109 protein-coding genes and 1 other RNA gene (1 of these 110 running past the window's edge) are annotated in these 115,343 nt (G+C 51.7%); 51 read left to right on the forward strand and 59 right to left on the reverse strand.

What is annotated here, in order from left to right; genetic code table 11:
- The coding region (locus tag KK062_RS17940; RefSeq protein WP_254085716.1) for an FAD-binding protein at positions 1-726 on the reverse strand (726 nt) is incomplete at its 3' end.
- 22 nt (positions 727-748) lie between these two features.
- Positions 749-1,111 (reverse strand): Bor/Iss family lipoprotein, encoded by a 363-nt coding sequence (locus tag KK062_RS17945; RefSeq protein WP_317195791.1) that lies wholly within the window; start codon positions 1,109-1,111, stop codon positions 749-751.
- 277 nt (positions 1,112-1,388) lie between these two features.
- Between KK062_RS17945 and KK062_RS17950 the strand changes: the two genes are divergently transcribed.
- The 4 genes from KK062_RS17950 to KK062_RS17965 all read left to right on the forward strand — a co-directional run bounded on the left by KK062_RS17950 (position 1,389) and on the right by KK062_RS17965 (position 4,050).
- Entirely contained in the window at positions 1,389-2,468 is a 1,080-nt protein-coding gene (locus KK062_RS17950) for a hypothetical protein (protein WP_254085717.1), read from the forward strand.
- Positions 2,469-2,665: 197 nt separating this feature from the next.
- Positions 2,666-3,178: a thioredoxin-dependent thiol peroxidase gene (bcp, locus tag KK062_RS17955; RefSeq protein ID WP_254085718.1), complete on the forward strand. Its 513-nt coding sequence runs from the start codon at positions 2,666-2,668 to the stop codon at positions 3,176-3,178.
- Positions 3,179-3,198: 20 nt separating this feature from the next.
- Positions 3,199-3,573 carry a DUF6152 family protein gene (locus KK062_RS17960; RefSeq protein WP_254085719.1) on the forward strand — a complete coding sequence of 125 codons (375 nt, stop codon included), beginning with the start codon at positions 3,199-3,201 and terminating at the stop codon, positions 3,571-3,573.
- A 3-nt stretch (positions 3,574-3,576) separates the two neighbouring features.
- Complete coding sequence (locus tag KK062_RS17965) at positions 3,577-4,050, forward strand: DUF6644 family protein (protein WP_254085720.1); 474 nt, start codon at positions 3,577-3,579, stop codon at positions 4,048-4,050.
- A gap of 27 nt (positions 4,051-4,077) precedes the next feature.
- Here the strand turns inward: KK062_RS17965 and KK062_RS17970 are convergent, their stop codons facing one another.
- On the reverse strand, positions 4,078-6,033 hold the full coding sequence (locus tag KK062_RS17970) for an amidohydrolase family protein (RefSeq protein WP_254085721.1): 1,956 nt from the start codon (positions 6,031-6,033) through the stop codon (positions 4,078-4,080).
- A gap of 66 nt (positions 6,034-6,099) precedes the next feature.
- Positions 6,100-6,915 carry a DUF3108 domain-containing protein gene (locus KK062_RS17975; protein ID WP_254085722.1) on the reverse strand — a complete coding sequence of 272 codons (816 nt, stop codon included), beginning with the start codon at positions 6,913-6,915 and terminating at the stop codon, positions 6,100-6,102.
- Positions 6,916-7,114: 199 nt separating this feature from the next.
- On the opposite strand from KK062_RS17975, the gene KK062_RS17980 reads away from it, so the two are divergent.
- The 3 genes from KK062_RS17980 (at position 7,115) to KK062_RS17990 (ending at position 11,688) form a co-directional block, all read left to right on the forward strand.
- Complete coding sequence (locus KK062_RS17980; RefSeq protein ID WP_254085723.1) at positions 7,115-8,131, forward strand: sensor histidine kinase; 1,017 nt, start codon at positions 7,115-7,117, stop codon at positions 8,129-8,131.
- On the forward strand, positions 8,128-8,841 hold the full coding sequence (locus tag KK062_RS17985) for a LytR/AlgR family response regulator transcription factor (RefSeq protein WP_254085724.1): 714 nt from the start codon (positions 8,128-8,130) through the stop codon (positions 8,839-8,841). The genes KK062_RS17980 and KK062_RS17985 overlap by 4 nt, the downstream gene beginning before the upstream one ends.
- A gap of 156 nt (positions 8,842-8,997) precedes the next feature.
- Positions 8,998-11,688 carry a tetratricopeptide repeat protein gene (locus tag KK062_RS17990; RefSeq protein WP_254085725.1) on the forward strand — a complete coding sequence of 897 codons (2,691 nt, stop codon included), beginning with the start codon at positions 8,998-9,000 and terminating at the stop codon, positions 11,686-11,688.
- 58 nt (positions 11,689-11,746) lie between these two features.
- On the opposite strand, the gene KK062_RS17995 is transcribed toward KK062_RS17990, so the two are convergent.
- The 3 genes from KK062_RS17995 to ssrA form a co-directional block, all read right to left on the reverse strand.
- Positions 11,747-12,349 (reverse strand): class I SAM-dependent methyltransferase, encoded by a 603-nt coding sequence (locus KK062_RS17995; protein WP_254085726.1) that lies wholly within the window; start codon positions 12,347-12,349, stop codon positions 11,747-11,749.
- Between the two features lie 37 nt (positions 12,350-12,386).
- The gene (locus KK062_RS18000) at positions 12,387-12,938 is read right to left on the reverse strand and encodes a hypothetical protein (protein ID WP_254085727.1); all 552 of its coding nucleotides are present in this window, start codon (positions 12,936-12,938) and stop codon (positions 12,387-12,389) included.
- A 281-nt stretch (positions 12,939-13,219) separates the two neighbouring features.
- Positions 13,220-13,611: a transfer-messenger RNA gene (ssrA, locus tag KK062_RS18005) on the reverse strand.
- 161 nt (positions 13,612-13,772) lie between these two features.
- On the opposite strand from ssrA, the gene dnaX reads away from it, so the two are divergent.
- Positions 13,773-14,894 carry a DNA polymerase III subunit gamma/tau gene (gene dnaX / locus KK062_RS18010; RefSeq protein WP_254085728.1) on the forward strand — a complete coding sequence of 374 codons (1,122 nt, stop codon included), beginning with the start codon at positions 13,773-13,775 and terminating at the stop codon, positions 14,892-14,894.
- A 98-nt stretch (positions 14,895-14,992) separates the two neighbouring features.
- Positions 14,993-15,562, forward strand: a complete 570-nt coding sequence (locus KK062_RS18015; RefSeq protein ID WP_254085729.1) for a DUF8439 domain-containing protein — start codon at positions 14,993-14,995, stop codon at positions 15,560-15,562.
- A 26-nt stretch (positions 15,563-15,588) separates the two neighbouring features.
- Here the strand turns inward: KK062_RS18015 and KK062_RS18020 are convergent, their stop codons facing one another.
- The 8 genes from KK062_RS18020 to KK062_RS18055 form a co-directional block, all read right to left on the reverse strand.
- Complete coding sequence (locus KK062_RS18020; protein WP_254085730.1) at positions 15,589-16,797, reverse strand: 7TM-DISM domain-containing protein; 1,209 nt, start codon at positions 16,795-16,797, stop codon at positions 15,589-15,591.
- Positions 16,798-17,057: 260 nt separating this feature from the next.
- Positions 17,058-17,519: a hypothetical protein gene (locus KK062_RS18025; protein ID WP_254085731.1), complete on the reverse strand. Its 462-nt coding sequence runs from the start codon at positions 17,517-17,519 to the stop codon at positions 17,058-17,060.
- 20 nt (positions 17,520-17,539) lie between these two features.
- Complete coding sequence (locus KK062_RS18030) at positions 17,540-19,105, reverse strand: helicase HerA-like domain-containing protein (protein WP_254085732.1); 1,566 nt, start codon at positions 19,103-19,105, stop codon at positions 17,540-17,542.
- Between the two features lie 99 nt (positions 19,106-19,204).
- Positions 19,205-20,143, reverse strand: a complete 939-nt coding sequence (locus KK062_RS18035) for a DUF3078 domain-containing protein (RefSeq protein WP_254085733.1) — start codon at positions 20,141-20,143, stop codon at positions 19,205-19,207.
- Positions 20,144-20,194: 51 nt separating this feature from the next.
- Entirely contained in the window at positions 20,195-20,608 is a 414-nt protein-coding gene (locus KK062_RS18040; RefSeq protein ID WP_254085734.1) for a response regulator, read from the reverse strand.
- A gap of 142 nt (positions 20,609-20,750) precedes the next feature.
- On the reverse strand, positions 20,751-22,688 hold the full coding sequence (locus KK062_RS18045; RefSeq protein ID WP_254085735.1) for a LysM peptidoglycan-binding domain-containing protein: 1,938 nt from the start codon (positions 22,686-22,688) through the stop codon (positions 20,751-20,753).
- Between the two features lie 23 nt (positions 22,689-22,711).
- Complete coding sequence (locus tag KK062_RS18050) at positions 22,712-23,353, reverse strand: O-methyltransferase (RefSeq protein ID WP_254085736.1); 642 nt, start codon at positions 23,351-23,353, stop codon at positions 22,712-22,714.
- A 25-nt stretch (positions 23,354-23,378) separates the two neighbouring features.
- Positions 23,379-24,611 carry a M16 family metallopeptidase gene (locus tag KK062_RS18055; protein ID WP_254085737.1) on the reverse strand — a complete coding sequence of 411 codons (1,233 nt, stop codon included), beginning with the start codon at positions 24,609-24,611 and terminating at the stop codon, positions 23,379-23,381.
- A gap of 184 nt (positions 24,612-24,795) precedes the next feature.
- On the opposite strand from KK062_RS18055, the gene KK062_RS18060 reads away from it, so the two are divergent.
- Entirely contained in the window at positions 24,796-25,050 is a 255-nt protein-coding gene (locus KK062_RS18060) for a hypothetical protein (protein ID WP_254085738.1), read from the forward strand.
- A gap of 4 nt (positions 25,051-25,054) precedes the next feature.
- On the opposite strand, the gene KK062_RS18065 is transcribed toward KK062_RS18060, so the two are convergent.
- The 13 genes from KK062_RS18065 to KK062_RS18125 form a co-directional block, all read right to left on the reverse strand.
- Positions 25,055-25,918 (reverse strand): nucleoside phosphorylase, encoded by an 864-nt coding sequence (locus KK062_RS18065; RefSeq protein ID WP_254085739.1) that lies wholly within the window; start codon positions 25,916-25,918, stop codon positions 25,055-25,057.
- Between the two features lie 17 nt (positions 25,919-25,935).
- Positions 25,936-26,574 (reverse strand): NeuD/PglB/VioB family sugar acetyltransferase, encoded by a 639-nt coding sequence (locus KK062_RS18070; RefSeq protein WP_254085740.1) that lies wholly within the window; start codon positions 26,572-26,574, stop codon positions 25,936-25,938.
- A 55-nt stretch (positions 26,575-26,629) separates the two neighbouring features.
- Complete coding sequence (locus KK062_RS18075) at positions 26,630-27,901, reverse strand: hypothetical protein (protein WP_254085741.1); 1,272 nt, start codon at positions 27,899-27,901, stop codon at positions 26,630-26,632.
- Entirely contained in the window at positions 27,898-29,193 is a 1,296-nt protein-coding gene (locus KK062_RS18080; RefSeq protein ID WP_254085742.1) for a DUF2851 family protein, read from the reverse strand. Before KK062_RS18080 ends, KK062_RS18075 begins: the two co-directional genes overlap by 4 nt.
- Positions 29,194-29,268: 75 nt before the next feature.
- Positions 29,269-29,847 (reverse strand): chemotaxis protein CheB, encoded by a 579-nt coding sequence (locus KK062_RS18085; protein ID WP_254085743.1) that lies wholly within the window; start codon positions 29,845-29,847, stop codon positions 29,269-29,271.
- A gap of 3 nt (positions 29,848-29,850) precedes the next feature.
- Positions 29,851-30,687, reverse strand: a complete 837-nt coding sequence (locus tag KK062_RS18090; RefSeq protein WP_254085744.1) for a CheR family methyltransferase — start codon at positions 30,685-30,687, stop codon at positions 29,851-29,853.
- A 7-nt stretch (positions 30,688-30,694) separates the two neighbouring features.
- Positions 30,695-31,072 (reverse strand): response regulator, encoded by a 378-nt coding sequence (locus tag KK062_RS18095; RefSeq protein ID WP_254085745.1) that lies wholly within the window; start codon positions 31,070-31,072, stop codon positions 30,695-30,697.
- A gap of 6 nt (positions 31,073-31,078) precedes the next feature.
- The gene (locus tag KK062_RS18100) at positions 31,079-34,684 is read right to left on the reverse strand and encodes a response regulator (protein WP_254085746.1); all 3,606 of its coding nucleotides are present in this window, start codon (positions 34,682-34,684) and stop codon (positions 31,079-31,081) included.
- 67 nt (positions 34,685-34,751) lie between these two features.
- Complete coding sequence (locus tag KK062_RS18105; protein WP_254085747.1) at positions 34,752-36,347, reverse strand: sensor histidine kinase; 1,596 nt, start codon at positions 36,345-36,347, stop codon at positions 34,752-34,754.
- Between the two features lie 236 nt (positions 36,348-36,583).
- The gene (pyrF, locus tag KK062_RS18110) at positions 36,584-37,405 is read right to left on the reverse strand and encodes an orotidine-5'-phosphate decarboxylase (protein WP_254085748.1); all 822 of its coding nucleotides are present in this window, start codon (positions 37,403-37,405) and stop codon (positions 36,584-36,586) included.
- 9 nt (positions 37,406-37,414) lie between these two features.
- Positions 37,415-38,056 carry an outer membrane lipoprotein periplasmic chaperone LolA1 gene (lolA1, locus tag KK062_RS18115; RefSeq protein WP_254085749.1) on the reverse strand — a complete coding sequence of 214 codons (642 nt, stop codon included), beginning with the start codon at positions 38,054-38,056 and terminating at the stop codon, positions 37,415-37,417.
- 29 nt (positions 38,057-38,085) lie between these two features.
- The gene (locus KK062_RS18120; RefSeq protein WP_254085750.1) at positions 38,086-40,566 is read right to left on the reverse strand and encodes an FtsK/SpoIIIE family DNA translocase; all 2,481 of its coding nucleotides are present in this window, start codon (positions 40,564-40,566) and stop codon (positions 38,086-38,088) included.
- A gap of 67 nt (positions 40,567-40,633) precedes the next feature.
- Positions 40,634-41,674 (reverse strand): quinone-dependent dihydroorotate dehydrogenase, encoded by a 1,041-nt coding sequence (locus KK062_RS18125; protein WP_254085751.1) that lies wholly within the window; start codon positions 41,672-41,674, stop codon positions 40,634-40,636.
- Positions 41,675-41,770: 96 nt separating this feature from the next.
- Between KK062_RS18125 and KK062_RS18130 the strand changes: the two genes are divergently transcribed.
- Positions 41,771-42,292, forward strand: coding sequence for a putative outer membrane beta-barrel protein (locus tag KK062_RS18130; RefSeq protein WP_254085752.1), 522 nt, complete (start codon positions 41,771-41,773; stop codon positions 42,290-42,292).
- 58 nt (positions 42,293-42,350) lie between these two features.
- Here KK062_RS18130 and KK062_RS18135 read toward each other — a convergent pair whose 3' ends face one another.
- Both KK062_RS18135 and xerD read right to left on the reverse strand, forming a co-directional pair.
- Positions 42,351-42,890 carry a DUF4136 domain-containing protein gene (locus tag KK062_RS18135; protein ID WP_254085753.1) on the reverse strand — a complete coding sequence of 180 codons (540 nt, stop codon included), beginning with the start codon at positions 42,888-42,890 and terminating at the stop codon, positions 42,351-42,353.
- 106 nt (positions 42,891-42,996) lie between these two features.
- Positions 42,997-43,905: a site-specific tyrosine recombinase XerD gene (gene xerD, locus KK062_RS18140; RefSeq protein ID WP_254085754.1), complete on the reverse strand. Its 909-nt coding sequence runs from the start codon at positions 43,903-43,905 to the stop codon at positions 42,997-42,999.
- An 84-nt stretch (positions 43,906-43,989) separates the two neighbouring features.
- Here xerD and aroQ point away from each other — a divergent pair, with 84 nt between their 5' ends.
- From aroQ to rnhA, 8 genes are all read left to right on the forward strand, one after another.
- Positions 43,990-44,421, forward strand: a complete 432-nt coding sequence (aroQ, locus tag KK062_RS18145; protein ID WP_254085755.1) for a type II 3-dehydroquinate dehydratase — start codon at positions 43,990-43,992, stop codon at positions 44,419-44,421.
- Positions 44,418-45,473 (forward strand): aminotransferase class V-fold PLP-dependent enzyme, encoded by a 1,056-nt coding sequence (locus KK062_RS18150; protein WP_254085756.1) that lies wholly within the window; start codon positions 44,418-44,420, stop codon positions 45,471-45,473. Before aroQ ends, KK062_RS18150 begins: the two co-directional genes overlap by 4 nt.
- Positions 45,474-45,610: 137 nt before the next feature.
- The gene (locus tag KK062_RS18155) at positions 45,611-45,970 is read left to right on the forward strand and encodes a hypothetical protein (RefSeq protein ID WP_254085757.1); all 360 of its coding nucleotides are present in this window, start codon (positions 45,611-45,613) and stop codon (positions 45,968-45,970) included.
- A 131-nt stretch (positions 45,971-46,101) separates the two neighbouring features.
- Positions 46,102-46,641 (forward strand): carbonic anhydrase, encoded by a 540-nt coding sequence (locus tag KK062_RS18160; protein WP_254085758.1) that lies wholly within the window; start codon positions 46,102-46,104, stop codon positions 46,639-46,641.
- Between the two features lie 52 nt (positions 46,642-46,693).
- The gene (locus tag KK062_RS18165; protein ID WP_254085759.1) at positions 46,694-48,097 is read left to right on the forward strand and encodes a hypothetical protein; all 1,404 of its coding nucleotides are present in this window, start codon (positions 46,694-46,696) and stop codon (positions 48,095-48,097) included.
- 226 nt (positions 48,098-48,323) lie between these two features.
- The gene (locus KK062_RS18170) at positions 48,324-48,965 is read left to right on the forward strand and encodes a porin family protein (RefSeq protein ID WP_254085760.1); all 642 of its coding nucleotides are present in this window, start codon (positions 48,324-48,326) and stop codon (positions 48,963-48,965) included.
- A 104-nt stretch (positions 48,966-49,069) separates the two neighbouring features.
- A complete protein-coding gene (locus tag KK062_RS18175) occupies positions 49,070-49,642 on the forward strand; it encodes a MarC family protein (RefSeq protein WP_254085761.1) in 573 nt (190 codons plus the stop codon).
- The gene (rnhA, locus tag KK062_RS18180) at positions 49,639-50,100 is read left to right on the forward strand and encodes a ribonuclease HI (protein ID WP_254085762.1); all 462 of its coding nucleotides are present in this window, start codon (positions 49,639-49,641) and stop codon (positions 50,098-50,100) included. Before KK062_RS18175 ends, rnhA begins: the two co-directional genes overlap by 4 nt.
- Here the strand turns inward: rnhA and KK062_RS18185 are convergent.
- The gene (locus KK062_RS18185; protein WP_254085763.1) at positions 50,097-51,428 is read right to left on the reverse strand and encodes a saccharopine dehydrogenase C-terminal domain-containing protein; all 1,332 of its coding nucleotides are present in this window, start codon (positions 51,426-51,428) and stop codon (positions 50,097-50,099) included. The genes rnhA and KK062_RS18185 overlap by 4 nt on opposite strands.
- A 506-nt stretch (positions 51,429-51,934) precedes the next feature.
- Here KK062_RS18185 and cdd point away from each other — a divergent pair.
- From cdd to KK062_RS18250, 13 genes are all read left to right on the forward strand, one after another.
- Positions 51,935-52,399: a cytidine deaminase gene (gene cdd, locus KK062_RS18190; RefSeq protein ID WP_254085764.1), complete on the forward strand. Its 465-nt coding sequence runs from the start codon at positions 51,935-51,937 to the stop codon at positions 52,397-52,399.
- A 76-nt stretch (positions 52,400-52,475) separates the two neighbouring features.
- Positions 52,476-54,398, forward strand: a complete 1,923-nt coding sequence (locus KK062_RS18195) for a GAF domain-containing protein (protein ID WP_254085765.1) — start codon at positions 52,476-52,478, stop codon at positions 54,396-54,398.
- Between the two features lie 261 nt (positions 54,399-54,659).
- Positions 54,660-55,481, forward strand: a complete 822-nt coding sequence (locus KK062_RS18200; protein WP_254085766.1) for a CheR family methyltransferase — start codon at positions 54,660-54,662, stop codon at positions 55,479-55,481.
- Positions 55,482-55,500: 19 nt separating this feature from the next.
- On the forward strand, positions 55,501-56,094 hold the full coding sequence (locus tag KK062_RS18205) for a chemotaxis protein CheB (RefSeq protein WP_254085767.1): 594 nt from the start codon (positions 55,501-55,503) through the stop codon (positions 56,092-56,094).
- The gene (locus tag KK062_RS18210; protein WP_254085768.1) at positions 56,091-56,858 is read left to right on the forward strand and encodes a GAF domain-containing protein; all 768 of its coding nucleotides are present in this window, start codon (positions 56,091-56,093) and stop codon (positions 56,856-56,858) included. Before KK062_RS18205 ends, KK062_RS18210 begins: the two co-directional genes overlap by 4 nt.
- 19 nt (positions 56,859-56,877) lie before the next feature.
- The gene (locus tag KK062_RS18215; protein ID WP_254085769.1) at positions 56,878-60,372 is read left to right on the forward strand and encodes a PAS domain S-box protein; all 3,495 of its coding nucleotides are present in this window, start codon (positions 56,878-56,880) and stop codon (positions 60,370-60,372) included.
- 103 nt (positions 60,373-60,475) lie between these two features.
- A complete protein-coding gene (locus tag KK062_RS18220) occupies positions 60,476-61,024 on the forward strand; it encodes a SiaB family protein kinase (protein WP_254085770.1) in 549 nt (182 codons plus the stop codon).
- Positions 61,025-61,065: 41 nt separating this feature from the next.
- Entirely contained in the window at positions 61,066-61,428 is a 363-nt protein-coding gene (locus KK062_RS18225; protein WP_254085771.1) for a DUF1987 domain-containing protein, read from the forward strand.
- A gap of 129 nt (positions 61,429-61,557) precedes the next feature.
- Positions 61,558-64,644, forward strand: coding sequence for an ATP-binding cassette domain-containing protein (locus KK062_RS18230; RefSeq protein WP_254085772.1), 3,087 nt, complete (start codon positions 61,558-61,560; stop codon positions 64,642-64,644).
- A gap of 82 nt (positions 64,645-64,726) precedes the next feature.
- Positions 64,727-65,629, forward strand: a complete 903-nt coding sequence (locus KK062_RS18235) for a hypothetical protein (protein WP_254085773.1) — start codon at positions 64,727-64,729, stop codon at positions 65,627-65,629.
- Positions 65,630-65,656: 27 nt separating this feature from the next.
- On the forward strand, positions 65,657-66,076 hold the full coding sequence (locus tag KK062_RS18240; protein WP_254085774.1) for a hypothetical protein: 420 nt from the start codon (positions 65,657-65,659) through the stop codon (positions 66,074-66,076).
- Between the two features lie 154 nt (positions 66,077-66,230).
- Complete coding sequence (locus KK062_RS18245; protein WP_254085775.1) at positions 66,231-67,511, forward strand: hypothetical protein; 1,281 nt, start codon at positions 66,231-66,233, stop codon at positions 67,509-67,511.
- A gap of 75 nt (positions 67,512-67,586) precedes the next feature.
- Positions 67,587-68,240, forward strand: coding sequence for an alpha/beta hydrolase (locus KK062_RS18250; protein ID WP_254085776.1), 654 nt, complete (start codon positions 67,587-67,589; stop codon positions 68,238-68,240).
- On the opposite strand, the gene KK062_RS18255 is transcribed toward KK062_RS18250, so the two are convergent.
- From KK062_RS18255 to KK062_RS18270, 4 genes are all read right to left on the reverse strand, one after another.
- The gene (locus tag KK062_RS18255) at positions 68,237-68,992 is read right to left on the reverse strand and encodes an SDR family NAD(P)-dependent oxidoreductase (protein WP_254085777.1); all 756 of its coding nucleotides are present in this window, start codon (positions 68,990-68,992) and stop codon (positions 68,237-68,239) included. The genes KK062_RS18250 and KK062_RS18255 overlap by 4 nt on opposite strands.
- A gap of 14 nt (positions 68,993-69,006) precedes the next feature.
- The gene (gene porT, locus KK062_RS18260; protein ID WP_254085778.1) at positions 69,007-69,759 is read right to left on the reverse strand and encodes a type IX secretion/gliding motility protein PorT/SprT; all 753 of its coding nucleotides are present in this window, start codon (positions 69,757-69,759) and stop codon (positions 69,007-69,009) included.
- Positions 69,708-70,430 (reverse strand): bifunctional demethylmenaquinone methyltransferase/2-methoxy-6-polyprenyl-1,4-benzoquinol methylase UbiE, encoded by a 723-nt coding sequence (gene ubiE, locus KK062_RS18265; RefSeq protein ID WP_254085779.1) that lies wholly within the window; start codon positions 70,428-70,430, stop codon positions 69,708-69,710. The genes porT and ubiE overlap by 52 nt, the downstream gene beginning before the upstream one ends.
- Positions 70,431-70,493: 63 nt before the next feature.
- Positions 70,494-72,695 (reverse strand): OmpA family protein, encoded by a 2,202-nt coding sequence (locus KK062_RS18270; protein ID WP_254085780.1) that lies wholly within the window; start codon positions 72,693-72,695, stop codon positions 70,494-70,496.
- 190 nt (positions 72,696-72,885) lie between these two features.
- Between KK062_RS18270 and yihA the strand changes: the two genes are divergently transcribed.
- The gene (gene yihA / locus KK062_RS18275; RefSeq protein WP_254085781.1) at positions 72,886-73,512 is read left to right on the forward strand and encodes a ribosome biogenesis GTP-binding protein YihA/YsxC; all 627 of its coding nucleotides are present in this window, start codon (positions 72,886-72,888) and stop codon (positions 73,510-73,512) included.
- 78 nt (positions 73,513-73,590) lie between these two features.
- Entirely contained in the window at positions 73,591-74,022 is a 432-nt protein-coding gene (locus tag KK062_RS18280) for a DUF5606 family protein (protein WP_254085782.1), read from the forward strand.
- Here the strand turns inward: KK062_RS18280 and fbp are convergent.
- The gene (fbp, locus tag KK062_RS18285) at positions 74,019-75,050 is read right to left on the reverse strand and encodes a class 1 fructose-bisphosphatase (protein WP_254085783.1); all 1,032 of its coding nucleotides are present in this window, start codon (positions 75,048-75,050) and stop codon (positions 74,019-74,021) included. The genes KK062_RS18280 and fbp overlap by 4 nt on opposite strands.
- A 51-nt stretch (positions 75,051-75,101) precedes the next feature.
- Here fbp and KK062_RS18290 point away from each other — a divergent pair, with 51 nt between their 5' ends.
- Positions 75,102-76,343, forward strand: coding sequence for an aspartate kinase (locus KK062_RS18290; RefSeq protein WP_254085784.1), 1,242 nt, complete (start codon positions 75,102-75,104; stop codon positions 76,341-76,343).
- Positions 76,344-76,580: 237 nt separating this feature from the next.
- On the opposite strand, the gene KK062_RS18295 is transcribed toward KK062_RS18290, so the two are convergent.
- The gene (locus KK062_RS18295) at positions 76,581-77,060 is read right to left on the reverse strand and encodes a low molecular weight protein-tyrosine-phosphatase (protein ID WP_254085785.1); all 480 of its coding nucleotides are present in this window, start codon (positions 77,058-77,060) and stop codon (positions 76,581-76,583) included.
- Between the two features lie 235 nt (positions 77,061-77,295).
- Between KK062_RS18295 and KK062_RS18300 the strand changes: the two genes are divergently transcribed.
- On the forward strand, positions 77,296-78,069 hold the full coding sequence (locus tag KK062_RS18300; RefSeq protein WP_254085786.1) for an enoyl-CoA hydratase-related protein: 774 nt from the start codon (positions 77,296-77,298) through the stop codon (positions 78,067-78,069).
- Positions 78,070-78,074: 5 nt separating this feature from the next.
- Here the strand turns inward: KK062_RS18300 and KK062_RS18305 are convergent, their stop codons facing one another.
- The gene (locus KK062_RS18305) at positions 78,075-79,088 is read right to left on the reverse strand and encodes a DUF4421 domain-containing protein (protein WP_254085787.1); all 1,014 of its coding nucleotides are present in this window, start codon (positions 79,086-79,088) and stop codon (positions 78,075-78,077) included.
- A gap of 166 nt (positions 79,089-79,254) precedes the next feature.
- Between KK062_RS18305 and KK062_RS18310 the strand changes: the two genes are divergently transcribed.
- Positions 79,255-80,163: a LytR/AlgR family response regulator transcription factor gene (locus KK062_RS18310; protein ID WP_254085788.1), complete on the forward strand. Its 909-nt coding sequence runs from the start codon at positions 79,255-79,257 to the stop codon at positions 80,161-80,163.
- Positions 80,164-80,308: 145 nt separating this feature from the next.
- Entirely contained in the window at positions 80,309-82,714 is a 2,406-nt protein-coding gene (locus tag KK062_RS18315; RefSeq protein WP_254085789.1) for a TonB-dependent receptor, read from the forward strand.
- A gap of 46 nt (positions 82,715-82,760) precedes the next feature.
- On the opposite strand, the gene KK062_RS18320 is transcribed toward KK062_RS18315, so the two are convergent.
- The 3 genes from KK062_RS18320 to KK062_RS18330 form a co-directional block, all read right to left on the reverse strand.
- On the reverse strand, positions 82,761-83,600 hold the full coding sequence (locus KK062_RS18320; RefSeq protein WP_254085790.1) for a TerC family protein: 840 nt from the start codon (positions 83,598-83,600) through the stop codon (positions 82,761-82,763).
- 116 nt (positions 83,601-83,716) lie between these two features.
- Complete coding sequence (locus KK062_RS18325; protein WP_254085791.1) at positions 83,717-84,802, reverse strand: MBL fold metallo-hydrolase; 1,086 nt, start codon at positions 84,800-84,802, stop codon at positions 83,717-83,719.
- Positions 84,803-84,932: 130 nt separating this feature from the next.
- Positions 84,933-85,958, reverse strand: a complete 1,026-nt coding sequence (locus KK062_RS18330) for a DUF6588 family protein (protein ID WP_254085792.1) — start codon at positions 85,956-85,958, stop codon at positions 84,933-84,935.
- A gap of 188 nt (positions 85,959-86,146) precedes the next feature.
- Between KK062_RS18330 and KK062_RS18335 the strand changes: the two genes are divergently transcribed.
- Both KK062_RS18335 and rsgA read left to right on the forward strand, forming a co-directional pair.
- The gene (locus KK062_RS18335) at positions 86,147-87,397 is read left to right on the forward strand and encodes a 3-deoxy-D-manno-octulosonic acid transferase (protein ID WP_254085793.1); all 1,251 of its coding nucleotides are present in this window, start codon (positions 86,147-86,149) and stop codon (positions 87,395-87,397) included.
- Entirely contained in the window at positions 87,394-88,323 is a 930-nt protein-coding gene (gene rsgA, locus KK062_RS18340; RefSeq protein WP_254085794.1) for a ribosome small subunit-dependent GTPase A, read from the forward strand. The genes KK062_RS18335 and rsgA overlap by 4 nt, the downstream gene beginning before the upstream one ends.
- On the opposite strand, the gene KK062_RS18345 is transcribed toward rsgA, so the two are convergent.
- The 4 genes from KK062_RS18345 to KK062_RS18360 all read right to left on the reverse strand — a co-directional run bounded on the left by KK062_RS18345 (position 88,324) and on the right by KK062_RS18360 (position 91,181).
- Positions 88,324-89,190: a glycosyltransferase gene (locus KK062_RS18345; RefSeq protein ID WP_254085795.1), complete on the reverse strand. Its 867-nt coding sequence runs from the start codon at positions 89,188-89,190 to the stop codon at positions 88,324-88,326.
- Positions 89,190-90,128 carry a GNAT family N-acetyltransferase gene (locus tag KK062_RS18350; RefSeq protein ID WP_254085796.1) on the reverse strand — a complete coding sequence of 313 codons (939 nt, stop codon included), beginning with the start codon at positions 90,126-90,128 and terminating at the stop codon, positions 89,190-89,192. Before KK062_RS18350 ends, KK062_RS18345 begins: the two co-directional genes overlap by 1 nt.
- Positions 90,125-90,604 carry an Mpo1 family 2-hydroxy fatty acid dioxygenase gene (locus KK062_RS18355; RefSeq protein ID WP_254085797.1) on the reverse strand — a complete coding sequence of 160 codons (480 nt, stop codon included), beginning with the start codon at positions 90,602-90,604 and terminating at the stop codon, positions 90,125-90,127. The genes KK062_RS18350 and KK062_RS18355 overlap by 4 nt, the downstream gene beginning before the upstream one ends.
- Positions 90,605-90,665: 61 nt before the next feature.
- Positions 90,666-91,181: a DUF4442 domain-containing protein gene (locus KK062_RS18360; protein WP_254085798.1), complete on the reverse strand. Its 516-nt coding sequence runs from the start codon at positions 91,179-91,181 to the stop codon at positions 90,666-90,668.
- 56 nt (positions 91,182-91,237) lie between these two features.
- On the opposite strand from KK062_RS18360, the gene KK062_RS18365 reads away from it, so the two are divergent.
- On the forward strand, positions 91,238-92,368 hold the full coding sequence (locus KK062_RS18365) for a saccharopine dehydrogenase family protein (RefSeq protein ID WP_254085799.1): 1,131 nt from the start codon (positions 91,238-91,240) through the stop codon (positions 92,366-92,368).
- 89 nt (positions 92,369-92,457) lie between these two features.
- On the opposite strand, the gene KK062_RS18370 is transcribed toward KK062_RS18365, so the two are convergent.
- Entirely contained in the window at positions 92,458-94,149 is a 1,692-nt protein-coding gene (locus KK062_RS18370) for an amino acid permease (protein WP_254085800.1), read from the reverse strand.
- A gap of 188 nt (positions 94,150-94,337) precedes the next feature.
- Between KK062_RS18370 and KK062_RS18375 the strand changes: the two genes are divergently transcribed.
- The 3 genes from KK062_RS18375 to nudK all read left to right on the forward strand — a co-directional run bounded on the left by KK062_RS18375 (position 94,338) and on the right by nudK (position 98,442).
- Complete coding sequence (locus tag KK062_RS18375) at positions 94,338-94,982, forward strand: 3'-5' exonuclease (protein ID WP_254085801.1); 645 nt, start codon at positions 94,338-94,340, stop codon at positions 94,980-94,982.
- A gap of 115 nt (positions 94,983-95,097) precedes the next feature.
- Positions 95,098-97,791, forward strand: coding sequence for a glycoside hydrolase family 78 protein (locus KK062_RS18380; RefSeq protein WP_254085802.1), 2,694 nt, complete (start codon positions 95,098-95,100; stop codon positions 97,789-97,791).
- A gap of 63 nt (positions 97,792-97,854) precedes the next feature.
- Positions 97,855-98,442, forward strand: coding sequence for a GDP-mannose pyrophosphatase NudK (gene nudK, locus KK062_RS18385; protein ID WP_254085803.1), 588 nt, complete (start codon positions 97,855-97,857; stop codon positions 98,440-98,442).
- Positions 98,443-98,490: 48 nt separating this feature from the next.
- Here the strand turns inward: nudK and KK062_RS18390 are convergent, their stop codons facing one another.
- Positions 98,491-99,036 (reverse strand): hypothetical protein, encoded by a 546-nt coding sequence (locus tag KK062_RS18390; RefSeq protein WP_254085804.1) that lies wholly within the window; start codon positions 99,034-99,036, stop codon positions 98,491-98,493.
- 534 nt (positions 99,037-99,570) lie between these two features.
- On the opposite strand from KK062_RS18390, the gene KK062_RS18395 reads away from it, so the two are divergent.
- The 5 genes from KK062_RS18395 (at position 99,571) to KK062_RS18415 (ending at position 103,117) form a co-directional block, all read left to right on the forward strand.
- Entirely contained in the window at positions 99,571-99,951 is a 381-nt protein-coding gene (locus KK062_RS18395) for a LiaF transmembrane domain-containing protein (RefSeq protein WP_254085805.1), read from the forward strand.
- Between the two features lie 147 nt (positions 99,952-100,098).
- Positions 100,099-100,920, forward strand: a complete 822-nt coding sequence (locus KK062_RS18400) for a LiaF transmembrane domain-containing protein (protein WP_254085806.1) — start codon at positions 100,099-100,101, stop codon at positions 100,918-100,920.
- A gap of 38 nt (positions 100,921-100,958) precedes the next feature.
- A complete protein-coding gene (locus KK062_RS18405; RefSeq protein WP_254085807.1) occupies positions 100,959-101,303 on the forward strand; it encodes a DUF4288 domain-containing protein in 345 nt (114 codons plus the stop codon).
- A gap of 15 nt (positions 101,304-101,318) precedes the next feature.
- Positions 101,319-102,374: a sensor histidine kinase gene (locus KK062_RS30950; protein WP_254085808.1), complete on the forward strand. Its 1,056-nt coding sequence runs from the start codon at positions 101,319-101,321 to the stop codon at positions 102,372-102,374.
- On the forward strand, positions 102,371-103,117 hold the full coding sequence (locus tag KK062_RS18415) for a LytR/AlgR family response regulator transcription factor (RefSeq protein WP_254085809.1): 747 nt from the start codon (positions 102,371-102,373) through the stop codon (positions 103,115-103,117). Before KK062_RS30950 ends, KK062_RS18415 begins: the two co-directional genes overlap by 4 nt.
- A 19-nt stretch (positions 103,118-103,136) precedes the next feature.
- Here the strand turns inward: KK062_RS18415 and KK062_RS18420 are convergent, their stop codons facing one another.
- From KK062_RS18420 to KK062_RS18430, 3 genes are all read right to left on the reverse strand, one after another.
- Positions 103,137-104,393, reverse strand: coding sequence for a TCR/Tet family MFS transporter (locus KK062_RS18420; protein ID WP_254085810.1), 1,257 nt, complete (start codon positions 104,391-104,393; stop codon positions 103,137-103,139).
- Between the two features lie 70 nt (positions 104,394-104,463).
- Positions 104,464-104,835, reverse strand: a complete 372-nt coding sequence (locus KK062_RS18425) for a hypothetical protein (RefSeq protein ID WP_254085811.1) — start codon at positions 104,833-104,835, stop codon at positions 104,464-104,466.
- 54 nt (positions 104,836-104,889) lie between these two features.
- Positions 104,890-105,519, reverse strand: coding sequence for an IMPACT family protein (locus tag KK062_RS18430; protein ID WP_254085812.1), 630 nt, complete (start codon positions 105,517-105,519; stop codon positions 104,890-104,892).
- 132 nt (positions 105,520-105,651) lie between these two features.
- Between KK062_RS18430 and KK062_RS18435 the strand changes: the two genes are divergently transcribed.
- Both KK062_RS18435 and KK062_RS18440 read left to right on the forward strand, forming a co-directional pair.
- On the forward strand, positions 105,652-106,470 hold the full coding sequence (locus tag KK062_RS18435; RefSeq protein WP_254085813.1) for a head GIN domain-containing protein: 819 nt from the start codon (positions 105,652-105,654) through the stop codon (positions 106,468-106,470).
- Between the two features lie 93 nt (positions 106,471-106,563).
- Positions 106,564-107,205 carry an MgtC/SapB family protein gene (locus tag KK062_RS18440; RefSeq protein ID WP_254085814.1) on the forward strand — a complete coding sequence of 214 codons (642 nt, stop codon included), beginning with the start codon at positions 106,564-106,566 and terminating at the stop codon, positions 107,203-107,205.
- A gap of 90 nt (positions 107,206-107,295) precedes the next feature.
- On the opposite strand, the gene KK062_RS18445 is transcribed toward KK062_RS18440, so the two are convergent.
- The 9 genes from KK062_RS18445 to nuoH all read right to left on the reverse strand — a co-directional run.
- Positions 107,296-107,988, reverse strand: a complete 693-nt coding sequence (locus KK062_RS18445; protein ID WP_254085815.1) for an NUDIX hydrolase — start codon at positions 107,986-107,988, stop codon at positions 107,296-107,298.
- 400 nt (positions 107,989-108,388) lie between these two features.
- Positions 108,389-108,826, reverse strand: coding sequence for a CBS domain-containing protein (locus tag KK062_RS18450; protein WP_254085816.1), 438 nt, complete (start codon positions 108,824-108,826; stop codon positions 108,389-108,391).
- 116 nt (positions 108,827-108,942) lie between these two features.
- Positions 108,943-110,328, reverse strand: a complete 1,386-nt coding sequence (locus KK062_RS18455) for an NADH-quinone oxidoreductase subunit N (protein ID WP_254085817.1) — start codon at positions 110,326-110,328, stop codon at positions 108,943-108,945.
- Between the two features lies 1 nt (position 110,329).
- Positions 110,330-111,805, reverse strand: coding sequence for a complex I subunit 4 family protein (locus KK062_RS18460; protein WP_254085818.1), 1,476 nt, complete (start codon positions 111,803-111,805; stop codon positions 110,330-110,332).
- A gap of 17 nt (positions 111,806-111,822) precedes the next feature.
- Positions 111,823-113,727 (reverse strand): NADH-quinone oxidoreductase subunit L, encoded by a 1,905-nt coding sequence (gene nuoL, locus KK062_RS18465; RefSeq protein WP_254085819.1) that lies wholly within the window; start codon positions 113,725-113,727, stop codon positions 111,823-111,825.
- Between the two features lie 2 nt (positions 113,728-113,729).
- Positions 113,730-114,038 (reverse strand): NADH-quinone oxidoreductase subunit NuoK, encoded by a 309-nt coding sequence (gene nuoK, locus KK062_RS18470; RefSeq protein ID WP_254085820.1) that lies wholly within the window; start codon positions 114,036-114,038, stop codon positions 113,730-113,732.
- 32 nt (positions 114,039-114,070) lie between these two features.
- On the reverse strand, positions 114,071-114,577 hold the full coding sequence (locus tag KK062_RS18475) for an NADH-quinone oxidoreductase subunit J family protein (protein ID WP_254085821.1): 507 nt from the start codon (positions 114,575-114,577) through the stop codon (positions 114,071-114,073).
- Positions 114,578-114,589: 12 nt separating this feature from the next.
- Positions 114,590-115,156, reverse strand: a complete 567-nt coding sequence (locus KK062_RS18480; RefSeq protein WP_254085837.1) for a NuoI/complex I 23 kDa subunit family protein — start codon at positions 115,154-115,156, stop codon at positions 114,590-114,592.
- Positions 115,157-115,195: 39 nt separating this feature from the next.
- On the reverse strand, positions 115,196-115,343 hold the end of the coding sequence (gene nuoH / locus KK062_RS18485) for an NADH-quinone oxidoreductase subunit NuoH (protein WP_254085822.1). The gene runs 905 nt beyond the window's last position; 148 of the gene's 1,053 nt are visible here — the last part of the coding sequence; its start codon lies beyond the right edge, outside the window; it ends in the stop codon at positions 115,196-115,198.

Below are 115,343 nucleotides of genomic sequence, written 5' to 3' on the forward strand. Positions count from 1 at the left end.
GTAGCATTCCAATAGGTACAATGGTTCTGTTTCGACCAATAGGCCATGGATGAAGCCAAAGCTGCCAAAGCTTACCACTGCGGCATTGAACAGGTCGTCGTTAAGAATGTACTTCGCTTTAAGCTTCTCCGCAAAAGCCGGTTTCGTTACGCGATGGCTGGCGCGCTCGATATACACATTATGCTCGGGTACCTGGGGATCCGGACCGGTAATGATGTGCAGTCCCACCACAAACTCCTGAATTGCGCCGAACCCGAAGGCCGATCCGTGCGTTCCGGTAGACATCGCTCCGACGATCGTCTGACCGTTGCTTGCGCCGGACGTTTTCAACGAGCGTCCTTTCCGCTTCAGGTACACGTTAAGCTCATGAATGGATACACCGCATTGTACAAAAATAAGGTCTTGGCTGCTGCCGGTGTAGGCATCGTCCACGAGGGACGGCCCCAGGGAAAACCGTAAGTTAAGTCCCTTGGTGTTGTACATCCTTCCTTTATGGCACGTCGCAATGCGCGACCACGTCCAGCCACCGCCCAGCGCGCGTAATGTTATTCCCTGATCGATCACTTCGCCGATCTGTCCCTGGATCGCTTCCGACATTCTGGTATAGCTGATGAGGACATCATCGTCTGCGCTATTCCACATATCATAGAGATTGTCGATCTCTTCCGTAAATGTGAGGTGACGGTTCTCCCAGGTCTTGCTTCCGGTTTCGACTATTTTTAGCATAGTACTGTGGATTAGCGATTCATTATTCGATCACGGTATCACCGCCGGGTTGACAAGGCTTGGCACACTGCCATTCTACTTTCATCGGGCTCCATATTCCGAGCGTGGCCACGGTGATGACGGAATAACCAAAATTGGTGGTCATTCTTACTGTGTGAAAGCCCACCGGAGGATCGGGTGCAGCGCAGTTTGGTGGGTTTAGGCCGTTTCTGGGTTTGACCGCCAAGCCCCAAAAGAGATTGTGCATTGTAGCCGACTTTGTTTCAGTCGACGCGCTATTTTTGGAGGTAATCGTGTAGTGATAACACGACTGGAAGGCAGATGCCATGGCAAGCAGGAGCATGATTCTACAGGTAGATCTAAGATAAGGGGTGTTTGTCAGCATGGTATAAACGATTAAGTGAAGGCAATAAAAAAGCCCATCATTCTACCGCTATGGTAGCACGATGGGCTTCTAACCAAATGTAATCAGACTGACGCCATTTTACAATCTTTAGCCGGGAGGATTATTCCCCTATTATAATTGTCGGTATTGGCAAACATCTATACTCCTCAGCCGTTTAATACAGTCGGCTACAATAGCCTCCAGAATTTCTCCCAGCCAGTTCTGGAGACAGTGTTTATTAGTTAGTTATTTAATCACCCTTTAATTCCATTGCGTTATGAGAAACATTTCAGTCTTCTTCTCCCTATTCTTCTTTGCTCTCCTTTCCTCTTGTACCGAACAAGAAAGCACCGTTAGCAAACCTCAAGCAGTTCAGGTTTCTATCAACGCCGGCGAGGCCATCCTACCGGAGGAATCCTATTTCTTAATTACTGTTAACGACGCCGCGGGCAACCCCGTACTTACCGATCACGTAATGACGGCGGAGACGCCTTTGAATCTTCCCGCGGGCCATTACACGATCAGCGACTTCGCCGTTGTGAACGACGATCAGGTTTTGATGGCCGCGCCGAAGCAGGGCTCGCGCCTTGCCCAATCTGTGCGCCGCGCGCTTGGTTATGAATTTGACGTAACCCCGGAAACCGGTACCGCGCTGACGATCGATGTCCTGCAAGCTGCGTCCCAAAACGTAGCCGATTTTGGCTATACAGCCTTTAAGTTGCCTTTCTTTGCGCTCACCATGCGCACCCGGGTGGTCGACTTCTTTGATTTCTCTCTGGTCGGCACAGGATTGATCTATGTCTCCTGGGGTGACGGGATTATTGAGCAATATGATCTCGCTTCCACGGCCAACTACATGACACACAGTTATGCCCTCGCAGGTGTATACATTATTACCGTAATCGGCGACGTTGATCAAATCACAGACTTCTATTCATTTTATGGCAATGGACCGGTTTCGTCCATTAACTTTTCCCATGCGACCGCCCTGCGCGATGTACGGCTAGGCCTTACGGCCGGACCGACTCGAGTCAATCTCTCCAATTGTCCGAACCTGGAAGTAGTGAATATGCCAGGCATCCCTCAACTGGCGACGCTGCTGCTGCCGACGTCACACCATATTTATTTCATCAGCATAAGCGGACCTAATGCACTAAATACTGCCGACATCGACGCCATTACGAACAACATTTACGCAAACACCGTTGCCAACACCATTACCAGCGGCTACTTTACCTACTCAAATGACTGGTCGTCCATGACAGCACCTCCTATAGGTCCGCCGTCGCCAGCCACCACTGTCAAGCTCACGGAGTTGCAGAATACGTATGGTTGGACGCTTTATCCGACACCGTAGCATATTATCGATAAGGGTGGGAAAGTAAAAAGGCTCATCGCAGGTGTTTTGATTACGAACATCGGCGATGAGCCTTTTAAGAATGGCCATACTGGCTGCTGCTTAGCAATTCGCTCAAGTAATAGTCACCAAAAGGGAAACAGGCATTATTTTTTAACGCCAGTCCCGTAACTTGGTGGTATCAACATCCCATGACTATGAAAACGATCATCATCCTTTACTGCCTCGTGATTTCCGCTTTTTCCGTTTCTGCACAGGCAAAACTGAAAGCGGGGGACAAAGCTCCTGACTTTTCTGGCCAAGACCAGGACGGAAACCAAGTGACTCTCAAACAATACAATGGCAAAAAGGTAATCCTCTACTTCTATCCCAAAGACAATACCCCCGGCTGCACGGCGGAAGCCTGTAACCTGCGGGACAACAAAGACCTGCTGGCGAAAGAAGGATACGAAGTGATCGGTGTGAGCACGGATGATCAAACATCGCACAAGGATTTTAAGGCGAAATACTCGCTTCCTTTCCCCCTGATTGCCGACACCGACAAGTCCATCAACCAGAAGTACGGTGTATGGGTTGAAAAGGAGCGGGACGGGAAGAAGGCATGGGGTACGGCACGTACAACTTTTATCATTGACGAGAAAGGCACGATCACAGAAGTGATCGATAAAGTAGAAACAAAAGATCATGCATCGCAGATCTTAAAACTCTGAAACCATTAATCTTGAAACGTATGATACGTCACATTTCAATTCAAACAATCAAAGGCTCTGTACTTCTGCTTGCTGCACTGGCTTGTGTATCGTTTACGGTTGTGCTGCATCATGGATGGGCGAACTACGACCAGACAAAAACGCTGAACTTTAAAGGGGAGATTCTCGAATCAAGTTATGAGAATCCGCACGGAATGTTGAAACTGAAGGTAGACGACAAGGTATGGACCGTGGTGCTGGCACCGCCCAGTCGTATGGAAGCCCGTGGTCTGAAAAGTGATGCGCTCGCGAAAGGCACCTCGGCAACAGTTGTTGGCTATCCACACAAAAAAGTGAAAGATGAAATGCGGGCCGAACGGATCACGATATCCGACAAGACCACGGAATTACGATAAGGAATGCAGACCGATGTGTTTGAATGGCTGGAAGCTTCGCGGCTCGCTGTTTTTATCCGTCAGGCGCCGCTGCTGTTTCCGATCATTGAGATTGTCCACATCATCGGATTCGTTTTCCTGGTAGGCAGTGCGTTTATATTCGACATGCGTTTACTCGACCTATCCAAACGGCTCGCCGTAAAGGACGTTGCCGGTTATGTGCTTCCATGGTCTCGTCGCAGCATGCTGCTTGTAGTTCCGTCGGGCCTGCTCTTATTCATCTCTCAGGCAACAGCGCTGAGTACCAACGACATATTCGGATATAAGCTCATTCTCATTGCGGCGGCGATTGTCAATGCCGTTATCTTCCACCGCTATACGCTAGCACGTTGCGAACAGGGCGCTTCAACGCCACCCGCGGCGAAAGCAGCTGCTGTCATTTCCCTCCTGCTCTGGACATCCGTGATTACCTGTGGACGACTGATTGCATATTTTTGAGCAAAGCTTTCGAAAAATAGAATGCCGCTATCTTCCAAAGCCGATGGTTTGATGTACTTCGGATGGATTATACAATCGCCCCCGTGTTAAAACCAGACTGACTCTCCGGATGTCACTGATATTACTTACAGGATCGCCGTCGACCAGGATTATGTCGGCATCTTTCCCTTTTTCCAGGGTGCCGGTTGTCGTCGAGAGCCCCATTACACGAGCGGGTGTAATGGTGGCACACTGCAGCGCTTCCCAGGTCGTCAGACCGGCGGCTACGTACAGTTCAAGCTCACGGTACAAAGTATACCCCGGTATGAGCATATCGGTCCCAGCAACGATCGGAATACCCGCCTGATGCAACTGGAATACAAGCTTCTGATACACTTTTTGTGCTGGTATTTTCTTTTCTGCCTCTGCAGGAGGAAGTCCCATGCTGGTAAAATCAGCTTGCAATTTGGCGGGGAGTGTCTGAAAGGCCGGCTCGATACGGTTGAGCGGCTGATCCAACGGGCGGTACACCAACTCAAAAAGTGCAAGCGTTGGATCTACCACGATCTTTTTCTCCAGCAGTTTCTTGAGCATCTTCCGGTTGTCGGGGTGTTTCAGGTCCACATCACCGTTGGCATTGCCCACAAAAGCCCTCATGAGATAGGGAAGATGCGCGATCATGTCTATGCCCAGGTCGACGGTCTGCTCAGTGGTCATACCTTGTGGAATATGGCCGGCGACTGTCATTCCCGCGCGGTGGGCTTCCACGCAGATTGCCTGGACGACATCAGGTTTTAGCTGGCTGTAAAGCTTCACCTGGTGAAACCCGGCTTGTTTATACTTTTTCACAAGAGCAATGCCCTGCTCCTTCGTTTCGGCTATCATTATACCATTGCTCATCGGGCCAGGCCCATCGATGATCCCTGCCTTGAGTATGTTCGGTCCGACACCTTGCCCCGCATCGATCGTACTTTTCATGCTGTTAATGAAGACAAATTCATTTCCCATGTCCCGCACCGTTGTAATGCCGGTAGCGATGTAGGCCGGGCCCCACTCCACCTGCTTCATGTGTGCGTGCATGTCCCATAGCCCTGGTAGCATATGTCTTTGCTTTGCGTCGATGATTGTGGCGTTGGCGGGGATCACAGCCTTTTGGGTCGGACCGAGCCAGCTAATTTTTCCGTCTACTACAATAATGGCAGCATCGTGGAGCTTTTTTTCTTTCTCCACATCTACCAATACGCCGTGGATAATCGCAATGGCGGAATTTTCTTTTGATTTCGCGCTGTATAATCTGGCGCCGTATTCAGCCGATTTGGCGGCAAAGAAGAGTAAGTCGTTCTCATAGTCGGGGCGGACAAACTCAAATTTATCGCCTTCCGCGTTGATGGTTGTGAGTGCTGCCAGCTGGCCTCGCTGATCGATCCATAGAAACTCCCAGCCCCAAATAACATTGTTGATGCCAATGGCAGATAGTATACGGTCTCCGTTGGCATGACGGAGCGTATCGGTTGCCAGCGTGCGTATTTCAACCGGTCCAAACAGCGCCTGTACATTGGCAGGCTTTGAATTTTTCATCCACCAGGCTACCAACAATTCCTGGATAATTGCCGGCGCGTAGCCGTCGACCGGGAACATGTTGGCAGGCTTCGCCACTAGCTTGGTGGTGGAATCCTGCGTTATAAGCAAGCTATCTCCTCGAATGACTACGGCGTCGTTTATCTGGCTCATTCGAGAGGTATACCCCCTGGAAGTCATTTCAAGGGGGTCTCCGGAAGCCGACAGACGTATTGTTGCTTTCAGCGGCACATCCTTTCCGCGGTCGGCATAAAAACAATCGACCGAGTAGTGCCGGCCTCCGTCGGCCATACGATTGAGGTGATACGTTTCCCTGCCAATGACTTTTAGATGCCGGTGGATAATAAATCGGTCCGTGTCTGACGGCTGAGCCACCGCGGCGATACAACCGAACAGTAAAAGCGAGCAGAAAAGATATTTTTGCATAGGAAGAGAGGGTTCCCCAGCAATATCAACATTATCCCGCACAGTTTAACATCGCATTGCCGTGTATCACTTTTCTATAAACCTCGTCAATAGGTCAACGGCGGTCGCCGGCATCTTTATTTTGTAACGATATCCACCGGGAAAAACGTCCTCCTCCTTGATAAACTCGTGTCCTTTTTTACTGATCCAAAAGGTTTGCGTAGCACGCTGTCCTTTAAAATCACTTTCGGTATACAGTTTCCAGCAGTCTATCTTTTGGTTGTCGTACGTCTTGATCTCTTCGCTCCCTGTTACGGTGTATTTGACATAGTTGGGTTTATCAAAGCCCGCATCATAAAAATTAATAACAAAGATCTTTCCAGCAGCCAACGGTAGCATCTCAAATGTCTCTATATCCAGGTTCCAATTAAAACAGGGTTCAGCATAGTTGATTACAAAATCCTTTTGCGTGTTAATAGCAACCGTGTCGGCACCAGTAACTTTCTCAGCGCTCCAATGAAAAGATTTATTTTTCCCACCGACTGTTTCTGAATGGTAAACGGGCGAAAAATCACTAACTCTGTTGACAGAATAAACCGATCGATAGCTTGCGGTATCGCTGCCATACCAGTTTTGACTGGTTACAAAAACGCTTTCCCCATTGTTTTTTTGTACTTGCGTATTGCGCAACCAAAACCAGTAACGCAATGCTTTGGGTGATTGCGGCATCTGAAAGTAAACCAAATACTGGCGCATGCCTGGTTTAAGAGCTGACGTATTAAGTCGCTTATCTTTTAACCTGATGGTATCAACCTGTGCCACGGCACTTTTCATTTGTACTGATATCAGTAAAATGATAAGCAAGGCTGTTATGCATGCAAATTTCAATTTCGCTATTTTCATATTTTAGTTGATTTAGATGTGTCGATAGCAAAACTCTTATATCAGGCCGATTTGTGTATATTGTTTCAATACATTGGATATTATTTTTAACAATTTGCCCCGATGTCTCAAAAGCGGTGCATCCGCCAAGCCGTTGAATAAATCTGGCGAAGGGTTTAAAAAAATAATGGCCTTGCCAAAAGCTTTGTATTTTTAGCGCATGCAACTCTTCAAGAACAAGCCTACACTGGCGCAGCTGCAATGGATCGTCTGGATATTTGTTTTCCTGGTGATCGCCATATCACTCATGCAAATGGACCCTTTTGCGCAGGCTGTTATCTATGCCGCCTTAAATACTTGCTTTTATGCAGCCATTGTTTATGGCAATATTTCCTTGTTATATCCTCTGTATCAAAAAGGGCGTGTGTTTTTATACATAGTCGCTGTTATCGGACTTCTGCTGGCAACGGGCGCACTACGAATCGTGATTAGCGTACACGTCTACAATCTATGGTTTGCCCAACAGCCCGAACACTTGAGTCTGAAAATCTTTTACAATTCCGTGTTTGGCGGCTTAATGGTGTTTATGCTAAGTTTCGTCTTCAGGATAGCGATTGCTTATTTCACCCTGAAACAGCAGTCGGAAGAAATGATAACCCAGCGTAAGCAAGCCGAATTGAACCTGTTAAAATCGCAGGTGCAGCCACACTTTCTGTTCAATACCCTCAATAACATCTATTACGAGGCCTACCTTGAAGCGCCGCGCACGGCCAGGCTCATTGAACGGCTGAGCGACATTATGCGGTACTTTGTTGATGAAAGCCCCAAGCAGAAAGTCAGACTGGCAGCCGAGACTCAGTTTTTAGAAAATTACATAGCACTTGAGAAAATACGGATCCGCCATGAGATCGACATCAGCTTCATCACCCGGTACGATACAGACGTTACCGTGCCGCCCATGTTACTGATGACGTTTGTAGAAAATATTTTCAAACACGGTATTGACAAGAGCAGCAGCCACAATAAAATGGAAATTTCGCTGATTCAGGAAGACCAACGACTCTCGTTCACGACAACTAATACGTTACCCGAGCAGCCACAAAACTCACCCTCTACCGGCTTTGGCATTTCCAACCTTCGTCAACGCCTGGAGCTGCTCTACGGCAGCAATTTTCAGATGCAGACGTCAACCGTTGGCATGCTTTTCAAAGCGTCCTTAAACATTCCGTTATTATGAGTCTGAAGTGTATCATTGTCGACGACGAGCCAAACGCCGTTAATCTGTTAGAAGTTTTAATAGGGCAAACAACACAATGGACGTTGTTGGCCAAATGTTACAACGCGTTAGAGGCCATGGCCTTTTTAAAGAATAACACAGTAGACTTTATTTTTCTGGACATCACCATGCCGCATCTATCCGGAATGGAGCTTGCCGGTCTATTGCCTCCCGAAACGAAGATAGTGTTTACAACTGCCTATGCCGAGTATGCCGCGGAAAGCTATGGTTATGCAACCATAGATTACCTGCTCAAACCCATTACCCTGAAACGATTTTTAGCTGCCACGCAAAAAATTGAATCTGCCTTTACTAAAACAATGCTGCCCACTGCAATAAGTGCTCACAAAGCCGATGCCGACTATTTCTTTGTCAAGTCGGGCAAGACACTGCAAAAGATACTACTGAAAGAGGTGCTTTATTTCGAGGGTGAAAAAGAATACGTCAGACTGGTAACCTCCACGGAAGACTTGCTGATATACCGCCGCCTGAAAGATATCGACGAGCAGCTTGAGTCTCCCTTTGTAAGGGTGCATAACTCCTACATTGTGAATACGGAACTCATTAACAAAGTACAGGACAACCATATTCACATCGGCACGAAACAAATACCCATCAGTGATAAGTTTAGGGACCGGTTTATGGAGATGGTCAAGAAGAGGATATTTTAACGAATTGTCTGAAAACATGCTGCGCCCAGTGAAGGAAAGGCCGTGTTTAAACGTCTTTTTTCGCTGTTTTACGCAAAAAAGCACTCCCCCGCACTTCCTGCTTCTGCTCTTTGTTTTAGTCGTACCTTTACTTTTATATTGACCACGAGGGCCCCGATGAAAAGCGGAAAAGTATACCTCTTAGCGTGTTTTCTAACCCTGTCGCCTGGCTTGCTTGCCGGACAATCCCACTTCACGGACAGCTTAGAACAAAAGCTTGCAAACGTTACAGGGGAACCACGGGTTGATATCCTCAACCTGCTTACGTACGAATTCATCACCATCAATGCGGAAAAAGTACTTGCCTACAACACCGAAGCGCTGGGCCTGAGTAAAAGCCTGGGCTACCTGAAAGGCGAAGCACGCGCCCGCACATACCTGGGAGTGCACGAATATCTTTCAGGCCAGCTTCGCGAAGGCCATCGCGATCTGAATACCGGGCTGCTTTTGGCCAAACACGCAGGCGACAAAGCGCTTTACGGCTATACATTGCTGCAATTGGGCAACTGCAGCCTCGAAGAGGTGGAGATGGATTCGGCGCTCCGTTTCTTTAACCAAAGCCGGGCGATCTTTCAGGACAGCACCGATCCGCGCACGCTCTCGAAGATCTACCGAAACCTCGGTGCACTGTACGGTCAACGGTACCAGACGGACTCGCAGTTCTACTACTTCGACCGTGCTATCCGCATACGCCGGATGCTCCCGAACAAGACGCTGCTTGTAGAAGCGCTGGTCGCCAAGATCAAAGCGAAAATAGAACTGAACGAATTTTCCGACGCGCAAAACCTGTTGCGCGAAGCCGACGGTTTTGTGAGCAACCGCCCCGAAGATGAGGAGAACCTGAACGACCTGCGTCACATCAAGGCGCTCACGCTTTTTCAGAGGGGGAAATATACCCAGGCCGATATCCTGTTCGATTCGGCGCGAAATTACTTTCTCAAAAAATCATTGCTGCGAAAGTACGTCACCCTGCTGATCGATCTGGGCAAAGTCTTTACGGCGCGCGGCGAGTACGAGCTGGCGCTCAGCAACCTGTACGATGCATTGAGGTTAAGCCAGGTTCGTCACTTCGATGCAGAATCCGTGATCATTCGCATCCAGATCGGCTGGATCTATCAGCAGTTAGGCAACACATCGCAGGCATTGCACATGGCCGACGACGCCATCGCGCTCTATCCAAGAAAATTATTGCTGGCCGAGCGCGCCAATGTGCTTACGCTGAAAGGCGTTGTGCTCACGGACATGAACAAGTTCACCGAAGCGCGTAAATGTCTCGATTCTGTTCTAAGAATTTATTCCAATGTAGGGAGCGTCCTGGGAAGAAGCGAAACCCTGACCCGGCTTGGGTCGCTGGAGAGCAAACAGGAAAATTACCCCGCTGCTATTCGTCATTATCAGGAGGCTGTGGCGCTGGCGACGGAGGTGGAGTATAACTACGGGCTTGCCCTGTCGTACTGGGGATTAGGCGACGCTTCCTACCGGCTAGGCAACTTCGATAACGCGATCGCGTCGTTGGAGCAGTCGCAAAAGTATGCCGACGGTGCTTCTGAAATTCTTGTGCTCAACTATACCACACGCCGTGACCTGCTGACGGCGCAAAAACGGTATCAGGAAGCACTGCAATATTCGCTGCTGGCCTCGCAGCTTCGCGACTCCATTCACAAAGTCGACGTGGCACGGAGATTTGTAAACCTGGAGAAGATCGAAGAAATCGAACAACACGAACGCAATATCCAGGTCTTGCAGAAAGACAAGGAGCTTGCCGAAAACAAATTATCGCTCCAGGAGGTTCAGCTCAAACAACAGTCCACGCTCATCATCGGCGGTCTCGTCGGTATAGCACTGCTCGGCGGATTGGTGTTGATGTATTATCGTTTCAACGTTTCTATTACCGCAAAAAATGCAAGCATCGTTGAGCAGGCCGATAAGTTGCATGAAACACATCAGGAACTGAAAAAGTTGTACCAGGAAGTTTCCGAGCAGAAAGAAGAGATCCAGGTGCAAGCCGATAAACTGGCGGAGTCGAACCGCGCCATCTCCGACGTGAACCGGAATCTGGAAAAAGTTGTCGAAGAAAAAACGGCACAGCTTAAGCGCACCAACAGCGAGCTGATCAAACACAACAATGAGTTACTCCAGTTCTCGTACACCGTATCGCATAACTTACGCGGTCCCGTGGCGAGGTTACTGGGGCTGGCAGAACTGGCGCGGATCGACAAGCAGCTGATCGAAACAACACAGTTGGTCGAGTTTATCGGGCGAACGGCTTCCGATCTCGATCTGATCATCAACGACCTAAGCAAGATCCTCGAACTGCGCAACGAGCCACACCAGTTCCTGGAAGCGGTGCCACTGGAAAAAGAATGGAGCCAGAGCAAAAGCCTGTTACAAGATAGCCTCACCGGCCGCGAAGAAATCATCACCAACTTCGGCGCATTGCCGGAGATCCATACCGTGCGAGCGATGCTGCAAAGTATTTTTTACAATCTGTTGAGCAACGCGATTAAATACCGTTCGCCCGAACGGACGTTGCGCGTCATAGCCACCAGCCGGCGCGAGAACGGAAATGCCGTGCTCGAGATCGCCGACAACGGGCTGGGCATCAACGTCGCACGGCACAACGAAAACCTGTTCAAGCTTTATAAACGTTTTCACACCCACGTGGAAGGCCGGGGCATAGGTCTTTACCTCATCAAATCACAGGTCGACGTGCTTCACGGCTCCATCGAAGTAACGTCGGAGCCGGATAAAGGCTCGGTATTTCGCGTTGTGCTGCCCATACCGGATGAGCGGGACGTGAAAAGCTGAGGTTGGCATAAAAATTAAAAAGGGATGTCGCTAATTCTGACAACGTCGGAGACGTCACCTACCCTTTCCTGCACTTAATCACGTAGAACGGATAATTTTCCGCAATCTCTGTGACTTCGACAAGTCCAGCCTTTCCAAACTCGGCTTCAATGATTTCTTTATCATAGAAAAACATGTTTACTCCGCCGAACATTTCATATCGGTTCTCTCCCACTAATTTGCCCTGGCCATAAGTAGATGCCTCTTTTGTGATGGTCGTGAATACCATATACCCTCCATCCGCGAGTTGATTGTAGCAGTCACCAATCAGTTTTTTACGTTCACCGCTATCCAGAAGATGAATTAAGGCATAACAAAATATTCCGTCGTATGTCAGGTCGTCGAAAGGCATATTCGTTACTGAGCTATGGAAAATGATCATTGAATCTCCATAGTGTTTCCTGGCCATCTCAATGGCGGTTCTAGATATTTCGATACCCGTTACCATCATCCCGTTATCTTGAAAAACCTTCGCATTCCGCCCATAGCCAATTCCAGGGATAAGAACATTTCTAACTTCTTTTTGAAGAAAGAACTCGGCGGTGAATACAGCTGACTTCGCCGGCTCATACCCCCACATTTCGTGCTTTTCCGAAAAAGCTGTTTCCCAAAATTCTGCCATTGCTTCGTTTTATTACTAAAGTAAATCATCTATTCCGTTAATACATGATATCAAGCGCTGACGCCATTTGCTTCAGGAAAATCTGACCTGCCAAAAGCTCACTCGGAGAGTCTATATCTTCGCCGTAATTTGGCGCAAAATGATAAATCAAGTTTTGGCCCGAACTGTTTTTTTCCGTTGGATGATAAAGCCACATTTGGAAAGAGAAGGTATTGATGACCGGTACGAGAATATCTTTTTTGTCGTAGTTATTGAGAAGCCTGGATTCAAAATGAAAAGACTTCCGGTTTCCAAGACAAAGTTCCCAGTGGTCGGTTCCAAATGACAAGAATTCGTGCTTGGCAACGTACTCACAAAAAGATTTAGGCCACCTTTCATAATTTTTTATACCACCAGCGGGCGAGGCATATAACTCTTCATCACCCGTAAACGAAACGATCAAATTACCTTCAAACACTCGCACGCCGGTTGCCTTTTGCATAATGGCACGTAAGACTGGCGCAAAGTCCTCGGCCGCCAGGTAAGAAAAGTGTTCATATAAGGATTTGTGAAGATCCTTCGTATTCAAAATTGAGTCGTATTGTTTCATGTTAAATAGTTACAGCGATTGTTATACGTATTTGCATTTCAGCGAAGTTGAAGGGATAAACAATGCCTGCCAGTATTTACCTCACCTGGAACAAAATATCGAACCCATAAAAATCGTGAAATACACGAATTAGTCAACACACCGACAACTCGTTACGGTCGATAGATATATTACTTGTGTGTAGCATCTCGCGCGAGCATTGTAATGCCTGGAATTTTATCGAACCCGTGAGCGATGGCAGGGGCATAAAAAAGGGGAAAACTATATAAGTTTTCCCCTTAGAGTGGAACCGGAGGGAGTCGAACCCTCGTCCAGAGAAGATGAACCCCGGGTCTTCTACATGCTTATTTGCTTTTTATTGTCGGGAGCGTCAAGGCAGGCAACAGCCTAAAACGCACCTTAGTCACTGTGTCTTAGCCGTGCTTAGTAACGTGGCACGGAGCGGATTTGCATAACGACACCGCGGATCAGCACCTGCAAAACGGTAGCGCTGGGCGATGATGGCTTTCCCGATCTTATCGGGACGAGGCGTAATTTAGCTTAGCTAAATTAGGCAGCCATGGCGTAGTTAGACTCGCCAAGTATGTTGTAGGACCATCTTTCAAGGCTCTCATCCCATGAGCCTGCATGCTTATACACGGTCTCAAGCATCCTGTCAAAACCGGTCGGCCCCATTTGTATTGTAGTCAAAGAACGGAAAACGGGGATGCAAAGATAACAAAAGTATTCACTCTGCAGTTCCAACGAAAAAGGAAGTGCCACGCGAAGGCATTTTCCAAAAGTTTAAGGCTTGTGTTTTCAAGTTCAGACTTCTCATTCTATCTTGCGGACCGCATGGAGAATTTTGTTGTTTCGGCACGGAAATACCGCCCCACCGGGTTTGACGAAGTGGTTGGCCAAGAGCACATTACCACGACGCTCAAGAATGCCATCGATAATAACAAGCTCGCCCAGGCACTGCTGTTTTGCGGTCCCCGGGGGGTGGGTAAAACCACCTGCGCGCGGATCGTGGCCCGCCTCATTAACGGCTTTGAAGAACGTACAGAGAACAACTCCCTGAATATCTTCGAGCTGGATGCCGCGTCCAACAACTCCGTGGAAGACATCCGGAACCTGATCGACCAGGTGCGCTACCCTCCTCAATTCGGCAAATTCAAGGTGTACATCATCGATGAGGTGCACATGCTTTCGAACGCCGCTTTTAACGCGTTTCTGAAGACGCTGGAGGAGCCGCCGTCATACGCCATCTTTATCCTGGCCACAACGGAAAAGCACAAGGTTATCCCGACGATCCTGTCGCGATGCCAGATCTTCGATTTCAATCGTATTCAAATAAGCGATATTGCCAATCACCTCAAGAAGATTGCCACACACGAAGGCATTCCGGCGGAGGACGAGGCGCTGCACCTGATCAGCCAGAAAGCCGACGGCGCCCTGCGCGACGCGCTCTCCATCTTCGACTTGATGGTGACGTATGCCGCTGGCAAAGGCGTGACCTTCAAGAGCACGCTGGCGAACCTCCACATTCTGGACTATGACTATTACTTCCAGGTAGTGGATGCATTGCTGACACAAAATCATACACAACCCCTCATGCTGCTGGACGAAATCCTGAGAAAGGGTTTTGACGGCCATAACTTTATCGTGGGTCTGAGCGAGCACCTGCGCAACCTGTTGGTATCGCAAGATGCCCGCACAGTGAACCTCATGGAGGTGCCTGACAGCGTGAAAAAGAAATATGCTCAACAGGCGCAGACGTCTCCCCCATCGCTGTTGCTGACGTGGTTGAACCTGGCCAACCAGTGCGACATTCACTATAAAGGCAGCAAGAGCCAGCGCCTGACGGTAGAGCTGGCCCTGATGAAGATGGCGCATGTGGGTGCTGTATTGAAGGCTGATCAGCTCTCTGGGAATGGACTTACCGATGCGGTAGGCTTAAAAAAAAAATTAGTGTAGAGTCTGAAGAAGGCTCTCCCAGCGCTGCAAACGCAGCTCCGGCAGCTACTTCGACGGCCGCTCCAACCACCACTCCTACCCCTGCTACGTCGACTCCTGTGACACATCCAGCAGCGCCTGCCAGTACGGCGCCGCCTGCGACAGAAAGCACCGAGGACACCGGCATTCAAATCCCCACGCTCAAGCCGAACTATGCCGAGAAGTCGCGCTTTCAGTCGGGTCCGAAAACCACGGTGAAGCTGACTAGCTTGCTAAAGGTGGAGCCGAAGAAAGACGCCGCTGCGAACGATGTGCCGGTGGAAGTCGATCAGCCTTTTACGCCGGAAAAGCTCCAGGTTGTATGGAATGAATTTGCCGAGCAACGCAAAAATCTACCCGCCGAGTATCAGCTGCTGACGCAACCTTATGACTTTACGCATCCCGTAATCACCGTACACCTTCATCACCTGGTGCAGGAGACGATGCTGAATAACATCCGACTACAGCTGTCGGCCTTTATTCGCGAGCGGCTAAAAAACAATTCCATTCAGATCGTAACCAAGATCGTGGAAATTGACGAGTCCAAGCGCGTATTCTATACGCCGCGGGAGAAGTTCGATCACTTGCTGGAAAAAAACCCTGTCTTGCGCGAGATGAAAGATCGCCTGGGGCTGGACACCGACTTCTAAGCCGGTGTTTCTATTCGACCTATGCCTTATTTTTTGAAGAAATCCTCGTAGGTAAGCACCTGCTTTTCACCATGGCTTTTGAATACGTTCAGATGGTACAACAGTACGACTGTTGTCAATAAGAAGATGAGCAGGTAGCCAACGCTGAGGAAGATAAAATCATACACGCCGCCTTTGTTGTAGGCTACGATGTCGTATCCAAACATGGCCACACCTGTAACAATGCTTCCCACCATATACCATGCGCCGGCATGCTCAAACAGCAACGCGCGAATGGCCAATACAGCCGCATATAGCAGCACACAGGCCGCTACCGCCAAATAGAGGCCTACCCACCGCGAGTATACCAGTGCAGGCGTAAAGAGTGTGAACATGGCAAACGATACATTCAATGTCACCACGATATAGGGTATGAGCTGGTGACTGAGCTTCTCCAGCAGTGCATGCAGGAACAGGACCGCCCAGGCGATGCCTGAATAGAGTGTGAGGTATTCAAGCCGCACTACCCACGCCCACGGCATAGATGGGAAGAAGGCCGTTGCCGGATATACGTTCGAGAACCATGCGCGTGCGCCCCAGCTGAAACACAGGAAAGCAAAGTATAGTACGACGCGTTGCCGACGTACCATGAACAATATCAAAAAGCTAAGCGCAAGAACAAACAATACTGCCGATTCAATGACCGAAGCGGTAATGGCATAGAAAGCATGATCGCGGATATTTGTAGACAGACCCAGCATGATGGGATCCTTTATACCCCCCTTATAATGATGAAAGTTGGCAATCTGTAACACCAGGACCAGCGTGTCGGCAGGATCCATGGAGATGACGCCGGCCTGGTGTATCCACTGGGGTACGGCCGTTTCCTTTTTGTCAGATACGACACCCGCCGAAGCGATCTCGAGGCCGTTGGCCCAGAGCGTATAGCAGCTATAGAGCTGCGGCACTTCCACGGCAAGTTGGTGAATGGTGTCAGGCAACAGGATTTTGAGCTGATAGGTGGTATAGCCCTGGCCTTTCCCGGTGGGCGTGGTTTCGTTCCAAAGCTCGGGCAAAAAGTGTATCTGGCCTTTCCTGGTGCGGGTTTCGCGGGGCGTTAATAGCTCATTGGAATAGTGCATCCAATAACCTGTCAGCGCAAGGTTTTGCTCCTGGAAATTCCAATGACGGGCGTCAAGCACACCCCCCTCTGCCCGGACGGTTGATTGTGCCTGGGCACTATAAACCAAGGACATGCATGCTATGACTAAGCAAATGATACGATCCCTCATACAGACAGGTATAAATTAATTAAACATGTAGTGAGGGAAAAGCTGAAGCGTTGGGATTCTTCAGCAAAACAGGTTTTAATCGAGACAAAGGTAGAAAAGAAAAGTATTCCACCACGGTGAACACTTTAAAAAGATGTCACCTTTCCTGATAATACCGGAATTATCCGGTTAAGTGGGTAATATCTGTTGCAACGCATCTTTACTATATGCAGTTGCGGTGATAATTACTGGTCTTCGTCAACGAAGAGACCCCAGCCGTCGCCTTCTTTTTTGGCCTGATGAAAGGTTTTGATCCAGGCCCGGAACAACACGCGAAAAGTCTCAATCTCTTTGCGAAGTAACACCAGGTACTCTTCGGGAAGGACTTCCTCGAAAATTAACGACGCGGCTTGTGATTGCAGGCTGCGGGCGTGGATTTTGACGATGGTAGCATTCTCCATCTTGAGGATAAAGTCGTCGATCGCTTCGGCGCTGGCGATTTTGGCAGGTATAACAATGGAGTCTTCGAGCATAATATTGCTGTGGATCATCTTTACCTCTTCGTCGTCAATGGAGTCGATAATGCGGCGCGTCATGTCGCGTATCTCTTCGGCTTTTTGAAAGATGGGCAATGCCTCCATGCGCCTCCGTTCTTTCTCGGGGTCGAACTCAGCGTCGCCGTCTTCGGTATCATCGTCTTCCCACATAGCCTCGTTGATCGCGGTTATTAAAATATACTCTTACGACGCGACCGCGACGTACGGGGAGCCGACCCGAACAGCATGCCGAAGATACCGCGCACCACCTCGCGACCTACTTGTTTGGCCACGGGCGATGAAATCACTTCTTCAAACGTTGATTTCTCGCGTCGCGGTGATGTTGTGCGGCGTACCGGTGCCTCGGCGCGCCCGGCAGCTTTCTTTTCTTCGGCTTCTTCCTGCAACTCCTGCATGCGCTCGTTCAGCATCTCGAATGCACTCTGTGGGTCGACGGAGTCTTTATACTTTTTATACAGATCAGACCGGGTCAGCACCTGATCGTATTCATCTGTCGCCAGCGGACCCATGAACGATGCCGGCGGTGACAAGTGTGCCACGACAGTCTCTGTTGGTATACCTTTTTCGTTCAGCACGGTAATGAAAGCCTGGCCAATGCCCAACTGCGTGAACTGTTGTTCCATATCGTAGAAAGCCGATTTTGGAAAGGTCTTGATCGTTTCCCGCAAGGCCTTGGCATCGTTGGGAGTAAAGGCGCGGATCACGTGCTGTATGCGGTTGCCAAGCTGCGCCAGTACGGACGGTGGTATATCTTGTGTCACCTGCGTGCAGAAGAACACACCAACCCCTTTGGAACGAATGAGGCGGATGATCTGGTCGATCTGATCCAGGAATACTTTAGGAGCGTCTTTAAACAGCAAATGCGCTTCGTCGAGGAAAAACACCAGCTTGGGCTTGTCGAGGTCGCCGGCCTCGGGCATGCGCTGGTATATTTCTACCAGCAACGCCAGCAGGAAGGTAGAGAATATAGCAGGCTGATGTTGTACGTCCGATACGTTCAGTAAGCTAATAACGCCGCGACCGTCTATCTTTTCGAAAAGGTCCTCGATATCGAACGACGTTTCACCAAAGAGCTGATCAATGCCTTGCTGCTCGAGCGCAACAATCTTGCGCAAGATGGTGCTCGCGGTAGCCGAAGAGATCTTGCCGTAGTCGCTTTTGATTTCCGCTGCGCCGGGACCTTCCGTCAGGTAATTGAGTACCTTCTTTAGGTCTTTGAAATCGACGATGGGCAATGATTTATCATCGGCATATTTAAAGAGGATGTTCAATACACCCGACTGTGTTTCGTTCAGCTCGAGGATCTTGCTGAGCAAGGCCGGGCCGAACTCCGTCACCGTGGCACGCATCTGCGCGCCAAGCTTGCCGCTAAGCGAGTATATTTCTACGGGGAAACCTGTGGGTGTATAGTGAATGCCGATGGCCTGTGTGCGCTCGGTGATCTTATCGTTTACGACGCCTTCCCTGGCCATGCCGGAAAGATCGCCTTTCATGTCGGGCATAAACACTGACACCCCGGCGGCGGAGAGCTGTTCGGCCATGAGCTGGAGCGTGCGGGTTTTACCAGAGCCAGTAGCACCTGTTACCAGGCCGTGACGGTTCATCATACGCAACGGCAGGTTTACTTTGGCGGCTGCAACGATCTCGCTTTGATAGACACCGGCGCCGAGGCAAATAGAGGGCAGATTGGTGGCGTACGCTTTGGTGATGGCTTCAATAAATTTCTCCTGAGACATGGGAACGACAAGTTTTACGCAATTTAAAACTATCGGATCAGGCAAAAAGAAAAAGGCCCGGAGTTTTCAGGCCTTTCCCATGGTTATGAAGGGGATATGCTATTTGGGATCCATGTAGTTCTGGAACGTGTAGGCAAACCCGAAGTTGAACAGCTGACTGACTTGAGCGCCGCTATCCTGGTCGAAGTCATAGAGCAGAATGCCGCCCAAGCCCACCGTAATAAAGCGATTCACTTTGGCGTTGAACATAAGGTCAAGGCGGTGGTCAATGGTCTTCATTTTAAGGGTCTCGTAGTTAGCAAACATGAGGTAACGCCATTTGAAGTTGATGTTGGTGGCAATTTCTTTGTCAAACTCGGCCTGCAGTTGGAACGCCAGCCATTCAAAGCGTGTGGTCTCTCCTACTTCGACACCATAGGGCGCCACGGAGTCTACCGCAACAAATCGGCCGTCATTGTGTCGCACGATGGTAACACGGGGCGCAAAAGGCGAAATGCGCACTTTGAAGTAAGGGGCGGGATGATATTCAACACCCCAGGCCGAGGTGGCGAACGCCGGGGCAAGGAAGTCGGAAATAAGGGATGCCTGCTCGAGTCCGGCCGCATCTTTGTCGTATTTATAGCCGGGAGCGAATTGCGACTGGAAGTTGAGGGAGGTGAAGACGTCCCAGTTTTTGCTGATACTATAGCCGTACTTGGTATCGACGAAGATGCGGTCCACGGTCTTACGATAGCCCTGGCCGGCGTTTTTAACGAAGCCGTGGAGCAGGTCGATCTCGTTGTCCCACGTGCTCCGGCCGTTTTTGTACCCGGCCTTATAGTTGAATGCGGCGTTTAACCCGATGGAGTTTACGCCGCCGGCTTTCCAGTTGGACGAGAAGGAGGCCTGATTTACGTTCGCGTTGAAGATAAGCTTCTTTTTCCAGGGCGAGAGGCTGTCAGGCTTTACGATCTGACCGACTACCGGCCCGGACAAAAGGAAACAAAAAATGGCAAGGGTTAGGGATAGGGATAGGCGTGCAACATCGTCCTTTTTCATACTGCATGGGTTTTGATCGAAAAATATCAATTAAAACCGTACCAGGAAAACTCAGATGTTGTTTAGTTTGATCTCGTCCAGCGCGACCTCTGTCAGCGGTTTGGTGATAAACTTGATGACGTGATTGTTGTTTACGATCTTGTCAATGTCACGCTTGTTGTCAGAGCTCGACAGGATGATAACCTTGCACTTGTTGCGTACCAGCTCGTTGAATTTTTCGAACTCGTACAGGAATACAAAGCCATCTACGATCGGCATGTTGATGTCGAGAAAGATCAGGCTGGGCAGGTTATCGGGAACGTTTTGATTTTCACGCAAGTAGTCTAATGCTGCCTTTCCGGATCCTTTCACTTCAACACGCTTGGCAAACTTGGTGATCTCAATGATACGCTTGCTGATAAAGTTATCAGTGTCGTTATCATCCACAAGCATTACCAGGTCTATGGCTTTAATATCTGTTTGCATCAATGGTCAGGTAAATCTGTCTACACATCCTTTAATATAACACGAATCACAAAAATATCCTTTTTTGCAATATTTGAGAACCCGCGACACAATTTCCAGAAAAGACGTAATAAATAGCGGCAAAAAGTTAAAAAAAGGTTTATCATTTTTGCTGTATTCTTAGCTTCTCTCCCACCGAAAGGGAAAAGTCTTTCTTGTTATTCCACTCCGTCAGCTCCTTAATGGTCACGCCATACTTACGGGCTATCCCATATAAAGTATCGGTTGCTTTTACCTCATGGATCACCTCTGTCACCGGCTTATTGGTTGTTTCAACACGCTCCGGTGTGGCCGGTGCAGGTGTATTTTCAACCGCGGGCGCCGTCTCTTTGAGGCGTAGTACCATACCAGGCTTGATGCTTTCCTGTAAGTTAAGGTTATTAAGGTTCACCAGGTCCATCACACCCAAGTTGTATTGACGCGCAATGGCATACAAGGTCTCTTTGGGTTGTACTGTGTGTGTATCGGGCACAGTTATCACCACTATCGGTTCGGTCACAACCGGTTTCAATGCCGTGCTATCAACCGGTGCCGATACTTCTACACGATCAGGCAATAAGATCCTGGCTGAATCGATGGCTTCTACAGCCGTTTCAACTGTATCCGCAAGCGTTTCCGACACGCTGTCTGCCGGCGGCACGGTGGTTACTGTTGCCGGTGTAGGCGTTGTTACAACCGTTACAGGGGTGGTGGTGGTTACGACCGGCATCTGTGTTTTGCCTTCGTTGGGATCTACACCCCATGCAAATGTTTGCGATTTATCTATTTCAATAGGCCTTGTATCAGCCGGCGTCTTATCGGCGTCTTTAGGCTTGCGCGCCGATAGCCACAGGGTCATGCCGGGCTTGATGTCGCGGTCGGACTCGATGCGATTATAGCGTTTGAGCTTCTTTACCTGCACACCGTACTGCTGGCTGACACTCCACAGGTTATCACCGGCCGCCACCGTATGATACGCCTTGTCCGCACGGGCGCGTTTCTTACCCAGCAGGTATGTCTGACCGACCGTGAGCGCGCCCGGGTTTTCCAGGTCGTTCCATTTCACAAACGAACCTACCGCTACGCCTGCACGCGCGGCCAGTTGGACCGCGCCTTCACCTTGCCGGGCCTCGATAACAGGGATGCCATTGACCTTCCGGCGGCTCTCTTTTTGAGCAGAAACCGATGTACTGTTTTTGGCTGTCTCACCAGCTTTTGAGGCAATGGTATTATTGGGTAACCGGATTTCTCCGGTATTTCCCTTCACCGGAATGACGATGACGTAGGTGCGATCGCTCGGAATGTCGCCAGATTTCGTCCACTTATTATATAGTTTCAGTTCTTCCTCGTCGATCGATACTTCCCTCGCAAAGTCGCTCAACGACTTTTTGTTCTGGCTCTCGTAGGTCATGGCTTTGATCTGTCCATCGCCTTTGACCATATCTTCGAAGGCTACTTTGTGGGCCAGGTATTTCTTGACATACCAATACGTCTTGCTGGTGATCTCCATACTCCGGGCTCCGGGCTGGCTATCTTTCTCGCTGCGCATCACCGCGCCGGCACCCATTTGGTATGCTTGCAGCGCATATATCCAATTATTGAAATAAACGTTGTTCTTTTTGAAGTAGCGCGCAGCGGCACGACTGGACGAGGCAATGTTCATGCGTTCATCGATCTGCTTGTCTACACGTAATCCCATCTCCATAGCGGTAAAATCCTTGAACTGCCAGAAACCAACGGCATTGGATACCGACACGGCATCTGCGATCAGTGCGCTCTCTTGCAACGCCAGGTATTTGAAATCGTCGGGGACATTTTCTTCGGCAAAAATCTTCTCGATAATCGGGAAGTATGTCTTAGCACGTTCTACCTTGATGTTGTGATGCCGGGGCGATTGAGTGAGCGCATCTACATCTTTTTGTATTTCACGGCGGGCATCGTCGCGAATGGTCAGCGTGATGCCGGCGAACGCCATCTTGTGCGGGACCTGCGGTGTCGGTGTCGTCTGCGCCGCTACGGTATACGATACCGCAAAAAATAGCGCGAAGAGTAATCGCATCATAGTCAAGAAGAGATTAAAAAGTTTTACAAAGATACTTTTCTCAACAACATAATACCATCCCGAACCGGAAGAAGTACGTTCTCTACCCGTGGATCGGCGTGAATCTTTCGATTAAACTCCTGTATGGCGCGGGTATCCTTGTCCGTTTTTTCATCCAGCACCTTGCCATCGCGGAGTACATTGTCGGCCAGAATAAACCCACCCGGGCGTACCTTGTCGATTACCAGGTCATAGTACTTGCTGTAACGCTCTTTGTCAGCATCGATAAACACCAGGTCGAAGACTTCCTCTATACCGGGAATGAGCGTGCCGGCATCGCCGATCCTGTAGTCAATGGCTTCTTGTAAGCCTGCCTCGGCGATGTATTTACGTACGCGGCCCTCCAGCTCTTCGTTGATGTCTAGCGTAATGAGCTTGCCCTGGGGCGCAAGGCCTTCTGCCAGGCATAGCGCCGAGTAGCCTGTATAGGTTCCGATCTCGAGTATGCGCTTGGGATGGATCATGGCGCTGATCATCGCCAGCAGGCGTCCCTGCAAGTGGCCGGACAACATGCGGGGCATCATCACCTGCGCATGGGTGTCGCGGTTGATGCGACTCAACAACGGGCTTTCTTCGTTGGTGTGTTGCTCGGCGTACCGCTGGATGGCTTCGTTCAGAATGTTCATGTGTCTGGCTTTTCGTGGCGGCGGCTTATGCGGGAAGCATTGTCAGGTAGCTGAGCCGCTTCTCGTTAAATATATGCTGCGCTACCTCCTGCAGTTTTAACGACGTGGTGCGGTCGATCATATCAAACACCTCTTCTAATTTGGGCACGCGGTTGTAGAGCAGTATGCTGCGGCCCATCATCAGCATGAGGTTGAGGTTGTTCTCTTCCGACATGGCCAGCTGGCCTTTGATCTGTTCCTTCGCAACGGCCAGCTGTGTCTTCGACAGCGGCTTTTCACGGAATTTCTCCAGTTCTTTTTTTACTAACGATATACACCTGTCCAGCTGTCGGGGCTCGGTGCCAAAAAAGATGGCAAACATGCCAGTGTCAGAGTATGCTGTGTAGTGCGCGTCGACGCCATATACCAGGCCGTAGCGCTCGCGCAGCGACAGGTTTAGACGCGAGTTCATGCCGGGGCCACCGAGAATGTTCACCAGCACGTAAAGCGGTATGCGGTTATCGTGATGAATAGGATACGCATCACTGCCGATGGCACACTTTGCTTGCTTTACGATGCGCCGCAGTTCCTGCTGTGCAGGCTTGTAACCCGTAAACTTCTTACGACGGCCGTTACCTCCCGCTACTTTAAACCCTGCGATATATTTGTGCGCCAGACGCTCGGCCTCCTCCAACGTGATGTTACCCACACACGAGAACACCACACGCTTGGTATGTAAGTGCTGGCGGAAAAACGACACAAAGTCTTTTTTACGGAAGTTGCGAATGGTCTCTTCGCGGCCCAGAATGTTCATGCCCATCGGGTGATTCTTATAGATCACTGCCTCGAATTCATCTTGCAAGGAGTCTTCGGGGCTGTCGTGATACATGGACATCTCTTCAAGAATAACACCTTTCTCTTTTTCAAGCTCCTTCTCGGGAAAGACTGATCGGAAGGCGATGTCGCTGAGCACATCTACGGCACGCTCAAAATACTCGCGGCGCGCAGAGGCATAGAAGGCAATTTTCTCTTTGTCAGTGTAGGCATTGAGCTCGCCGCCGACGGCGTCGAGGCTGGTGATGATGTCGAGGGTGTTTCGCTTCTTGGTGCCTTTAAAGGCCATATGTTCCCAGAAGTGTGCGATGCCCTGGTTGTCTATGTTTTCGTCGCGGCTTCCAATGTCCAGGATCAGTCCGCAATGAACGATGGCTGTCGACACGATCTGCTGGTGTACTACGCGGATTCCGTTCGACAGGGTAAATACGTTGCAATCTCTCATAATGCTATTCGGTGCGAATTTAATCGTTTTATGCAGCCTTCCACAGAAATGGCCGCAATGGGTTATAACCCGTCCCAGGCGCGGACAGTTCCGCCCGGCTGCGGGCGACGCTGGGGCACTACTACCCCGTTTTCGCCCTGATTTGAGGGAAATTACTGGCATACCCTTTGAATCCCTGGCTGTTATGGAAACCTATAAAGTAAAGACCTGCTTTACCATTACGTTTACGGACGAGCAGTACACCCGCGCCAAATATTATGTGGATGACATGAAACGCCATCCCAACCGCATGTTCTGGCGCGGCAAAGAGGGTAAGAGCGACGACGAATTGATTATCGAGCAGATCGCCCATCGCATCCTGTCGGGCTTTTACCACGACGACCCCATGGCGGCCGCCAGGCACATTATGCGTATGGACAGCTCTGTACAGCTGAAATAGCCTGTCAGAGGCTGTCTAGCACCTTTTTGATAAGGGGGTCAATGACCTTGTTGGGGTCTTTGGCGAATTTGTTTTTGACACGGTTTGCGATGATGGCGTTTACGCTCAGGGCCTCGTGCCCAAGCAACCGGGCCATGGCATAGTAGCCGGCTGTCTCCATTTCAAAGTTGGTGAGCCAAAAGTCACTGGCCTTGTGGTGGTAGTAATACAAGTCCTCCAGCAGACGCGGGTATTTAATGGGCGCACGTAAAATACGCCCCTGAGGCGCGTAAAAGCCAGGGGTTGTTACCGTATTGCCGATGATCATGTCGCCCCCAAACTGTTGCTGTAGCGTTTCTGAACCCCGCACGACGTACGGCTGGAACGGCAGGCCTATCTTTTCCTGAATGTCGCGGGCATAAGCCTGCTCCTGCTCGTCCATGGTGAGGTTATAAAAATGCATGAGGCTGTCGAAGCCTACAGCATACCCGGTCACCAGGTGTGAGCCCACAGGAATATCTTCTTGTAGTGCCCCCGAGGTGCCGATGCGAATGATGCGCAGTTTTTTTCGCCGGCTTTTGGGCTCGCGCGTTTTGAGGTCGATGTTGACGAGCGCGTCGAGCTCCGTGAATAATATCTCGATGTTGTCGGTGCCCATGCCGGTGCTAATGACCGTCACTTTTTTTCCCTTATAGGTGCCGACGTGCGTGATGAACTCGCGTTTGTTCATTTCGAATTCCACCTCGTCGAAATGTTCACTGACACGGTATACGCGGCCGGGATCTCCTACCGTAATGATGGTTTCGGACAGGTGTTTAGGCAGCAGGTTAAGATGGTATACACTGCCGTCGTCATTAAGAATCAAATCGGTCTCTGAAATCCTGGCCATACCTACACGTGCTAGCGTCAGCCTCCTATTTTTTGCGCGGGGTTTCCAAATACAGTTTCGCCTGCTTTTACAGGCGCTACCACCACCGAGCCGGCGCCTACACGCGCGCCTTTGCCAATAGTGACACCTCCTGCGACGGTTACACCCGCGCCAATGAAGGCTTCTTCCTCTACCTCAGTGCCAGCACCCAATACGGTACCTGCTCCTATCTGTACGAAGTCACCCACCTTTACCTCAGGGCCAATAATGGAGCCCGCGTGTATAAGGCAGTGGTTGCCGATGCTGCTGCCCGCACCAATCTTCGCGCCCTGATCAATGAAGTTACCGTGGCCCATGTCAGCGGAGGTTGCGATGATGCTTGTATTGTGTATACCGTTGACAGGCTGTACGTGGCGTACGTCTTGCAACATCTTGACGACGTTCTTACGCAGCTTGTTGTCGTCGAGCGCGACAAAAGCCTCACACTTTTTGCCAATAAGTTTCAAATACCCGTCATCGTCGGTAGCGCCCAGTACAGTGACGTTGTCAATCTCGGTGTTGTGTAATTTCTTATTGTCGTCCAGGAAACAATACACGACATTTCCATTCCCATCAAATATCTCGCGGGCGGCACGCCCCAGCTGTGTTGCACCAAAAATAATAACCGGATTTTCCATAATAAATAGCAGATCAGATGGCAAAGGTAGGCGGATCGGTATACTTACCAAACGGTTATTTTGAACTTTGTGTGAAGCGAAAGATTCTTGCGATCACTACGTTGCCGGCACATACCAGCAGCACCAGGAATGGCAGAAAACCCACGCGGTAGCGTGACAGTGTGCCAAAGTTGGGTGTTGATAAGGTCAGAAAAACACATAACAGCAGGGTATATACAACGATTGAAAGCACCAGTAAACGGTGTGGTGATACAGGCAACGTTGGCAGGTGCCGAAAGGACATGAATATCAATACGGCGAGAAGCATATTTTCGATCGCAACCGAAACCTGAAAGAATGTATGAGCCTCCCATATCCAGGGCCGGAATAATCCGGTGAGCAGCGCCGCAGGACTGTGACGCAACACACTGCCGGGGGTAGGTTTTAAGGCCGGGAAGTGTGCCGCGTCGTTTGTAGCCGACAACAGCTGAAACGCTTTGTAGTTTTCGGTAATGACCGATAGGAACCGCTCAGGATAAAAATTGGGGTGCAGTTGGCTCAGCACGATGGCAGGAATAATAAACAGCGCAGCCCACACCAATACTTTGCTTATCGCACCCGCCGACGACATCCTTGGCAACAAGAAGCAGCGCATGATCAGCGCCGCGCAGGCGACCGGCAAAAAAACGGCCAGGTAATAATATTTCAGGCTCCACAAAATCCAAAGCGCCAACACCGTTAGCCCCATCGTTAGCACAGATAACCTTTGTCGCAGCCATACCTGCAAGCTTGTTGCTACCAGAAAATATAAAGCGGCCATGGCAAGGCTCTCTTTAATCAGGCCAGAAGTCCAGAGTACCACGGTAGGCCAATACAACAAGGCCAGCACAGCGGCAGCGCGCGCGGTAGGCCAATGGCGGCTGATAAGGGTGGTGACGTGCCAGGCGCTGCAGAACGAGATCATGGAAAAATACCACGCTACAGCCAAATATTGATCGTGTGTCAGCAGACAAAACAGGCTGGTCACCTTGCCGAAAAACAACGCGCGTGGCTGTTGATACTGCAACTGCGACCAGACGTCAAACGATTCATCGCCACTCCACAAAAAGCGTAAGTAGGTAAAGAAATCCGCGCGCGCAGTATGCGCCAGTGTGACACCATCCTGAAAATATTCCCACGTGTCGCCACCGCGATAGTAGTAAGTATAGATCCATCCAAGCGCTGCGCCGGCTGCCAGCTTTAGTACCCAGGCCGGCCAGAAGTATTTTTTGATCGCAAGGTCCGCACGCTTCCACAGCAAAAAGGCGAGTGCCAGAAGCACCACTGTATGGGCGGCGGTTATAATCATTCTCTACGCGTTGGGTTTAACAGCGAAAATCCGATGTTGCAATCTAAGCATCTTCGCTTTAAACAGAAATTATTGTGTAACGCCAGCAACGCTTGAGAGTCAAAGGCCGATCCACATCGCATGCCAACGGCTGTCCAGCGTTTCACGATGTGATTTTCTTCGGGATTAATCGCCTGTAAAAGCCCCATTGCCCTGTCGACGGCATCGTCCTCGTCGTGCAGGCGTCTGTAGGCGGCCACCAATGGCGCCACGGTGTTGATGATAATGTTTTCGACGCTGGCCAGTCCAACGGCCGGCACGGGCGCATCGCCCGCGGGCTTGCCCGGCAGGTAATGGTGCTGCCAGTATGCCGACTGTTGTACGCTAAAAAGCTTCTTGAGCGCGCGGACGTCCTCACGCTCGAGCATTTGCGAAAACAGATGCTTCTGGGTAAACAATAGCGCTGCGAACTGCGCAATCCGCACGGTAGGAAAGTTGGCCGGCCGTAGGCGCAAAAACCTCCACTGCGCGCGGGCCAGTTGTCGTGGCACCAGGTTGTACTTTGCCGCCAATACGCTGTACTCACGCCGGAGGCGTGCCAAATATTCGTCATCGGGTTGACGGCCGGTTAAGAAACCAGCTTGCCCAAACAACAGCGCCTCGACCTGCTCCAGCGAGTGGCTCTGTTTAAGAATGACTTTGTAAGGCAACCCTTGGGCCAGCTGCTCAAACGGCTCATGGTTGACTTTAAAACCGAAGTTTCGCGCCAATAGTTGGTAGCAGGTCTCTTCCCAATCGCCGTTGTTCCGCTCGAGGCGTTGTAATACATCCTTTGCTTTGAGCTCCAGACGATCGACTACCGTTCTGTCTAACATATTCAGCACGGTAAGGGACGGTACACGCGGCAATGCGGGGGCACACGGAATAGGTTCTTGACTATTGACCAGTTTGCGATATCGCCAAACAACATCGTCGTCCACACGCCTGCCAAGCTCGAGCGTTGGCAGGTGCGTGCCGTCATGACGCTGCACAGGTTTATCCTCCCGCCATACAACGTGTAGCACAACATTGTTATAGGCCGCATCCTCGTCGTGCCGGTGGCTACGCCAACCCGATGCATGTATATGTATCTCGACCGCTCCCACCCAGTCGATCGGACCGATGCGTACACGCGCCTGCTGAAAGTCAGGCCCTGCATGATGATTTAAATAACCCGGGTGTATTACCTGGATTGCATCTCCCTGTGTAGTATAAAGTTCCTGTTTATTATAATACTGGTATTGCCACAGGTAGTGGATAAAAGATTCCGACATCGTGTTATAGGTTAAGACAACTTACAACACCAAGTTGCAATTTTACTTTCGGTTTTTCAACCGTTTCCCCAAAATTTATCTCTTCGGCGGTCGCAAGCAATCCATCAACGCATCGATGTTATCATCATGCAGCAGCAAATCGACAGGAAGTTGTTCTGTGGCTTGCTGGGGCATATAGGATACTTCAGCGGAAGCAGGGTCTTGTACAACAATAAATCCACCTTTGTCCCGTGCGGCTTTCAGTCCCCGCACACCATCGGCATTAGCACCTGACAATAAAATACACAGCATCGATTTACCATATACATCCGCCGCAGACTCGAAGGTAACGTCAATGCTCGGGCGACAGAAGTTCACCTTCTCCGACACGTCAAGCGACAGCGTATGATCCTTTTCGATCAGCACATGGTAATCAGCAGGGGCGATATATACCACGTTGGGCCGTATGGGATCTTTCTCATCTACCTCCTTCACCTCAAATTCCGTACGATGCGACAACAGCTCGATCAGCGTTGTGTCTTCAGAAGACTTCCGGTGAAACACCACTATCACGGCTACTTGCATGTCCGTTTTTAGGTGTGGCAGGATCTGCAGCACCATGGACAGGCTTCCTGCGGAGCCACCAATGACGACAATATCAAACGGACCTGCCATATATTATTTACCTATTTTACGCCAGATTTTTTCTTTGTTCGCCACCTGCCTGTACTTGTGGCTGATCAAAGAAAACTTCAAGGTCTCTTTTGAACCCAGGGCGAGAAAGCCAAGCGGTTCGAGACTATCGTCAAATAATTTCAATGCCCGCTCCTGCAGCTCCTTGTCGAAATAGATCATCACGTTACGACACAGGATCAGTTGAAATTCGTTAAAGGAGCTATCAGACACCAGGTTGTGATTGGCCAGAATGATCTTCTTTCCCAGTTGCTCGTCAAATTTAGCCGCGTTGTACTGCGCGGTGTAGTACGACGAGAAATCATTCTTACCGCCGGAGAGTATATAATTCTCGGAGTATTGCTTCATCTGATTCATGGAAAAAATACCGGCACGTACTTTCTCCAACACGGCGGGATTGATGTCGGTGGCGTACAGCAACGACTTTTGCAGCAACCGGGCCTCCTGCAACAAGATGGCCATCGAGTATACCTCTTCCCCTGTCGAGCAGCCGGCATGCCAGATACGAATCAGCGGACTGGTTGCCAATATCGGGAGTATCTCTTCCCGCAGCGTGCGGTAGAACTGCGTGTCGCGGAACATTTCGGTAACGTTTACCGTGATCTCCTCCACAAAACGTTTAAAGTATACATCGTCGTTGCGCAAGCGGTAACGAAACTCGGCAAAGCTCAGAAACTTGTCGTTGGCGACAAGCCTGTTGATACGACGCTTGAGCGACGCGCGGGAGTAATTCACAAAGTCGTACCCATGTACTTCTACCAGGTCGTGTAGTACGATCTCAATTTCGTTGTCGGATAAGTCTAACGAAGTTTCTCGGTTCATGACGGGGTTATGGTAGATAACGTTGTAGCAAGGTGAGCAGCTCATCAACGTTGATGGGTTTGGAAACGTAGGCGTTGGCACCCGCTTGTATACACTTCTCGCGGTCACCGGCCATGGCTTGTGCCGTGACGGCTATGACAGGGATGTCACTGCGCCTACCCTTACGGATGCGCGACAGCGTCTCATAGCCATCCATTTCGGGCATCATCATGTCCAGCAGCACGATGCCAATGCCCGGCTGGGCTTCCAGTAAGCTTACTCCTTCTGCGGCACTGGTAGTCGTCACGCAGGTGAAGCCACGCGATTTCAATACTGCCGTGAGCGCAAAGATGTTGCGGCTGTCGTCATCGATCAGCATTATCGTTGGAGGTGTGGTCGTTGTCATACAGGATTATTTACGTCCTCTTTCATACAACCATACACGCAGCAGCGATAGCAGCTGATCGATGTCGACAGGCTTACTGATATAGTCCGATGCACCGGCATTGATACATTTAATACGGTCGCCGGTCATAGCTTTGGCCGTCACGGCAAGCACCGGTATATCCTTCAGCACGGGATCTTTCCGAATGGCACTGATCGACTCGTAGCCATCCATCTCCGGCATCATCATATCCATCAGCACAATATCGGTATCGGGATGAGCGTGTAGCTGGCGCAGGGCATCCTTACCGTCTACAGCGGTGATAACGTTCATTTGGTATTGCTCCAGCGCTTTGGTGAGCGAGAAGATATTGCGCATATCGTCGTCAGCAACAAGCACGGTCTTATTGCGCAGCACTTCATCGAGCGCGCCCAGCTTGTGATACCTGGATGGGGCAGCCTTCTCCTTATCTTCTTTCTCCACAAGGTGGAGGAAGAGCGACACCTCGTCAAGGATGCGTTTATAAGAATTCGCGGTCTTCACGACGATCGAGTCCGCGTATTGTTTAATGCGCAGCTGCTCGGGTTGTGACAAGCTCTTACCGGTAAAGATGATGATCGGCAGATTTTCCAGGCCGGGAGTTTTCTTCACCTCTTCGAGTGTCTCGTAAGCTTTCTGATCCGGTATGCCCATGTCGAGGATCACGCAGTCGGTGAGCTGATCGCGCAGAGACTGTACGGCGTCGTGAACATCGTGCTTGATCTCCAGGCTGAGGTCGAATGTTTCGAGAAAGTATGCAAGCGCCTTCGCGTGCTTGGGATTCTCCTCCACAATGAGCACTTTCTTCGGATGGTGCGTCAACACGTATTCGATCTTCTGAAACACGTCCTCCATCTTCTCAAAGGCCACGGGTTTGTTGATGAAATCGACGGCACCTTTCATGAGGCTTTCGCGTTTCACCTCGTGCGACGACATGATATGTACGGGTATGTGCCGCGTGCGGGTGTCTTCCTTCAGCTCGCTCATAACCTCCCAGCCGCTCTTGATCGGCAGCTGGATGTCCAACAGAATCCCTACAGGTAACAGCTCTTTCGCCAGCGATAAACCCTCGTCGCCGCGTACAGCCACCACACCTTTGTATCCACGGGTGCGCGTGTAGTCTAAAAGGGCTTTGGCAAAGTTCACATCGTCCTCCACGATGAGGATAGACTTTTCACCTTGACGCACGGTATCACGGTCGTCCGGAATGCTCTCGGGTATGCTTTCGCTGATGTATAGTTTTTTTGGCGACGCCGGCCCCTCCTTTACCGGTGGCGGAAGAGGCTCGTCGCGATAGCTTTCTTGTTTGGTGCGTTTAATAGCCGCGGCGCGCGTGGACGGTATGACCACCGTAAACTCGCTGCCCTTTCCTTCTTCGCTGCGCAGCTGAATCTCACCGCCCAGCAGCTTGGCCAGTTCCCGGCTGATGGAAAGACCCAGACCCGTTCCACCATACTTGCGGCGGGTAGAACCGTCTGCCTGCTGAAAGGCCTCAAAGATCATCTGCTGTTTGTCGGCGGCAATGCCGATGCCCGTGTCGCGTACGATGAACTTCCACCACGTGTGATCGTCCTCCGTAGCAGCGATCTCGAGTGTTACCGAACCTTGTGCGGTAAATTTAATTGCATTGGAAATGAGGTTGCGCAGAATCTGCTCCAGGCGTAGTTTATCACTTTCAAGCACCTCTGGCAGCAACGGCTGAAGGTGCGTAATGAATTCGATCTGTTTGTCCTGCGCTACCGCGGTAAACAGTGCGTTCATATCACTCACTACCTCCTTAATCGAGAGAGGCTCGTATTCCAGCTGCATCTTGCCGGACTCGATCTTGGAAAGGTCGAGAATCTCGTCGATCAGCGACAGCAATCCGTTGCCCGAGCTCTGAATGACCCGTGCATACTCCACCTGATCGGTGGAAAGGTTTCGGTCCTGGTTCTCTGACAACAACCGCGATAACAGGAGGATGGAATTGAGCGGCGTGCGCAGCTCGTGCGACATGTTGGCCAGGAACTCCGATTTATAGCGGGCACTTTGCGTGAGCTGTTCGGCTTTTGTCTGGATCTCGACGTTGCGCTCGGTGATCACCTGGTTTCGTTCTTCCAGCAAGCGGCTGCGTTCTTCCAGCTCCTGGTTGGCCTGGCGCAACTCTTCTTGTTGTACCTTCAGCTCTTCCTCTGACGCTTGCAATTTTTCAGCTTGCACTTCCAGCTCGCTGTTCACGTTTTCGAGTTCGGAATGTTGTGTACGCAACTCTTCCGACTGTGCCTGGGTTTCTTCCAACAGCTCCTGCAGGCGCTTTCTGTTCTGCGCGCTGCTAATGGCAATGCCGATGTTGTGCGCGCTGGCTTTCAGGAACTCGATATCGCGCTCGGAGAACGACCGCAAAGTTGCCAGCTCCACAGCACCTTTAATATTATAACCATCCAGCAGCGGTATAGCAATGACATGGCTGGGTCTGGCCTCACCGGCCACAAAGCTTATGCTGATGTTGCCTTCGGGTATATCTTTCAGTTCGAGTACTTTCCCGTTCGTAATGGACTGTCCCACCAATCCCTCGCCTACTTTCAGGCGTTGCCGCACCTTATCGGGCAGGTAGGCGAAGCTGGCGCTGGCCTCCAGATCATCGCGCTCGCGCAGGTAAAGCACGCCTGCATGGCTCTGCGTATAAGTGGCCAGGTATTCGATCACCTGGCGTGTAAGTGCTTCCAGCGTTTTGTCGCCCAGCATGGTGTCGTTCAGGCCGGCCAGGCCCGTTTGTTTCCATTCGTTGTCCGACAATTGATTAAACGATATTTCCAGCGCACCCGCCATCTTATTAAGGGAAACGGCTACGCCACCCAGCGAATCACTCTGCTGATCAGTGACACGAATGTCGTAGCTCCCCTGGGCCACCTTATCGGCAATACTCTGAATGATTTGAATACGACGGGAAATTTCTTCTTCTTTCTCCACCAGCTCCTGCTGTAGCTTGATGCGTTGCTCGAAGTCGCCGCTTATGCGCGTATAGAACATCACGGTGATCAGCAAGGCTATAAGGGCGGCGCCCAGGATCAGCGGCGGCGTGAACGACGAGAACCGGTTCATTTCGGAAGTACGCTCTTCCAGCAGGTTTCGCTCCAGCTCTTCCATCCGTTCCACCAACGCCCGGATCTTGCGCATAGACTCTCGCCCGGACTCGAGGTTTTCATGTTGAATGGCTTCGCCATTGCGTTTGGCCGACATGCTCAGTTCAAGCAGGCCAAAGCGTTCAGTAATAAGCGCGTCAAGCTCCTGCAGGTTTTGCTGTTGCTCGGGGTTGTCGGCAGTCAGCATCTTGACACGACTGAAAGCGCTCTTCGCTTGCACTTCAGCATCGCGATAGGGTTCAAGAAAACGATCGTCTCCAGAGAGCAGGTAGCCACGTTGGCCCGTTTCTGCATCAACCATGGCCGAGCGAATGCCGTCCATTTCGATAATAACCTCATTGCTGTGGTTCACCCACTCCGTGCTGGTCAGGAGATTTTGAATACTAACGAAGGAAGCCGTCGAAGAAACGATCAGGATGACGAGCGAAGCGCCAAATCCGATCAGAAGGTTTCTTTTGTAATTATCTTTCATGGAAACGTCGTGTTCAGATAAGTCAGGTAAGTATAGGTTGTGTTGGGCGTATTCTTAATAAAAGATTCTATATAGTATACTGCTGCGAAGCTTCTACCGGCGTAGTTTGCCGCACGGGAAAAACCATGATAAAACAAGTGCCTAAAGACTCCATGCTGCGTGCAGCAATTAAGCCGTGATGCCGGTCGATCACCTTCTTGACAATCGCCAGTCCAATGCCCGTGCCTTCGTAACGCTCGGAGGTATTCAGGCGCTGGAAGATCTCGAAGATTTTTTCGGCATAGTCTTCACTAAAGCCAATACCGTTGTCTTGCACCGCGATGCGACAATAATCCCCATCGGGTACGGCCGGCGCATCAATCGCTTTGTCAGCAATGTACTCGGCGGTGATCGCGATCTGGCAGGGCACATTCTTCCGCGCAAACTTCAACGCATTGCTGATCAGGTTCTGAAACACCTGCCGGATCTGCACCGGAATTACTTCCAGTGTGGGCAGCGGACTCGCCGTGATTGATGCACCTTTTGCCTTGATGACAACCTCCAGGTCAGTCAACAAGCGTTCGATTACCCCGTTCAGGTCCACGACGCTAAAGGAAGTTTCTCCTTTGATATTGGAGTAATCAAGCACGTCGGCAATGAGTTTGCGCAGGCGCTCGGCGGAGAGGTTGATCTTTTCCAGGTAGCCTTGTGCCTGGGGTGACGGCGGAGTATACTTTTCATTCAGCAGGTTGCTAAAGACCTGGATTTTACGCAGCGGCTCCTGCAGGTCGTGCGAGGCAATAAAGGCAAACTGTTGCAATTCGTAATTGCTCTCCTCCAGTTTCTGATTGGTGCGCACAAGCTCGGTGGTGCGCTCCTGCACGCGCTTCTCTAAAAGTTGGGCAGCAATCTTTTGCTCGTGGATGTCCGTTAGAATACCGACCCATTTAGAAGCAATACCGTGCTGCTGGACGGGGGTTAAATACAGCACGTAAAACCGAAAAGTTTCAAGGCCGAGCTTTTTTACCTTTACTTCGTGCACTTGCTGATGCTGCGCTCGAATGGCTGATTTTATGTATTGACACATGTCTCCCGCTTCGCACTGGGGAAATTCATCCCTGGTTGCCGCGTATTGATACCAGTTTTGGTTAACAAATTCTACATTCCCATCGAAATCCGTGGTGAAAGCAACTTGGGGAATAGACTCTAAAATCGACTCTAACTCGGCTACGTTATCTTTCAGGCGGCTTTCGGCGCGCTTTCGAAATTCAATCTCGTCTCGAAGCTCGCGGTCCATCTCTTGCAGACGTCGGGTTTGTTCGGCAAGCCTGTAGAAAGTCTTGATCTTGAGCAGTAAAATATCCGGATCGAATGGCTTGGTAACGTAATCGATACCGCCCGAGGCGTAGCCTTTCGTAATAAACTTTTTGTGAATATTGACGGCGGAGAGAAAGATAATGGGAATATCTTTCGATTTGCTATAGCCGGAAATCGCCTCGGCCACCTCAAAGCCATCCATGTCGGGCATTTGCACGTCGAGGATGATGAGAGAATATGTATTCTTCAGGATTTTTTTAAGAGCTTCCTCGCCAGAGTTGGCTGTATCGACATCAAACTTATGAAGATTCAGCAGCGTCTTTAACGAAAATACATTTTCCTGATTGTCATCGACAATGAGCACCATAGTATCAAAAATAGCACGAAGTCCAGATTTACCTACAGCTTTTCAAACTGGCGGCGGTCCTCTTCTTTAGATTCATCACAATCCTGCGCGCATGCAAAAACCATTCCTGGTTAAACCATGGCGAGTGTGAGAGTGAAAGCGAGCACATTCGCCATGGTTTTCTTCGCTCTCACACTCACACTCTCTCACCCCCAAGGGTCAGCGAAATGAGAATGAATGGTATCCTGAAAATGATGCTATTCCCCAAGAATGCTCTCAAGCAAGCGATGCATCTCCTGCTGTACTTGCTGCGCTTCCGTGCGGGCGCGGGTTGTAAAGTCCTTGTCGCCCGAAGCATAGATAATGGCCCGCGAAGAGTTCACCAACAGCCCGCATTGCTTATTCATACCGTGGCGTGAAGTCATTTCAAGGTCTCCCCCCTGGGCGCCAATGCCCGGCACGAGGAAGAAATGATCGGGTGCCAGGGCACGGATGCCCTGGATCTTGTCCGCCTGCGTGGCGCCGACTACGTACATTAGCTGGTCGGGCGAGCCCCACTGCTGCGACCGCAGCAATACCTCCTCGTATAACTTGCGGCCACTGGCGGACTCAATCAGTTGAAAGTCATTGGCGCCGGTATTGGATGTGTGCGCCAGCAGGATAACCCACTTGCCGGCAAATTCCAGAAACGGCTTTACGGAGTCTTCACCCATATACGGTGCTACCGTAATAGAGTCGAAGTTCATCTCGCTAAAGAACGCCTGTGCGTATAGCGAAGAGGTATTGCCGATGTCACCACGTTTGGCATCGGCAATGGTAAAGACGTCTTGCGGAATATATTCCAATGTCTTCTGCAGACTCTCCCACCCTTTCGGACCCAGCGCCTCGTAAAAGGCAATGTTGGGTTTGTACGCCACAGCAAAGTCGTGCGTGGCGTCAATGATCTGGCGGTTGAACTCAAAGACCGGGTCTTTTTCCGCCAGCAAGTGGCGGGGTATTTTTTTGAGGTCGGTGTCGAGGCCTACACACAGGTAGGAGCTTTTCTTCCGGATCTGCTCAAAGAGCTGTTGCCTGTTCATGAAGAAGGATTAGCGAAGATCAACAACGCTTACGTCCGGATGCTTCTTCGCATCGAAGGTAAAGAAGGAGTCTTCAACCTTGAAATTGGGTGTAAACTTGGTGATCGTGTATTTGTAGCGGTTGCCACCTTTGTCAAACAGCGTAAAGCTTTGAATGATCTTATCTTTTTTGTTGATGAACATCTTCACCTTAAAATATTGAGCGTCTTTCTTCTCAGGAACAAGGTCGATCTCTTCGCACATCACGCCGTTTTCTACCTTATCTTGCAGATAGAGGTATTTGAAGCCCTTTTTGTACATCTCCTGCATTTTGGAAGGATTTACGTCTTCCGAATTGGGATCATAGTTGTCGATGTTAACCTCTTTAGCTTCCGGCAGGTACGTCCAGATGGTCGCACCATTGTTAATGACTTCCTGTTCGGGCAGAGCCAGGCGGTATTTGTTGCCCTTCACTGTGATCTTGCCTTTAAACTCTTCGCTGATCTTCTCAACATCGTTCGTGAGTGTGTAGGAAATATTGGCCTCAAAGGACGGGATGGATTTGTACTTTTTGCTCATGGCGTCGAGTGTTTCCAACGCTTTCGGATCGTACTGGGCGGATACGGTTACCGCCAAAATCATCGCCAAGAAGGCTAAAATCGTGTTTTTCATTCGTTATTCGCTTAAATAATGCTGCAAAGTTAAGATTGACTGTGTCTTTCTTTTAACGATGTCAATAATTGTTCCAAACTTACGTCATCAACAATCAACACCTCCCGGGCCTTGCTGCCCTCAAACGGTCCGACAATACCGGCGGCCTCAAGCTGGTCGATCAGACGCCCAGCCCGGTTGTACCCCAATTTGAGCTTGCGCTGAATGAGCGATGTACTGCCCTGCTGGTGCATGACGATCAGGCGCGCGGCATCTTCAAAGAGCGCATCGCGGTCGGACAGGTCCACATCCGCCACACCGCCTTCGTCGTCGCCCTCGTATTCAGGCAACATATACGCTGAGTCGTAACCACGCTGAGAACCAATGAATTCCACGACTCGTTCGATTTCGGGCGTATCGACAAAAGGACACTGCAGACGGATTACATCCGAGCCTGTCGACAACAGCATGTCCCCTTGCCCTACAAGTTGGTCTGCGCCGCCCGAGTCGAGAATCGTACGTGAATCTACCTTGGATGTTACGCGGAACGACAAGCGTGCCGGGAAGTTGGCCTTGATCACACCGGTAATAACGTTTACCGACGGACGCTGCGTAGCCACCACCAGGTGGATGCCGATAGCGCGGGCCAGCTGGGCCAGACGGGCAATCGGGGTCTCGACCTCTTTACCGGCAGTCATCATCAAATCGGCCAGCTCGTCGATGACGAGCACAATGTACGGCAGGAAGCGATGCCCTTCTTTGGGATTGAGCTTCCGCGCAATGAACTTGGCGTTGTATTCTTTCAGGTTACGCGTGCCCGCATCCTTGAGGATCTCGTACCGGTTCTCCATTTCTATACACAGCGAGTTGAGCGTGTGTACGACCTTCTTGGTATCGGTAATGATGGCCTCCTCGCTGTTGGGCAGTTTGGCCAGGTAGTGCCGTTCAATCTTGCTGAACAACGACATCTCCACCTTTTTAGGATCGACGAGCACAAACTTCAGCTGCGATGGGTGGCGCTTGTACAGCAAAGACGCCAGGATGATATTCAGCCCCACCGACTTACCCTGGCCCGTGGCACCCGCTACCAGCAAGTGCGGCATTTTGGCCAGATCGATCACCAGCACTTCGTTGGAAATGGTTTTGCCCATGACCACAGGCAGCTCCTTATCGGTTTTGGCAAATGCCGCAGAGGCAAATACGGAGCGAACGCTAACCATCTCACGGTTCTTATTCGGCACCTCGATACCGATCGTTCCTTTGCCAGGGATTGGCGCAATGATCCGGATACCCAGTGCCGACAAGCTGAGTGCGATGTCGTCTTCCAGGTTTTTAATCCGCGAGATCTTGATACCGGCGTCGGGTACGATCTCGTAGAGTGTTACCGTTGGACCGATGGTAGCTTTGATGCTTTGGATGCCGATCTTGAAGTTTACCAGTGTGGCGACAATCTTGTCTTTGTTCTGATTGAGCTCTTCCTGGCTTACACCGGCTTTACCAGTGTCGTATTCGTTCAGCAGCTCGAGCGTCGGGAATTTAAAGTGGCTCAGGTCGAGGGTCGGGTCATATTCGCCCTGCTCTTCCACCAGCTTCTCGGCCAGCTCGTCTGTTTCAAGTGTTTCTTCTATAATAAACTCCGGCTCGGTTTTCTTTGCCGGTGGAGGTTCGGGGCGCTCTATTTCGAGCGTCAGCTCTTTGGGTTTGTTCACCGCCGGTGCCACCGGAGGCGGTTTCACCAGTACAATCGGCTCACCCTTCTTCTCTTCTTTCTTACGTTCCGGCCAGTTGTCTTTGTCATCGATGTACTCGGGCGCCAGCGGCCCCTCGGCAACAACCTCCTCTTTTGCTTCGTCGTCAGGCAAGATGGCATCATTCCCCATCGGCTTGGGATCTTTGGTCTGGAAGAGCGGAATGGCCGTCACATTAAAGTAGAATATAATAAAGACAAACAGCGAAAGGATCAACAGCAGGAAAGTGCCCCAGCCAAACATGCTGTCGCTCAACACGGCCATTTGATATCCAAAGCCGCCGCCCAGGAAGCTCCACTCGCTTACGCCATCGTTGATCATCGTCATATAGCCGAGCAGCAGGCAAAGCCACAGGCCCGAGAAGATGGAGAAGATCGTGAACGAAAATATGCGGACCAGCTCGCGGTTAAAGATGATCTTGAAGCCTACCAGAAATGCCAGTGGCGGAATAAAGAAGCCGGCGACGCCAAACCAGCGGAAAATAAAATAATGTGATGCGATGGCGCCCCACAGTCCCAGCCAGTTGGCCACTTCACGACCGGACTCTACCAACGCCGAATCCTGCATCGCTTCAACTACGCTTTGATCGGCCTTGCCCGTGAAGAGATAGGAGAACATGGACAGGAACAAAAAGATACCCACGATCATGAGGAAAAAGCCGATGGCGAGCTTAAACCGCGGATCTTTCAAAAACGCAAACGAAAAGCGGGACTTCGAAGCTTTTCCCTTCTTCTCCTTTTCCGGTTTCTTAAAGTTATTTGACTTATAGGTGTTTTGTGCCATCCGCTTTAAAAATAGGTCAAAACTAACAAAAATGTATGGATGTGCGCCCGCTCAATTTTGCCGAAGCTCAGTGCAGAGCTTTTTTCCGCAGGTGTTTATTAATGCTCTTCGCAAACGACGGCCCTTCATAGATAAAGCCGGTATACACCTGCACAAGGTCGGCACCAGCGTGCAGCTTTTCGGCGGCGTCTTCCGGCGACATGATACCACCCACACCAATGATCGGAAAGGATTTACCCAGTTGATTGCGCAGGTATGCGATCACTTCTGTCGAGCGTTTGGCCAGCGGCTTGCCGCTCAGGCCCCCGTTGCCGATGGCCGCCACTTCCGTGGACGCGGTGCGCAGGCCTTCGCGCGAGATGGTGGTGTTCGTGGCAATAACGCCGTCGGTGTTAGTTTCTTGTAAAATGGCGATGATGTCATCCAACTGGCTTTGCGTCAGGTCGGGAGCGATCTTAAGCAACACGGGTTTATACTTCGGCTTGCTGCGGCTCAGGCCAATGACGTATTGCAGCAGCTTGCGCAAAGGCTCCTTCTCTTGCAGCTCGCGCAGACCGGGCGTGTTGGGTGAGCTTACGTTGATCACGAAGTAATCAACATACGGATACAATGCTTCGAAGCAGTAACCGTAATCGTTCAAAGCCTCTTCGTTGGAAGTGACTTTGTTCTTGCCGATGTTACCGCCGATGAGCACCTCGGACTTGCGCGCCCGGAGACGTTGCGCGGCAGCAGCAACCCCCTCGTTGTTAAAGCCCATGCGATTGATCAATGCCTGGTCTTGGGGCAGGCGAAATAGTCTGGGGGCATCGTTGCCGGCTTGCGGTTTGGGCGTAAGCGTGCCGATCTCTACAAAGCCAAAGCCCAGGCAGGCCATCGTATCCGTCAGGCGGGCATCTTTATCCAACCCCGCGGCCAGGCCAACAGGATTTTTAAATCTCAATCCAAAAAGTACACGTTCCAGTGTGGGATCCTCTATTGTAAAAATAGCACGCAACAGGCGGTTGAACCCGGGAATCCTACCTTTCATCTGTAAAACAGAAAATACCATGTGGTGAATGCGTTCTGGATCGATGAGGAAAAGTAGCGGGCGGACCAGGATTTTATACATGCCGCAAAGATAAAGGGATAATGGATACAGTGGAAAATAGCATACCGATATTCTTAAATGTAGTATGTTCGCAACTCAAATAATTTAACTCTATCTATGAAAAAAGTTTTTATCACAGCTTTGTTTGCATGCTTTGCAATGCTGCTTGCCAACACTACGAGCTATGCGCAGCAGAGTGTTAAGAATCGCCTGGGATTCTTCCTGGGACTGGCATCGGGTGATATCGATCAAGTGGGCATTGGTGGCATCGGAGAGTTCAAAGTAGCACAGAAGGTAACAATTTCTCCTCAGTTGCTTTTCTATTTTCCCGAAGATCATGGCAACTGGCGCCATAGCTTCATGGAGATCAACTTCAACGCCAACTACTATTTCTACAACAAAGACATTTTCGAGTTCTACGGGTTGGGTGGTTTGAACTTCACTCGCTTCCACTGGGAGTGGGACGGACCAGGTCGCAACGATGACGATGGCGACAGCGACATGGAAGTAGGCCTGAACCTCGGCGGTGGTATCAACTTCGAGATCGGCAAAAACGTCGTTCCTTTCTCGGAGCTGCGTGTCACTGTAGGCGAATTCAACCAGTTTGTAATTTCGGGCGGTCTGAAATTCAACCTGTAAGCCACGATCGTAATCGATATAAAAAAAGTCCCGGTCAGTTGGCCGGGACTTTTTTTATTCATCGCTTCCGCTTCTTAAATTTTTTCAAGGCCTTGTACACCGCCGCATCGAGTGTTTTGTTGTCGCTCATCTGCATCATGACTGTGCCGGAGCTTTTCCAAAACTCTTTGCCCGTGCGGGTGTCGTTCATGGTGATCTCGAGAATGCCCTCCTTCATGTCACGCGACCAACTGCGCGACTGATCCACTTCTGCGCCCGTAGACGCGGGGGTTTCGCCCAGCGGGCCGACATTGCCGGATTGCGTTACCTGAAACGTGCCGGCTACATAATCTACCCGGAAGCTGGCCGCCAGGGAGTCATCTATGTGCTTATAGCCCTTTGCTTCAAGCTCGGCCACTATGGCTCGCTTCATTTGCGACAGCAGCGTGTCTTCGCTCACGCGGCGTTCGTCTTTGGGCGTCATGATCTCGCCCTTCATGACAACAAAACTTTCGTAGGGAGCAAAATTGACGTTGGGCGGCGTGACAATCTTAAAGGATTGCGCAGCAGCGGACAGGGCCGTGAGCAACAAGAACGCAGGCAGGATACACTTTTTCATATACATTTTTAGTAAGAACTAGCACATAGGGAAGTTACGAAAATATTCATGCCTGTCTGCCGGAGCATTAGCGCAGGTAGACCGCACCCGCCACAGTTTCGGGACCTCAGGACCGGGGGTGGAATTCCTGGATCACCTGGCGGAGGTAGTCACGGTCCAGGTGCGTGTATATCTCAGTAGTGGTAATAGATTCATGGCCAAGCATTTCCTGTACAGCCCGCAGGTCGGCACCGCCTTCGAGCAGGTGGGTGGCAAACGAGTGCCGAAAGGTGTGGGGGCTGATCGCCTTGCCCAATCCGATGGCCTTGGCGAGGTTTTTAATGATCGTAAACACCATCACCCGCGTAAGGTTGCGGCCATGGCGATTCAGAAACACATAGACGCTGTCGGCGGCCTTCGGCTCTTTGTGTGGCGGGAAGCCGCGGATTTTCTCCAGGTAGAGCGTTGTGTACTTCATCGCGTCACGGCCAATCGGCACCAGGCGCTCCTTGTTGCCTTTACCCACCACACGAATGAAGCCCGTGTCGAAATACAGGTTATTTATTTTGAGGCCCACCAGCTCGCTTACGCGAAGCCCCGAGCTGTATAACACTTCGAGCATGGCGCGGTTGCGGCCCCCTTCCGGGGTAGACAAGTCAATGGCCCCCAACAACTTTTCAATCTCGTGATAGGCCAGCGTGTCGGGCAGCTTGCGACCAAGGCGCGGACCCTCGATGAGGGCGGTGGGGTCGTCTTCCATCAGGCCTTCGTGCAACATGTAACGGTAAAAAGCTTTGATGCCGGAAAGAATGCGGGCCTGGCTGTGCGCGCTCATGCCCAGGTCGTGAACATATTCGAGAAAGTCACGTAGCAGCGCCGGCGTTACTTTCAATGGCGAGCACTGGGGGTCGCGCAACGTCACAAACTGACGCAGCATGGTAATGTCGTGCAAGTAAGCGGCCAGGGAGTTCTCCGACAGCGAACGCTCAATCTTGAGGTAGTGACCGAAGTGCTTTACATGGAGATCCCAATTCATACTTCAATATTAATGGAAAGAAGTTTTTTATTACCACACACGCCTTTAACTTTCGCTTCTTACCCTGAAACGCAAGACAGGAACATGAAGATACAGATCATAAACGGCCCCAACCTGAATTTGTTAGGCAAACGTGAGCCCGGCGTCTACGGCAACCAGTCGTTCGAAGATTTCTTTGCGACACTCCGCCAACGCTACCCGGCATTTGAGCTGCACTACTATCAATCCAATGTAGAAGGTGAGCTGGTCAACAAACTACACGAGCGGGGCTTTGACTTTGACGGTATCATTATCAATGCGGGAGCCTATACCCACACCTCCGTTGCGTTGCACGACGCTATCGGCGCCATTCGCACGCCGGTGGTGGAGGTGCATATCTCCAATGTCTATGCCCGCGAAGAGTTCCGGCATAAAAGCCTGATCACGTCAAAGTGTGCGGGCATGCTGACCGGCTTCGGCATGGAGGGGTATGCCCTGGCGCTCGAATATTTTAAACACAAATCACCGGCATTATGATCTCCTTCTACCCCGGCCCATCGCGTGTGCACCGCGAGCTACCAACGTATGTACGCGACGCCTATGCGCAAGGTATCATGAGCATCAACCACCGCAGCGATGCGTTTGTGGACATGTCGAAACGCACCATCGGATTGCTCAAACAGAAGCTTGGGATTCCGAAGAACTATACCATCTTCTTTACGTCGTCGGCCACAGAATGTTGGGAGATCCTCGCACAGTCGATTGTAACAGACAAAAGCTACCACCTATACAACGGTTCCTTCGGACAAAAGTGGTTTGACTACACTAAACGCATCCGTCCGCTGGCCGAGCCGATACCCTTCAGCGTAAACGAGCCGCTCGACCCCACGCGCCTGATCTTCGACCTGAAGGACGGCGTGCTCTGCCTAACCCACAACGAGACGTCCAACGGTACGCAAGTACACAACCACATCATTAAAGCCATCAAACGCAACAATCCCTCCTACCTCGTGGCGGTTGATGCTACCTCCTCCATGGCGGGAGTACAATTGGATTTTAAATCGGCCGACATTTGGTACGCCTCGGTACAAAAATGTTTTGGCCTGCCTGCGGGGTTAGGGATCATGGCCTGTTCCCCGCAAGCATTGGAGCGGGCCCGGGCTGTTGGTGAGCGCGCACATTATAACAGCCTGCTCTTTATGATGGACATGATGGAGAAATGGCAGACGTCGTATACCCCCAATGTGTTGGGAATCTACCTGCTCATGCGTGTGATGGAAAAGGCCCCGCCGATCAAAGCGGTGCATGAGACTACCCTGGCACGCTATGAGCAATGGCGTGATTTTCTAAAAAAGCGCAAAACCATACAGCACTTTGTAGAGGCCGAATCCGTGCACTCGCATACCGTCGTGCCGGTGCAGGCAGACCCTAAAGTGATGGACACTATTAAACGCTCGGCCCGCAAGGCCGGGTTGCTGCTGGGCGAAGGATATGGCGAATTTAAGGCCTCATCGTTCCGTATTGCCAACTTCCCGGCACTGAGCCAAAAAGAGGTCCGTACATTGATGACGTTCCTGCAGGATTACTAGTTAAAGATGGGCCTTCCCAGTTGCAATCGTTTTCTAAACGATGATTTATGACATGGGTAATAGACACCGGAAAATTATCCTCCGGGGGTTTACAAATCTTCAAAAATCTTTGGACCTTTGTTAGGTAATGCGGTAACATGGCAAGAACATCCAGAAGTCTTATGCGGGTAGTGCTGATGGCCTTGCTCCTCCAGATTCTGGCGCCTGTATTCCTGCCCATTGTTACCCTGGCCGCCGATATTCAAAATGACCATGCCGTCCTGCATGCGCATCACAGCCCGATCGTTATTCCGCAACTACTGAAAGAAAAAGAAGATGACGAGACTGGGCTTAGCCACGACCTCTGGGTAACGGACTACATTACGCTCATTGACTTTAGCGATCATACACGGATCCTGACACAATCACATGAAAGCAGGCTTATGCCTTGCTCGTTCTCGGAACGCATCGATCTTCATCCCCCGCTTCATACGCTTTTTGGCGTCTATATAATCTGATCTTCATCCCGTTGACGGGCTTGCCGCCCGTGGCTACCCCGTTGCACGGGGCGCGTGCCTGAACGCACCTTTGCGGAAGACCTTATCCGCATCGTCTAAAAACAACTTACACAACACGCTAACGCTGCGATATGAAGAACCAGGTGCCATTTAGTGCCCGGATGCGGGAAGAAAAGACGTTGATCATCGCCTGTCATGATAGCCAGGAAGAGACCGCGCACGAATTTCACGAAGATGTATTTATCCTCAGCTCACCCGGCAACGTGGTGAGACGCCATAACTACCGGCAGCAGGAAGAGCTGCGGTACTTTGTTGAAGATGAAGGCTGCCGCCAGATCGTAGTGGTGGGGCACCTCCACGACGTGGCCGTACAGCACATTCTGCAAGATTTGTCAGACAACTCGCCCTATGCGGCATTGGTGTTTAACGGCACCACGCCCCTGGGGGTGCCGGCCGAAGATTGCATGGATGCCGCCGTCTACGAGCAGGCGTTGGTGGAGCTTAACACCATTCAGCAATGCAACTTGTTGATGGAGTATCATTTCATCCAGGCCCTGATCAAAGCCAGACGCCTGACTATCATCGGAGTAGTAACGGGTGGGGCGCACGGTGAGCCGGCCCAGGTATTCCACAATGGAATTTCTTACAACAATCTTATTTCGTTAAATTAACTTTAGGCGGGCAAAAGACGTCGCCCGTAACTAAACAACTTAACGTTCTGACATGAAGAAATTTCTCTTCGCTGCCGTTGCATTGGCAGCGTTACCGGCTATTGCAGTGTGGGGCCAGGTACAACCGGCTACAACGCCACAAGAACCAGCCAGGCCAGCCAAACCCCCGCTGGAAGAGCTTCGGCTTAAACTGAATGATGACGGCAGTCACTATCTCAAGCTCACCTTCCTCAACCAGCTATGGCTTCGGTACAACGACAGCAACCCGGGTACGACCGTATTGAGTGATGCAACCCCGGAAACCTTCGACATCGGTCTGCGTAGAACACGTATCCAGTTCTATGGACAACTGACAGACCACGTATCGTTCTATTCACAATTCGGCCAGAACAACTTCAACTACCTGTCGGGGCAAAACGCCACCAACAGCGGCAACCGCAAGTTCCAGGTATTCTTTCACGACTTCCTGGGCGAATATAAAATATGGAAAGACAATGACCACCTGAAGCTGGGGGGCGGACTTACCATAGCCAATGGTTTGTCGCGCTTTAGCCAGCCCAGCATTGGTTCCATTATGACACTGGACGTACCGATCTTTGCGCAGGCCACCGTCGATCAGACAGACGAGTTCGCGCGTAAACTGAGCCTCTATGCGCGCGGCCAAATCGGTAAGTTTGACTACCGACTGGTGTTGAGCGACCCCTTTCCCATCACGAGCAACGGTTCACCTGCGCCGGCCATTGGCCCCGCCGCAACCTTTGCACAAGACAGCCACCACAAACAGTATCAGGGTTTCTTTATGTGGAACTTCTTTGATAAAGAAGCCCACACCACACCCTACATGACTGGTACATACCTGGGCAAGAAGAAAGTGTTTAACCTCGAAGCCGGTTTTATTACGCAGAGAAATGCGATGTGGACGAGCGCCGACGGCACCACGGCCAACGCCCACTACGAAGACATAGCCTTGTGGTCGGCCGCCCTGTACTACGACGCGCCGCTCAATGCAGAGAAGGGCACAGCCCTGTCGGCCTACGCCGGATACTTCGACATGGACTATGGCACCAACTACCTGCGGTATAACGGCAGCATGAACCCGGCCAACGGACTGGTTACTGCCAACGTGCCGGGCGCCAGCCAGGGCAATGCGTACCCGATGTTTGGCACCGGCCAGGTGATCTATGCGCAGATAGGCTACCTGTTGAGAAAGGACCTGCTGGGTGAAGGCAATGGTGCACTGATGCCCTATGCATCGTTGATGAGCGCAGACTACGACCGCCTCAGCGACCGCATGGATGTATGGAATGTTGGCGTGAACTGGCTCATCAAAGGTCACACAAGCAAGATCACGCTCGATTACCAGAGCCGTCCTACCTATCGCATCGACGCGGGTAACGAATATGTAAAGAGCAGCACACGCGGGCAGATACTGCTCCAATACCAGATTTACTTTTAACAGATCGTAACAATATGTCTTGTGAGGGCCTCTGGCATTTCGATTAATACCCTTCATATTCATAATATTACACTAATCTTGCAGTAACCTGCACAACCACTACTGAAGCCAGTAAAAGCGATACTATATAATAATCATGCTAAACTGCTGAAATTCTTACACCAACGGAAGACCGCAAACAATTTCGGCTATCATTGTGGCATAAAACCTTTTAACAAAAACACGTATGAAAAAATTTTTACTGATTGGCGCCATGGCACTCACTGCCGGTTTTTCGTATGGCCAAACCATCATTCCTAAAGCGGGTATCACGCTCTCCACGTTCGGCGGAGACGACGCTGGTGATGATACAAAATCCAAGATTGGCTTCACCCTCGGCGCAGGTTTAAACCTGCCTCTTGGCGACGGTATGTTCTCGCTGCAGCCTGAATTGAACTACGTTCAAAAAGGTGCTAAAGCTGAATATGTAGATGAAGACTTTAACGAAGACGTAACGGAGAAACTAACGCTTGGCTACCTGGAAATTCCGGTACTGGTTAAAGTTACCTTCGGCGAAGCTACTAAGTTCTATGTAAATGCAGGTCCTTCGGTCGGCTTCGGACTGGGCGGCAAATACAAAGTAGAAGTCGGTGATGAATCGGAAGATGTCGACGTAAAATTCGGCGACGGCGATGACGAAGACAAATACTACATTGAAAAGGGCACAGACATCGGCCTTCAGCTTGGTGCAGGTGTAATCGTTGCTGAAAAAGTAATGATCGACATTCGCTACGGCCTGGGTCTTACGGATCTGTATGACGACGTTAGCATGAAGAACAATGTATTCCAGTTTACGGTAGGCATTCCGCTGTCTATCGGCGGCAAATAATCCTGCTAAAACATTTATATCAAGAGGGTGTCTCAAAAGGGCACCCTCTTTTTTATACCCCAAACACTGTTTTTTGATTAGTTTTGCATGAAACGACAGCATTCATGCTCAACTTGAAAGAAATCTTCTCGGTGACCCTCATCCTCTTCTCGGTCATCGACATTTTGGGGTCCATCCCCTTCGTCATTACCATTCGCAAACGCGAAGGGCGGATCCACGCCGAAAAGGCTACCATCATCTCGGCGGTATTGATGATCAGCTTTCTTTTTGTTGGGCAGTCCATTCTGAGACTGTTTGGCTTGGACGTTGCATCCTTTGCTGTAGCAGGTGCTATCATCATCTTTATTGTGGCCCTTGAAATGATCCTGGGCATCACACTTATCAAAGACGATCCCGACGCCAAAGGCTCAGGCTCCATCGTGCCGCTGGCCTTCCCGCTTATTGCCGGCGCCGGTACACTTACAACCATCCTTTCGCTACGCGCGGTGTATCAGGAATGGAACATTCTCATCGGCATCGTCCTCAATCTGGGTTTTATATACCTCGTGCTCCGTTCATCCGTGTGGCTGGAGCGTGTCATCGGTAAGTCAGGCTTCGCCGTGTTACGCCGGGTGTTTGGTGTCATTCTGTTGGCCATTGCCGTGAAGATCTTTAAAACCCACGCCCTGTCGTTATGATTCGTATCTATACTGACGGCGCAGCCCAGGGCAATCCGGGCCCGGGAGGTTATGGTGTCGTTATGAAATTTAAAGACGCCGTCAAAGAGCTTGCCGAAGGCTTTCGTCTAACCACCAACAACCGCATGGAACTGCTGGCGGTTATCAAAGGCCTCGAAGCCATCAAAAAAGACGGCATTGCCGTAACGATCTACTCCGACTCCAAGTATGTCGTCGACTCCGTCGAGAAAGGTTGGATCTGGACCTGGCAAAAAAAGAACTTCGACAAGAAAGCCAATCCCGACCTGTGGCAACGGTACATCCCCTTGCACTTGAAGTTCAAACCGAAATTTGTCTGGATCCGCGGCCATGCCGGCCATGCTGAAAACGAGCGGTGCGACTTCCTGGCCGTACAAGCCGCCAACAAAGGCCCGCTACTGATCGACGATGTCTACGAGCGCACCAGCGGCGCCCGCTAAGCTTCCTCTTCCGCTAAGGTGATCCCGAGTGTACTCAGCTCGGCCAAAATAGGATTATAAAACTCCGGCGCGATCGGTATCAACACTCCACGCGCGGCAATCTTGCCTTCCAGCAGCAATCTGGCCGCGATGGCTAACGGCAGGCCTACTGTCTTTGCCATGGCCGTGCGCACCGAGTCTTCACCCGTCGCGACAAGCGATGCCTGAATTGTTCTTTTCACGCCTCCCTGCGTATACCCAAAGCGGTGCCACATCACAATGAAGTCTTTATCCGCAGGATGCAAAGCCCACTTCTTACTCAGAATATGCTCCAGTATCTGTGCCGGTGTACCGGTGGCCAGCCCCACAGGCTGCTCTTCCAGCAGTCCCGACCATTGCAGTCGCGTCAACTCAGCCCCCTGCGGCGCCAGGGCAAAACGACGCATTAACTTTTCCTCTACTGAAACACCGGCATCGCTTTCCAAAAATGCATCGATAAAAGCACGGTGCGTTAAATCCTCTACACCGTGCATAACATACGTGTCATCACAACACCCTAATTGCACCAAGACATCCCACGCCGAGCAAAATCCTTCCTTTCGTAGCGTGCCGCGCAACAATGTCCGCACGCCCTCCAGTCCATACGTCTCGCGGTAGCCCAGCGAATCACGGTTGGCATAGCCCTCATACGCGCCGTACCCGGGCACATGCACTGCCGTGATCCGCTTGAAGAGCTGCTGGTAGGGAATATACTTATACTGACCGTCGTGCAGGTAACGCGCTGTGCTCTGACCGGCCATCACCACGTTGCGCGGGTTCCAGGTAAATTTATACCGCCAGGGATTATCAATATCGGTGTCAGGAGCAATCACCCCCCCCGTAAACGACTCAAACGAAGTCAGCTCGCCGCCATTGACTTTAATCCGGTCAATGACCTGCATCGCGCTCATATGATCAATCCCCGGATCAAGCCCACATTCATTCAGAAAGAGCAGTCCCTTACCCAGCGCTTCCGGATGCAAGGCCTTCATCTCGGGAGATATATAGCTGGCGGTAAGCAGGTGTTTACCTTCTTGTAAACAATAGCGGGCAATCACCGGATGCAACATAGCGGGCAGCAATGAGATCACCACATCTGCTTGCGCGATCGCTTCGCGACTGGCACGCTCTTCGCCCGCATCAAACCGCAACGCCCGTCCTACCGGAGAACCTTCGAGACGTTCGGCGGCAGCCTGGACAGACAGGTCGCCTACCATCACACGCCACTCCTGCCGGGTGGCTTCATTCAATAAGTAGGAAATCAGCGCTGAAGAAGACCGGCCCGCACCCAGGATCAAGACTGTTTTCATGAAAGGTTGTTTGAGATCTCAATGATAGTAAATTACAATTCAAACATACTCGCAGCGCGAGGGAAACAATAACAACAGTTCCCACATGTTCCCATATGTTCCCAACATTTCCCAGAAAAGAGCACCAAGCCTTGGGAAAAATAAAACCATCGCAGTACTTGGAAGGAGAAGAAAAGTAGGCGCGGGATACTCCCTACTAAAGCCGTACTAAAGCCCTACTAAAGCCCTATCAAAGCCCTATCGGGAGTGCCCGCCATGCGGCTGGTCTCCAGACTGGCATATCCGCGGTTCCACCCACTACCTGACAGACGCGGAAATGTTTCCAAATAAGCTTTTTATAGCTCTATAAGGGCTATTTCAATGCTATTTCAATTGTATTTCGATACTATGTCAATAGTATTATATATCCGAAGTACCCCCACAGCCCGGCTGTATGTCCCGCAGCCAATATTGTCATTCCCACAGCTTTCCCTAGCTTTGATTACAGTAACGCCATAAAATATAACATGGGTAATTTCAGCATTCTGGACACTCTTGAAGACCTCGAGCTAGGCGACCAGCAGCTCGTACAAGCCGCCGTCAAAGCCTCGGCACAGGCCTACGCCCCCTATTCGCAATTCCATGTAGGCGCTGCTTTGCTACTCGACAATGGTGTCATAGTGACCGGTGCAAATCATGAAAACGCCGCGTACCCTTCTTGTATGTGTGCTGAACGGGTGGCGATTTATGCCGCTGCGGCGCAGTATCCGGGCATGTCCATCCGCAAGCTGGCGGTAATAGCATTGCGCGGTGGGGTGGCACCATTAGTGTCAGCGTCGTCCTGCGGCCCCTGCCGGCAGGTGATGCTGGAGTTCGAGCACCGGCAAAACACACCAATGGAGGTTGTGTTCCAAGCCCCCGACAACCGGTGGGTAAAGACCTCCACGGCAGCCTCGCTCCTGCCCTTTGCCTTTTCGAAGGATAATCTATAAAAATCTGCCTGTGACCCTACATCGCCATAAATTGGTAAATTTTGGGGTTTAGCGTATTTTAGTTTACTTGCTCGCCATGAAGTTTCTGCGTGATAAATCTCTCCGCCAGATCGGTCTCTATCTGCTTCTGCTGATCACTGTGCTTTTTATCGGCGAGTACTTCATTCTCCGGCAGAAGATCAACACACTGGACGAGGTCGAACAAAAGCTGGACTTCACCCGCAGCACCCAGCTATCCAGTCAACAGATCTCACTGCTCATACAACGCTTCCGCTCACAAGACACAACAACAGCCATCGACATCCAGGCACGCCTTGTACAACAAGACGCGCAGTTGGAAATATTGGGTAACGGTGGCCGCATCAGCCGTACCGACGTCATCCTGAAACCGCTGGCGCGCCTGCCCCGCATCTCGTATGATAACCTGATACGGTATTGGAATCAATATAAGGAAACTGTCACGACCTTACTTCCGGTTCGGCAGACAGCTTCGACGACGATAGTCACTCCGGCTGCTGTACCCGCGCCAATCGTTACCGACGATACAACACAGACCAACGACAGCACACAAGCCGAACCCATGGCGGTCGAACCTGTAGCAGTAGCCGTCGCCGCGCCTGTCTTTCTACAACCGGACCCCGCCGTGGCTGCCGAAGCGCGCCTGCGGCAGGAAAGCCTGGCCATTACGTTGGCCCATTGGTATGACAATCTCTTCAACGACCTCGAAGACGAAGTGGCCCGCGACAAACGCGCCGTGGAGAACTGGATAACGATCATCATTCTATTCAACATCGCAATGTTGATCGGGCTGTACTATTGCTTCGACCGCTTTGTGTTGCGCACGATCCGCAAATTGACCGAGAGCTCCGCACGACACGAACAAGTGTACAACTTACCATCCAACGAGATTGGTAAAATGGCAAGCCAGATCAACGAAACGCTCGAGAGCCTCAAAGACGCCACCGACTTTGTCACGGCCATTGGCCAGGGCGATCTGTCAATGGACTATCGGGAGTCACTTGACAATGGTTATAACCGCGGCAAGAACAAGCTGGCCGACTCGCTGATCGACATGCAGGTAAAACTCAAGAACCTGAACGAAGAAGAGCGCAAGCGTCAGTGGGCCAATGAAGGGTTAACCAAGTTTGTAGACATTCTGCGTTCGTCGAGTGATAACATCCGCGTACTGGGTGATCAGATCATCGCATCACTGGTGCAGTACACGCGCTCGAACCAGGGCGGCCTGTACATTCTCAACGACGAAGAAGAGAATAATGTGTACCTCGAACTGATCTCGCTCTTCGCCTTCGACATCAAGAAACATGAGAGCCGGCGGATCAAACCGGGCGAAGGCCTGCTGGGACAGACCTTTCTTGAAAAAGACACAAATTATTACACGAGCTTCCCCGACGAATACGTGCGCATCACCTCCGGGTTAGGCGACGCTAACCCCCGGGCTATTTTGATTGTGCCGCTGAAGATAGACACGAAAGTGTACGGCGTTGTCGAGCTCGCGTCCTTCCACGAATACCAGCCGCACGAGATCGCCTTCGTCGAGCGCCTCGGCGAGACCATCGCGTCAACGATCGCCACCGTACAGTCGGCCCAAAAGAATAAACACCTTATAGAGCAGTTCCAGCAGCAGACAGAAGAGATGCGCGCACAGGAAGAGGAGATGCGCCAGAATATGGAGGAACTGCAAGCCACCCAGGAAGAAATAGCACGCAAAGAGCAAGGGTATATCGCCCGCATTCAATCGCTCGAAGAAGAACGGAAAGGCCTTGTTTCGCCAGCCGAAGCGTTGGAAGAGGCAGCCCGCACGTTCCGCACACGGGAGGCCGGCTACGTGCAGACCATTGAGTCGCTCAAAACAACGGTCGCCCAGAAGCCCGTGCGTAGCGACGATTGGCAGGTAGCCGAAGAGGTTGAGAAGACTTTCCGGGTAAACCTGGAAGCCTTGCAAATCACTCAAGAAGAACTTAATCGGAAAGTAAAATAAAAGACGTGTATGCCGGGTAACAGACGGCCCATCGGTCTGTCTGCGCCGTCGCATATAGCTTGAAAATACACATTTGCCGGTAGGCTTTTTAAAGTTTTAAATGCCTTTTTTTCAACTAATTAGATTGAATTACTTAATTTCATTACTGTAAGAAAAACGCGGCCTTCGGGTGCTTTTGAACGCGTGTAAGATTTCACTGTCAAATTCACCCCCCGGTACGTAATAGCACTTAATTTTGGGTTCCTTTATAAAGACCTGTACATGCTCGATATCGACATTGCCGACCTAAAAAAGATTTCAGAGCTTATTTACCAGAAGTACAACTATGACTTCCGGAATTATGCCATGTCGTCGTTCAAACGACGTGTGCTCCGGATCATGGAATTGAAGAAACTTTCGGTAGATGCGCTCCTGAAGAAAATAACCGAACAACCAGCTTTTATCAACGAGTTCCTCGACGAGCTCACGGTAAATGTTACCGAAATGTTTCGTGATCCGAGCTTCTGGCGCATTATGCGGGAGGAGATCATCCCCGCCATCCAGCTCAATCACAAACAATTCAAGATCTGGCACGCAGGCTGCTCGTCGGGCGAAGAAGTAGTATCCATGTGCATCATGCTCAAAGAGATGGGCATCCTGCAAGATGTGACGCTGATTGCTACCGACCTGGATGTAAACATCCTCGAGCGCGCCAAGCAAGCCACCTACCCGGCCAAGAACATGGAGCTGAACGAGAAAAACTACATCCGGTTCCAGGGTACCAAAAGCTTCAAGGATTATTACCGCGAAGAGAATGGTAACGCAATTTTTAACAAAGACCTTTTCATGAATGTCTCCTTCCGTCGCCACGATCTGGTGCTGGGAGAGATCTTCAATAAATTCGATCTGGTATTGTGCCGGAATGTCATGATCTATTTCAACCAGAACTTGCAGAACGAAGTACTGAAGAAGTTCCACGAGAGCTTGTTCAAGTACGGCTACCTGGCAATCGGTTCGAAAGAGTCATTGATCTGGTGCGATTATGCCAGTCGATTCATTGTCGTAAACAATGAGGAGAAGATATATAAGAAAATAAAAGATTAAGCGAGCTGCACTTTGACGAATGAGTAAGTTCAACCTAAATAACAGCTATAAGGCCGTTGTTATCGGTGGGTCAGCAGGCAGCTTCCAGGGCGTGGTCAAGATCCTGTCGCAGTTACCGAAGGGATTCCCATTGCCCATCATTATGTGTCTACACCGGCTCAAACACGTGCGTAACGGTTTCGTGGAAGCGCTCTCTATCAAGAGCGTGGTACAGGTGACCGAGCCGCACGATAAGGAAAATATAAAGAAAGGAAGCGTGTACCTGGCCCCGGCCAATTACCATATGTCTGTCGAGCTGGGACTTCACTTTGCTCTCTCTACCGAAGAGATGATCAACAACTCCCGGCCGGCGATTGACATCACGCTCGGCACCAGCGCCTTTGTGTACAAAGACAAGCTGGTCGGTATCCTGCTTTCAGGCGCCAACAAAGACGGCGCACTGGGCATGAAACATATACACGATCGCGGCGGCCTGACAATCGTACAGGAGCCGACAGAGTGTATGATCGATACCATGCCGAAAGCCGCCCTGGCGGTGACAAAAATTGACCACACGTTGAAGGTGGACCAGATAGTAGAGTTTTTAAAGGAATTAGATAAACAATACCGATGACAGGCTTATTTAACGATCGATATTACCTCAATGTCATCCTGGCAATGTTCTTTATGGCCGGGATTGTCATTTCTCTGTACCTGATCTACTCGCTCCCTGCCGACTTGCGCCTGGCCGACGGTTATCAGTCCGCTTTCACGGGCATTTACCTGACCATCGGCGCAACGTTCCTGCTGGGAGCCCTTACGCTTAGCGGATCGCTACGCTACAAGAAAGAGCTGATCGTCATGCGTGACCGCGTGATCGATGCTGCCCAGGCGAAACGCGACGAAGCCGATCAATCCGGTAAAACGTCGATCAGCCTTGACGCCGTAAAAAGCAGTCTGCAGCAAGCTCGCAACCAGAAGGATATACTCAACAGCGGTCTGCAAGCCATCTGCAAGCAGCTGGAAGCCGGCCAGGGTGCAGTATACCTCACGCGCGAAGAAGACGGCAAACGCACCGTCGAGTTGCAAAACGGCTATGCGCTCTCCGTAGGGGAAAGCACCGTGATCAAGTTTGAATTTGGCGAAGGACTTGTAGGCCAGGCCGCCGCCAGCGCCCGTACACTCTACGTGGACGACGTACCAACCGGCTATATCAAGATCATCTCGGGTCTTGGCAGCGCCTCTCCCCGCTACTTATTGATCGTTCCTATAAAACAACAAGCGCAAGTACTCGGAATCGTGGAGATTGCCTCCTTTACGAATGTCACGGAAGACCAGCGTAAGTTCGTGGAAGAAGCCGCGCAGTTGGTGGCCGATAAAATTTCAACAAAAGCATAGTACCAGCGCCGAACACGATATGATGAAAAGCATTAACATCACCACCAGAATTACGATTCTTATTCTCATGGTGTCGCTCGTAGCCGTCGCCTCGATCAGTTTTTTCAGCTATGACTATCACCAGAAGGCCAACGAGGAAAAATACTCGGCTACACTCGCTTCCCTGGTGGATAACCGCTCAGCGTACCTTAACTCCTTCTTAGACAAAGCAGCCCTGGCTGTACGCGTGCTGCAAAGCTCCGACCGCCTGAAGAACGGTGGCACTGCCAGCGCAGCACCGGCAGACGATCCGATGGCCGCAATGATGGCGATGATGCCTCCTTCCTCTGAGCCTGCTGCTGAGCCCGACACGACCGGTGGAATGGAGGAAGAGCCTGCTACCAGTGGTGCTACCCTGACCGACTACCTCAACGACCAGAAGTCGGTTCTCGATGTAGCCCAGATCACCATCACATCTGACAAAGGTGCTGTCGTAGCGTCTACCGATCCGACCATCAAAGGAAACTTCATCGACCAGGATGGTCACATCTTCGAAAAAGCCAAAAGCGACATTTATTTCTCGGAAGTTACGCGTGATAAACGCACCAAGAAATTTTATTCGTACGTAGCCGGCGCAGTAACAGACGCCAGCGGCGCACAACAGCTCATCATCGTTACAATCGACCTGACACACCCTTACCGCATACTGAAAAACTACCACGGCCTGGGCACCAGCGGCGAGCTGCTGTTGGGACGTCTTTACCCGGGCACCGGCAAAGTGGCCATCGTCAGCCCCCAACGCAACGACACGTCTTCGGCCATCATCCCGCAGGACACTACCAACCAGTTTATGAAGGGCTTTGCCCAGCTGGTGGACGGTAAGTCTATCCCGGGTGAAAGCAACGACCAAAACGGCAAATCTGTACTGCAAGTAGGCCGCAAGCTGTCGCACGGCGGCTTCGCCCTGATCGGCAAGATCGACGTAGCAGAAGTTCACAGCCACGACGGCAAGCTTACCAGCCTGTTCTTCTATGCCTGCCTGTGCATCGTCGCCCTGGCAATATTCCTGTCGATGATGTTCTCACGCTCGCTCATGCGCCCGCTGCACTCCATGCGCACCACCATCGGCCTGGTGGCCCAGGGGGTACTGCCAGAGACAACCGAGCAACGCAATAGCGACGAGTTTGGCCAGATGGGCAATAAGGTAGACGAGCTTGTACAGACCCTGCGTGGCAATGCTGAGTTTGCCAGGCGCATTGGTGAAGGCAAATACGACACGGAGTTTACACCCGCCAGCGAAAACGACATCCTTGGTAAGTCGCTCATCGAAATGCGCGACAACCTGATCGAGAACGAGCGCCAGGACAAAGAGCGTAACTGGATCGTGCGCGGTGTCGCCGAAATCAGTGAGATCCTGCGTATGCACGACTCGATCGACGAGCTGGGCGATGACGTGATCAAGTTCATTCTCGAAAAGATCGGTGCGATTCAAGGTGCCTTCTACGTCGTAAACGACGAGACAACGCCCGCCCTGATCGAAATGCGCGCGAGCTACGCGTATAACCGTAAGAAATATCTCAAATCGAAATTTCGGTTTGCCGAAGGCCTGGTAGGCCAGTCTGCCGCCGAAAAAGATACCGTACTGCGTACCGAAATACCGGACGAATATGTGACCATCACCTCGGGTATCCTCGGCGACCAACGCCCGCATTGTATCCTCATCGTGCCGTTGATCACCAACGAAGAAGTATATGGCGTACTCGAATTTGCCGGCTTCCGCCGCTTCGACCCTTCGCAGGTTAAATTCGTTCAAGAGCTTTCCCTCATCCTGGCCCGTACCATCTTTAACATCAAGGTAAACGAGCGTACGCGCAGACTGCTGGCCGAGTCGCAGGAAATGAGTAACGAGCTCAAAGAAAAGCAGGAAGTACTGCGCCAGAACGCCGAAGAAATGCAGGCTACGCAGGAAGAGCTGCAGCGCTCCAACCAGAAACTGGAAGAGCAGATCGAAGAAGTAAACCGCACACAGAGCCGCATGCAGCTCTTGCTGGAGAACGCTTCCGAGGTTATCACCATCTATGAAGAAGACGAAAGCATCCGCTATATCTCGCCGTCGGTAGAGACCATCCTGGGCTACGGCCAGAAAGAGATGATCAGCAAAAGCGACATCGACAAAGTACACCCGGACTACCGCGATACATTCCGCGACCTCTTCCGCAAGATGAAAGAGCAGCCCGACGAAAAGGTTACTGTTCAATACGAATACCGCGCGAAAGACGGAAGCTTTATCTGGCTGGAGTCTGCCGGTACCAACTGTATGTCGAATCCGGCCATCCACGGCTTCATCCTCAACTCGCGCGACATTACCGAACGCCGTCGTGCAGAGCAAGAGCAACGTATGCGCTCTAAAATGCAGGCCCTGTCGGAAAACTCGCTCGACCTTATCACCCGTCTCGAAGGCGACTCGATCTCGTACATTAACCCGATTATCCAGGAGTATACTGGCAAACAGCCATCGTTCTTCCTCAACCGCAAGGTACAGGAAGCCGAACTGGACAGCGCCGTACTGGAAGGCTGGCTCAAAGTAGTAGAGCAGGTAAATGCAACCAACGAAAAGGCCGACACCGAAATGGACTTCCCGTCAGAAATGGGCAAGCGCATTATGCAGGTGAACGCCATTCCGGAATTCGACGAGTCGAACAAGCTCGAATCCGTACTGGTAGTATCGCATGATATTACCGAGCGAAAAATGATCGAGCTCGAGATCCAGAACAAAAACAAGAAGATCACGGAAAGTATCAACTATGCGAAGCGTATTCAGACGGCGATCCTGCCCAACAGCAAAGTGATCAGCAAGGCGTTACCCGACTCGTTCATCCTGTATAAACCCCGCGACGTGGTATCCGGTGACTTCCCGTGGTTCGTACAGATTAAAGACGAGCTCTTTATCGCAGCCGTAGACTGTACCGGTCACGGCGTACCGGGTGCGTTGTTGTCGTTGATCGGCTACTTCCTGCTGAACGACATCGTACGCAGTCGTAAAATTACCGAGCCGGGCAAGATCCTCGACCTCCTGGATGAAGGGGTTACGACAACCCTCCGCCAGGACGAAGACTCCACAACAAAAGACGGTATGGATATCGCGCTTTGTAAGATCAACATGGAGACCCGCGAAGTGGAATACGCCGGTGCTCACCGCCCGCTATACGTCATGAAAAATGGCGCGATGGAGGAGGTAAAAGGCAATAAGTTCCCCATTGGGGGCGGTATCTATAAGAACCAGACTAACTTTACCAATACAAAGATCGAGCTCAGCGCAGGCGATTCGATTTACTTCAGCTCCGATGGATTCCCCGATCAGTTCGGCGGTGCCGAAGGACGCAAGTTCGGACCGAAGCGTACGCGCGAGATTGTTGAACGTGTCCACACCGGGTCTATGAACGACGCCGTCGGTATATTTGACGAGGAGTGGGAGAACTGGCGTGGCGATCATAAACAAACGGACGACGTGTTACTGATCGGCATTAAATTCTAAATGTTTGACATCGGAATTCCGGCCTTTTATAAGGCCCCGGAAGGTCTGGTAAGAAATAAATTTTAACTTAGTGAACCTCAATTTTAATCAAATCTTCTGACGCATGAAATTCATTTATGACCTGCACCGCACCATGATGTCACAGAAACTCATTCTGGTCTATCAGGGTGACTTTACCCAGGAGAGCACCAAGTCCATACTATCGATGGCCGAGCGAAATCTCGATTCTTCCGGGGAAGAGTCCAGCATCAAGCGCAAGGTATTTAATGTAATGGTCGAAGCTCTCCAGAATATTGTTAAACACAGCGACGAATTGGTCGACGGACAAATACGCAGCCATGCTGCGATCTTCCTGATCGGTAAAGAGGCAAACCAGTATTCGATCATGTCGGGCAACCCGATTCGAAAGGAGAATGTTTCCAAGCTGCAAGCTGCCCTGGAACGCATCAACGGCCTGGAAAAAGAAGGCCTGAAAGATTTGTACAAAGAGATCATTAAGAATACGACCATCTCCGAAAAAGGAGGTGCTGGATTGGGGTTCGTCGATATGGCCAGAAAGTCAGGAGAGAAACTGGAATTCGAATTTCCGGAAATGTCTGCCGAGTACTGCTTTTTCTGTCTGAAAGTAAACGTGCCGCGTGACAGCGAATAATTTTTCATTGAATTATAGAACAATCTAAATAGACTTATACCATGGAAATTTTGAATCTGGAAGGAACAGAAGACACTCCAAAAATAATCCTCGATAAGAAAAACGGAATCTTCGAGATCTCCGGCCGTTCGCTCCCTGAAGATTCTGCTGAATTCTATCGCCCTGTGCTGGAGTGGATCGCCAAGTATGGCGCTGAGCCACACGCAACGACTGAATTCGTATTCAAGCTGGAATACTTCAACACGGCTTCTTCGAAGCTAATCCTGGATGTGCTCTCTGCCCTCGAAGACATCAAGGGGATGCGCATCGTATGGTACTTCCATGAAGACGACGAAGACATGGAAGAAGCTGGCCAGGAGTTCTCCGAGCTGGTTGAGATTCCGTTCGAGTTTAAGACTTATTAATGGCTACCGTGGGGTTACAAAGCCCACTGTATGGTAATCGGTTATCAGTCGTGAAAGAGCCCCTTTAACCGGGTTGCGGGAGGCTGGTAACCGATATTTTTTTATACTTTATAAAATTGCTTTCTAACCATGAGTGAAGAAATACTCAAAGCTCTCACCCAACTTTTTGCGATTATCACAAAACAGGATGGCGGCGCGACTGAAGGCGAGCGACAATACGTTATAAACTTCTTCCAGACGGAACTCGACCAGGATTCTGTAAAAGAATACCTGGACCTCTATGATCAATTTTCCGGCTATGGTAAAACAGACGACGAGGAAGACGGAAAGAAGAAGCTGACCTCTGTAAAAGACTCCGTAAAGACCCTGGGAATCTGTAAGAAGATCAACAAGACGCTGACGCAAAAGCAGAAGGTCGTGGTATTGATCAAGCTGTTGGAACTGGTCAGCACCGACAAGAATTTTACCGACCAACGAATGGAGATCATCAATACCGTCTCCACCGTATTTAATATCGTGCAGGAAGAATACGACCTGATCGAAAGCTTCGTGCGCGCGGAAGACCCCACTACACTCAACTTTGCAGATATATTATTGCTGAACTCCGCCGCCCGCGGCGAAGAAGGCAAAATCTATAAACACGTACACGGACACATCGGCGGCTCGCTCATCTTTATGCGTGTGCGCGGCGTGGAAATGTACTTCACCAAATACCTGGGCGAAGAGTCCAACGTATTGAACGGCTTCATGATGCAGCCCAACCGTGTATACCTGTTCTCACACGGCAGCACCATCAAGACCCAGGGCGGCGATGCGCTATACTATAGCGACCTGGTGGCCAACTACAACGAAGAGTTGAAGACCACCAAATTATCTTTTAATGTCACCATCGACGAGTTGAAGTTCGCCAACGGTGGCATTGGTCTGCGTAACGTGCGCATCTCCGAAGGTCCCGGTAAGCTCATCGGTATCATGGGTGCCTCCGGTGCCGGTAAAACAACCCTGCTCAACGTCATGGCTGGCCTCGTACAGCCTACCACCGGTCAGATCCTCATCAATGGCTTCGACATCAATACCCAAAAAGACCGAATCCATGGGGTCATCGGGTACGTGTCGCAGGACGACTTGCTCATCGAGGAGCTGACCGTATACCAGAACTTGTACTACAACGCCAAGCTGTGCTTTGCCGACTTCACCGAAGAGCAACTCCACAAGCGCGTAATGGAAGTATTGGAAAACCTCGGCCTCGACCAGCGCAAAGACCTGCGCGTGGGGAATCCGTTGGACAAGACCATCAGCGGTGGTCAACGTAAACGTCTGAACATCGCCCTGGAGCTGATCCGCGAGCCGGCCATCCTCTTCCTCGACGAGCCCACCTCGGGCCTGTCCTCACGCGACTCGGAAAACGTCATCGATTTGCTCAAAGAGTTGTCACTGAAAGGCAAGCTGATCTTTGTCGTGATTCACCAGCCTTCGTCCGACATCTATAAGATGTTCGACAAGATGATCATCATGGACACCGGCGGCTACCCGGCATACTATGGCACGCCGGTGGAAGCTGTAACATACTTCAAGAAGTCAACGCACCAGGTAGACAGCAACCGGGGCCAATGCGAGACCTGCGGTAACGTAAACCCCGAGCAGATCTTCAACATCATCGAGGCCAAAGTAGTCGACGAATACGGACAGCCTACCAACAAACGCAAGATCACCCCGCCGCAGTGGTATGACCTATACAAAGAACGCTTTAAGATCAACAATGTCGAAGACGTTCGCGAAGAGCCACCGCACTCGCTAACACTTCCCAACAAGCTGCGCCAGACATTTGTCTTTGCAACACGAGATACGTTATCGAAGCTCAGCAACAAACAATACTTGTTAATCAACCTCCTCGAGGCGCCGCTGCTGGCCATCATCCTGGCCTTCATCATCAAGTACCGCAGCGCACCGGGTGGCAAAGAATACATCTTCCGCTTCAACGACAACTTCCCCGCCTTCATGCTCATGAGCATTATCGTGGCGTTGTTCATGGGCCTTACGGTCAGTGCCGAAGAGATCATTCGCGACCGGAAAATTCTGCGTCGCGAGTCGTTCCTGAACCTGAGTTGGAACAGCTACCTCATGTCGAAAGTGTGGATCCTGTTCACCCTGTCGGCCATTCAAACATTCCTGTTCGTACTCATCGGCAACCTCATCCTGGAAATCCAGTGGGGCATGCTCATCCCCTTCTGGTTTGTACTGTTCACGGTGTCCTGCTTCGCCAGCGTGCTGGGTCTTAACATCTCGTCGGCCTTTAACTCGGCCGTTACCGTGTACGTTATGATTCCGCTGCTGCTCATTCCGCAAATGATCCTGAGCGGTTTGCTGTTCAGCTTTGACAAGCTCAACGACCTGATCAGCACCAAAGGCAAAGTGCCCATCGTAGCCGATATGATGGCCTCCCGGTGGGCCTACGAAGCACTTGCCGTGTATCAGTTTAAAGAGAACTCGTACGAGAAGCCCTATTACGGCTTCGAGAAGATCGAAGCCCAGGCCGACTTCCGTTCTTCCTTCCTCGTAGACGAGCTCGACAAGAAGCGTCGCGACATCGCCGGCAACCTCGATGAGAAGGGCGACTCGATCCGTCAGAAGCTGCAAAGCGACCTGACCATCATCGAGACCACACTGCGCAAGGACTACTTCAAGAAAGGCCTGGAGAAAGAGCTGGCGGTAGACTGGACGTTAAAAGACTTCACACCGGCATTTAACAAAAAGCTGGAAGACTTCTTTATCGCCTACAAGAAGTTCTACCAGGAGGCGTATAACAAAGCCGTGGCAGCCCGTGAGAATGTGATCCTCAATTTGGAGAAAGATCCCAACTACAAGCTGAACGACTACAAGAACGATTACTACAACGAAAGCCTGGCTGACCTGGTGAAGAACGTCAACGAAAAGAACCGGATCATCGAGTTCAACGGTGAGCTTATCCAACAGGTCAACCCGGTGTTCCTGCCACCGTCGCCAAAGAGCCCTGTGGACTATCGTGCACAGTTCTTCGCACCAGAGAAGCAGTTCCTGGGTATCTCGTTCAGCACCTATTTGTTCGACTTACTGGTCATTTGGGCCATGGCGGCCATACTGTACGTTACCCTGTACTTTGAGCTGCTGCGTAAGTTCATCGAGTCCTTCGATAAGATCCAGGGCAAACTGGCGCTGGCGAAGGCAAAAAAGAAATAAAGCATGCAGGTAACATTTTGGCTGGGAATGCTTAATTTTTAAATTTGTAAACTGATAAATTTATATCATTTAATAACTCTGTATGAGACTACTACCTATCGGGCTCTGTCTGGCAATCCTACTTTCGGCTTGCGGATCCGGTAAGAAGACCGATGAACAAGCCTTCCTGGAAGGTCTTGACTCGGCTAAAACCGAAGGGCCTACAATATCTGAAGAAGTCATTGGCGACATCCTTCAGCAGATTCCCAGTCCGTTGGAAATCTCTGTGCTGCTGAAAGAGTCTGGCAAGAAGTATAATGCATCTTTCCTGAACTCACCGGACAACACATCGAAGTACAACACCAACTACAAGAAGGCCCTCAACCTGGGACTCTACGGTACCGACTTGGGTTACACCAACATCTACGAGCAGAACCAGGACGGTGTAAAATACATGGCCTCTATCAAAACACTGGCAGACGGTCTGAGCATTGGTCAATTCTTCGACGTCGAGACAATCGGTCGTCTGGCTACCAACAGCAAGAACCTCGACTCCCTGCTGCTGATCACCACCCAGAACTTCAACACGATCAACCATTATTTACAGTCGCAGGGCCGTGCAAACCTCAGCGTACTGTTCCTGACGGGTGGCTGGCTGGAAGCGCTTCACATTACCTGCGCTACTGCCTCGGCAAACCCTGACAACCAGCAACTGAAAGAAACCATCGGTGAGCAGAAAATCATCCTGGAAAGCATCATGCTTCTCCTCTCCTTCTACAAAGAGTCGGATCAAAACATGGCATCATTGTTGACTGACATGGAAGAGCTGAAGAAAGTGTACGACAAAGTCAAGATCACGTACACGTACAAGGAGTCTACTATGGAAGTCGTGAATGGTGTAGCCATTATCAAAGATAATAGCACGAGCACGATTGAAATCACCCCTGAAGATATCGCCAGCATCAGCGCGGTTACCTCTTCCATCAGATCTAAGATTATATCATAAGCTAAGAATAAGAAATACAGGCGTCCTATGAAAAAGTTAATGTTTATTGTTCTATCCGTTTTCGTTCTGAGTACCTTGGAAGTTATCGGACAGTGCAACTCGGAAGCCCTGAGCAACCAGTGTATTCCCAAACTGGCCGAAGGATTTAACTTTCTGAAAAGCTACAAAATCGAAAAAGGAGGAAAGGACTTCGTGGAGTATTCATATGTGTTCACCAAAGGCACGCAATATATGATCAACATCTGCGCCGCGACCCAGCCTACGGATGGCATTGTGGTAAGCCTCTTCGACTCTAACCGGAACAAAGTAGCTACCAGCAAGATCAACGGTCAGTTCGTATCGGCGATTGCATACCCTTGCAACACCACCGGTATCTACTACATCCAGTATACCTTCGACGGTTCAGCATCCTACTGCGGCGGCAGCGCGCTCGGCTTTAAACGCTGATCGTACAGCTCCGAAATAATACTAAAGCAAAAGCCGTCTCAGATCTCTGGGATGGCTTTCTTATTTATTCCCAATCACGATGTTGCTTAATGTGGCACAAAAAGTGTAGCCGCTGATCAAACCAGAAGCTATAACGCTATTTTTATCCCCCACTATGAAACCACAATGGATAACGCTCGTGCTACTCGTCTTCATGACCTGGGCCTGTAGCGATGATGATAACACACCCGGCATCGAATCAAAAACACTGGCAATACAGGTATCAGAAAAATCACTACTGTTAGGCGAACGTATGTGGATCCTTGTGTCCGACAGCAACGGCAAATTGCTGGGATCAAAACAACTCACCAACGGAGAGACCTATACGTTTCTGGCACCAGCTGGATTTTCCGAGGATGTTATTACGTACACTACTCTTTTGCGATCTGAAGACCAACACTCTTCGGATCGAATCGAAATGTACATCGTAACACATGCCGGCGTTCCGTTTGGTGCGTATACTACCTGGTTCCCACCTGTATTCGAGGGGGCTCCGTCGGAAGATAGAAATTCAAGTCAGGTATCTGTGGCCGGATCATTAATTAAAGGTTGGGAGATAGCAAAAATGATTTGTTTACCGTATGATCGCAATGTCGATGCCTCCACGGTTACCACGATACCAGAAGATGATCGCTGTACTTTTAACGTATCAGCCACTGGCAACTCGGCAGTACTCCTGGCAGATCGTACCACCCCTCCTTTCTATTACCACTACCTGGAGATAGAGCCGGACAAAAATTATATTGTATCGGCGAACGACTTCACGGAAGCCGACATCAAGACAATCGAGATACCGGAAACCGACAACTTTAGCTGCCAGATTATCGGCAGCAATACGTACGGAAGCTTTTCGTACTATTATGACAAAAAAGAATCCGGTACCCCCATCGACAAAATTATTGCCCCTGCATACGGAAATGTCTTTTCTTCCTATCAGACCCTGCTCAACATTATCGTTACCGATAAGAAGCTCATCAGCTGCTCAATATATGATGTTGACATCCCGACGAGTGCAGAGCTTATTGATCCGACCATTGGTGTTACATATCAGGACGGTACCATTATCACGGAGCATGTGATCTCAGAGGATCCCGATGTGGATATGATGAAGCTCACGGCCATCTCCGGCAACCACAGCCTTTTTGCCTGGAGGATCTATGCCGCACCGAATGCCCGGCGAATCACACCTCCACGTATTCCGGACTTTATAGCACTGGCACCCGGCGAAACTGCACGAACCTTTACGGAGATTGCTGAACATAACATAATGACGTATACGTTACAAGAATCGTCGGACCATCAGGGATATTACGATTTCCTGACACGCTACGAATTGAACGGGCAGAATCCGATGCCCAAAAAATATGTAACCAGTCAACTTACCCAAAGAAATTAGTCGTTAATCCCCCGTGCCAGGCTGCGGCCAGTGCCGACACCAAACTGGCGTAGAGCATTATTCGTATCTTCACCCATGCAGCACGAAGTATCCTTCACCGCCCGCGCCCGGTACCAAAAACTCGGCATCATCACGCCCGAAACCAAACACCTATGGTTCGTCCTGCATGGCTACGGCCAACTCGCCCAATATTTCATCCGCAAATTCCGCACACTCGAAGACGCCGGCATCTGCGTCATCGCGCCCGAAGCCCTCTCTCGCTTTTACCTCGAAGACGTCACCGCCCGCATGCAGAGCGGCAACAACCGCGTAGGCGCTTCGTGGATGACGCGCGAAAACCGCCTCATGGACATCGGCAATTATATACAGTACTTAAATGCCGTCTACCAGCAAGAGATCCCTCCTACCCATTCGTTACAAATAACCATTCTCGGATTTTCGCAGGGGGCCGCGACGGCTACACGCTGGGCCATCAACGGCCAGGTTCAATTTCACCGGCTCATTCTCTGGGCGGGAATTTTCCCTCCCGATATGGAACTGGAAACAGGGCGCGAAGTATTAAAAGATAAGGAGTTGGTATTAGTACACGGTACGGCTGACCCATTTCTAACCGACGAACGCTTTGCGGAAATGGAAACGCTCTCGGCCCGGTTACACGTCACACCCCGCAGACTGACCTTTGATGGTGGCCACGATATCCACGAAGCCACATTGCCCCAACTTTTCTAACCGCGCTTCACTTGTGTACTACTGGCCTGCGCCGTAGGGAACACCGTAATATCCGCCAATACCACATGCGGCGGCGCCTGCAATACATACAGAATGATATCGGCAATATCAGTACCCTGCAGCGGTGTCATACCTTGATAGGGCGCCGACGCTTTTGATTCATCGCCTTTAAAGCGCACCAGTGAAAACTCCGTTTCCACCAGACCTGGGTTAATAGACGTCACTTTAATACCGTAAGCATTTAAGTCCATCCGCATGCCGCGGGTCAACGCATCAACCGCAAACTTGCTTGCACAGTATACATTACCGTTCGGATACACTTCCTTCCCGGCAATAGACCCCAGGTTGATAATGTGCCCCAACTGACGGCTCGTCATCACAGGAATCACTTCTTTCGATACATACAGCAACCCTTTTACATTGATGTCAATCATAGCATCCCAGTCGGCCAGGCTCCCGGTTTGTATCGGATCAAGGCCGTGCGCATTGCCCGCGTTGTTTACAAGCACGTCGATGTTCTTCCACTCCACCGGCAGCGAGGCAATCGCGCGTTGTACATCGGCATGCTCGCGCACATCAAAAGACAGCGTCGTTACTTTTGTTTGCGCGGCCAGCTCCTGCTGTAGCGTTTCCAGCCGCTCGCGGCGACGGCCGCAAAGAATGATGTCGAAGTTGTGGGCAGCCAGCAACCGGGCCGTGGCCTCGCCAATGCCGGATGTCGCACCCGTGATGAGAGCTATTCTTTTCTGCATATGCAAAGACTAAACTATTGGAACAGGAAATATACCGTAACAGAATTGGTCGTTACGCTTTTCAACGGCTGCCCGTAAATATTGTCCTTGTTGTCGAGGATATTGAACAGGCCATGTGAAAAACGGATCTCCGGCGAGAACTTGAACAGCGGGTAATACAAGTCGAAGCCGAAACCGCCCTCCAGGCTCAGATTGCTGTTGGTGATCTCCAGCGACTCTCCGTTTTTACCATTCTTCTTACCCGACGCTTCAATGGCAGGTGTGACACCACCAATCATATACATCCGGATATTGCCCCGGCGTTGTGATTTATACTTCAACAGTATCGGAAACTCAACCATGGTACTTTCCAGCAACAGATCTTCCCGTGGAGTCTTGTCGGTATAGAGGTAGCTCACCTTGTTTTCATAAAACCCTACCTTGGGCGTGAGCCGTATGTCTACCTGGTCGTCCAGGCGGTAGTTAACAATAAAGCCCAGCGAGAAACCACCCGACCACCCGGGTATAACCGAGTGTACCGAATCAAACTGCTGTGAAACAAACCGATCGGAATATTTTACCTTGAACGCAGCGCTATGGATCCCGATGAGGAAGCCATAGGTAAGCTTACGGTTGTCGTAATTAGGATTGTTGCGCGACGCCCAGCGTGACCGCTTGCCCATCGTTGTTTGTGCTGCAGCACCGCCGCACAATAACAGTAGGACAAAGACAACGCCTACTTTGTGCCTGTGTATATAGAGCTTATTCCAAAAGTGAGAGATCTGCATTGTGTCTGTTTAAATCCGAGGGTGGTTAAGATGCGAACAAAGTCCTCTCCATCCGGAAAAGCCGCTACAGACTCAGGCAGGTAAGTATAGGCGGACTTATCACTCGAAACCACGCTCCCTATTTTAGGCAAAACGAACCGAAAGTAAAAATGGTATACCTGCTTGAAGGGAAATTTACGGGGGCGCGAGAACTCCAGCACCACGATCTGGCCATTTGGCCGTAATACGCGGTAGATTTCCTGTAATCCCCGTTCCAGGTTTTCAAAATTGCGCACACCAAACGCCACGGTGACAGCATCGAACGATGCGTCTTCAAAAGGCAGGTTTTCAGAATCGCCCTTCAGCAACGTGATCTTCTGATCTAGTTTACGATCGCGCAGCTTTTTGCGACCTACTTCCAGCATACCTTCGGAAATGTCGACCCCTGTAATCTTTTCGGGGTTGAGGTCCAGCGCCTGAATAGCAAAATCGCCGGTACCGGTGGCCACGTCGAGGATGTGGCGGGGTTTTTGGGCCTTGAGCAGGTTCACGGCCTTGCGGCGCCATGCACGGTCGATGCCCATGCTGAGAAAATGATTCAAAAAGTCGTACCGGTGGCTGATGTTGTCAAACATCCTGGCCACCTGCTCCTTTTTGCCGGTGTTTTGTTCTTTGTATGGAACGACTGTCATGGCGGTGATCCCTCGCCGCGAAGGTAGGGGGTTTTACGGGAATCACCGCAGGCTGTCCAGCGCTTATTTAAGCACTGTAAACTCGACGCGGCGGTTCAGCTCACGACCCTCATCCTCATCGTCGTTGCTGGCCAGCGGCTTAGACTTGCCATAACCCGTCGCTTTGATACGGCGTGCATCAATGCCCTTTTTGGTCAGGTAGTCTTTAACAGCCTCGGCGCGCTTGCGCGACAGGAACAGGTTGTAAGCCTTGGTACCGATAGCGTCGGTATGGCCGCCAATCTCTACCTGCATATCCGGGTTCGAGCGCATCATCGCCTCAAGCTTGTTCAGCTCGGTGTATGATCCCGTTTCGAACGTGGCTTTGTCAAAATCAAAGTACAGATTACGCAGAATGGATGTAGCCCCCACGCTGATCTTCCGCAACTGGATAGTCCGGCCCACAGTCTTTTCATCGGTCGATGCACCGCCGATGCGCACATTCTCGTTCACGAAAATGTAACCGTCAGCATCCACCGACAAGCGGTAGTCTTTCGGTTGCTGGCTCTTCACCGAGAAGGTATACACCCCGTTACCATTGTTGGTCAAAGGAACTATGACATTGTCTTTCGCCCCCACCAATTTTATTTTGGCATTCAGCGGTGTCTTGTTTTCTGAATCGACTACCGTCACCTCGTATTTCAGCGGAATGGTTTCTTTCTTCACCGGTGCTACTTTCGGCTCGGTCTTAACAGGCTCTTGCTTCGGCTCTGTTTTTACCGGCTCCTTCGTCGGTGGAGTTTTGCTCGGGTCCGTCTTTGCAGGATCGCCGGTTGTTACCGGTTCTTTCGTGGTGACAGGAGGAATCGTCACCGGCGGCGTTGTAGTCGTCGGATCAGGTGTTGTGGTCGTTTGGTCGTTACGTGCGACAGTGCTCGGGTCGATGGCCGGTTCTTTAATCGCATCCGGTTCCTTAGCCGTCGTCGGCGAAGTCTTCGATGCCAGGTTCTTCAAACCATCGGGGATGGTGATCACATAAATATCGAGGTAGCCCATACCGTCTTCCCGAATCGAAGAGTAGTACGCCCGCTTACCGTCTTTCGACGCCACAAAGAATACATCGTCGTCCGGTGTGTTGATGGGATAGCCCAGGTTTTCAGGTTCGCTCCATTCATTCGCCGCAGGGTCGAACGTCGCCCGGAATACGTCAAATCCGCCCATGCCCTTGCGGCCACGACTACTGAAATATAGCGTGATTCCGTCGTAATCGATGAATGGACCGTCGTCATCAAGCTCCGTATTGATCTTCGGACCGAGGTTCTTTACATTCGACCAGGCACCCTTGCTGTCTTTGGTAGCACGGTATATATCCAGGCCGCCATAGCCACCGGGGCGGTTGCTGGAGAAGTACAGCGTCTTCTCATCGGCAGACATGGAGATCGATTTTTCTTCGAAGCTCGAGTTAATGATACCCGGTAGCGGCGCAGGCGGGCTCCATACGCCGTTGGCGCGCTCACTGAAGTAGATGTCACCACCACCATCGTCTTTAAAAATGAACAGCGTGTTACCATTCGCGGAAAGCGAGAGGTTAGAGTCATGGTACGGTGTGTTCACCGGCTCGCCAATGTTTTTTGCAAACGCCCACTTACCCTCTTTTTTAGTAGAAAAGAAAATATCTTCCCAGGGTTTGTTATCGTCAAACACGTTTTGGTTCAGGTTGTCTTCACGGCGGCGGGTGGTGAAAACTATTTCGTCTTCCGTTTCGCTAAAAACCGGAGCATAGTCTTCATATTCAGAGTTGATCTCGCGGCCAATGTTGACAATCGAAAAGTTCTGCGGATTGGCGACAAACTCTCTACCGTTCTGACATTCATAGATGGCCCGGTCTACGGTCGCCATGTCTACTTTGTCTTTGCCCTGGTAGTTGGATTTTTTGTTGAGCTTGTCCTTATAAACATTGTAATAATAAATCGCCATGTCGAAGTTCTCACCATACTGGTAGCTTTTGCCGATGAGGTATTCGATGTCAAACCGGTACGCCGGGTCCTGGCGCATAACGCGCTTGAAGTATTTCACTGCCAGGTTTTTGCCGATAGTCAACAGCTGTAAACGGCCGGCTTCAAAGTTGGCTTTGATAAAGGTGGTATCCAGGTCGGCTGCGGTGACCATCAGGCCACGGGCATCGTCGATCGCTTTCGTTTCAGCAATCATGCCCTCTGCAACTTCCATATACTCCCGTGCCGTCTCCTTAGGATCTTGCTGACTAAAACCGGGGATAAAAAGCACCAATAAAAAAGCTAAAAAAATCAGTACACTTCGGATACTGGACATCGCTAAAAAATTTTTGACCTTAAAGGTATGATAAAAATGTACCCCAAGATACTAAAAAATGGGGATTATAAACAGAAATCATAAATCATAAACTACACGGTTCTTACATTATTAGTAATTTGCCCTTCAATTATTACTTTAACAGATGAAGATTAATTCCGCCACGTTTATTTCCAGTTATGCCGATATCCGCAAATGCCCTGCTCCCGACAAACCTGAATTTGCCTTCATCGGCCGCTCGAACGTGGGAAAATCTTCCCTCATTAACGCACTCACGAATCAGAAAAAACTGGCCAAGACCTCCGTTAAGCCTGGTAAAACACAAACAATCAACCACTTCCTTATCAACGAATCCTGGTACCTGGTCGACTTACCCGGCTATGGATACGCCAGCGTGAGCAAAAGTACCCGCGAGGGTTTTGGCCGCATGATCGAAGAATATGTCGCCAAGCGTGAAAACATTTCGTGTCTGTTTGTGCTGATAGATTCCCGGTTGGAGCCCCAAAAAAATGACCTGAGCTTCATCCATTGGGCAGGCGGCAAGGGTGTGCCACTGGCCATTATTTTCACGAAGTCCGATAAATTGAATAAAAACGACCTCAATAAAAACATCCGCAAGTTTGAAAAGGCATTGTTGGAAGAGTGGGACGAAACGCCTCCCCTACTGGTGACCTCTGCCGAAACCAAATTGGGCCGCGAAGACGTACTCAGTTTTATTCAGGAAGCCATCGAACGCAGGGAGGAAACAACTTCAGAGGATCTGGAAGAGTAGTGTGCAAAGCTCATGCACGACATGTGGACTTTTCAATCCTTTCGTTAGCTTTGCCGCCTAGACTCTGAAAACTCCCGTATGACTTTAGCCGAATTAGCGACCATCTCCGGAAAAGGAGGACTGTACAAAGTACTGGCCCCAACCAAATCTGGTGTCATCCTCGAATCATTAGACGAAACCAAGACCAAGTTGGTCGCAAACGCCAACCACCGTCTGTCCCTGCTCAACGAAATCTCGATCTATACTACCACCAAAGAAGGCACCGTAGCGCTGGAAGGCGTGCTGAAAAAGATCCATACGGAATACGGCACCGACCCGGGCGTAGACAACAATGCCGACGGAACGGAGCTTAAGGCCTTCCTCAAATCGGTGCTGCCCGAGTTCGACGAAAGCCGTGTATATGTTTCAGACATCAAGAAGCTCATCAAGTGGTATGAGCTGATTCAGAAATTCGCACCGGAAATTCTGACCGCCGCCGAAACAAGCACCGAAGAAAAAGCGGCTTCTTAAGACGCTTCTTCCATCTCGCCCGCTTTCTCTACCATCTTTTGCGACCCTACGTAGAAGGCCGTACGCTGGTGCAATGTCTCCGGCGTAAGGCTGAGGATACGTTCACGTCCATTCGTGGCGGCACCGCCGGCTTGCTCAGCTACAAACGCAAGCGCGTTGCACTCATAGATCAACCGCAGCTTTCCCTTCGGATCTTTGGCTGTCGCCGGATAGATATAAATACCCCCCTTTAACATATTGCGGTGAAAGTCTGCCACCAATGACCCAATATACCGCGCGGTGTAGCGCTGGTCTTTGCAATATTGTAAGTAGGCTTTCATAGGCTCCGAAAATGAATTGGCGGAACCTTCGTTAACCGAATATATCTTTCCGTCCATGGGCATGCGCATGTCGGGATGTGACAGAAAATATTCACCCAACGTAGGCTCATACGTAAAGCCATTCACACCGTGGCCGGTAGTATAAACCAGCATCGTGGAAGAGCCGTAAAGAACATAGCCGGCCGCCACTTGCTCATCACCCGTCTGCAAAACGTCTTCTTCTTGAATGGGTGTTCCCACCGGGCTCTTCCGACGGTAGACAGAAAAGATCGTACCGATCGAAACATTAACGTCGATATTAGAGGAACCATCAAGGGGGTCAATGGCAATGACATACTTGCCGTCGTTACTCAGATCAATAAAGCTATCCATCTCCTCCGACACCAGCGCGCCGGCCTCTCCTCCTTTTGTCAGTGCCCGCGTAAAGCGGATGTTAGCCAGCACGTCGAGCTTCTGCTGGTCGTCGCCGGCGGTGTTTTGTGAACCCACCGCGCCCATAATGTCGATCAGGCCCGCCTTATTTACCTCGCGATTCACGACTTTAGAAGCGAGGGCGATGTCACGCAGCAGTTGCGAAAGCTCGCCACTGGCATACGCAAACTGGTCCTGGTTATTTTTGATGAATCGGTCGAGGGTCGTACCGATCGAAACTGCAATTCTTGAAGATTCAATGCTTGGTGTGTTAGCATTATTAGGTGATCTTTGCATGCCTTATTTTTTACAGTAAAGGTAATTACGCAAACGATTTAGTTGATCAGAATGGAGGTTTTTAAATTTGGTGGGGCATCCTTAAAAGATGCCGCCGGGATTCGCAACGTCGCTAACATTGTCGCTTCAAAGGCAGCCAGCAACCTGCTTGTCGTGGTCTCGGCCATGGGCAAAACCACCAACGCCCTGGAACGGGCCGTGGCGCTGGCGCAAAAGAACCAGGACCCGTCATCCGAGCTTGACTCCTTGCACGACTACCACCTCCAGGTAATGCGCGAGCTTTTCACCGAAAACCACCCGGTGTTTGCCGCCGTTGACGCACTTTTCACTTCACTTCGCAAAGAGCTGAACAGCCCCGGCGAATACGACCAGGTCTACGACCAGGTGGTATCCGGTGGCGAAGTGATCTCCTCCGTCGTCGTACACCACTACCTCCTCAGCCAGTCTTGCCCGGCGCATTGGCTCGACGCCCGCACGTGCATTGCCACCGACCGAACCTTCCGCGAAGGCAAGATCGATTGGCCCCGGACCGAAGGCAATATCGCCAACCTGCCCCCCATCCTGGCCGACCACGTCATCATTACCCAGGGCTTCATTGGCCGCTCGTCTGACGGTCTCACCCTCACCCTGGGCCGCGAAGGCTCTGACTTCTCAGCCGCCATCTTCGCCTCATGCCTGCATGCCGCCGCCGTCACCATCTGGAAAGACGTGCCGGGCGTCATGAACGCCGACCCGAAGCGCCTGCCCGCCGCCGTGGTGTTTGAAGAACTACCCTTTCAGGAAGCCGCAGAAATGACCTACTACGGCGCCAACGTCATTCACCCAAAGACCATCAAGCCCCTGGCGAATGCCAACATTCCCTTACTGGTAAAAAACTTCACCGACCCATCACTCCCCGGCACACGCATTCACGCCTGCAAAATCGAGAACCTGCCTCCACTGATTGTATTCAAAGAAAACCAGTGCCTGGTATCGTGCCGCGTAACAGACTATACCTTCATCAACGAGCAGCAGCTAAGCCTGATCTTTAACGCGCTCTCTGAGCTCGACCTTCGTGTAAACGTCATACAAAACTCCGCGATCTCTTTCTCCTTCTGCCTCGACTTCCGCGAAAGCAAAATCCTAAGCCTGATCCGCAAGCTGCAGGAACACTTCGAAGTATACTACAATACTGGCTTGACGCTGATCACCGTAAAAAACTACGACAAGCAGACATTCGATACGTATAGAAATAAGCCAAACGTGCTGTTAGAGCAATCATCACGCTCCACCCTGCAAGTATTGGTGCGTTAACAACGCGTTTGCGATATGGCGGCGTGCTGGCGCAAGTCTTCCGACCGAAGGGAGGGCGACTTGTGCCTGTCTAATGCCAGTCTTCAGACTGCCGGGGTCGCCGTAAATAAGCCAAAAGTAAACGGGTAATATCCCAGTCCCTTTAGCACTGACTCATCGCTGGCTATACTCAGACTATACACTGACTCAACTCAGAGACATCCCCCCTTAATCTCCCCCAAAAGAGGCCCCACGCAACTATGCCAAATCCTTCTTCAACTCCTCAATAAACACACCCATCGACCTGTCCAGGATATCAAAAACCTCCTGAAACCCTGCTTCCCCGCCATAATAAGGATCCGGCACCTCGTGCCCCTTCCCATGCGGATCAAAATTGCGCATCAGCTGCACCTTGGCCTCATAACCTTTGGAGCCCTCCACCCGCAGAATATTTTGATGATTGCTATTGTCCATCGCCAGAATGTAGTCATAGTCAGAAAAGTCGGCATTGCACAACTGTCGGCCGGCGTGGCTGATCGCGACACCGTTTTTTTCAGCATTGGCAATCGTGCGATGATCTGGCGAGCTGCCTATATGGTAATTGGAAGTGCCGCACGAATCGGCCTCTACTCGTTGTTCCAGGACTGTCCCCTTGATCTTATGCTTAAAAATGGCCTCGGCCAGGGGTGAGCGGCAAATATTGCCTAAGCAAACAAACAATACTTTTTTACGTTTCATCGCGCTATTTAGGGGCCACGGCGACTGACAGGGCCGATCCGTGTAAAAATAATGCACGTAGGGTTACAAAAGGCTCACACGTGGTATTTATATACGCATAGCACACTTTTAGTACTGCCTTTTGGTTTGAAAAGCCCGCCCTTAAAAGCGGGCTTTTCTCTTTTTATATTAATTTCCTTCCCGGTTCGTCCGTAATCCGGTTTAGCACCGCAAACTCCGCAAAACCCAAACCCGTATGGAATTTATCGAGGTCCACTCCCAATATGCTCCCGCCGTCGCGCTTGTTCGTCTGCAGCGTCCGAAAGAGCTCAATGCGCTCAATTTACAACTCATGCAAGAATTGCGCGACAGTCTCCAGCAATTGGATCGCGACGACGCCGTGCGCGCGATTGTTCTCACCGGCAACGACCAGGCCTTCGCCGCTGGCGCCGACATTCGCCAGATGGCCGACAAGACTGCGGTTGATATGCTCATCACCGACCAGTTCAGTACGTGGGATCAGATTCGCAAAACCCACAAACCTCTCATCGCCGCTGTGTCCGGCTTTGCATTGGGTGGCGGCTGCGAGCTGGCCATGACGTGTGATATGATCATTGCGTCCGAGACCGCGCGCTTCGGACAACCCGAAATCAAGATCGGCGTCATGCCTGGTGCCGGCGGCACACAACGTCTCACCAAAGCCATCGGCAAAGCCAAGGCCATGGAGCTCGTACTCACGGGCCGCTTTTTATCGGCAGAAGAAGCATTGTTCTACAGATTGGTCAATAAGATAGTGCCCGTGGAAATGTATTTGCAGGAGGCAGTGAAGCTCGCCGGCGAGATAGCCGCTATGGCACCCGTGGCCACGCGGCTGGCGAAAGAGGCCGTCAATCGTTCGTTTGAAACACATCTCGACGAAGGCCTTCATTTCGAACGCAAAAACTTTTATCTCACATTTGCCTGTGAAGATCAGAAGGAAGGTATGCAAGCTTTTATAGAAAAGCGCGCACCCTCCTATCGGGGAAAATAAGGTTGTTATTTAATCACTTCCTTGAGCACCTTCCGGGTCTTGCGGTTGGGCACAAAGCGGTAGACGGTGTTGAAACGAAGGTTGCCCGTGTTCAACGAAGTGGCTAGTGCATCCCGATTAGACGACACGCGCGCTACCTGGTGCACAAACGTAAAGCTTAGTGCCCACTTCGCAGAGTTATATCCGGCAAAAAGACGCGCCAGCGAGTTCGGGCTAAACGATTCGGAATGCTCGACACCACGATCGGTATAGATCAGGTTCTTACCATAGTCCAGACTTACGTTGGTCGAGCCGGTAATAAAGAAATGTTTTTTAAAAACAAAGGTGTACGCATACCCAATGCTTGGCCCCGTTTCGACAAAACTAACACGATCTACATAAATATTTGCCGCGTCGTTCATCGGCGACGGTATAAAACTACTGTCGGCTTTGCCGCGTCCGACAAAGATCTCCCATCCTAATAATAGTGAACCGGCAGACCGCTTTTGCCATTCGTTTTGCAAAAACGACGCGCGGTACGAAAAGCGCCGATGATTGAACAGATATAGCCCGGACGCACCGACCATCTGTACCAGCATGTCGGGGCGCTGATAATAGGTACCATCATCCTTGCGGAGCGATTCATTGTTCAGGTAGAAGCCGCGATAAAATTGTCCGAAGAGGTCGACAACGATTTTCCGGCCGTAATTGTGCACCTGCAGGTCGAGGTAGCGTGTCTTCCCGCGATTGCCCGTAGGATTCAGGAAGGGGAAGCCATACGCCAGGTTGAGCGTTGCCCACTTGTACGTGGCCCCGACGCCCATGTTAAGCGTGGTGTTGGGGCGGTACTGCACGCTTAGCCCCTCGTCCAGCGAACGGAGGTCGAATGAGGTGTATTTGCGTGAAAAATAAAAGCGTCCCGTAATGTACTGCGCGTACGACACGTAGTACGTCGGGTCGTTCTCGGTCTGAGGCTGGGTCTGGGCATTCGCCCACAGCGAACCAAACAGGAAAAACAGCAGGAGTAGTCTTGTTTTCAAGCGCAAGGCATGTTATCGAGGCCGGCTACACGCGTAAAAAAACCGTACCCCTTCATTAGTCATTCACCCCAAAACGCGTTTTTCACAACAATTCGTCGTTCACCCCAACCTTTGCGGGGGCATTGACGATTAAATCTTTTACCTTCAACCCTACAATTTCCCGGCTATGGTACTGCTGCAGCAACTCAATTCGCCCTGCCCCTACTACCTGAACGACGATCGGAAGAACACGATCCTCACCTTGGGCATCTCACTCGTATTAGTCGCAACCATGATCGCCTTCGATCCCGCGTGCAGACAAGCGGGACACAAGGTATTGGTCATCGGCACCGTGGTGTTCCTGGTGCTCTTCAGCCACATTGTATTATTACCCAAGCTTTTACCGGCCCCCTTTGACGCCTTGCAGTGGACGCTCGGCAAGTACCTGGTGTTTACAGTCTGGCAGCTCATTCTTTGCGGCCCCGCCATTGCCATCGTCAAACATGTATTGCATCTGCATCATGAGCCCATCGGTCTGGGTGAGGCTATTCTCGCCACGTATCCACGCATTGTTACGTTTGGCATCGTCCCCGTCGGTGTTGGGACGATGATCCTCCGAACGTACGTCTTAAAGGAAAACCTACGCAGCGCCATCCGCGCCAATCAAGAGCTTGAACGCATCCGCACGTTGAAAGAAGAACGAAAAGAAGAAACGAACCTGGACACGGAATCTCACCACGTCACCATTTCTTCTGATACGCGCGAGACACTTACACTAAACCTACCTGATCTTTTATATGTAGAGGCGGACGACAATTACTCCACCGTTGTTTGGAAGAACGGCAACGGCGTCGAAAAGAAGATTTTACGGATCAACCTGAAGAATATGGAAACGCAGCTCAATAACTCGTTTGCATTGCGTTGCCACCGCTCCTTCATTGTAAACATCTACGCCATCGATCATATCAGTGGCAACACCAATGGGTACAAGCTCAGCATCCGCGACACCAGCTTCTCGGTGCCGGTGTCACGGTCCAAAGGCAAGGAAGTGATCGGCAAGCTCAAGCAGCTGCGCGACATGATCGAGTTGTACTAGTCCCCAGACGCTTTACCATTCACCCCACGCGTTGTTACCCGCAACGTATTTCGCTCCGTTCACGCCATTCACGCGCCCGGGCATACAGTATCGTGCAACATTTTCGTCTAAAAAAGCACGATAACTAAATCCCTTAAGCGCTTCTATGAAACCAACCAAGCTATCCTTCCTTATCCTGCTAATCGTGGCGTACACGTGCCTCACATTCCCGCTGGTCGCACAGTCTACGCAAACGATTCGGGGCAAAATCTCCGACGGCGTCAGCAACACGGTGCTGATAGGTGTAAGCATAACCATTCTCACTGCCGACCAGAAAACATTTGGCGCCGTGACGGATGCCAACGGCCAGTTCCGCATAGACAAGGTACCCGTCGGTCGGCATACAGTGCGCATTACCTACATCGGTTATGAGGAACAATCTATTCCAAACACGATTGTCACCGCCGGCAAAGAAGTAATCCTGAACGTAACCCTCACCGAAAGCGTAAACCAACTGAACGAGATCGTTATTACCGGCACTACCCGCGAGGACAAGACCGCCACCAACAACGACATGGCCGTGGTGAGCGCGCGATCCTTTAACGTCGACGACACCAAACGTTATGCCGGCGCCATTGGCGACCCTTCGCGCATGGCTGCAAACTTCGCCGGTGTAGTCGGTGGCAACGACTCGCGCAACGATATCGTTGTACGCGGCAACTCCCCCACCGGCATGCTGTGGCAACTCGAGGGACTAAACATTCCCAACCCCAACCACTTTGGTGCGTTGGTCTCCACGGGCGGTCCTGTCAGCATGTTGAACAACAACAACCTCGACAAGTCTGATTTTATGACCGGCGCTTTTACAGCACAATATGGCAACGCCACGGCCGGTGTCTTTGATCTGCGCTTACGCGATGGCAACAATGAGAAACGCGAGTTTCTCGGGCAGATAGGCTTCAACGGTTTTGAAGTGGGTGCCGAAGGACCGATTGGCAAGAATGGTGCGTCCTATATAGCGAACTATCGCTATTCAACACTCGGTGTATTTCAATCGTTGGGCATCGAGTTCGGCACAGGCTCCAGCACCCCCCTCTACCAGGATCTGAATTTTAAAGTCACCCTGCCCACACGCAACGGCGGCAAATGGTCCATCTTTGGTCTGGGCGGCGTGAGCGAAATCGATCTGCTCGGCAGCGAAGCCGACCTCGACGGCGATGCCGATCTATACGGTAGCGAGAACATAGACTCCTACCCGCGTTACCGCACCGGCATTGCCGGCATCAGCTACGAGAAAAGCCTCACCGAACGCACCTTTATACGCTTCACCGCGGGTGCCAGTGCCACACAAGAAAAATTTCATGCCGACTCGCTGGTGCGAAACGCAGAAAATGAAGTCAGCGAACGGTACCTCCGCGGGCAGGCCGATATGAACACACAGAAGTACTCTTTTAATGTGCTCGCCCGGACCAAGATCAATTCCCGCAACAGCATCGTATCAGGCTTTTACATCGACGCCCAACACTTCGATCTCTTCTTACGCAACGCATATGCCAACCTGGGCCGCGACACGGTACGCATGAACGCACAGGACAACGCCACACTATACCAGGCCTATAGCAACTGGAAGCACCGCTTCGGCACCAGCCTCTCGATGAACCTCGGTGTACACGCGCAATACTACTCACTCAACGAGCAAGCCGTTGTCGAGCCCCGCGCCAGCGTACAATACATCATCAACCCGCGACACACCGTCAGCCTCGGCTATGGGCTGCATAACCAGGCGCAGAACATTACCACCAGCTTTACACAAACCCGCACACCATCGGGCGAAGTGAGCCTCACCAACAAAGACCTCGACTTTACCACCAGCCAACACCTGGTGCTGACCTACGATTGGAATGTAACCGAGCACCTGCGCGTTAAAGCCGAGGGGTACTATCAATCCCTGCGTAATATACCGGTTGAGCGCAAGTCAAGTTCCTATTCGGCGCTCAACGCCGGCATGAGCTTCGCAGCGGAGGAAGAAGACAGCCTCGTCAACAACGGCAAAGGACACAACTATGGCATAGAGCTTACGGTAGAGCGATTCTTTCATCGTAACTATTATTTCTTGCTCACCACCTCGTTGTTTGATTCCAAATATGAAGGCAGCGACGGCGTCGAACGTAATACAGCCTTTAACACACAGTATGTAATAAATGCCCTGGCCGGCAAAGAGTGGCGTGTAGGAAAGAACAAAAACTTCTTCTCGCTCAACCTCAAGCTCACAGCCATCGGTGGCAAATACCTGGTGCCGATTAACGTCGAAAAATCACAACAGATGGGCCGCACGATATACCGCCCCGAATTGGCCTACAGCGAGCAACAAGATCCGTACTTCCGTACTGACCTGCGCCTCTCCTACCGTAAAGAATATACAAGGAGCACGCTGGAAATATCAATGGACCTCCAAAACCTGACCAACAACAAAAACATATTCGATCAGAGCTATAATCCGCGCACGAACACGGTCGTGACGCAGTATCAACAAGCATTTTTCCCGGTACCGTTTCTACGGTACACATTCTAACCAGGTGTGAGTGTGGACAGTTCTCCCTCTCCACACTCACACTGGTTTATGGCATTTGTGGTTGATCTTCCGCCTCCACATCTTCCTTCGGAAACTTTTCGCCCCAGCCTTTACGAATGGTGTTGCGGGCCGATACCTTTTTAGGCAAGGTCACTTCTTCATGCAAGGGCACCGGGGGTACACCGGCTTTTTTCCGGATCTTCATATTCAACAGCTCGATCCCTAAAGCAAATGCCATGGAAAAGTATATATACCCGCGCGGAACGTGCACATGCAATGCTTCCACGACAAGTAACGTACCGATCATAAGCAAAAAAGCCAATGCCAGCAGCTTCATTGTGGGATGTTTATTGATAAAGTCGCTAATGACGCGTGCAAAAAACAACATGATACCAAGCGCTATCACGACGGCAATGATAATGATCACAACATTCTCCACCAGGCCAATGGCCGTGAGGATCGAGTCAAAAGAAAAGATAAGGTCGATGAGTACGATTTGTACGATGGCGCCGCGGAAGGTCATAATCTTGTTTTTGCGGGCCGGGGAGTTTGTCCCCTCCAGCTTGCCATGCAGCTCGGAAACACTTTTACCGATGAGAAATAAACCACCGGATATAAGAATAAGATCGCGATAACTGAGGTTGAATGTACCGAGCGTTAACACAGGTTCCTGTAGCCCGATGAGCCAGCTCACGCCCAGTAGCAACACGATGCGCGCGCCCAATGCCAGACCGATGCCCGTAAGCCGGGCCTTGTTTTGCAGTTCAGGAGGTAGCTTACCTGTGAGAATGGAAATGAAAACGACGTTGTCGATTCCCAGTATGATCTCCAGGAATGTAAGGGTCAACAGGCTGACAAGCCCTTCGGCAGTGAAAAGATGTTCCATGGGCGAGAAGTGTTATCTCCTCCACGTAAAAGATCAAGCCGACACCACCGTCGGCTATAACCATACAACGAAAAAGAAGCGCCTATGTTTTTGAGCAAGATACTCCACACCAACAGCTACCACCACTTCGCCTGCGGGTACGGCCCACCGATCACAATCGGCTCTCCAATCCGCGGCGTCGTAATCGGCAATCCGTCTGCCGCAGCCTTCGCTGTCACGCGATCGATTGGCTCATTCCAGGGATGCAACGCCAGTCTGAACTTCCCCCAATGCACCGGCATCAGCACCTTCGCTTGCAGGTCCTTCGCCGCCAGCACCGTCTCCTCCGGCATCATATGTATAAAAGGCCATTGCTTATCGTACTGCCCCGACTCCAGCAACGCCAGGTCGAACGGGCCAAACGTATCGCCGATCTTCTTAAACGAAGCGTCATACCCCGAGTCGCCTCCCAAAAAGATCTTGTGCCCGGATGTCTTCAATACAAACGACGACCACAACGTCTTGTTCCGTATAAAGCCTCTGCCGGAGAAGTGGCGCGCAGGCGTAGCCGTCAGCTCAATACCCGGCAACGCGGTTGCCTGCTCCCACCAATCCAACTCGTGGATCTTACTTTCCGATACACCCCAATAGGCCAGATGGCTGCCAACGCCCAGCGAAGTGTAGATCGATTTGGTACGCGTGTGCATTTTTTTAATCGTGCCGTAGTCCAGGTGATCGTAGTGATCGTGTGTGATGATCATCAGGTCGATGTCGGGAAAGTCGTCGGCACTATAGATCTCGGTGCCGGGAAATTGTTCAGAACCTGCATACTGCACTGGCGATGCGCGTTTGCTAAAGACAGGATCGACCAGGATGTTCTTGCCGTCGATGCGCAGGAAGTATGATGAGTGCCCGAACCAAACGATGACCGGCTCCTGTCCGCCGAGCGCACGCAAATCGGTCTTAACGGCAGGCAACACATGGTCGGGCTCGCGCAAGGGGTCGGTGGCGAAGAAGAACTTCTTCAGCATGTCGGGATACGAAACGTCGTCGGCCATCATGGCCGTGGGCAGTATATTTTCGAAATGATCCTTCTTGTATTGCGGCGAGCGCTCGATCCGGGCCAGTCGTTCACCCGACGGCAACTTGCCAAACGACGGTTGTTGCATAAACAGAAAGACAGTCACCACCAGGGCCACAACAACAAAGAGCGTAATCATCATAATCTTCCGAAAAAGTTTCATACTCCTAAGTCGGTCGTAACAACGGTTTATTGTACCCGAAAACCGGTATAAAAAAGAAAAGGCAATGATCGTAGCGAACATTGCCTTTCCAAAACGGTGTCGGTAACGATTACCGCACGTTGATACCAAACCCTACCGTGAGGGCATTGTACTTTTGCAGCGTGTAGTCCGCATGCAGGGTGATTACCGCCAGCTTCAGACGGAAACCGGCCGTGGCACGAGGGCCAGAAGTTTTGAAGTCGATGTTGACTGGGTTGATCTCGCGGAAGTTTGTTTCGTAGGTGCCGTTGTCATTCAAGTCCCACTTACCTTTTACGCCAATGTTAGACTTTACGATGTTATAGCCCAGGCCGCCGTACAGGGTTATGACGGAGAATTTCTTAGAGATAACGCCCTGGATGGTAGTAGCGTTCATCACCATTTCGGCAGCAGCGTTTTCTGTCTGGATGTCGTCCGGTACGTAAGCATACTGCAGCTTCAGGTGCGTATAGCCTACAAAAGCCGACAGATCGAACGGAATCACTTTAAAGCCCGGCAGCCATTGTTTGAGGTCGTGCATCACGCCGATACCGAACATGTTCGCACTACCGTCATCGCCCAGGTCTACCTCAGGCATAAAGCGAATCTTGAGGTCAGTGCTTTTCGGCAGACCAATACCCAGGTGCACCATCGGAGTGGGTACCCAGTTCTTACCGATCTCCTCTTTCAGATTAAGACCTTCCGGACCTTCAAAGGTTTCACCGGTGCCTTTCACACGATATACGGGGGCCTGATCGGGACCGATAATAGTCGGGGCCTGGCCGGCAGGACTTGCTGTACCACCATTGACTAATTCAATGCTGGTAAGGTTGGTCGGTACCGTGTAGAACATCTCCTTGTTGGGAATGCGCATAGCGCTTACCGTGATCGTCAGGTCGATGCCAATGAGCTTGTGAGGCTTGGCGGTGTTGTACCAACCCGAGTTCAAGCCCAGCGCAAAGCTCTTCATAAAGGGCGCGATGTAGCCGCTTACAAGCTTCTCGCCGTCCGCAGCATTCTCACGGATCAGTTTGTCAATGTCGTCTTGAGCATAGGTAGCCGTTGTCGCGGTGAACGTCAACATACCTGCCAATGCCGCCAATCGTAAAAATTTCATGATGGTTAGGAAGTTTTAAATTAAAGAGCTTAAACAATGCACATTCATTCGAAATTACCCATTTAGGTAAACTCCCTGAAAACCAGCATGTAAAAAAATGATGAATATAGCGCTGCATGTAAGGTTTTAACGCAAATCGTACGCAACAACACTTATGGTATCAGGCATCGTGTTAATTTTGCGGCGACATGATTGTACTGTATAATCTGGCGATTTTCCTGTTAGGCGTAGGGGTACGCATAGCGGCGCTCTTTCATCCCAAAGCCAAAGCCTTTGCGCAAGGGCGGAAAAGGGTCTTTCACGAGCTGGCAGCACGCTTTCAACACCAGCCGGGATTCGTGGTCTGGATCCACTGTGCGTCCCTCGGTGAGTTTGAGCAGGGCCGGCCCCTCATTGAAGCGCTGAAAGAGCGCTTTCCCGATGTACGCGTGCTGTTGACATTTTTCTCACCCTCGGGCTATGAGGTGCGCAAAAATTATGACAAGGCCGACTATGTATGCTACATGCCCCTCGATACAGCAGCCAATGCACGTCGTTTTTTATCCCTGGTAAAACCCGATCTGGCCATCTTTGTGAAGTATGAATTCTGGCATCATTTCGCACGCACCCTACGCAAAAGCAACATTCCGTTGCTGTCGGTGTCGGCCATCTTCCGCCAGGACCAACTGTTTTTTCAATCATACGGCGGGTTCTACCGCAATATCCTGAAACAATTCTCCTTCTTTTTTGTACAAAACGACGAGTCCGTTCGACTGCTGCAAAGCATCGGCATTCACCATGTGAAGCGCGCCGGCGATACCCGGTTCGACCGCGTGTACCAGGTCGTGCAACAGGCAGAAGAGATCGCCATTGCCAAAAGCTTTAAAGCCGATCAGAAAGTATTGGTCGTCGGCAGCTCCTGGACGGAAGACCTGGACGTGCTGATTCCCTTCATCAACGAAGACCGGCTAAAGTTTATCATTGCGCCACACGAGATCAACGAGTCTTCCCTCGTCATCCTGGAGCGATCACTGCAGGTACGCTCCGTGCGGTACTCACGGGCAGCCCAGACGCCCGACCTCGAAGAAGCCCGGGTGTTGATCATCGACAATGTCGGTATGCTGTCGCGTCTGTATCGCTATGGCGAGTTTGCGTATGTAGGCGGCGCGTTTGGCAAAGGCCTCCACAACATACTGGAAGCCGCTTGTTATGGTGTGCCGATCTTTTTTGGCAACCGCAACTATGAAAAATTCCAGGAGGCTGTCGACCTCATCAACCGCGGCGGTGCATTTGAAATATCCGACTACCCCGACTTCAAAGCGAAATACGAAATGCTCAACATACCCGAGAATTTTCTACTGGCCTGCGAAGTGACGCGGCAATATGTAGAAGAAAACCTGGGCGCTACCCGCATGATTATCGATTACGTCGTCACCACTTCCAAGATTCGCCCCGCATGAGCACCCAGCGGCTCAACGGCACCGTCATGCGCTCCACGGGCTCGTTCTACGACGTGCTCGCACCCGACGGCCGGCACTATAACTGCCGCGTGCGCGGTAAGATCCGCCTGGAAGGCATCAAAGAAACAAACCCAGTCGCGGTGGGCGACCATGTAGCCTTCGACCCCGAGCACGAAATCGGCTCCATCACCGAAATACTTCCCCGCACCAACCACATCCTGCGACAGTCGGTTAAAAAGACCGGGCACTCGCATATACTGGCGGCCAATGTCGACCAGGCCTTGCTGGTAGTCACGCTGGCCATGCCACGTACATCGTTGGGATTTATCGACCGCTTTCTGGTCAGCGCCGAAGCGTTTCGCATCCCACAGGTAATTGTTTTTAACAAGAAAGACCTGCTTCTGCCCGAGGAGTCGGAATTGACACAACAGCTGATCGCTTTATATACTTCGTTGGGCGTTACGTGTTTCTCGTTGTCGGCGCGTGAGGAATCGGCCGATGCAGTACAACACGTGTTACAAAATAAGATCACCCTGATTGCTGGCCACTCCGGCGTAGGCAAGTCTACACTGCTGAACAAGCTCGCGCCGCACATCGAGCAAACCGTAGGAGATATCTCGTCCTCTTCCGAAAAGGGTACGCATACCACAACCTTCGCCGAAATGTTTCAACTCGACGAGCGCACCTTTGTGATCGACACTCCGGGTGTAAAGGAATGGGGCCTCGTGGATACTCAACGACAGGAGCTTTCGGACTATTTCCCCGAAATGCGCGACCGTCGGCTGGACTGTAAATTCGGAGCGCGCTGCATCCATGTAAGCGAGCCAAAGTGTGCCGTGATCGACGCCGTACAAAGCGGCGCCATCGCGCCCAGCCGCTATCAGAATTACCTGGGCATGTTGTTGGGCGAAGACAATCGAAAATAATCAACCGGGATAATGTTGCGCGCGGTTTCTACGACGCAAGCGCATATACCGAAACACCAGCCCTACATCCAGTACTTTCAAACATTGCTTCATTTCATAGCCAATACGCTGGTGCAGCGCTCGCTGCTCCGCACGCGTGCGGTTCATCTCCAGTATTTTCTCACAGACACGATAGGTGCTATACCGTTGACGATCGTTACGCGTAAATTGTTTTTCAGCCAACGAACCCGTCACTACCCGCTTGCGCACCAACGCCTGGGGAATGTAACAAAATCGAAAGGCACGGGATCCGCGCATCCACAAATCAAAATCTTCATAAGACAACGACTCATCATACCCGCCGAGGCTGTCGATCAGCAATCGGGTAAACATCATAGACGGGGAACAAATGAAATACCGCGTAATCAATGGTAAGTATACATCGCCCTGCGGCACCCTGGCATGCGGAAAGCGCTGAGAATGCAAATACAACAGGTTGCCGGAGGCATCGATCCATTCGGCATCGGTAAAGTTCAGGCCATAGGTCACGCCGTGCGCTTGCAGCGCTTTTACCCCATCGGCCACACGCCCGGATAACAGCACATCGTCCGCCGCCAGATCAATGATGTAATCGCCGGTGGCATGCGCCAACCCCCGGTTGAAAGCACGGCAGTTGCCGATATTTTCCGTCAGCGGTATAAAGACTACCTCGGGCATGGAACGCAGCTTCTCGCGAATCACGGCGACGCTATTGTCCTGACTCGCATCGTCCACTACAATCAGCTCGATATTGTCATAGGTCTGTTGCAGCGCCGAGTCGATCGCTTCTTCTACAAACCGGGCGTGGTTGTGACACAAACAGATGATGGAAACACGTGCGGACTGCATCACGACAACGATTTGGTAAATGTAAACTTAGGCGAAGGCGCCCCTCCCAACCGGAGCTTAAATTCCAATAGACCAAAGTTGGGTACATCCCCTAAGGCCGAGGTGCCCAGGTCCAGCAACGCGATGCCCTGCCGAACGCAGTACTGATACATACCGTCGATAAGCATTACCACGGGGCTAAGCGCATCGTATGCCGCGTCGTGGTCAGAATAAAAATTATACAGCACGTCGTCGCTTACCCGCACAGACAACGCGCCTGCGATGAGTTTCTTGTCCTGGTACACACCAAATAACACATAAGCCTCCGGAAAACGCGCGGCAGCTTTTAATACTTCTTCCCGGGAGAGTGAGAGCGCATACCCTTTCTTCTGACGACAGGTGGCAATGAAAGTATAGAGCTCCGGCAACTGCTCCGCCGGTAAGACATCAACCTCCAACCCGGCCGCGGCCGCCTGTCGTAGCTTACGCCGCTCCCACGCATGCAATGACCGCTCCCCGGACTTCTCCACCTCGATCAACGCCGTCGCTTCGGCATGCACTACCCGGTACCCCTGGTTGATGAGGAATGTGTGCAGTAAAGCCGATGTGTGCGGCCAATATCCTTGCGGTGCGCTCTTCAGCGTCAGTTGTGTAACGCCTTCGGCACGCAGGCTGGATTCAATAAAAGAAATGAAATCAAACAGCTGTGTAGGCGACACCCGCGAGGAACATTCAATGCCACCATACGGCGCGCGCAACGGGCTCTTGCCTACGCCATTGTCAATACACACCTGGAACACAGCCAGCAATTGGCGACGTTTTTCGTGCAGCATAAAAAAGCTCCGCCACACCTGACCACCTTGCAAAGCCACGTGCCCCGGTTGATTATAGAGGGATATCGTATAATCAGGATGATAGCCTACGGGCCATGCTCCTGTTGAAAATATGACAGAGCTCAATACGGAATACCGATCTTTTTATAAATGAAGTGCATCAGCCACGCCGGTCCGATCAGCAGAAACTGTATGTCTTTTAGAAACGACGGCTTTTTGCCTTCGATCTTATGACCGTAAAATTGCCCGACCCAGGCCAGCACAAATATACCTATACATACCGCCCACAGCGGTCCGACGTTTAGTCGTATAATCACGTTCACCAGCGCCAGGCAAGCGGCACTGAACAACATCATGCCGATGCTCAGGGGGATCGACAACGTCACGTAATAAACAATCACGGGAATGAGCAGCACGGTCCCCCAGTGCGCGTAGACGTTGCCTTCGCCGAGGAATTGCTGCACCGGCGTCGCGGGAATGGAGGCGATCAGCCCGACGATGCTAAAAAAGATTGCCGGTACACAAATCCAGTGAATGGTTTTGTTGGTGGCGTCCTGGTGACTCTCGCCATATTCGGTAAATAGATAATCGATCTTGCGCATACACAAAGGGGTTTAGGGCAAAGTAATGTACTTAAAAACGAACGTAAAACATACCGGTTTTTCAGGCGCTGACCTTGGTGCGTACACGCTGCCAGTCTTTGATCTGCCAAAACACTTTGCCTGTCGTCAGGTGATTGCCCGCCTCGTCGTGGATCTTTACTTCGCAGGGTATTACCACCGCCTCCTGCGTGCGCAACGGTTCGTAGATCTGCTCTTGCAACCACGCCTCCGAAATTTCAAACACCGCCGTAGCGTCCATCTTGCCTTGATAATGATAGTCCATTTCCAGGCGTTGCATAATGATGCGATACTTGCGGCTGTCGAGGCGGCTCACCAGCAGAAAGCCCGTCGTAAATTCCGAAACAGTCGCCAGGGCACAAGCGTGCAGTCCGCGAATGTGGTTCTGGTTACGGCGCCGGTACGGCAGCCGTGTTTTGAGATGGTAATCACCAATGTCTATGACCTGAAAACCGTGAGGTCTGTTAAAGGGTATCATCCGGTCTAACGACTTGTTCAGCAGCCAGCGGTAAAAGCCGGAGTGCTGGGCTTTGGCGACAATCTTATTCGGGTCAAACATAGCGGTAGCATTTCTGTGGTTAGCCAAGGTATGTAATTTCTCCTTACCTTACTTCTATGAAAAAGAAAGTCCTTGTACTGGGCGCGGGGTTGGTGGGCAATGCCATTGCCATCGACCTGGCCAAGACCTATAATGTTACCTCGGCCGACGTCCGCCCCGAGGCACTCGGCGCACTGGCGAAACATGGCGTAAAAACCTGCCAGGCCGACCTGAGCGACCTCGACCTGCTCCACGCACTGGTACAACCGTTCGACCTGGTGGTCGGCGCCGTACCCGGCTTCATGGGTTTTCAAACCGCACGCACGGTAATCGAAGCCGGCAGGAACATGGTGGACATCTCATTCTTTCCCGAAGACCCCTTCCTCCTCGACGATCTTGCCCGCCGTCAAAACGTCACCATCATCACCGACTGCGGCGTCGCCCCCGGCATGGGCAATATCATCCTGGGCTATCACCGCCCGCGCATGCAGGTACAATCCTACGAATGCCTCGTCGGCGGCCTGCCCAGCGTGCGCGAGTGGCCCTATGAATATAAGGCCGTATTCTCCCCCATCGACGTTATCGAAGAATATACCCGCCCGGCACGCTATGTACAAAACGGCGCCATCGTCGTGCGCGAGGCGCTGTCTGATGCCGAGCTTATTCACTTCCCCGGCGTCGGCACCCTCGAGTCCTGGAACAGCGACGGCCTGCGCACACTCATCCATACCATGCAGGGTATTCCCGACATGATCGAAAAAACCCTGCGTTACCCCGGCTGCATCGAATACCTGCGCATGCTCCGCGACAGCGGATTTTTTTCCAAGGAAGAGATCGACGTAAACGGCATGCGCATACGGCCGCTAGACGTAACGGCGCAGCTACTATTTCCACAATGGAAGCTCAAGCCAGGAGAAGAAGAGTTTACCGTTATGCGCATTCGCGTGAAAGGCATGGAAGAAGGGCTCTCCGTGACGTATGAATATAACTTACTGGACCGCACCGATCGGGCTACCGGCACATTGTCCATGGCGCGCACCACGGGGTATACCTGCACGGCGGCTGTACAATTGGTATTGGATGGAAAGTTTACCCGTCGCGGCATTTCCCCCCCGGAGTATTTAGGAGAAGAGGAGTATAATTTTAAGTATATACGCGATCATCTGGCCGCCCGCGGCGTGCAGTATGCGCTTACCGTGAAGGAATAGATCGTAGCCAGCTGTAATAATAAAAAAGTCCATTCCTCTTCACGAAGAACGGACCTTTTAATATTGTTTTCAGAACGAGCGTCTTGACACTAAGCTTTCGGCGCCAGCCGGCTCTTCCAATAGCCATAGCTAAAGTAGATCACCAAACCGATCGCCATCCATACAAAAAACCATTCCCAGGAAACCGCCGGGATCTCAATTAATAAGTACGCGCAGCACAGCATACCCAGCACCGGGATAAGCGAATAGCTTTTTACGACCGTCAGCACCGTGATGACAGTTGCCACCAGCACATATACCAGGAAAAGCGCCTCTTGCAAGCTAGCGGTAGGGTTAGCCAGGTCCGTCTGGATGCGATCCAGGAACAGGTATATAAACGCCACGAACAGCACCGGCACAATAAACCGGCCATTGACATAGGGCAGCTTAAAGCCCGACCGCGTCGCACTATCCAGGCGCGGCAGCATCAGCACACCGCCCGATACCAGTACAAAGGCAAACAGGGTACCAATGCTGGTCAGGTCGGTCATGAGCGAGCTTTGCATAAAAAGCGACGGGATGGCTACCAGGAAACCGGTTACGATCGTCGAAAAGTGTGGTGTTTGGTAGCGGGGGTGCACTTTGGCAAAAGCCTTAGGCAACAAGCCGTCGCGGCTCATGCTCATCCAGATCCGGGGCTGGCCCAACGCAAAGACCAGCAACACGCTGGTAGTCGCCACGACTGCGCTAATGGCGATGATATAGCTGATCCACTCCTGCCCTACGCGCTCAAATACAAAGGCCAGCGGATCGTTTACGTTCAATTCAGAATAATGCACCATGCCCGTCAGGGCCAGCGCCACTAAAATGTATAATACGGTGCAGATTACCAACGAGTAGATCATACCCCGCGGCAGATCGCGTTTGGGGTCCTTACATTCTTCAGCGGTGGTGGAGATCGCATCGAAGCCGATATACGCATAAAACACAGCCGACACCCCCTTTAGTACCCCCGCAAAACCGTTCGGCAGGAATGGTGACCAATACGAAGGCTTGGCATAAATGAATCCAAAGACGATGACAAACAGCACGACGGCAATCTTAAAGATCACCATATAATTGGCGCTCTTCTTACTTTCCTTGATTCCTATATAAGTGAGCCAGGTGATGAGAACGATGATGATACCGGCAGGCAAGTTCACAAAGATCGTTTTGCCGGCAACGACCGGGGCGCTCTCGTAAGCCGTGATGACCGACTGCATATTGGGCGTCATGGCAACACCGCTGCTCAGCTGCTGCTTCGTGGTTTCGTAGGCGAGCTTGGCCGTGGTGGGGTCGATGGTCAACCAACCCGGCAGGTGAATGCCGGCCGCTTCAAGCAAGTGGTTGAAATAGCTGCTCCACGAAATAGACACGACAATATTGCCGATGGCGTATTCCAGGATCAGCGCCCAGCCGATGATCCAGGCAATGATCTCGCCGAAGGAAACATACGCATAGGTATAGGCGCTGCCGGAAATCGGCACGCGGCTCGCAAACTCTGCATAACAAAGGGCAGAAAATCCACAGGTGATGGCGGTAAAGACAAATAACAACGATATACCCGGCCCCCCGTTAGACGCTGCCGTGCCGATCGTTGAAAATATACCCGCTCCGACTACGGCAGCAATGCCCATAAAAGTCAGATCGCGCACCGACAGCACTCTACGCAGGCCTTTGCCGCCATGGCCGTCGTCGACACCCCGCTCGGCGTCCTGCGCAATAGTCGTCAGCGACTTTTTGCGGAATAGAGATTTTGACATTCAGTTCAGTTTAGGGTTAAGTAGGGCTCAAAATAGCAAAAATTGATCAGCATTACAGGTTTGCCCGTTTCCGAACATTTGCCACGCTGCCCATTAAGTCCGAAAGTTACCGGCGGTAGGATAGGTGTCAGTATTTTTACTTTATTTTAAGGCGTGATAATTTTTTTAAGCTTTAATCGTATTTTTTAATGCAGTCGTCCTCCGAACATGTAAAAGACACACACGCAGACCCCTCAGGTTTTAAGACCACTATTTCAAACGAAGAACTCAACCAGCTACAGCTCAAAGCCTTTCACGAAAAGGTACAGGTCGTTACCGACCCGGCCGCGCTGCCGGCGGTAGCAAAAGAAATTCAAAAACACACCGTGGTGGGCTTCGATACCGAAACCCGCCCCAGTTTTAAGCGCGGGCAGGTATTTAAGGTCGCCCTCATTCAACTGGCCATTCCCGGCAAGGTGTTTCTCATCCGCACGCATCATGCGGGCGTCACACCCGAAATTGCCGCCATCTTTGAAAACCCCGGCATCATTAAAGCCGGCGTAGCCATACACGACGACATCAAAGGTCTGCAAAAATTTGCCCCTTTTACCCCCCAGTCGTTTGTCGACCTATCCATCGTAGCCCGTAAAGCCGGCTACCAGGTAGAAAGTGTAAAAAAACTCACTGGCCTCCTCCTGGGCTTCCGCATTTCCAAAAGCGCCCAGACCTCCAACTGGGAAGCACCCACCCTGACCGAAAAACAGATCGAGTACGCCGCCACCGACGCCTGGGTCTGCCTGGAGATTTACCGCAAATTGATCGAAGCCAGCGGTAAAGGCCCCGTCGTGCAATAGACCTAAAGTGAGTGTGAGCGCGCGCGCTCACACTCACGCTGTCTCATCGTGCAGGTTAGTGCAGGAAAGTCATGCAGCAATACGCCGTATCTTGCGACGTAACCTGGAACCGCCTATGACACGTCTGCTCTTTTTCCTCTGCCTGCTGGCCACCGCCACCCAGGCGCAAAAACTCGCCGTCACAACACCGACCTGCGAATACCAACACAACCCCCTGGGCCTGGGCATAACAACACCGCGCTTCAGCTGGGTACTCACCGCCACCCGCCGCAACGTACTACAAACAGGCTATGAGCTCGTGGTGAGCCGCGACGCCGGCTTTCGCAACGTAGTCTGGAAAACCGGTCGGGTAAAGAGCGACCAATCGGTGCTCGTATCCTACCGTGGCCCCGCCCTCACCGCCGGCGAGAAATACTATTGGCGCGTGCGCGTATGGGACAACGGTGGCAACGCCAGCGCGTGGAGCACCGCCCAGTCGTTCGAAATGGGCCTCTTACAACCCGGTGACTGGACGGCCGCCTGGATCGAGCCCGGCCTGCCCGGCGATGCCGTCAACAAACCTGCGCCCCTGGTGCGACGCGAGTTCACCCTCGGCAAGCCCGTGGCCACCGCCCGGCTCTACATCACTGCCCACGGCCTGTACGAAGCTCATATCAATGGCCAGCGGGTAGGCGATGCGTATCTCACGCCCGGCTGGACAAGCTATAACAAGCGGCTTCAATACCAGGTATACGATGTCACCCCACTACTCAAGACAGGCGTCAACGCCACTGGGGTATTACTCGGCGACGGCTGGTACCGGGGAAACCTGGCCTGGGCCGACACAAAAAACATCTATGGCTCCACGCTCGGACTGCTCTACGAGCTCCGCGTCACCTACACCGACGGCACGCGCCAGGTCATTACATCCGACAAACAATGGAAAAGCAACACCGGTCCCATCGTGCGGGCCGGGATCTATTACGGTGAAGCCTACGATGCCCGCCTCGAAAAGACCGGATGGACCAAGACCGGCTACGCCGACGCGGGTTGGCAGGGCGTAAAAGTTGCCGAAGGTGGAAAAGACAACCTCGTGGCTACCTACGGCCCGCCCGTACGCAAACACGAGACCTTCCGCGCACAAAAGATCATCCACACGCCGAAAGGCGAAACGGTCGTGGACTTCGGCCAGAACCTGGTCGGATGGATCACACTGAAAGTATCGGGCAAAGCAGGCGACCGCGTCACGATCCGCCACGCCGAAGTGCTCGATCGCGAAGGCAACTTTTATACCGACAACCTCCGCGCCGCACAGGCCGAAGTAGTGTACACGCTGAAAGGCGGCGGCCAGGAAGTATATGAGCCTCGGCTCAGCTTCTTCGGTTTCCGCTATATAAAAGTCGAAGGCTATCCCGGCACACTGACAACCGAGAATATCTCCGCCACCGCGTTGTATTCCGACATGCCCTCCACCGGCAGCTTTTCCACCTCGCATCCGCTCATCAACCAGCTTCAGCACAACATCCGCTGGGGCCAGAACGGCAACTTCGTGGACGTCCCCACCGACTGCCCGCAACGCGACGAGCGGTTGGGCTGGACCGGCGATGCGCAGGTATTCGCCCGCACCGCGGCCTTCAACCGGCAGGTAGCCGGCTTCTTCAACAAGTGGATGCACGATGTAGCCGCCGACCAGCAGGCTGACGGACGCATTCCCTTCGTGATCCCCAACGTACTGGGCCAGAACGACGCCGCCTCCACGGGCTGGGCCGATGTCGTCACCATCATTCCCTGGACGATGTTCCAGGCCTATGGCGACACGACCTTCCTCCGGCAACAATACCCGTCCATGAAAGCGTGGGTAGACTATATGGAACGCAACAGTCAACACGACCTCTGGAACACCGGCTTCCATTTCGGCGACTGGCTTTTCTATCGCCCGTTCGATGACAACGACGGCACCTCCGCCGTCACCGACAAATACCTCATCGCACAATGTTTCCGCGCCAACTCCGTACAGTTGATGATCAACGCAGCGACTATACTCGGACGACAAGACGAAGCACAAGCCTACAGCAGCCAGCTGAAGAAAATTAAGGACGCTTTCCTGCGGGAGTATGCAACGCCGTCGGGGCGATTGGTATCCGGCACCCAAACCGCGTATGTACTGGCATTGCAATTCGACATGCTGCCCGAGAACCTGCGCGCACAAGCCGCGGACCGCCTCGTGGCCAACGTCCGTCAATACGGTAACCACCTTACTACAGGCTTCCTCGGCACGCCCTACCTCTGTCATGTTTTATCGCAGACCGGCCACACCGACGTGGCGTACGACTTGCTCCTGCAAGAGACATACCCTTCGTGGTTATATCCGGTGAAAATGGGGGCCACGACCATTTGGGAACGGTGGGACGGCCAGCGTCCGGATGGCACCTTTCAAACACCCGGCATGAACTCGTTTAACCACTACGCCTATGGCGCCATCGGCGACTGGATGTACCGCCGCATCACCGGTATACGCAATGCCGCACCGGGCTACAAACACATCACCATCGCGCCCGAGCCGGGCGGCAACATACAACAAGCCGCCGCCGAGCTGGTGACGCCGCATGGCTCCGTCAGCTCCGCCTGGAAAAAAGCCGGTGCCGCGTTTACGCTGGACGTTACGATACCCGCGAACACCACGGCCGAAGTCGTGCTGCCGGGCGCCGCGGGCAAGAAGGTGATCGAGACCAGGACGGCGCTTGAGCAAACCGGCTTCGCGCAGAAAACCACCGGCAGCGATATTACAGTCACGCTGGGCTCGGGCACCTACCACTTTCAGTATGAATAATACATTGATTATTCTGAGTAACATTCCGGGATGGTTTCCGTTGGTAAGGACTGAATATTCCGCATGAACCCTACCATCCAGATTCTTCAAAAAGAAACACTGTCCAGCAACTGGTACACGCTTTACAAGTACACCTACAGCATCACCGGCCGCGACGGCAAGCCGCTCACACAAAGCCGCGAAGCCTACGACCGCGGCAACGGTGCGACTATTCTGCTGTATAACAAGGCGGCGAATACCGTAATCCTGACCCGTCAGTTTCGCTTACCGACATTTGTGAACGGGAATACGACAGGCATGATGGTGGAGACCTGCGCAGGCTTGCTCGACCTGGATAATCCGGAGGACTGCATTCGCCGCGAGACAGAAGAAGAGACCGGTTACCGCATCAGTGATGTACGCAAGGTGTTTGAGGTATATATGTCCCCCGGATCGGTAACCGAGATCATTTACTTCTTCGTGGGCGAGTACTCCCCCGATCAGAAAGTGAATGACGGCGGCGGCGTGGACGAGCATGAGAACATCGATGTGCTGGAGCTGGACTTTTCAGAGGCATACGATATGATTGGCCGCGGCGAAATCAAGGATGCAAAGACCATTATGCTGTTGCAGCACGCCCGGGTTGACAATCTGTTGACCTACACACAATAAGAAAGGGCACCACGAGGTGCCCTTTCGAAAAATATAAACCACTGTAAACTAGATGGCAATCTCTTTCACCACGACGTCGAAATCGCTCGATACAGCGGTGTTCGTGTCGATGTTGTTGCCGGCGCCTGACAGTTGCAGTTTGCCGGTAACGCGACCGGTAGAGCGGTCGAATGAGAAATTCGTCACAGTCAGTTTGTTGCTGCTGGCGTTGCTGTCCATCACAAAACCGTCAGCATTGGTAACCTGCATATACGGCTCCGACGGGTTTTGAACGTCGCCGTTTTTCAGCACGAAGTACAACATCGCCGCACCGTTTTCGCCATCGTTACGGAAAATATTCACATCGATATCGCCGTTGTCACGCACGATATAATAAGAGTCGGAATTGCCTACGGCGGCACTGGGCGACTGCGCAAATTGAAATGCGTTACCACCGATCGTACCTTTTACAAAATTACCCGCTACTTCGCTGTTGTTAGCAGCGGTGGTGGATTTGAAATCATTGGCTTCATTAGCACAATTTGTCAAAGCAACGGAGCCTGCACATACCAGGGCCACAGCGAACGAACGCATAATCATCGGTCTCTTCTTCATCGTCAGATAATTGGTTATGGTTAATAATTAAAAATTCTATTGTTGGATCGCAACTCCTGCGGTACAGACACGAAAAAGAAGTATGGCACAAACGTGTTGGCAGTCGTATGGATACAACAAAACCGGCACGGGCACATGCGTGTATGTTCAGACCTTATCTACGATGGAGACGTGCCCAGGGAAAAGTGGGGCGCGTAGAGCTACAGGAATAATTCGCCTCTGGTTAGATTTGCGTGAGACGAGCGCTAAAAATCAATTCAAATAGATGTCTTTTTAGTTGATTTCGTAGTACAAAAATACAGCGATCCTTCCCAAATCCGACACAGTCCGTCGGGTCGATCCGTGCGTTTAAAGACCGTTTCGTCGTTTCGGTGTCGCCGCCTGGCAATCCGTATTTTTCCCCGCTCTCACACTCTCGCTGTCTTTACCGCCTTCCTTCCGCTGTTCACCTACGCGCTTCCCGGTTCTGCCTAATGCCTCTGCCCAAGGCCCCGTTCGTACCGTATATTCGTACAGACAACAACAAAAACCATCATGGAAAATCCCAACTCAACCCCCAACTTTCCGGAAACCGAAAAATGGCAACAACGCGACCGCCGTCGCCGCATCGGTGGAGGCATCATCCTGCTGATCATCGGTAGCCTGCTGTTCGCCAAGGTAGCCGGGGCTGTCATGCCCGCCTGGCTCTTTACCTGGCCCATGATCCTGATCGCCATCGGTGTGTTCGCCGCCTTTAAAAAAGGGTTTAGTGATATGGGATGGCTTTTCCCGATCGCCGTAGGGCTGGTGTTCCTGGCGCAAAACGAAATTGAAGGATTTTCGCCCTGGCCGTACCTGTGGCCTGTCATCCTGATCATTATTGGTCTGGGAATGATGTTCCGCAGAAAACGCCGCGGCGGCTGCGACGGCTGGTAAGGATCACCGCCACCAACCGGCCGTTCACCTACTCGTGCCCGGCGCCGGCCTATCACCCCTCGCTACAACCACCCCCATACCGTATCTTTATTTAACATCCGGCCGGAAGGCCCAAAAACGCGAAAAAAAACATCATCATACCAGTATATGGAAACGCAAGACACTAACAGCAACACCCCTGAGCCGGTAAAACATTACCAGGACATCACTGCGCCCGACCAGACGGGCCGGGTACTCGGAGGCGTTGTTATCATCATCATCGGCGGCCTGCTGCTGGCCCGCTCCATTGGGGCCGACCTGCCCGGCTGGCTCTTTACCTGGCCCATGATCCCCATTGCGATCGGCCTGTTCGTCGGCGCTAAGCACCGCTTCCGCCATCCCGGTTGGCTGATCCCCATCGCTGTCGGCGCAGTCTTTCTGACCATCAATATGTTTTCCGAAGATGTCGACAGCAGTCAATTCTTCTGGCCCGTCATCATCATCGCCATCGGCCTGTTCATGATCATTCGCCCCAGACGCAACGGACGCTTCCGCGGTCGCGATCGCGAAACCTGGAAACGCTGGCATGAACGCCGCCACCAACGCTACCAGCAACAATTCGGTGCTGACTTTGTCGAAGAGACAGCCGAAGGCATGATCGACTCCGTCACCATCTTCGGCGGTACCAAAAAGGTAGTCATCTCCAAAGACTTTAAAGGCGGCGACGCGGTGACCGTATTCGGCGGTGTGGAGATCAACCTGACACAAGCCGATATCCAGGGCCGCGCCGTACTGGAGCTGGTACAAATCTTCGGTGGCGCCAAACTGGTTGTACCCGCGGACTGGAAGATCCAGGCCGATGAGATGGTCAGCATCTTCGGTGGCCTGGATGACAAGCGTAACCCTGCGGCGCTGCATCCCAACGACGACAAAGTTCTGATATTGAAAGGCACCAGCATATTCGGTGGCATCGATATCAAAAGCTATTAACCATGTATTCCTTTCTTCTCACCCTTCAAGTAATCCTTATGAACTGGTACATCGCTAAAATCGTATTCGGCATCACGGCCGAAAACCAAGAGAAACAACAGTTTGACGAACAGTTGCGGCTGATCGAAGCCGAATCACAAGAAGAGGCCTTTCTGAAATCACGCATGATCGGCCTGGGCGAAGAAGACTCTTTCATCAATGATAAAAACAAGCTCATTAAGTGGGAGTTCATCAACGTGGCCGAGCTGCTGCCGCTCAAGAAACTGGAAGACGGTATGGAGGTATATTCCCGCATACACGAAATAGAAGAGGCCAACTCCTACGTTAGCTTCATTCACCAGAAGGCCATGGCCCTGCGTCTGAACGCACTTCCTCTTTTCTGATTCTGACCGACCCCTGTGAGCACTGTAAAAATAGCGACCTATAAACTTGCCCTGGCGTATGCCAGTTGGTGGGTACTGCTGATCACCATCGAGACGTATGCACTGATTACCACCTTTGACCTACGATGGCAAGCCGCATTAGCAGACGCGGTAACCATTAACCTGTTGCTGGCCGCCGCCGGGCACGCCATGCACAACGCATTGAAATATTATCAGCCCGGCGCCAAGAATTCCCTGTCGATGACCGTTTGGAGCATCGGACTCGCCGCACTCTGCGTTTTTGTACACCGGTGCTTTATGCGCTACGCGTTTGCTGACGACATCATTTACCTTGACTATATGAATGGCTCGTATATCATCCGCGGCCTGTTCAGTTGGCTCATGATCGCCCTGATGTCGCTCATGAGCTGGATGTGGTACTATATGCAGGACCAACGCGCCAGTGAGACGCGCGAGCAAGACGCGCAGAAGATGGCACGTGAAGCCGAGCTTGCTTCGCTGCGGCAACAATTGCAGCCGCACTTCCTGTTCAACAGCCTGAACTCCATCAGCGCCCTGGCGGGCTCACGCCCCGAAGAAGCACGCAAGATGATCCAGCAGCTTTCTGATTTTCTACGCGGCACCATACGCCGTGACGATCAACAAATCGTAACCCTCGAAGAAGAGCTCAACCATTTACAATTATACCTGGATATAGAAAAGGTGCGCTTTGGCCACCGGCTACGCACAGACGTTCAGCACGACGCTGCGTCGCTCGCCATGCGCCTGCCGTCACTCCTGCTCCAGCCCATCGTCGAGAATGCCATTAAGTTTGGCCTCTACGACACAACCGGCGAAATCACCATCCGCATCAGCGCCACCGCCCGCGACGGTCAGATGTTGCTGTCGGTAGAGAATCCGTTCGACCCCACCACGGCACAACCACGCCGTGGTACAGGTTTCGGCCTGAACTCGGTCCAACGCAGACTTTATCTACTCTACGCGCGCAACGACCTCCTGACCACCGAACAGCACGAGACCGAAGAAAACCCACGCTTCATTACCCACGTAAAAATACCGCAGACCTCATGATTAAAACCATACTCATCGACGACGAGCCTCTGGCACGCAGCATTACGCTCGAGTACCTGCAGGCGCATGCCGATATCGCCGTGGTAGCAGAATGCAACGACGGCTTTGAAGGCATCAAAGCCATTGCCCACCATAAACCCGACCTGATCTTCCTCGATATACAAATGCCCAAGATCAACGGTTTCGAAATGCTCGAGCTGCTCGAGCAACCACCGGCCGTGATCTTTACGACCGCCTTTGACGAATACGCCATGAAGGCGTTCGAAGCACACGCCATCGACTACCTGCTCAAGCCCTACAGCCGCGAGCGTTTTGATAAGGCCCTGGAGAAGTGGATCCTGCAACGCGGCGGGCACGCCGACAAAAGCACGCAACAGGCGGCCATCCTGCGCGAAGAAATTCGCCAGCCGGAAGAACGCACACGCGTGGTGGTGCGCGAAGGCGGCAACATCCGCATCATTCCTGTACAAGACATCCAGTACCTCGAAGCATACGACGACTACGTCAAGATCTATACTGCCAAGGAAATGTTCCTGAAGAAAAAGACGATGAGCTTTTACGAGCAGTCGCTGGACCCGGCACAGTTTGTCCGCGTACACCGCTCCTACATGATTCAGCTCACGCAGATCACACGCATCGAGCCGCTGGAAAAAGATACACACGTCGCGCTGCTGAAAAGCGGCGTACGTATACCGCTCAGTAAAGCGGGCTATAGCAAACTAAAATCCGTGTTGGGAATCTAAGGAATAACCGGCAGCCGGGTCAGTGCGTGACCGGCTGCTGCTCTACCGCCGCGTCCACTTTCTTATGGGGACGTTTCAGGCTGATCCGTGCCAGCACCGCGCTGACCAGCGTCATGACCGACGCGGTCATCATACATGCCCCGGGAAAGTTCACGATTCCTTCCGGGCCTGACGAATGCGCAAAAATCCATGTCATCAATACGGGGCCGACTATCGAGGTCAGGCTCATGAGGCTCGTGAGAGCGCCCTGCAGCTCCCCTTGCTCAGTCGCCGGCACTTGCGCCGACATAACACCCTGCAAGGCGGGGCCACAAATCCCTCCCAGGCAATACGGTATCAGAAACACAAACATCATCCATCCGTGCGTCGCCATACCAAACAAAAAGAATCCCACTGCATAAAGCGCCAACCCGACATAGATGCTGCGCTCCTGCCCAAGTTTCGGAAGAATGAAGCGTATCAGCCCACCTTGCACAATGCCCACCAACAGGCCGACGAATGCTAATGAATAACCAATGAGATCCTCTCCCCAACCGAACTTTTCGATGGTATAAAACGACCACGTGCTCTGCACAGCATGGCCCGCGATGTAGATCAATACAAGAGACGCCACCAACCCGAGGATGACTTTATACCGCATCAGAAATAGCAGCGACCCAATCGGGTTCGCCCGGGCTATTTCAAACTTCCGCCGGTTCTCCGGCTTCAGGGATTCCGGCAGTATAAAGAACCCATATAGCCAGTTCACAAAAGTCAGCACGGCCGCGCCAATAAAGGGTGCCTTCAGACCGCCGTATTTGGCCAGTAAGCCGCCCAGCGCGGGCCCAATGATAAAACCCAATCCGAAGGCCGCGCCGATCATACCGAAGTTCTGTGCCCGCTTTTCAGGCTCGCTGATATCGGCAATGTAGGCCGACGCGGTCGTGAAGCTCGCCCCCATGATGCCGGCGATGATGCGCCCAACGAACAGCCACTCAATTGTCGGGGCGAATACCAGAAAGGTATAATCCACGCCAAAACCGAACAACGAAGCCAGCAGGATCGGCCGGCGTCCGTAGCGGTCGCTCAGATTTCCCATGAGCGGTGAAAAAAAGAATTGTGGAATGGCAAACGCCGCCAGCAGCCAGCCACCCAGCTCCGAAGCTTCGGCATTGCTCACCCCAGTCATATTGGTAATCAGCTTCGGCATCACCGGAATGATGATCCCAAAACCGATCACGTCGATCAATAGCGTTACAAAAATAAATCCGAGGGCAGCGTTTTTCTTAGAGACCATAGGGAGCACGAAAATTCAATCCGCAAATAAAGCCATTATGGGGCAGTATCTACGTACGCAAACGGGACAATTACAGGGGGGCTTTATACAGCAGGTGGGACGGGCTGATGCCCGGAACGACTTCGTCGTACACCAACGGATTGTCCAGCGTTATCTCCGTACCATCGCAGGCGAACGTACGGCACGCCAGGCAGCTCATCATGATCGGCTGGTGCACAAACACCGTACCCTGGCTGGTCGGGATGATATATACATTGCCATACGCCGATCCTTCCGAGCCCGCTTGTACCAGCAATGTTTCCAGCCACTGCATATTCTCGCGTGAGGTCTCGCAGCTGGCACTCGCTCGCTTCATGGCGTGCGTCAGACCGTCGGTAGTGTGGTCGTCAGGCGCACAACCAGCCAGGCAGGCCAGCAGGGACAATATCAGGTAGCGGTGCATGGGAGGATATTTTCACCATAGACACGTATTGCCTGCAAAAAGTTGTAACCTGTCTCACGAAGCAGGCGCACCGGTCTCGAGAAGCGCAACGCCTACTCCCAACGCACGCAGCAGGTCGATCTTCCCGGCTAACGCAGGTTGCGTCTGAAGCGCCACGGTCCCCCGCAGCACGCAGCCGTCGGTATATTCCTGTGCGGTAATCGCTACATCAAATTCTTTTACGACACGCATCACTTCGGGTGTGGCACCATAGTCGTATTGCAGCGTTACCGCGGCGCGCACTTCCCGCGTGTCTACAATGGCCTGCTGCAATGCGTCTTCTGCCGCCAGTCTATACGCACTGATCAACCCGCCTACGCCCAGTTTTATACCACCGAAATACCGCACTACCACCACCAGCACATCCGTCAGGTCGCGTGAGCGTATCTGGCCCAGGATCGGGTCGCCGGCCGAATGGTTAGGCTCACCATCGTCCGCGGCGCGAAAGCGCTGTTTGTCGGGGCCCAGCATCCACGCATAACAATGGTGGCGTGCATCAAAATATTCCTTGCGAAGCGCTTCCAGATATTTTTTGATGACAGCCTCTGACGACACCGGATACGCAAAGGCAAGGAATTTGCTTCCTTTCTCCTTATAAAGCCCCTGGGTGGGCTGTTGAATGGTACGGTATGAAAATGCCTGCACACCGCAAGGTACATGTTTTACGCGCGCCGACGCCGTATACACGCCGCAAAGCAGGTTTCTCCCACTCCATGCAACCTTGTACCGCCCCGTGTAGTCTTATAGGCAAACATCGAAAAACAACCTTTAGCATCTATGAAACATATAATCCCTTCCTTCCTGCTGATCGCTTTTGTAAGCGTAACGTCCGTTTTCGCACAGACGCGCGAAACCCGTAACACCGGCTCGTTCACGAAAGTGGCATTTCGTGTGCCCGGCAAATTATACCTCCGTCAAGGCAACACGCCCAAGGTAGAAGTGGAAGGCAAGCAGGAGCTGCTCGCCGAAATTGAGACCAGCGTAGAAGGCACACGCCTCGTGATCGGCAAGCGCGGCAAGTGGAATAACTGGACGTGGAAAAACGAAGACCGCATCAATGTATACATCACCATGCCTACCGTAGAAGGATTGAACGTGGGTGGCTCGGGCGACCTCATTGCCGAAACCCGCATTCACAGCGAGAACCTCGAGCTGTCGGTCAGCGGCTCCGGCTCCATGAAGATCGAGATTGAAGCAACCGGTGGCACCGAAGCCAGCGTATCCGGTTCCGGTGGAATCGAGATAAAAGGTAAAGCTAAAAACTTTGAAAGCCGTGTGAGTGGCTCAGGAAGTGTAGACGCCGACATACAGGTCGCCAGCCTGGCTGACTTCAGCGTGTCTGGCTCAGGCAGAATCTCTGCATCGGGCACGGCCAATACAGTGAAGGCCAGCATTAGCGGCTCGGGCCGCGTACTGGCAGCCAACCTGGAAACCAACACATGCGATGTAAGAATATCAGGCTCGGGCGACGCAGAGATCAATGTAAAGGAAGCGCTCAACGCCAGCATCAGCGGCAGCGGCAGCGTACTCTACAAAGGCGAACCCAAGCAGCTGAACAGCCACTCGGCTGGCAGCGGAAAAGTCCGGAAGATGTAGGTTGAGTTACACCTTCTGCATACGCCAGAGGCGGCCACATCGGTCGCCTTTTTTTGTTGCTATGGGCATGTTATTTTATCGCAATACAAGCCTATGGATATATTCAACTTTCGCGACGAAATGGCCTTGCGCCTGTTTCTGTCCTTTGTCGTGGGTGCTGCCATTGGCATGGAACGGGAGTATCGCAGCAAGGCTGCCGGCCTCCGCACGATGATCGTCATCTGCCTGGGCTCAACGATCTTTACGGAGATCTCCATCAGCATCGGCACGGGCTCGCCCGACCGCATCGCCTCCAACATCGTCACGGGTGTAGGGTTCCTGGGCGCGGGGGTCATCTTTAAAGACGGACTCTCGATCAACGGTATCACTACCGCCACCACCATCTGGATCGCCGCCGCGCTGGGCATGGCCGTCGGAGCCGGCGAGTATGGCATCGCCATCGCCGGTTCGCTCATTGCGCTCGTCGTATTGACCTTATTCGAAAAGGTAAAGCTCTTCATCTCCCGTCGCCACCAGTCACGATCCTATCGCATCGCCTATTACGACGACGTCAGCTTTCGCCCGGCACTACACGACATGCTGAAGCAACTCCAGCTTGGCTATGAGCTGGAGCGCGAAAGCAAAGACGAGACTATTGTCGTCATCACCTACGGCATCAATGGTCGCGAAGAAAAGCTCAATGCGCTAAACGATCACCTACGACAAGATAACCGCGTGAAGTCGTACGACTACTAACAACGAATAGGCAATACGAAGCCAGTGGCCCTCCTCATACGAGAGAAGGGCCACTAGTTGCAGTCACGTGGGGTTACAACCCGCGCGGACTTAAATGAACTTTACACCTTCCTGGTGCAGCCTGGAGAATTTGTCGCGATCGAATACATAGTAAAAGGCGCCCTTGCGGGATGATTCCTTTTCCTTTTCTTCGAGCTTGTTGAGAATGTCCAGCGACAGAATCTTGCGGGTGAAGTTCCGCTTGTCGAGCGGCGTCTCATAGATCGCCTCGTAGAGGTTCTGCAACTGCGGCAGCGTAAACTTACCCGGCAGCAGCTCAAACCCGATCGGCTGATTCGCCACCTTCTGCTGCAAGCGCTCTTTTGCCTTGCGCAGCATTTCAGTGTGATCAAACACCAGGTCTGGGATCTGGTCTAACGGGAACCAACGTGCCTCGTGGTCGTCGTGCAAGCGCTCTTGATAATCTTTGATGTTAATGAGCGCAAAATACGCGATCGATACGACGCGGCTGGCCGGATCTCGGTCTACACCGCTGAAGCAATACAGTTGCTCCATGTAGGTGGTTTGCAACCCGGTGAGGTCATGCAGCACGCGCTGCGCAGCCTCATCGGTACTCTCGTCCTGATTGACAAAGCCACCCATCAGTGACCATTTGCCTCGATCAGGATCGATGTTCCTTTTGACGAGCAACGCTTTGAGCTGATGGCCGTCAAATCCAAAAATGATGCAGTCTACTGCCACGAGTAGCCTGTCTTGTGTGTTGTACTTAGTGATGATATCCATAACGTAGAGGGTCTTTACTATATAAATATGCTGAATTAGGAGAAACTTACCAACGGTATCACAAAGCATTATCGTTTTTAATTGTTAAAAATTTCCGTTGGCGCGCCCGGTATCAGTATATCTACGTATCACTACCGCAACATCGCGTGCACATTTCGATATATATAGTTTGTGCAAACGCCTGCCATACCCGCACACCACGACAGCATCAAAACAATAAAACGCCATGAGATGCTTTCACAAAATGTTCAACCGCTTCAACACCAACCTGTAGAATAAAAAAATGCATGATAAACTTGTTATACCATGCATACACAGAAAAAATATGATTACTGTTTTTACCTACGTACACCTACCTACGTAACGCAAGGCGAGGTATACTTCGCATCGAACCGGCCGCCTATTGCGCGCCGGTGATATAATGCTCCAGATGCTGGATGATGGACTTCTGCTCGTTAATAATGTTGCGCACAACGTCGCTGATGGAGATCACACCGACTAAATCGTCGTACTCGTTCACCACCGGCAAATGGCGAAACTTCTTGTCGCTCATCAACCACATACATTCCTCGATCGTCGTCTCCGGCGTAACCGTGATGACGTTCTCGGTCATCAGCTCCTTGATCAGCGTGTCCTTCGAAGACTTGCCTTTCAAAATAAGTTTGCGGGCATAATCACGCTCGGTGAAGATCCCCACCATTTTGCCGTTTTCCACAATGACCAACCCTCCGATATTCTTCTCACACATGCGTTCAATGGCATGATAAACTGTAACTGTGGGCTCTACTGAATAGACAGCATAGCCTTTGACTTCTAGAATGTCTCGTACTTTCGCCATGTTATAAAAGTTTAGCAATCGATTGAAGATAACCGTTTTAGCCAAAAAAAGCAAGCGGTTCCGGCCTCGTCAGTGACGCACCGGAACCGCAACAATCGGCGAAAAGCCGCGATTTCTTATTGGATCAGCGAAAGAACCGCATCCGGGAAGATGCCCAATGCAAAACTTAATGCGATTAATACAAAGGTGAGCGCGCGCTGTGAGCCCGATACCGGCAGCGCCGTAGCCTGTTGCGGCGCCTGGAAGTACATCGCAATGATGATGCGGAAATAATAATACACGCCGATCAGCGAGGTCACCACCGCTACAATGACCAGCGGTGTGTAACCCTTCGCAATCGCCAGCGCGAAGACCATATACTTCCCAAAAAATCCGGGGAAAGGCGGTATACCCGCCAGCGACAACAACGCAATCGTCAGGCCCACGGCCAGCAGCGGATTGCGTTTGAAGAGGCCATTGAAGTATTCAATCGTGATCGACTCACTGTTGCCTTCCACCAGGTACAGCACACTAAAGGCGGCAATAGACGCTACAGCATACGACGCCAGGTAGTAGTAGATCACACCCGACGACGCGGTCGGGTCTGCCGTAAAGGCCAACAAAATATACCCTACGTGCCCCACGCTGGAGTACGCCAGAATACGCTTCACGTGCGACTGATAGACCGCCGTGATGTTTGGCAGCACCAACGTCAACACGGTAATAACCATCAGAATAGTAGACCATGTGCTGTAGGTCCCCACTAAGCCAATCGAAAACATGCGGTAAAACGCAGCCAACGCACCGATCTTCACAACGGTAGACATAAACGCTGTCACCGTCGTGGGCGCACCACCGTAAACATCCGGCGCCCAGAAGTGAAAGGGTACCGCCGAGATCTTAAACGCCAACCCCACCAGCAACAGCAACACACCCGCATAAAAGAAGGCCGGTAGCGCGTGGCTATGCTCGGTGATAAAAACTGCAATCGTACCAATATCAAACGATCCGGTAGCACCATACAGCAGGGCAATGCCCATGAGCAGGAAACCGGTCGCGAAAGAGCCCATCAGGAAATACTTGAAGGCCGCCTCGATCGACAAGAGGCTTTCTTTGTTGCTGCCCGCCAACACATACAGCGACAGCGACAGGATCTCGATGCCCAGAAAGAGCATCGCCATGTTGTTATACGACGCCATCAGGATGGCACCGACGATCGCGAAGATCACCAGCGACGTGCGTTCTGTACGGTGCTGGGGCTGCGCTTGAAAGTAGTCGCTCGCCATCCAGAACCAAAGGATGGATACCACCGAGATCAACCCGGTAAAGGCCAGCGCGACATTGTCAAACATTAACATGTGGCTGAAGTATGTCCTGACTTCGCCATCCCACTCCAGCGCGAGTGTAGCCGTAGCCGCCAGCAGGCCAAGGATGGCAATCGCCGTCAGCCACTTTTTGAAGTTGGCGATTTCGGCAAGCAGCGAAACGATACTCAGGCCACAGATAACAAGCAATGCGTTCATATTACTTTACGGATGCAGAAAGGTTCGAATAAATTTTCAGTAAGCTGGCCACCGCCGGTTCCGAGATCTCCAGCAGCGGCGCCGGATAAATACCGATCACCAGGATCAGCAACACAATGGGATACAGCACCAGCTTCTCCTGACCTGTCAGGTCGGCAAAGCTCGCCGTGACAGCGTTGGTCTCGCCCGACATGCTCTGTTGGAACGTACGCAGCATGTATACTGCGCCCAGAATGATGGTCAGGCCCGCGACGGCGCCCAACACACTGTGGTATTGAAACACCGAGTTTATCAACAGGAACTCACCCACAAATCCGCTGGTAAACGGCAGGGCCACGCTTCCTAACATCACGATCACAAAGACAGTGGTCAACACCGGTGCAACATTGCGAATGCCACCCAGCGCCGACAGCGTGCGTGTCTGCGTGCGGTGTGAAATAATGTCGATAATATAGAACAGTGCGAACACCACAATACCGTGGCTCAACATCTGGATCATCGCCCCCTGCACACCAATCGTGCTCAGGGTAAAGGCACCCGCCGAGATCAGGCCAACGTGGGCCACCGACGAATATGCAATCAGGCGCTTAAAGTCTTTTTGAACAATGGCGATACACGACGCGTAGATAATGCCGATCACCGACAGCACCACGGCCGTAAACCCCCAGGCCTCCACACCGGCCGGCACCAGCGGCAACAACCAGCGGATCACACCATAGATCCCCATCTTAAGCATGATACCGGAAAGCAACATGGTACCCTGCGTCGGCGCCACCGTGTAGGTATCGGGCTGCCACGTGTGGAACGGGAACACCGGCATCTTAATCGCAAAGGCTACAAACATCGCCCAGAAGATCAGGCTTTGCTCGTACACCGGCAGCGCACGGCCGGCATCATACAACGCCTGGATGGCGAAGGTGTGCGTACCGGGTGTTTGGAAGTATATGTATACCAGGGCTACCAGCATAAACAGCGAGCCCGCAAGCGTATAAACAAAGAACTTAAAAGTAATGCGGCCGCGGTCTTCACCACCCCAGATCAAACAGATGAAGTAGATCGGGATCAGTGCAACCTCCCAGAAGAGATAAAACAGCAACCCGTCCAGCGCGCAGAACACACCGATCAGGGCCATCTGCATCACCAGGATCAACCCATAGAACGTAGAGGCCTTTTCAATCGTACGGTTGAACGACGAGAGAATGATGAACGGCACCAGCACCGTTGTCAGCAACACCAGCAACAAGCTGATACCGTCAATACCCACCGCAAAGTGCAGCCCGAACGCGCGCACCCAGGGTATATCGACCACAAACTGCGCAACATCCGTCTTCGGAAAGACCACCGCCAGGTACAACGACACGGCCAGCTCGAGGATCGAGGCCACCAACGCCAACATCTTCGCCTGTGCCGGCTTAAACGCAAACAGCAACAGGGCGACGAGCAGCGGGAAGAATACGAGGAATATCGTTATAAACATGTCTTCTTAAATTATCATTAGCGAATTATCCCCATGGCCAGGATCAGCACAATGCTGATCACCATCACAAATATGTAATAACCGATGCTACCGTTCTGCAGCAACCGCGCGCCGCGGCTGGCTGGCACAACACTACCACCGATCAGGTTTACAAGCTTATCGACACCCAGGCGCTCGACGATCTCTGCGAACGTGGCCGAGATCCAATACAAAGGCTTCACGACAATCGCGTGGTAGATCTCATCTACATAATACTTGTTTGCCAGCACCTTCTGTACGCCACCAACCTGTGTATCGGCGGCCGGCACACGGTTGCCTTTTACATAGCGTATGTACGCAAAAACGATCAGTACCACGGTCAACGCTACCACGGTACCCATCAGCGCATATTCGGTGCTGTGGCTCAGGTGATGATGCCCACTGGTTACCGCAGCCGACGGAGCAAACACCGGCGCCAGGTACGAGGCCAGCCAATGTGATCCACCGAGTGCTTCCGGCACGCCCATAAAACCACCCACCAGCGACAGCACGGCCAGTACCGTCAGCGGAATGGTGATGCTCTTCGGCGACTCGTGAATGTGGTGCATCACGTCGTGACCGGCACGCTCCTGACCAAAGAAGGTCAGGAAGAACATGCGGAACATATAGAACACCGTAAGCAGCGAAGCAAATAAAGCCAGCCCATACACAACCGGATTATGCAAATACGCTGCTGCCAGAATTTCATCTTTCGAGAAGAAACCCGCAAACGGCGGAATACCCGAGATCGCCAACACGCCAACCAGGAAAGTCAGGAATGTAACGGGCAGGTATTTCTTCAAGCCGCCCATTTTGCGAATATCTTGCTCACCGCCGAGGCCGTGAATCACGCTACCCGCGCCCAGGAACAACAACGCTTTAAAGAATGCGTGTGTCGCCATGTGGAAAATCCCGCTCGTGAACGAGCCCAGGCCCAGCGCCAGGAACATCAGTCCCAACTGGCTGACAGTAGAATATGCCAGCACTTTCTTAATATCGTTTTGTTTCACCGCAATGGTCGCGGCAAAGACGGCCGTTAAAACACCGACGATCATCACAACCTCCAGGGTAGCCGGCGACAGTGCATACAGCAGATTGTTACGGGCGATCATATAGATCCCGGCGGTCACCATGGTGGCCGCGTGAATCAACGCCGACACCGGTGTCGGACCCGCCATCGCGTCGGGCAGCCAGGTATACAGCGGCAGCTGCGCGCTTTTACCCATGGCACCCACAAACAGCAGCATCGTGATCAATGTCAGTGTGCCCGTGTCGATCGTAGTCGCTTTCGCGAATACATCGGTGTATTGAATGCTGCCAAAGTATACAAAGATCAGGATAACCCCGAGCAACATGCCCAGGTCACCGATGCGGTTCATGATAAAGGCTTTGTTGGCCGCGTTGTTGTACGCCTGGTTCTTAAACCAGAAGCCGATCAGCAGGTACGAGCAAAGCCCCACCCCTTCCCAGCCGACAAACATCAGCAGGTAGTTGGCGCCCATCACAAGCAGCAACATAAAGAAAACGAACAGGTTCAGGTACGAGAAGAAGCGGTTAAAGCCCGCATCGTCGTGCATGTACCCGATAGAATATACGTGGATCAGGAAACCCACGCCGGTAATGATCAGCAGGAACAACGACGACAGCGGGTCCACCAGGAAGCTGATCGACGTCGAGAAATTGCCGGCCTTGATCCAGTCGAACAACGTAACCTCCAGGACACGTTGATCCGCCGGCAGCCCCAGCAAATGGGTAAACAAAACAACCGAAAGAATAAACGAAACCAGCACCGCGCCGCAGGCGATAAAGGCAGTCACACCATGTGTCAGCTTGCGGACGTTCAGGGCTACGATCAGAAAGCCCAGCAACGGGAACAACGGTACCAGGCTCACCAGCGTCTTCATACTTACCATTTTAAGCGATTCAAAATATTAATATCTGTACTGCGGGTGGCACGATACATCGTCACCAGGATGGCAAGACCCACCGCTACTTCCGCCGCGGCTACTGCCATGATAAAAAACACAAACACCTGGCCCGACGGGTCGTTCAACCGGCTGGAGAATGCTACCAGCAGAAGATTGACAGCGTTAAGCATCAACTCGATACACATAAAAATGATGATCGCGTTTCTGCGGTACAGCACGCCGAGCACCCCAATGGTGAACAGCGTGGCAGAAAGCCAGACATAATAATCTATCGGAAGAGCATTCATCGTTGTTGTAGTAGTATAATTTTCGATCGGTGTTACAGTATATCGTTAGCCTTTTCAGATTTGCCGAGCATGACGGCACCCACCATGGCGGCCAGCAGCAACACCGACGAAATCTCAAAGGGCAACAGGAACTCATCAAACATGACTTTGCCCAGTCGCTGCACAGACCCCAGGTCCGGGTCGGATACTGCATTCACCGCCAGTGTCTCCGTGCCTTTCAGCGAGCCCACCAGCACGACCAGCAGCAGCCCTGCACAAATGGTGGCCGCAAATTTCAGCATCGTGCTCTTGTGTGGCTCCGTCTCGATATTGAGGTTCAGCATCATGATCACATACAGGAATAACACCATGATCGCGCCAGCGTACACAATGATGTGTACAATGAACAGGAACTCGGCATTCAACAGCACGTAATGCCCCGCGATCGTAAAGAAGGTAATGATCAGGTAAAGTACACTGTGTACCGGGCTCTTGGAAACAACCACCATGATGGCCGAGAGCACCGCCAGAAAGGAAAGAAAGTAAAAAACGTTCAGCACTGCGAAGTTGATTTATTTGTTATGACTCAGTCGTTTCTGTTGTTTGAACTCCAGTACGTTCTGGGTTTGGCGTACCGTCACGTCGATGCGCTCATCGGTCTTTTCCACCAGTTTGTCTTTTCCATAAATAAACTCGCCGCGGCCGTAGTCCGTCGACACAATGCGGTCTGTCAAAAAGATCGCCTCCTTCGGACAAGCCTCCTCGCACAAGCCGCAGAAGATGCAGCGCAGCATATTGATCTCGTACGTGGCGGCGTATTTCTCTTCGCGATACAAGTTCTCCTCACCCTTCTTACGCTCTGCCGCCGTCATCGTTATGGCTTCTGCCGGGCACGCTACAGCGCACAGGCCACACGCCGTGCAACGCTCTGCCCCCTTATCGTCACGCTTTAACACGTGTTGCCCACGCCAGATTTCCGCTATGGGGCGCTTCGTTTCCGGATAGCGCACCGTCGCACCCTTTTTGAACAAGTGGCGAATAGTGATCACCACACCGCTCAACAGCGCCGGCAGATAGATCTTCTCCGCGAAGGTCATCTTCTTATTTGAAACAAGCTTGGATCGGTTCGTTAACATGATTATGCCTTGTGTCCGTTTTTTTTGTTTTGTAGTATCTTCTTACCAGGTCCAGTTGTTGTTCTTAATCAATATCACCAGGCCGGTAATAAAGATGTTGAAGATCGACAGCGGGATCAGCACTTTCCAGCCCAGGTTCATCAGCTGGTCATAGCGGAAGCGCGGGATCGTCCAGCGAATCCACATAAAG

The sequence above is a fragment of the Dawidia cretensis genome, assembly GCF_018598175.1.
Classification (GTDB): domain Bacteria; phylum Bacteroidota; class Bacteroidia; order Cytophagales; family Cyclobacteriaceae; genus Ohtaekwangia; species Ohtaekwangia cretensis.

Excerpts from the sequence above, each read along its gene's own strand:
- KK062_RS17945 (WP_317195791.1), bottom strand. The coding sequence starts at position 1,111 with ATGCTGACAAACACCCCTTATCTTAGATCTACCTGTAGAATCATGCTC.
- KK062_RS17950 (WP_254085717.1), top strand. The coding sequence starts at position 1,389 with ATGAGAAACATTTCAGTCTTCTTCTCCCTATTCTTCTTTGCTCTCCTT.
- bcp (WP_254085718.1), top strand. The coding sequence starts at position 2,666 with ATGAAAACGATCATCATCCTTTACTGCCTCGTGATTTCCGCTTTTTCC.
- KK062_RS17960 (WP_254085719.1), top strand. The coding sequence starts at position 3,199 with ATGATACGTCACATTTCAATTCAAACAATCAAAGGCTCTGTACTTCTG.
- KK062_RS17965 (WP_254085720.1), top strand. The coding sequence starts at position 3,577 with ATGCAGACCGATGTGTTTGAATGGCTGGAAGCTTCGCGGCTCGCTGTT.
- KK062_RS17970 (WP_254085721.1), bottom strand. The coding sequence starts at position 6,033 with ATGCAAAAATATCTTTTCTGCTCGCTTTTACTGTTCGGTTGTATCGCC.
- KK062_RS17975 (WP_254085722.1), bottom strand. The coding sequence starts at position 6,915 with ATGAAAATAGCGAAATTGAAATTTGCATGCATAACAGCCTTGCTTATC.
- KK062_RS17980 (WP_254085723.1), top strand. The coding sequence starts at position 7,115 with ATGCAACTCTTCAAGAACAAGCCTACACTGGCGCAGCTGCAATGGATC.
- KK062_RS17985 (WP_254085724.1), top strand. The coding sequence starts at position 8,128 with ATGAGTCTGAAGTGTATCATTGTCGACGACGAGCCAAACGCCGTTAAT.
- KK062_RS17990 (WP_254085725.1), top strand. The coding sequence starts at position 8,998 with ATGAAAAGCGGAAAAGTATACCTCTTAGCGTGTTTTCTAACCCTGTCG.
- KK062_RS17995 (WP_254085726.1), bottom strand. The coding sequence starts at position 12,349 with ATGGCAGAATTTTGGGAAACAGCTTTTTCGGAAAAGCACGAAATGTGG.
- KK062_RS18000 (WP_254085727.1), bottom strand. The coding sequence starts at position 12,938 with ATGAAACAATACGACTCAATTTTGAATACGAAGGATCTTCACAAATCC.
- dnaX (WP_254085728.1), top strand. The coding sequence starts at position 13,773 with ATGGAGAATTTTGTTGTTTCGGCACGGAAATACCGCCCCACCGGGTTT.
- KK062_RS18020 (WP_254085730.1), bottom strand. The coding sequence starts at position 16,797 with ATGTCCTTGGTTTATAGTGCCCAGGCACAATCAACCGTCCGGGCAGAG.
- KK062_RS18025 (WP_254085731.1), bottom strand. The coding sequence starts at position 17,519 with ATGTGGGAAGACGATGATACCGAAGACGGCGACGCTGAGTTCGACCCC.
- KK062_RS18030 (WP_254085732.1), bottom strand. The coding sequence starts at position 19,105 with ATGTCTCAGGAGAAATTTATTGAAGCCATCACCAAAGCGTACGCCACC.
- KK062_RS18035 (WP_254085733.1), bottom strand. The coding sequence starts at position 20,143 with ATGAAAAAGGACGATGTTGCACGCCTATCCCTATCCCTAACCCTTGCC.
- KK062_RS18040 (WP_254085734.1), bottom strand. The coding sequence starts at position 20,608 with ATGCAAACAGATATTAAAGCCATAGACCTGGTAATGCTTGTGGATGAT.
- KK062_RS18045 (WP_254085735.1), bottom strand. The coding sequence starts at position 22,688 with ATGATGCGATTACTCTTCGCGCTATTTTTTGCGGTATCGTATACCGTA.
- KK062_RS18050 (WP_254085736.1), bottom strand. The coding sequence starts at position 23,353 with ATGAACATTCTGAACGAAGCCATCCAGCGGTACGCCGAGCAACACACC.
- KK062_RS18055 (WP_254085737.1), bottom strand. The coding sequence starts at position 24,611 with ATGAGAGATTGCAACGTATTTACCCTGTCGAACGGAATCCGCGTAGTA.
- KK062_RS18060 (WP_254085738.1), top strand. The coding sequence starts at position 24,796 with ATGGAAACCTATAAAGTAAAGACCTGCTTTACCATTACGTTTACGGAC.
- KK062_RS18065 (WP_254085739.1), bottom strand. The coding sequence starts at position 25,918 with ATGGCCAGGATTTCAGAGACCGATTTGATTCTTAATGACGACGGCAGT.
- KK062_RS18070 (WP_254085740.1), bottom strand. The coding sequence starts at position 26,574 with ATGGAAAATCCGGTTATTATTTTTGGTGCAACACAGCTGGGGCGTGCC.
- KK062_RS18075 (WP_254085741.1), bottom strand. The coding sequence starts at position 27,901 with ATGATTATAACCGCCGCCCATACAGTGGTGCTTCTGGCACTCGCCTTT.
- KK062_RS18080 (WP_254085742.1), bottom strand. The coding sequence starts at position 29,193 with ATGTCGGAATCTTTTATCCACTACCTGTGGCAATACCAGTATTATAAT.
- KK062_RS18085 (WP_254085743.1), bottom strand. The coding sequence starts at position 29,847 with ATGGCAGGTCCGTTTGATATTGTCGTCATTGGTGGCTCCGCAGGAAGC.
- KK062_RS18090 (WP_254085744.1), bottom strand. The coding sequence starts at position 30,687 with ATGAACCGAGAAACTTCGTTAGACTTATCCGACAACGAAATTGAGATC.
- KK062_RS18095 (WP_254085745.1), bottom strand. The coding sequence starts at position 31,072 with ATGACAACGACCACACCTCCAACGATAATGCTGATCGATGACGACAGC.
- KK062_RS18100 (WP_254085746.1), bottom strand. The coding sequence starts at position 34,684 with ATGAAAGATAATTACAAAAGAAACCTTCTGATCGGATTTGGCGCTTCG.
- KK062_RS18105 (WP_254085747.1), bottom strand. The coding sequence starts at position 36,347 with ATGGTGCTCATTGTCGATGACAATCAGGAAAATGTATTTTCGTTAAAG.
- pyrF (WP_254085748.1), bottom strand. The coding sequence starts at position 37,405 with ATGAACAGGCAACAGCTCTTTGAGCAGATCCGGAAGAAAAGCTCCTAC.
- lolA1 (WP_254085749.1), bottom strand. The coding sequence starts at position 38,056 with ATGAAAAACACGATTTTAGCCTTCTTGGCGATGATTTTGGCGGTAACC.
- KK062_RS18120 (WP_254085750.1), bottom strand. The coding sequence starts at position 40,566 with ATGGCACAAAACACCTATAAGTCAAATAACTTTAAGAAACCGGAAAAG.
- KK062_RS18125 (WP_254085751.1), bottom strand. The coding sequence starts at position 41,674 with ATGTATAAAATCCTGGTCCGCCCGCTACTTTTCCTCATCGATCCAGAA.
- KK062_RS18130 (WP_254085752.1), top strand. The coding sequence starts at position 41,771 with ATGAAAAAAGTTTTTATCACAGCTTTGTTTGCATGCTTTGCAATGCTG.
- KK062_RS18135 (WP_254085753.1), bottom strand. The coding sequence starts at position 42,890 with ATGAAAAAGTGTATCCTGCCTGCGTTCTTGTTGCTCACGGCCCTGTCC.
- xerD (WP_254085754.1), bottom strand. The coding sequence starts at position 43,905 with ATGAATTGGGATCTCCATGTAAAGCACTTCGGTCACTACCTCAAGATT.
- aroQ (WP_254085755.1), top strand. The coding sequence starts at position 43,990 with ATGAAGATACAGATCATAAACGGCCCCAACCTGAATTTGTTAGGCAAA.
- KK062_RS18150 (WP_254085756.1), top strand. The coding sequence starts at position 44,418 with ATGATCTCCTTCTACCCCGGCCCATCGCGTGTGCACCGCGAGCTACCA.
- KK062_RS18155 (WP_254085757.1), top strand. The coding sequence starts at position 45,611 with ATGGCAAGAACATCCAGAAGTCTTATGCGGGTAGTGCTGATGGCCTTG.
- KK062_RS18160 (WP_254085758.1), top strand. The coding sequence starts at position 46,102 with ATGAAGAACCAGGTGCCATTTAGTGCCCGGATGCGGGAAGAAAAGACG.
- KK062_RS18165 (WP_254085759.1), top strand. The coding sequence starts at position 46,694 with ATGAAGAAATTTCTCTTCGCTGCCGTTGCATTGGCAGCGTTACCGGCT.
- KK062_RS18170 (WP_254085760.1), top strand. The coding sequence starts at position 48,324 with ATGAAAAAATTTTTACTGATTGGCGCCATGGCACTCACTGCCGGTTTT.
- KK062_RS18175 (WP_254085761.1), top strand. The coding sequence starts at position 49,070 with ATGCTCAACTTGAAAGAAATCTTCTCGGTGACCCTCATCCTCTTCTCG.
- rnhA (WP_254085762.1), top strand. The coding sequence starts at position 49,639 with ATGATTCGTATCTATACTGACGGCGCAGCCCAGGGCAATCCGGGCCCG.
- KK062_RS18185 (WP_254085763.1), bottom strand. The coding sequence starts at position 51,428 with ATGAAAACAGTCTTGATCCTGGGTGCGGGCCGGTCTTCTTCAGCGCTG.
- cdd (WP_254085764.1), top strand. The coding sequence starts at position 51,935 with ATGGGTAATTTCAGCATTCTGGACACTCTTGAAGACCTCGAGCTAGGC.
- KK062_RS18195 (WP_254085765.1), top strand. The coding sequence starts at position 52,476 with ATGAAGTTTCTGCGTGATAAATCTCTCCGCCAGATCGGTCTCTATCTG.
- KK062_RS18200 (WP_254085766.1), top strand. The coding sequence starts at position 54,660 with ATGCTCGATATCGACATTGCCGACCTAAAAAAGATTTCAGAGCTTATT.
- KK062_RS18205 (WP_254085767.1), top strand. The coding sequence starts at position 55,501 with ATGAGTAAGTTCAACCTAAATAACAGCTATAAGGCCGTTGTTATCGGT.
- KK062_RS18210 (WP_254085768.1), top strand. The coding sequence starts at position 56,091 with ATGACAGGCTTATTTAACGATCGATATTACCTCAATGTCATCCTGGCA.
- KK062_RS18215 (WP_254085769.1), top strand. The coding sequence starts at position 56,878 with ATGATGAAAAGCATTAACATCACCACCAGAATTACGATTCTTATTCTC.
- KK062_RS18220 (WP_254085770.1), top strand. The coding sequence starts at position 60,476 with ATGAAATTCATTTATGACCTGCACCGCACCATGATGTCACAGAAACTC.
- KK062_RS18225 (WP_254085771.1), top strand. The coding sequence starts at position 61,066 with ATGGAAATTTTGAATCTGGAAGGAACAGAAGACACTCCAAAAATAATC.
- KK062_RS18230 (WP_254085772.1), top strand. The coding sequence starts at position 61,558 with ATGAGTGAAGAAATACTCAAAGCTCTCACCCAACTTTTTGCGATTATC.
- KK062_RS18235 (WP_254085773.1), top strand. The coding sequence starts at position 64,727 with ATGAGACTACTACCTATCGGGCTCTGTCTGGCAATCCTACTTTCGGCT.
- KK062_RS18240 (WP_254085774.1), top strand. The coding sequence starts at position 65,657 with ATGAAAAAGTTAATGTTTATTGTTCTATCCGTTTTCGTTCTGAGTACC.
- KK062_RS18245 (WP_254085775.1), top strand. The coding sequence starts at position 66,231 with ATGAAACCACAATGGATAACGCTCGTGCTACTCGTCTTCATGACCTGG.
- KK062_RS18250 (WP_254085776.1), top strand. The coding sequence starts at position 67,587 with ATGCAGCACGAAGTATCCTTCACCGCCCGCGCCCGGTACCAAAAACTC.
- KK062_RS18255 (WP_254085777.1), bottom strand. The coding sequence starts at position 68,992 with ATGCAGAAAAGAATAGCTCTCATCACGGGTGCGACATCCGGCATTGGC.
- porT (WP_254085778.1), bottom strand. The coding sequence starts at position 69,759 with ATGCAGATCTCTCACTTTTGGAATAAGCTCTATATACACAGGCACAAA.
- ubiE (WP_254085779.1), bottom strand. The coding sequence starts at position 70,430 with ATGACAGTCGTTCCATACAAAGAACAAAACACCGGCAAAAAGGAGCAG.
- yihA (WP_254085781.1), top strand. The coding sequence starts at position 72,886 with ATGAAGATTAATTCCGCCACGTTTATTTCCAGTTATGCCGATATCCGC.
- KK062_RS18280 (WP_254085782.1), top strand. The coding sequence starts at position 73,591 with ATGACTTTAGCCGAATTAGCGACCATCTCCGGAAAAGGAGGACTGTAC.
- fbp (WP_254085783.1), bottom strand. The coding sequence starts at position 75,050 with ATGCAAAGATCACCTAATAATGCTAACACACCAAGCATTGAATCTTCA.
- KK062_RS18290 (WP_254085784.1), top strand. The coding sequence starts at position 75,102 with ATGGAGGTTTTTAAATTTGGTGGGGCATCCTTAAAAGATGCCGCCGGG.
- KK062_RS18295 (WP_254085785.1), bottom strand. The coding sequence starts at position 77,060 with ATGAAACGTAAAAAAGTATTGTTTGTTTGCTTAGGCAATATTTGCCGC.
- KK062_RS18300 (WP_254085786.1), top strand. The coding sequence starts at position 77,296 with ATGGAATTTATCGAGGTCCACTCCCAATATGCTCCCGCCGTCGCGCTT.
- KK062_RS18310 (WP_254085788.1), top strand. The coding sequence starts at position 79,255 with ATGGTACTGCTGCAGCAACTCAATTCGCCCTGCCCCTACTACCTGAAC.
- KK062_RS18315 (WP_254085789.1), top strand. The coding sequence starts at position 80,309 with ATGAAACCAACCAAGCTATCCTTCCTTATCCTGCTAATCGTGGCGTAC.
- KK062_RS18320 (WP_254085790.1), bottom strand. The coding sequence starts at position 83,600 with ATGGAACATCTTTTCACTGCCGAAGGGCTTGTCAGCCTGTTGACCCTT.
- KK062_RS18325 (WP_254085791.1), bottom strand. The coding sequence starts at position 84,802 with ATGATGATTACGCTCTTTGTTGTTGTGGCCCTGGTGGTGACTGTCTTT.
- KK062_RS18330 (WP_254085792.1), bottom strand. The coding sequence starts at position 85,958 with ATGAAATTTTTACGATTGGCGGCATTGGCAGGTATGTTGACGTTCACC.
- KK062_RS18335 (WP_254085793.1), top strand. The coding sequence starts at position 86,147 with ATGATTGTACTGTATAATCTGGCGATTTTCCTGTTAGGCGTAGGGGTA.
- rsgA (WP_254085794.1), top strand. The coding sequence starts at position 87,394 with ATGAGCACCCAGCGGCTCAACGGCACCGTCATGCGCTCCACGGGCTCG.
- KK062_RS18345 (WP_254085795.1), bottom strand. The coding sequence starts at position 89,190 with ATGCAGTCCGCACGTGTTTCCATCATCTGTTTGTGTCACAACCACGCC.
- KK062_RS18355 (WP_254085797.1), bottom strand. The coding sequence starts at position 90,604 with ATGCGCAAGATCGATTATCTATTTACCGAATATGGCGAGAGTCACCAG.
- KK062_RS18360 (WP_254085798.1), bottom strand. The coding sequence starts at position 91,181 with ATGTTTGACCCGAATAAGATTGTCGCCAAAGCCCAGCACTCCGGCTTT.
- KK062_RS18365 (WP_254085799.1), top strand. The coding sequence starts at position 91,238 with ATGAAAAAGAAAGTCCTTGTACTGGGCGCGGGGTTGGTGGGCAATGCC.
- KK062_RS18370 (WP_254085800.1), bottom strand. The coding sequence starts at position 94,149 with ATGTCAAAATCTCTATTCCGCAAAAAGTCGCTGACGACTATTGCGCAG.
- KK062_RS18375 (WP_254085801.1), top strand. The coding sequence starts at position 94,338 with ATGCAGTCGTCCTCCGAACATGTAAAAGACACACACGCAGACCCCTCA.
- KK062_RS18380 (WP_254085802.1), top strand. The coding sequence starts at position 95,098 with ATGACACGTCTGCTCTTTTTCCTCTGCCTGCTGGCCACCGCCACCCAG.
- nudK (WP_254085803.1), top strand. The coding sequence starts at position 97,855 with ATGAACCCTACCATCCAGATTCTTCAAAAAGAAACACTGTCCAGCAAC.
- KK062_RS18390 (WP_254085804.1), bottom strand. The coding sequence starts at position 99,036 with ATGAAGAAGAGACCGATGATTATGCGTTCGTTCGCTGTGGCCCTGGTA.
- KK062_RS18395 (WP_254085805.1), top strand. The coding sequence starts at position 99,571 with ATGGAAAATCCCAACTCAACCCCCAACTTTCCGGAAACCGAAAAATGG.
- KK062_RS18400 (WP_254085806.1), top strand. The coding sequence starts at position 100,099 with ATGGAAACGCAAGACACTAACAGCAACACCCCTGAGCCGGTAAAACAT.
- KK062_RS18405 (WP_254085807.1), top strand. The coding sequence starts at position 100,959 with ATGAACTGGTACATCGCTAAAATCGTATTCGGCATCACGGCCGAAAAC.
- KK062_RS18415 (WP_254085809.1), top strand. The coding sequence starts at position 102,371 with ATGATTAAAACCATACTCATCGACGACGAGCCTCTGGCACGCAGCATT.
- KK062_RS18420 (WP_254085810.1), bottom strand. The coding sequence starts at position 104,393 with ATGGTCTCTAAGAAAAACGCTGCCCTCGGATTTATTTTTGTAACGCTA.
- KK062_RS18425 (WP_254085811.1), bottom strand. The coding sequence starts at position 104,835 with ATGCACCGCTACCTGATATTGTCCCTGCTGGCCTGCCTGGCTGGTTGT.
- KK062_RS18435 (WP_254085813.1), top strand. The coding sequence starts at position 105,652 with ATGAAACATATAATCCCTTCCTTCCTGCTGATCGCTTTTGTAAGCGTA.
- KK062_RS18440 (WP_254085814.1), top strand. The coding sequence starts at position 106,564 with ATGGATATATTCAACTTTCGCGACGAAATGGCCTTGCGCCTGTTTCTG.
- KK062_RS18445 (WP_254085815.1), bottom strand. The coding sequence starts at position 107,988 with ATGGATATCATCACTAAGTACAACACACAAGACAGGCTACTCGTGGCA.
- KK062_RS18450 (WP_254085816.1), bottom strand. The coding sequence starts at position 108,826 with ATGGCGAAAGTACGAGACATTCTAGAAGTCAAAGGCTATGCTGTCTAT.
- KK062_RS18455 (WP_254085817.1), bottom strand. The coding sequence starts at position 110,328 with ATGAACGCATTGCTTGTTATCTGTGGCCTGAGTATCGTTTCGCTGCTT.
- KK062_RS18460 (WP_254085818.1), bottom strand. The coding sequence starts at position 111,805 with ATGTTTATAACGATATTCCTCGTATTCTTCCCGCTGCTCGTCGCCCTG.
- nuoL (WP_254085819.1), bottom strand. The coding sequence starts at position 113,727 with ATGAAGACGCTGGTGAGCCTGGTACCGTTGTTCCCGTTGCTGGGCTTT.
- nuoK (WP_254085820.1), bottom strand. The coding sequence starts at position 114,038 with ATGAATGCTCTTCCGATAGATTATTATGTCTGGCTTTCTGCCACGCTG.